Here is a 102,680-nt window from a genome sequence, read left to right on the forward strand (position 1 = left end):
AAAACCTGTCACCCACAAGTGAGCCTAAGCGACCGAAGCAATCTGTAAGGTAAAACCATAATGCTCTGAATTTATTACATATACATTTGTAGTTACTTGTAAGGGCGAGTTTAGTTGTCACTAAATATTTTTTTGTCTGTTAACCATTCAAATTATATTTTTACAAAATTGTAATGATGGATATGGCTTATTTTAACTTCTTCTTTTAAATCAATATGTTACAGCTTTGGCATTGTAGTTGCATATGAGATTGCGTCGCAATTTGAAAAATTAATCAAGGAGGATGTGTATGGAAAATTACTGCTTTTGCTGTCAACATAATATCGCGTGAAATAACGTTTCTTGAGGGTGTTGACTGATTGTCCGCGTAGTTTACCCGGATACCTTGTCTTGATTGATTAAAATACTTTTTTACAAAATTGAATATTAAAGGAGGAATTGAGATGGAACAGCTGCTTGAAATCAGTTATGCTTTAGACACATTTTATTTTCTAATTTCCGGTCTTCTGGTTATGTGGATGGCTGCAGGATTCACAATGCTGGAATCCGGTCTGGTGCGATCTAAAAATACAGTGGAGATTCTGACCAAGAACATCTCACTGTATTCCATAGCCTGTATTATGTACATGATAGTTGGTTATAATATCATGTATGGAAGCGGTGGTTCCATAATTCCCGGCATCAGTCTGTTTGTTGGAGGCGATAATGCTGTAGCTGATGTTGTTGCTGGTGGCGAAGATGCACCATATTATTCAGATATTTCCGACTTTTTCTTTCAGGTGGTATTTGTAGCTACAGCCATGTCTGTGGTTTCAGGTGCGGTAGCTGAACGTATGAAACTTTGGGCCTTTTTGCTTTTTGCAGTGGTAATGACCGGCTTTCTTTATCCTGTTCATGGATACTGGACATGGGGCGGTGGCTTTTTGGACGAGCTCGGTTATGCAGACTATGCTGGATCCGGAATTGTCCATATGGCTGGTGCTGCAGCTGCCTTGGCTGGGGTCATACTGCTTGGGCCCAGAAAGGGTAAGTATGGTCCAGGTGGAAAAATTAATGCCATTCCAGGTGCCAATATGCCATTGGCTACCCTCGGTACATTTATTCTCTGGATGGGCTGGTTTGGATTCAACGGCGGTTCAGAGTTGAAGGTGTCTGATGTTGAGTCTGCCAATGCAGTGGCCATGGTTTTTGCTAATACAAATCTGGCAGCTGCATCGGGCATGGTGCTGGCTCTGCTGACTTCACAGATAAAGTTCGGTAAGGCTGATCTGACTATGGGACTTAACGGTGCCCTGGCCGGTCTGGTAGCTATTACAGCAGAACCTAGCATGCCTTCCATGCCACTGGCCTGCCTTATAGGCGGTATCGGTGGAATTATTGTAGTTTTCTCCATTGTGGCCTTGGATAAGCTTAGAATAGATGATCCTGTTGGTGCTATCTCTGTCCACGGCGTAGTAGGTATATGGGGACTGCTGGCAGTCTTGTTCTCCAATTCAGACGCAACCATAGTGGGTCAGCTGGCCGGAATAGGTGTGATTTTTGCCTGGATGTTCGGCACCAGTTTGATTGTATGGGGAATAATCAAAGCAGTCATGGGCATTAGAATTGATGAAGAAATGGAATACCAGGGTATGGATATGGCTGAATGCGGAATGGAAGCTTATCCAGAGTTTGTCAGGTCCAAGGGTTCCAAATAATCTGTTAATGATCCATTGACATATTATCGATACACATAGAAAACTATATGAGTACTTGACAATTTGGCCTGGAGCCGGACCTTGAAAACAATCCAAGATTAGGAGACAAAAATCATGGGCCGGCTCCTGTGGCAAGACAAACTTGAACCGCAATAAAACATCTAATTCTTATGGAGGCTTAAAATGAAGAAGCTGGAAATAATTACAAGACCGTTCAAAATCGATGAAATCAAGGATGCATTGACCAATATGGGCATCAAGGGCATGACCTTGATTGAAGTCAAAGGTTTTGGCAGACAGCACGGACACAAGGAGGTTTACCGTGGAGCAGAATATCAGGTGGATTTTTTGTCCAAGGTAAAGATGGAAATTATTATTGACGATGATCTGGTTGACAAGGCTGTAGAAGCTGTAATGGAAGTGGCCAGAACTGGAAAGGTTGGAGACGGAAAGATATTTGTCTATCCTGTTGAGAATGCCATCCGCATCCGTACCGGTGAAACAGGCGATAAGGCCATTTAATTTTCATAGCCATATGATTTAGTGAAAATAACATTATAACGACACTCTGCCTGAAATGATAAGCGGTAATTACTCTTCATGAGTAAGGCAGCAAGCTCAAGGGTCGTATAATGCTAATAAAGTCATGACCCCTCATTCACCGCAGACCTTTCTTGCCCATAGAAGCGACTCCCTGCTTTCCCTCCCGGGGCAGGGAAGGTCTGCGGCAAAACAACTTACCCGAATCACTGATCAGTATTTTATTCACAGTTTTGCTCAGACATCCATTGCTCAGTTTAAGAAAATATTCGTGGTTGCAGTAGGCAGCTATGGAAGATCAGAGCTATGTCTGAAGTCAGATATTGATGTAGTCATTATTGCAAACGACCTGTCAGAAGCTGATCAGGCCAGGATTGCGTCTCAGATCTTTCATCCTTTGTGGGACCATGGACTTGATGTGGGGCATGCTTTTCGAGATATTAAAGATTGCCTGAGTCTGGCAAATAAAGATTATACTGTCATGACCTCTTTGCTGGACTCCAGATTTATTTGCGGTGACCGTGAATATTTCAGCCATTATCTTGAACAGGTGAATAATTGTATAGAGGCAAGCCATCAAAAGCTCATGGAGCATCTCATAGCTTCGAGAATGCACAGGAGCAACATTGATACAGCCGACAGCTATATGGAGCCGGACATCAAGGAAGACCCTGGGGGATTTCGTGATTACAATATAATAGGCTGGCTGAAAAAGCTTAGTAAGATCCGGCATGCTGGAAGTACTTCATTGGAAAGTTCAGACAGCACTGCCTTTAACATTACTCCGGCAATGGATTTTCTATTTGATGTAAGAAATGTGCTGCATTCGTTGAGTAAAAGGAAAAATAATCGCCTGCATCTTGATCTGCAGCCCGAGGTAGCAGCTATATTGGGGTACAAAGGATCATCTCGAAGCTCGGGCACGGAAATATTTCTTGGACATCTTTTTGACTGTCTGAGTCAGGTGCGACAGGCTCTGCATTTTTATAGTGAAAAAGCTCAGCTGAGCCTTCCCAATCAATGCGTGCAGGCAATACAGTTCATCCCTGAAAGATCAACTGGTAATCAGTGCATGGTCCAGGTGACATCATCTGTTGAAGTAAACCGGAATTGGGAAGATCCTGAAACGTCTAATGAGCTTTCTCAGCAAGTTAAATTGTTTAATGATAAGTTATATTTTGAACAAAATGACTTAATTGTAAAACAAAGGGATTCCGGTCTTGATCTAAAGTTAGTGAAGCTGATTTTTGAGACTATGTCCACCACCGGCGTAGAAATATCCACGCACGCACTTTTATTCATGAAACAAATTGCCAGGTCGAGCTGCAGACACGATGACTTCCTTGCCGGTCTGCGCTCACTTTTTTTATATTTGTTATTCGGTCCAAGACCTGGACAATGCCTGAAAGCCATGCGCCAGTGTGGTTTTTTAGAACTCCTTGTGCCGGAACTGGAAGAGAAGTGGTATTTTGTGCAATTTGACGGAGTGCATACTTATCCTCTCGGAGAACATACCATGCACTGCCTGGACCTCATTGCTGGAAATAATTCAAACAGCGGATTTATGCCGGAGCATCTGAACTTATGTAAGGATGACCATGAACTCCGGCTGGCCGCACTTCTTCATGATATAGGAAAAGGTGCAAGGGATCACAGTCAGGCAGGTGCGGACATGGCTCTGCGTATTATGGTGAGGTTTGACATAGACCAGCTGACTGCGGACATAGTTGCCTGTCTTATAAAAAACCATCTGCTCATGGCCAAAACCGCGCTAAAAAGGGACATTGACGAGGAAGACGTGGTGGCTGAATTTGCCAGGAAAATGGGCAATCAGGAAAGGCTTAGGCAGCTGACAATGCTTAGCTATGCTGACTCTAAAGCAACCGGGCCAAGGGTCTGGAATTCATGGCAACAAAACCTGCTGCGCAAGCTTTATTTTAAGGCGCAAAGGATGTTCTCGAGAACAATTCTTGCCGGACATCATGCCGGGCACAGGATGGCAGTGGCGCGTGACAGGATAAGATCACATCCTGATTACTCTCAAAGCTGGGAAAAACTCATGGACAGCATGCCCAGCCGCTACCTGCTCAAAGTTCCTGTTAAAGAAGTAATCAAGCATACCCGCCTGGTTGAAAGGTTTCAAAAGTTCGAGAATGAACAGGACAAAGCATTGAATGTTATTCTGCTCACTGAAAAGGGGCCCATTGGTGACAGTCAGTATTGGAACCTGATACTAATTTCTAAAAATCAGACTGGCCTTTTAAGTAAGGTTGCCGGTTGTCTGAGCATGAATCAGATAGAGATATATTCAGCCGGGCTTTTTACCTGGGATAATGGAATAGCCGTAGATATGTTCAAGGTGAGTCCACCCAGGGACCCCCTTTATGCAAGACAGACCTGGCAGGAAGTCCGCAGAGACCTGAGTGATCTCATGAGCAGCAGAAAGAATGCGGCCGATTTCTGCATGAGGGCATCTAAGTCTGCACCGGCAGGTTCGCGTTTCAGGATCAACTTAGATAATGAATCTTCAGATTTTTACAGCATTGTAGAAATCATTACGCCACGTCACCCTTGTTTGACATGGCAGCTGAGTCAGTGTCTTGCAAATTTAAATCTGGATATATGCTTTTCAGTAATATCAACGCACATGGATCAGGCCTCTCATGTCTTTTACCTGCGCACTGACAGAGGGGAAAAATTATTTGGCAATACCAGAGAAGTTGTTAAAATGGTGCATGCTGCTGTCCGCGAGTTATTTCCTGCAAATAAGTAAGAATCATGAGCGTTCAAAGTTCCTGGTTCTTTGTTCCTAGTTGGAGTCTCCTCACTTGGGCGGACTGGGACCGAACCTGTTAGTAACTTTAAGACTCTGTCACTTTTCGGGAAATTGGGACAGTCCCCGCGAGGTTCTGTAAAAAAGATTGATGCTGCATTGGTTCCTGGTAGAGATTTGTTTCAATGGAAAAATTTACACAGCGAGGGACAGTCCCTGTGCCAAGTGCAAAGTTCCCATCTTTGACGAAATTTTTCAGGCAAATGTGCATCAATCATAGGCAAAAATCGTAAAAATGTGAAAACTGTAACAGTCTGATTTTATTTGTAAAACGATTCCAGTTACTTGTAAGCTCCTCACCCGGGCGGCCCGAGACCGAACCTATGAGTAACTTATACCCCTCGTTCCCAGGCTCCAGCCTGGGGACGTTTTTCTCTTGCGGCTCCAGCCGCTTCTTCAAAATGTGGCTGGAGCCACAAAAAAAGAGGTATTCCCAGGCTGGAGCCTGAGAAAAAGAGTAAATATACTGAAATTTGTAAGTACCTGAATTTTTTCCCGATACGATTATAGTTGCTTGTAAATAACTGGATAACTCGGTTATCAAATAATACTGTTTCTGCTGTTAAAAACTTCGAGCTTTAAATGTTTCACAAAAAAGTAAAAACGTGAAATTTGAGATTGATAAAAAAATAACGTTTTTGTTAAACGTTAAATGTCGAGGTTGGGTTAGGAAGATTGTAGCGCCTATAATTGTCTGAAATATAAGTAATTTTATTGTTTGGCATGTAAAGTGAAAGGTAAGATTTTAAGATGGTTTTGCATCTCACAACATTCATAGGCTCCAAGTGAGGTAAATCCCGGAGATGCATTAACTTGTCAGATTAGGGTAATAAATGTCTTTTCATGTTTAAAACGAGCTCTTAAGCGATGAGTGCAGGTATTGTATGCAAAGGGCTGATCATTTAAACAATCTTTAACAATTTTGGAGGATAAAAATGGCAGACTTTCCAGTATTTAATTGTAAGAACACCGACGATGTTATCAAGGCAGTCAAAGAGTATAATGTTAGCTTTATTCAGTTCTGGTTTGTTGATGTACTTGGAACCCTCAAGAGCTTTCAGATCACCCCGAGTGAACTAGAAGGAGCCTTTGAAGAAGGCATGGGTTTTGATGGTTCATCCATCCAGGGTTTTTCCAGAATCCATGAAAGCGATATGGTTGCTTTTCCAGATCCCACTACTTTTCAGATGCTGTCATTCAGGCCTTCAGATAAACCAGTAGCAAGAATGTTCTGCGATATCAAGAATCCAGACGGCACCCCATATGAAGGCGACAGTCGATATGTACTAAAGAGAGCTTTGGCCAAGGCTGCTGAAAAAGGCTATAATATGTTTGTTGGTCCTGAGCTTGAATTCTTCCTTTTTGAAGATTCAACTGCGCCAAAAATTCTTGATGTAGGTGGGTATTTTGATGCACCACCTCTTGATCTTGCCAACGATATTCGTCGGGATATTATTTTTGCTCTGGAAAAGATGGGTATTGATGTTGAATACAGTCATCACGAGGTTGCACCGAGCCAGCATGAAATTGACCTGCGCTACCAGGAAGCTTTGAAAATGGCTGATAACGCCATAACTTACAGGGTTATTGTTAAAGAGATTGCCCGTAAACATGGATGCTACGCCACTTTCATGCCCAAGCCTTTGTTTGGCGAAAACGGCAGTGGAATGCATGTGCATCAGTCCCTTTTCAAAAATGGCAAAAACGTGTTTTTTGATCCCAAGGGTGACTACAATCTGAGTCTCGAAGGTAAGCAGTATATTGCCGGTCTTTTAACTCACGCAAAAGAATTGACAGCAATATGTAACCAGTGGATCAACTCATACAAACGTCTTGTGCCAGGATATGAAGCACCTGTTTATGTAGCCTGGGCTAGAAGAAACCGCTCATCTCTCGTCAGGGTGCCCATGTACAAGCCTGGTAAGGAAGCAGCTACAAGGGTTGAGCTCAGGTCTCCGGATCCAGCATGCAACCTGTACCTGGCCTTTGCCAGCATGCTCGCTGCTGGTCTTAAGGGAATTGAGGGCGGTTATGAACTCCCCAATCCGGTGGAAGAAGATATCTTTGAAATGAATACTGAAGAAAGAGAAAAATACGGCATTGAAAGCCTGCCTGGAAGTCTTTTTGAGGCGGTTACAGAATTGTCACAGAGTTCAGTTATAAAAGAGGCCCTTGGTGATCATATATTCAATAAGTTTATTGATAACAAAAAGATCGAGTGGGATAACTACAGAATTCAGATTACTGAGTATGAAATTAAGAAGTACCTCCCAGTGCTTTAAAAAATAAAACGCTCCCACCTCCTATTGTTTGGTAGCCTTATGTTCCTTGAAAGCCCGCTCCCTCTAAGCGGGCTTTCTCTTTTTCTGAGGTCCAGGGTCTAAAGTCCAAGGTCCAAAGTCACAAGTCCGAGGTCTCGAGTCAAAGATCCAAATTATAATACCTTCAGCCTTCAGTCTACAGCCTTTCTCCTTCTTTACAAAACCTGATTAGTCCTGTTTGCTGTGTCTAAGCTGACGCTGGGCAGCCTGGTACATGAAGGTTCTAATGGCTATGTCGCGGTTGGGCTGAATGGATCCATCATAGGGCGCGTCAAGGTAGGGGACCTTTTTTTCCAAGAGCATGGGTTTGAGTATGGATGAACAAATTACACTGGGCATGCAGGTAAATGGAAATACATTGACTACGCCATGAAAATTCTCATGAACATATTCCAATGCTCCGCCAATGCTGATGGCAGCCTCGGTTCCAATATCAAAATTAAAAAGTCTGTCCTTGTCCAGCCTTTCTTCGAGAAGACTTATGGAGTGATCGCCCTGAATATCAAGATGTTTGAAAGCCTGGCTGTATACCTGATTTTGACGCCACAGCTGGTATTGTATTTCGATTTTGCTGTCAATCCACTTCCTTGAAGCATCAAACATTCCGGAAATATCTAAATTTTTCCATGAATTTACCCATGACCTCCTGGTCTCGCGCAAATTAGAATAAGTTACAAAGTTGATCCACTCTCCAAGAGAAGCATCTACTACCTCACCGCCATTGGCTTCAATTTCCTTAATGATGTCCTGGTTGGACCTGGGATGGGTTCGCAGGTAAATTTCTCCAATAATGCCTATCCGTGGCTTTCGAGGCTTGTTTGTATCCATAAGCTCTTTTGCCTCGGCCACTATTTCCGACAGCAATGAGTAAAGAGTCTTAAAGTTTCTGGTTTCAGCAATCCCCTCAATGGCCCTTTCCATTCTGATAAGAGCCTGCTCCATGAACTCATCTGTGGAACCCGGCACCTTTTCATATGGTCTTACCCTCCAGACAGTTCTGTCCATAACATCAGCGATAATGGTTGCTACATAAGCCAGACGTCTGAAGAGTTTGGATTTTTCAGGAGGAAGAATCATTGAGGACTGATAACCATCTGCTGTGGAAAGGTAAGTGATGGCAACATTTTCAAATTCAGGGAATTTATCCAGCACTAAACGGTGCAGTTTGTTATACATGCCGAATCGGCATGGGCCATCAGCCTCAGGCATGAAATATACATAGTTTTCCGGATTGAATGCGTTTCCCAATCTGTCCTTTTCGTTTTGCAGAAAGTGCAGAACATCTCCCAGGGTAACCTGACATGGGAAACACTCCTTACCAGATGTGTACTCTTTACCAAGAGCAAGTCCGGTATAGGTTTCCATTACCTTGGCAGGCACTCCGTAAGCCCGGAATCCTGCAGCGAGAAGTCTGGACCCAAACGGGGCCATATCAGGGATCAAAAGAGTTTTGCCAGAGAGGTCAAACTGCCCTACATTGGCAGTCAGTCTTTCCTTAAATGAGGAGGTTTCAGTTGATTTATTCATTGTTGGTCCTGAGATATAGTTAATGTCGTACTGTCTTGAGAGTTAAAAGATCCTTACCCGGGCGGCCCGGGACCGAACGTGTGAGTAACTTACATTCAACAAAACCTGGATTCCGGCTTTCGCCGGAATGACGGTAATAAGCTACATTTTGCTTTAACCGTCACCCCGGACTCGATCCGGGGTCCAGTTTTTTTGGAAGTTACTTGTAAGCAATACAATTATCTTGTTTTTAAGCCTTACCTGATGTCTGCTTCAAGTCCTTGATAATGTTTTTGACTACGTTGTCATAGGCTTCAATGCGGGTTATTACACCGGCCACAGCGCTGTGTTCATCCAGCTCAAGGATAAGTGGTGGCTTGTGTTTGAGAATATGTTCGTAAAAATGCTCGATAAAAGAGTCAGGACCGCATGAAAAGTTTGTCATATGCACAGCAAACCAGCCAGGGGTGTCAGCAATCAGCTTGGCCACGCGCAAAATGCGTCCTCCCAGCCCCCAATACATTCTTGGAAAATCTGAGAGGTCGATGTTTTCGTGATCGACAAAATCCATGGGCAGAGCACTGATGCCCAGCTTGGCCAGCTGCTGGCCGATACGCAGATTGAGCCTTTCATCATAGAGGTTATATGGGCGGCCGGTAACAACCCAGACCGGTCTGTTGGGATCCAGAACTTTCAGAATCTCCCGGCCCTTTGTCTTGAGGGCGGATTTGAAATCCATCTGTTTTTGCCAGGCTATATGGACAGCTTCTTTGAGCCTGGTTTTCCCAGGATTCAGATTTGCAGGAAGGCTGTCTGACAGGCTTTGAGCTACACTGTCCGGACCTTCGCGCAAAAACATATTGGGCCTGATGATCTTGTTGTCAGGAATTTTGAGAGCTGCCTTGACCATGTATTGGGAGCTCTCCACCATGGGGCAGAAAAGCCCTCTCTCACCGTCATCATCAACAGGAGTAGGGATGTTAATGGGGTTAGGCAGAAAAAGATAGTCATATTCCAGATCCAACAGCCTTTTAACATGTCCATGAAAAATTTTGACTGGAAAGCATGTTTCAGCTGTCATGGACTCAACTCCGGCTGAAGCAGTAGCCTGGCTGGTGGGTGGAGACAGTCTGATGTTATAGCCGAGATTAGAAAATATTCCGGCCCATAGCACTCCCCACTCCAGAGAATGCAGAGCCATGGGTATTGCAATGGTTGGCTTACCTGGAACAGGCTTTTTATCCTTTTCATTGACCACGATAAAATCCATGGGCAGAAATGAATCAAATATTTTTTTACGCTCAAGAAAAAAATTCCCTGTGATGGCCTGTTGACCTGAGGTACTTTCATATCTGCCGCAATCTCCTCCCCAGATACTTTTGCGCTGGCCAAAGCGATAAATTTTAAGCTTGCATTCATTATGGCAGTTTTTTTCTGCCCGGCATATGGATTCCTTGAAAGTTACTTCAGTTTTTGCCAATTCTGTCAAAGATCTTGTTCTGGGTTGAATGTCACCATGATTATACATGTCCATCACAGTCAGTGCTGCCCCAAATGCTCCCATGACCTCTCTATGTTTGGGAACTATAATGGGCTTGTTTACCACCCTTTCAAAAGCTGCCACAATACCCTTGTTCAGTGAAGGACCGCCAAGAAACATAATTTTATTGCCAATAGGCCGGTTTTCCACAACCCTGTGCAGATAATTGCGAACTATGGCAAAGCACAATCCCGCAATCAAGTCGTTGCGTTTTGCTCCTTTCTGGGCATAGCCCACAAGATCAGACTCCATGAACACAGTGCATCTTTCAGCAAGGTTGATGGGGTCCTCTGCAGCTAAGGCAATGTCCTGGAATTCACCCACTATATTGATTTTCATCTTGTTGGCCAGTTCATGAAGGAAGCTGCCTGTGCCTGCTGCGCATATTTTATTCATTACAAAATCCACAGGATAAGAGTCCTTGATGGATATGTATTTGGAGTCCTGACCGCCAATCTCAAAAATAGTATCAATGCTGGAATCCACGGCTACAGCACCTTTAGCATGAGCGGTAATTTCATCAATGACCAGATCAGCATCAATAAAGTCACCCACCACATTTCGTCCTGATCCGGTAGTGGCAACAGCCTTAAGGTCCACTACAGCTCCCATTTCCTGTTCAAGAGTATTGATCAGTTGTTTGGCCACTTCAATGGGTTTGCCCTTGGTGGCTACATACTGTTTGTGAATGATGCCTGACTTTGTGTCCACAAGACAATATTTAGTAGAAGTAGAACCGATATCCAGGCCCAGAAAGGCAGGGATTCTTGCTTCACCGGAATGTTTTACAGGGTCTAAGCTGTTGTCGGGGTTGAACGAGGAAAGTTTCAGGTCAAGCTTCCTGGCTCTGGGAAACTGATACCCTGTACCTGTGCCAGCTTCACAAAGTTTTGCAAGGTCCACACTGTTGGAGTGATTCTGCTTGATGGACTGCAGAGCTGCACCTATGGCTCCAAGGGAAGCGTGACGAGGAGGGACTTCAAGCTCAGGATAGTATTTTTGAAATGCCCGGACCTGCAGTTCGTTGGAAGCCATGCCGCCAATAAAGGCCATGGGAGCGTGCAGTTTGCGGTTGGAGACAATAGTGCTGAGATAGTTGGCTGCAGTGCCGTGGTGCAGACCGGCAATGATATTGCTCAGACTTTCACCTTTATTTTGAAGGTGAATCATGTCTGACTTGGTGAAGACTGTGCATCTGCAGGCCACAGGAGCAGGGTATGTGCTGTCAAGGCCCAGCTTGATGAAATCTTCAAGAACGCCCTGCAACTTTTTTTCATCCATTTCAAAGTTGCCGCCGTACATGGCAAAAGCAAGCCTTTCAGCCTGCTGATCGATAAACGAACCTGTGCCTGAGGCGCATGGGCTGTTCAAATTAAAAGCCTCAAGATACCATTCATCAAATTTATTGTATTCCAGTTGAAAAAGGGCTGCATCCTGACCGCCTATAGCAATGATGGTCCTGACACCGGGCATGGCCTGGGTTGTACCCAGCACCTGGGATATGGTTTCAACCTCAAAGGGTGCATCAAGCATTTTGCTAATACTTTGGCCCTGACTTCCTGTAAAGGAAACTGACTTGATATCGCTGACAGTGAAAGCCTTGAAAATGTTCTCCAGAGTAGCTGAGGTCTCTTCAATGATAAGGCCAAAATGACGTTTATAAGGGGCTTCATGGATTACCTGCCCCTGCTGGTCCAGAACAGCACAATTAACACTGACTGAACCTATATCAACTCCCACATGAAGTTTCATATGTATTTTAACTCCTGATTGTGATAATAGTTTTGCACCACGGCGATAGGGATCCATGGGCCCTGGTTTTCACAAGTACATCAGTCATCCAGTTTCGCTGCAGTGTATAGAATAATGGTAGCAGCTTAGCCTGTTGGATATGACGCGAAGACTGGCTTCTTACGGGACTCACTTGTCCAGAAATAAAAGCAATTTAACATAGGTTGATGCTCAACTGGAAGCCAAAGTGTCTGTCCCCTGTTTTTTTATGAACTGAAAAAACTGTTACGAATAATGACTTTACTGTATGCGATTGGTCTGTATAAACATTGTTTACAGAATTTTCAAGTTACAGTAAAGTCAAGTCAAAGGAGGGGGATGCTGATGTTAATATACTGAAGACTTCAGGTTAAAGGCTGAAGGTGGAAGGCTGAAGGCTGAAGGCTGAAGATGGAAGGCTGAAGAGAAACACGTAATGCTCCCTTAATGTATGGAGTAAGTCCTGTCAGGCCCTTGCCTGTTTTTCCAGGGCAAGCAAGGGCGTTTTAAGTGGTTTGTTGTCAAGAAGTTCAACCCTTGTTCCGATGAATGAGCCTGCAAAGGGTGGCCAGAATGTCTCATTGATGATGTTCAGAATACATTTGTCCTTCCACATGGATTTGGTTCCAGGCAAAACTGATCTGGAAAAAGCAGGTTTATTGCCAACAGTTTCCAGGAGCATGGCTTTTAATTCCCTGAAAGTGAACCAGTTGGCTTGGGCCATTACACTTGATGATCCCATGCGCAGTACTTTTTTGCTGAAGTAGTAAAGAGAATTTTTGTTCAGAGTGCAGACCAGCATCCCTTTTTTAGTAACTCGCAGTGCTTCGCGAAGAACCTGTTTAGGATCTTCACAAAATTCCAGTACTGTAATGATGGCCGAGAAATCAAATTCATTGTCATCAAAAGGAAGGTATTGTGCTCTGCCAAGATGCAGGTCTGCCTTGTTGCCCATTTTTTCTCTCGCTCTGGAGAGCATATTGGCAGAGGCATCAATACCATAAACATCAAAGCCTGATTCATAAAAAAGCTCTAAAAACACACCAGTGCCGCAGCCAATATCCAGTAAAGACTGTTTACGTCTAGGCCACGATGAAACCAGGTGTTGTATAAGCCGTTTTTCCTGTTGGAAGGCAAATTTTCCAGCCTCAGTTTCAAACCAGTGATCATATTGAAGCGCAAATTTATCTGATTCAAACATGAATTAATTAATATGGAAAAAATCTTAAAGTTATGACCGTAAAACAGCTCCTGACGCAGCTGATCCTGCGTCCCGGCTGTATCGTTTAAGAAATGACGAGCTGATTTCCTTTACTACGGGTTTGTAGTCCTTTTTTCTCTTACTGATGGTGTTTTCATCTACACAAAGGGTTAAAGCCCCTTTAAAAATATCTATTTCAATCTCATCTCCTTCCATAACCAGTGCAATGAGACCACCTTCAGCGGCTTCAGGAGAAACATGGCCTATTGCTGCTCCTCTTGTGCCTCCACTGAACCGGCCATCAGTAATAAGAGCCACATCTTTATCCAACCCCATTCCAGCAATGGCTGAAGTAGGAGTAAGCATTTCACGCATACCCGGGCCGCCTTTGGGACCTTCATTTCTGATGATGACTATATCCCCCTTGTTGATTCTGCCTGATAAAATTGCCTCCACAGCTTGTTCTTCGCCTTCAAAAACACGGGCATTTCCTTTCTGAACCATCATTTCCCGTGCAACGGCTGATTGCTTGACCACCGCGCCCTGGGGGGCCAGATTTCCTTTAAGTATGGCAATGCCTCCCTCAGAACTGTAAGGGTCATCAATGGGCCTTATAACATTATAGTCCAGAACTTTAGTACCTGCTGACTTAATGTACTGACCCCATGTGTTGCCTGTAACTGTAGTGGCATTAAGGTCAAAAATATTTTTCCTGGCCAGTTCAGACACAATGGCGGGAACGCCTCCTGCCCGGTGCAGGTCCTGCAGATGATGCGGACCCGCAGGGGAAAGACGACAGAGGTTGGGAGTCTTTCTGCTCATTACATCGAAGATATCAAGATTAAGGTCCAATCCGGCCTGTGCAAAAATGGCTGGCAGGTGCAGAACAGTATTGGTGGAACATCCAAGGGCCATATCTACAGCCACGGCATTGGCAACGCTTTTGGGAGTGATAATATCTCTGGGCTTAATGTCTTTCTTAAGAAGATCCATAACCCTCATGCCTGCAGTTTTAGCCAGCCTGATGCGGGCGCTGGTTACTGCAGGAATGGTTCCATTGCCCGGTAAAGCCAGACCTATGGCCTCAGACAGACAGTTCATGGAGTTTGCTGTGAACATCCCGGAGCATGACCCGCAGCCAGGACATGCGTTTTCCTCAAGCAAGCTTAGCTCATCCTCGGTCATTTGACCGCTTTTTACCTTGCCTACTCCCTCAAACACGGAAATCAGATCAACAGCCTCACCCTTAAATTCTCCTGCCATCATAGGGCCGCCACTGATGATAAGAGAAGGAATATTGACGCGCAGCATGCCCATAAGCATTCCTGGTACAACTTTGTCACAGTTGGGAATAAGAACCAAAGCGTCAAATGGGTGTCCCATGGCCATTATTTCAACAGAATCCGCAATCAGCTCCCGGCTGGGCAGACTGAAACGCATGCCTTCATGGTTCATGGCCAGACCATCGCATACTCCAATGGTGGAAAATTCCACAGGAGTACCACCGGCCATTCTTATGCCTGCTTTTACTGCAGCTGATATACGGTCCAGGTTTGTATGTCCGGGGACTATTTCATTGGCAGAGTTAGCTACGCCAATTAGAGGCCGGTTCATTTCTTCCTTTGTCATGCCCAGTGCATGCAGGAGAGATCTATGTGGCGCCTTTTCCAGGCCTTTTGTCATTTTGTGGCTTCTCATAAAAATCCTTATTAATTGTTGTGTTACAAAGTCAGATGCGGGCTTTACCCGCAACACTGTTGTCGATTGCCTGTTATCAGTAACTCTCAAGTCTTTATCACTACAGCGACACTTTGCTTTAATTATTGCCTCAGCCACCGGAGACAGGCACTTTTGCCGACCTAAAATCATAAAAAGGCCGGACTATCCGGCGGCAAAAGAGCCAGTCCCCTTCCAGCTTAAATTAAGTGTCGCTTTAGTAACTTACCGTTTCAATACTGTAAAAAAACAATTGGAGAGTCAAAAGTTCTTGTGCAACCCCTTGGATTTATTGCCATTTTACAAGCTTTAGATATCCAGACGTTTCCAAAAACTAACCATTTGAAATCATAATGTTTTTTTCTTCAACTAATAACAATTAACTGATAACTTTTAACTCTCAAGAAAAACAAGAAATTAATATATTCATGAAAGAGCAATGATACCCAGGATCCTTATTCTTCAGCCTTCAGTCTTCAGCCTGAAAAGTAAGGTTATCTCCCAAACTTAACTATTCTTGTTTAAATTGGGTTGTGGGCACATCCCGCATTAATGTTATGTAATCCCATGGAATTTTTCTACCCCTCGGTACGGCTTCCAGATTTAGTGAGTGATGGTAGCCCTTAGTATAAAGCATATGTCCGTACAGGGCTATCATGGCTGCATTGTCAGTACACATGGCAATGGACGGCATAATAAGCCTGATCTTTCTTTCCATGGCAAGTCGGCTGATGGATTCTCTGATCATTGTGTTGGCAGCAACACCTCCAGCCAGAATGACTTCTTTTACCTCATGTCGGTCTAAGGCCCGTTTGAGCTTGATGCGCAATGAATCAGCAATAGACCAGTTATAGGAAGAGCATACTGTAGCTAACTCCTCCGAAGGTTTAAAGTCAGGTCCTGTTTCTGTTGGGTTTTGCAAAACAAGCCCGGGGTTGTCCCGAACATGATAGACCATTGCTGTCTTGATGCCGCTGAAACTGAAATCAAGATTGGTGTTATCTAAGTACGGCCTTGGAAACATCTTGTGGTCAGGCTGGGCAAAAGAGGCAAACCGGTCAATGAAAATTCCACCAGGATAAGGAATATTCAGCGATTTGGCTGCCTTGTCAAAAGCTTCCCCAGCAGCATCATCCAGAGTTTTTCCCAAAAGCTTGAAGTCAAATGGACTGTTGATGAGGTAAAGGCTTGTATGCCCTCCAGATACAAGAAGCCCTATGGCAGGAAAATTCAGTTCCTGTTCCATGCCCGGAGCCATGAGGTGAGCGTGTAAGTGGTTCACGCCCACCAGCGGAATATTAAGTGAAAGGCATAACCCCTTGGCAAAACTTATTCCCACCAGCAAACAGCCCAATAGACCAGGACCTCTGGCGACTGCCACAACATTGATCTGATTCTGGCGGATACCGGTATCTCGCAACAGATTCTGATAAAGTGGGGCTACCTTGTTGAGATGTTCACGAGATGCCATCTCAGGAACAACCCCGCCAAAAACCGAGTGCATGTCCACCTGGGAAAAAGTGAGCTGACCCAGTAAAACAGTACCATCTACCAGGGCAACAGAAGTCTCGTCACATGAAGACTCAATGCCAAGACAAATCATCAGTTTTGACCGTATATTTCCTGTACCTTTAGAACGTCATTTTTTGAGCCGATGAATAAAGGAACTCTCTGATGAAGTTCAGTGGGCTCAATATCCAGGATGCGGTTGATCCCGTCAGTGGCCATGCCTCCTGCCTGTTCCGCAATAAAGGCCATGGGGTTGGCTTCGCACATAAGACGCAGTTTACCAGAGCTCAGCTTGGAGTCTTTGCTGTCTTTGGGGTACATGAAGATTCCGCCATAGATCAAATTGCGATGAAAATCAGATACCATGGATCCGATATATCTGCCGGTATATGGTTTTTTGCGGCTATTGGAAGGAGACTTGAACCAGGATATCGCCTCACGGGTTTTTTCGTCCCAATATGGATAATTACCTTCATTAACTGAGTAGACCTTGCCGCTTTCAGGAATTTTGATGTTCTGGTGAGACAGCAGAAATTCTCCCACGCTGGGGTCAAGGGTAAAGCCATGCACTCCATCGCCGGTGGTGTAAACCATCATGGTTGACGTGCCATATAAAAAGTATCCTGCTGCAACCTGTTGAGAGCCCTTGCGCAAAACCTCATCAAGGGAAACCGGTCCGTCCTCTTCAATTCGTCTGAAAATGGAAAATATTGTTCCGATGCTGACATTAACATCAATGTTGGAAGATCCATCCAATGGGTCAAAAATTAAAATGTAGTCTCCTCTGCGGAAGTTATCAGGCACCTGGATCAAATCAGCATTTTCTTCGGAAGAAATGGTGCACAGCAGTCCGGATCTCTGCATACGATATATCAGAATGCTGTTGGCAAACTCATCAAGTTTCTTGACTTTCTCGCCCTGCACATTGGTCTCGCCAGTAAATCCCAAAACGTTGACCAGACCGGCCTTGTTAACTTCCCGGGAAATGATCTTGGCTGATAGAATCAACTCATTAAGCAGTCGAGTGAATCGACCGGTTGCCATGGGGCTTTCTTTTTGATGGATAAGCAGTTGTTCGGTAACTGTAACCTGGGGCATTGGCACCTCCCTTAGTTGTCTTGAATAAGATATATTAGCCAGTCTTCTCCAACAGCCCGGGCAAACCAGAAGAACTGATCATGTTCCAGGCTGATTTTTCCACTGATTCGTCTTGTCAGCTTGTCTTGCCAGTCAATAGGCTGCAGCAAAGGAGTTATATTTTCAAACTGTCCTGTCCAGGCAATTTCCTGGTCGGTGATAAGAATGATATCTTCAGGACGGTTGCTTTGAGCGATAAATGTTCTGGGATCAAAGTGAACTACAATAAACCCTGCAATTTCAAAATTTTCATAGACAGAGCTAATGAGCAGAACTTCCTTGCCAAGCTCTGATTCTTCAATGGCCAGCATAACTCTGCCCTGGCGAAGATCAAGCGCCTGGGGGAAAGCAGGAGAAAAAGAAAGATCTTTAATTGAGACTGACGGATATCTGAAGAGAATATTCTGATCAGCATCAATTATGGAAATCCCATTGAGCCAGAAGTAACGGTTCATCATTCCTGCCATCCACTCGGGTGGGGGGAAGGAATCTCTCACAGACAGGTCTCTTAAGAGACGAGTCATCTGAGTATCAATGGGGTAGATGTTCGTGGCCAGACTCTTTTCTAAAGCACTGACATCTTTGCGGTTAGTTTCAATTTCATATTCAGTGGCTCCTATTTCGAAAACGCGCATTTTTGACTGGAGCTGATCAAATCTGTCACATCCAAATAAAAAAAACAATATACTTATTAACAGGATAATTTTTGCGGGCATTGTTCCTCCATATAGAACATATCAGGCAGTGTAAGTAAAGTTGGCTATGGCTACAAACCAGTTGTCAGTTATTTGTTATCAAAAAAATACATAACCTGAGGGTTAAAAGATATCACTTATTAGTGCAGGCATCTCCCCTGGCAGCACCTGAATGCTCCCCAGGCAGCCAATGACAAAAGGGCAAATAGTGTATTTGATATTATTTCGTTTTTTCTATAAATAATTGTGCCTAAGGAAGCAATGTAAAAATTTTGCACTGTCCTGCAGGGGAGCATGTCCTGTTGATAAATGGTCAGGTTGGATCCAGGTCTGAGACTTTATGCTTGGCACAGGAACTGGTTCTCCCTATACTATTTTTAATCTGCTTTCTCTTCAAGAAAAAAAGTGTCGTGGTGACTTTCTCCGGCATCAATATGGTTCTGTTTACAAACAGGGAATTCTTTCGTTCCGCAGTTTTAGTTGTAGTTTACATAGAGGAGAACTCCATGAATCCAATGAGTTTGCTTGGATATCTTTTGATTTTTCTTTTTGTTGCCATAGGCAATGCCGCGATTTACGCCAGGATGAAAGAATGGCGACGCAACAGGCTGAAGTCCCTGGATAATGAATTCAAGGATCTGGAGCAAAGTTATGCCAAATTGCAAAATGATATCAGGGAGGCTCAGTCAAGAGAGAATCAGATAAAAGCAGAACTGCTCGACTCAAAAAAGACTTCAATTAGAGAAAGTGAGAATCAGGAAAATGGAAAAAATTCCAAGAAAGGAAAAAAGGCTAAAACCGTTCTGGATATTCTCAAAGAAATGGAACTGGTGGACAATGAAAAGCTTGAAAAAGCCAATCATTATCTGGAGCGCAGCGATAACGCCGGACTGAAGATGGAAGATGTTCTTGTACTTCTTGGACTGGTTACATCTGACCAGCTCAAAAAAGCTCAGGCAGCGCTAAGGAGAAGTGAATGAATTTACTGATATGGGCTGCTCTTCTAATAATTCTGTCTTTCTGGATAATAGGGTATTTTTATGTTAAAATGCATGGAGACATTACTGCGAGAGAACATAAATTATCCATGACCAGAACCAAAATGAAGCATCAGATGGCTGGTCTTGAAAGCCAGAAAAAAAAGCTGGATGAAAGTATTGCCGCCATGCAGAAAGAGATGGCCATGATTCAGAAAGGTCAGGAAGAATAATTTTACAGCGAAAATTAAAAAAATGGTAACAGTTTAGCCATTTGCATGTGGCACGGGGACTGGCTCTCCCGGCCCTTGTTTTATTAAATCTGTGTTTTACATCAACAAAAAACAAGGGCTGGGGTGTCTGTCCCCTGCTTCTCTTAGAAAAGGGCTAAACTATTACAAAAAATGATTGATTCAGAAATAACTGATAACTTTTAATTTTTATCACTAATGCGACATTTTGTGTTAGTTGTTGCCATGGCCTCCGGGGAAGGGCACTTTTGCCGACCTCAAGCAGCAAAACAGCAGGACTATCCGGCGGCAAAATATCCAGTACCTTACCGGCTAAAAATAAAGTGTCCCCGGTGTGTTATATCTGGACACTCAAAAGTCTTATATCCACACGCATTTTATTTTTGTTGTTCTGGCTCCTGTGAGCTTCGAGCTTCCAGCCTGTCAGCCAGGGCCATGAGAAAGTCAACTGCTTCATCCTTTTTTTCTTTTGCAGGCTCCTGGTTATCCTGCTGGTTCAGCTCCTGTGTTTCTTCTTGAGCTTTTTCGGCCTCTTCCTTTTCAGAGATCTCTTCTGTATCTTGTTTTTCAGACACACTCAAGTTCTCGGGCAGCTCAAAATCATCGTCGGATGTCGGAATAGTTTCCTGGCCTTCATGTGAAAAAGTAGCCTGTTGCTGACCTGAAGGCTCAGCAGGCTCTTCTATGGGTTGATGGGACTGGTCGACGGTATGCTCTTGCTCTAATACTGAATCTTCATGGCCTGCTTCCTGCTCATTTTCCTGCTCGTGTTTCTGCTCGTGTTCATCTTCAGGCTTTTCCTGCGAGTCTTCCTGTTCAACCATAGCCTGACGGGTTTTGTTTATCATTTCATCAAGATGCTCTCTTTCCTGGCCGGGCAAACTGCTTTTCCAGAGTTCTTCGTAAATATCCAGAGCCTTGGCATATTCTTCCTGTCCAAAAAGAATATCAGCCATGGACCTGGTTTTAGCATCGCTTTCCAGATCAAAATCATCCAGTTCTTCCGGATCCTCATAAAGTTCTGTCTCACCAGTCGCAGTGCGCTCTAATTGTTCAGGCTGGGCATCCTGTTCCTGAAGCGATTTTTCCAAGTCATCTTCAGGTGTTTCTTCCAGGCTTTGATCGGGAGTATCCTTCTGAACCTCAGGATCGTCGGGTGTCTCGACTGTCTTTTTATCTTCAGTTTCGAAATTTTCATCAAAGTCGGCCAGGGGGTCCTGAGTCTCAGAATCCTGACTGTCATCCTCCTGGTCCATAGGCTCAAACATGGCATCCAAATCCAGTTCCTGGTCTTCCTTAGAAAGGGAAGAAGGGTCTTCTCTGGAAATAAGATCCTGGTCCAAGTCGAGCTGGCCATCTTCTGGATCGGACTTTTCCTGAGGTTCTGAAGCTTCAGAAGGGGTTTTAGTTTCGGGTAGAAATTCAGTCTCTGTGGGATCTATGTCTTCATCTGCAACAGGAGTTTCTTCAGGGTGCTGTACATGCCGATCTTCGTATGATTGTTCTTGGGAAGGTTCTTCTTGTTGACTGTCAGGGACAGGCAGCTCTGGTTCCGTCTCTAAAGAACCAGAAGGATGGTGGCTGATGGTTTCCTGGCTTTTGTCATTTGCTGCATGCGGCATGTTAAGGCTTTTAAGTCCTGACCACATGATGTCCGACCACGTGGCATCCTTTTGCCTGGCAGACATGGAAAAAAATGAAGCTGCCAGGGCCAGATCGTTTTGCCCATTTTCAGCAAGATCAGTGGCAATACTGTCCCAAAACTCCTGGTTGCTGGAAAATAAAGCAAAAATATCCTGGTGAATAGCTCTTGATTGTTGGGTATTGCCTGCTTGCTTATGGATGGAAGCTAAAAGCAGTTTGGCTTCCAAATGTTCAGGATACTTTTCAAGGCCTTTGGTAAGAGTATTAATGGCAAGTTCAGTATCTTTATTCAGGAAGTAAAGTTTTGCTAAGGGGAAAAAAAGCTTAGAGCCAGGCTCAAGCTCCAGAACCTCTTCATAAAATTTTAATTTGTCTTGGGACATTAAAAAGCTCCTGTCCTGATGCTCCTACTTGGGTCAGGGTGAGAAAAAATATAAAACTTCATTGTCTTTAACATAACGCATTTCTCTGCGGACTGCTTCCATCAGGTAGTCATCATCTTCTCGCAGAGCCATTATCTGACGACTAAGTTCCCTGTTTTCTTCAATCAGGGCATTGTTTCTCTGCTCTAATTCCAGATAAGATTCATTGATCTCAAGATAATTTAGAACACCGCTTGGAGTCCATATCAACTTATGGATCATAAACGCGTTAAGAATAAGAAGTAGGATAATGATCAGTCTGTACATTTTTATTGCAACAATCGATCTTTTTCGACTTCAAGATAGGAAATCGGTATTTCAAGTTCACTTAGAAACAGATTTGTTGCAGCCTCTATGCGGTCCACTTCTTCCTGGCAAAGGCTCATTTCTGAAACATTGGATATAACAGTTCTAAGATGTTGAAACTCAGTGATTATCTCTGAGTGCATGGCAATTTTGCTCAGCACGGGTTCCAGTTCAACGATGGTCAAAAGGCAGTGTTTCAGCCTGTGCTGGAGTAAAGTAGATTCAATGTGCATTTTTAACCTCCCGTGCCTGATTCCAGGGTTGGTAATAATCTTCATAACCTTTTAATGCTTGATTAATTAATTCTTTCATACGTTCTAAGTCACCTTTGTTTATAAAAAAGTTTGCGCCGGCGATAAATGCTTTTTGTTGATGCAGGCTTGGTGCATCCGAGCCTATAAGTATGAGATTGATATCTCTGCGGATATTGCCGGGCCAGGTTTTTATTTCATCGTATATGGGTTTGAAGTCGGGCCTGTCTTCCAGAACTATACACTGGTACTGGTTAAGCCTGAGTTTCTGGACAGCAGTACTGACACTGGCGGCCCCAGTTGTCAGGTAGCCCTGTTCCTTGAAAATGGTCTGCAGATTTTTGGCTGTATCAGCTTCTGTCAGACAAATAAAACATACATTGGATCCAGGTGGGAAAAAATCCGGTTCTACCCGTTTGGTATCAGTGTTTTCCTGTGTTTGGCTCATGGACTTCTCATTTTGGTATGGGGTTGGAAGTTACTGTATTTAAAAAAACAGAAAAATTTGAACCGCAAAGGCGCAAAGGACTCAAAGTTAAAGACAATAAAGAAGATATTTTTGAAAATCGGGCATCGGTTTTCAAAAAGGCTGCCTTATCATTTGCCGCTCCCCGGCAAATGAAAAAATTTCTTTCTTCCTTTGCGCCCTTTGCGTCTTGAGTGAGTCTTCGAACGGGCGGTTAAAAATATTTTTTTGGGTTGAGGACGAAGCCAGCATTAAATAACTATTTCTTACCGTAATCAACATCAAGTTCCAACCCTTCAATATCCGTAACTTTTTCACCCCTCAGCGATTTGACCCGGTCAATCATCTGCTTGAGCCTGGACCGATCCGAAGCATTGAGCATGGCCACGTCTTCAGCAATTATTTCATTTTCATACAGATTCATGAGGTACTGGTCAAATGTGGTCATGCCATAAGCATCACCTTCAGCTATAACATTGTAGAATGTTTTTTCATCATCCTCACCGTTAAGGATCAAATCTTTAACTCTAAGGTTGTTGCGCATGATTTCAAAGGCAGCAACTCTTCCGCCGCTCTGTCTTAGCATAAGTCGTTGCGAAACAACGTATTTAAGACTTTCAGCAAGCCTGGATCTTATGAGACGCTCTTCGTTTAGCTCAAACATGCCGATGATGCGGTTGACTGTTTGTCCGGCATCGCTGGTGTGCAGAGTGCCCAGAACAAGATGTCCTGTTTCCGCAGCCTCTAAGGCGATGGAAATGGTTTCTCTATCTCTGATTTCACCCACAAGTATTACTTTAGGCGCCTGCCGCAGAGCCGCTCTCAGTCCTGAAGCAAAAGTATTAAAGTCAATGCCCATTTCCCGCTGATTGATAACCGCTCGTTTGTGCTGATGCTGAAACTCCACAGGATCTTCAAGAGTAACAATGTGTTTATACTCCTGATTGTTAATTTCATCAATCAAAGCGGCCAGAGAAGTAGACTTACCTGTTCCTGTGCCTCCGGTGACCAGAATCATGCCGTACTTTTCAGAGGCCATTTCATTGAAGATGGGCGGCAGTTTGAGCTGCTCCATTGAGGGCACTGTCATGGAAAGTTTGCGCATTACTATGGCCAGTGATCCTTTCTGACCAAATACATTAACCCTGAATCTGGCTTGTCCTGGAAGTTCATAGGACAGATCGCATGATCCGGTATTAAGCTGGTCCTGGTAAAGACGCATGTTGCGCCCCATCATGGCCATGGCAACAGCCTCGGTTTGAAAAGGCACAAGAGGCCCAAGTCCGGGCCTGGTTGCAACAGTGATCAGTTTACCATGAACTTCGGCCTGAATTTTTTTACCCACAGTGAGTATGATATCAGACAGGTCAGGGTAGGCCTGCAAGGTTTGGCTGATGAGGTCGTCCAACTGGGATCTGAGCATTGATCAACTCCTAAACTTCAGTAAAATCCTGAGGAGGTTCTGACAGAAATTCCTTGAATTTGGATTTGTTTACGGCCTTGTTGTAGGCATCCTCAGAGTCAATTATTCTTTTTTGCAGATGTTTCATAATGGCATCATCAAGGGGCTGCATGCCGAATTTTTTGCCAGTCTCAATGACAGAATTAATTTGGAAGTTTTTACCTTCTCTAATGAGATTGCGCACAGCAGGTGTAGCAATAAGAATTTCAAGTGCAGCCACTCTGCCCGGCTTGTCAATGCGTTTAAAAAGGGTTTGTGCGATAATCGCTCTTAAGGATTCAGAAAGGCTGGACCTGATCTGTCCCTGCATTTCTCCGGGAAATACTTCAATGATTCTGTCAATGGTTTTAGACGCGGAAATGGTGTGCAGGGTGCCAAAGACCAGATGTCCTGTTTCAGCAGCTTCCAGAGCAAGCTCTATGGTTTCAAGGTCTCGCAGTTCGCCAACCAGTATGATGTCCGGGTCTTCCCTCAAGGCACCACGCAGTGCGGACTTGAAGCTTGAAGTGTCTCTGCCCACTTCTCGCTGATTGATCAGGCAATGGACAGGTTCATGCACAAATTCAATGGGATCTTCAATGGTTAGAATATGATCTTTGCGGGTTTTGTTGGCATAGTCGATAATAGCCGCCAGAGTTGTGGATTTACCACTTCCTGTGGGGCCGGTCACAAGCACCAGACCTTTTGGGAGCATGGCCATTCTCTTCATGATGGGTGGAAGTCCCAAATCTTCAATGCTTAGAATTTTTTGAGGTATTTCTCTGAAAACGGCGGCAACACCACGTCGCTGGAGAAAGAAATTGACCCTGTATCTGGCCAGATTGGGAATTTCATATGAAAAGTCAACATCTCCGCTTTCTTCAAAAAGTTTGACCTTGTTTTCCGGAGTGATTTCATAAAGCATTTTTTTGAGTTCTTCGTGCTCAAGAGATTTATATTTAATTCTTTGCAAATCTCCGTGCAGGCGTATGATGGGCTGAGAGCCAGTGGAAAGGTGCAGGTCCGATGCACCGAGCTCGTGCATCATTTTGAAAAAAGCATCTATCTGGGCCATTGGTTACTCCGTTTAGAAAGTGATCCGTAAACTGTTATCTGTTATCAGTTATCTGTTATTTGTCCCGTTATTGGGCAGTCGAAAGTTATCATGCAACATTATTAATTATGTTTTTTTAAACTTTACTTTGAGCAGCTGTGATTCAGGATGTTAATGAACATGAGCTTTCAGTTCTCAAGCTGTCTGTAAAAGCCGCGAAAGTAGTTCACACCTGATACCAGGGCCAGAACAAGAGCGATATATATAAGTATCTGGCCTATGATGGTGGGATCAAATCCCCACCATTCATAATGCAAAATAAGCGGGCACAGGGCTACAACCTGAAAAATTGTTTTAAGTTTGCCGTATTTGTCCGCAGCAATAACCACGTTTTGATCCGCGGCAATGGCTCTGAGTCCGGTTACAGTTATTTCTCTGCCAATTATGATGATGGCCACCCAGGCCTGGAGCCAGTCATTGGCTACGAGCATGATCATTACAGACGCTATTAATAACTTATCGGCCAATGGGTCAAGAAATTTACCCATGTTTGTTACCATATTATATTTTCTGGCTACAATCCCGTCAACCAGGTCGGTCAGGGAAGCCGCGATGAATATGAGCATGGCCAGTGCTGCAGTCACTTTGCTCGGAAAGTAAAGAAGTGCCACAATTACAGGAATGCAGCCGATGCGGGCAAAGGTCAGGCTGTTGGGAAGATTAAACATGAGTTACCGACCCTACTTATTTTGTGCGTAAATTTCCAGAACTTTACGCACGTAGTTTTGCGTTTCCCGAAAAGGGGGAATGCCATTATATCTTTCAACCCTGCCTGGCCCGGCGTTATAGGCGGCAAGGGCCAGGGAAACATCCCCGAATCTGTCGATAAGGTAACGGAAATACCTGGTTCCGGCTTCAATATTATCACGAGGATCAAATGGAGTTGTAAGGCCCAGATCTTTTTGAGTCTCCGGCATGATCTGCATCAAGCCCTCTGCTCCGGCATGAGATACTGCCACAGGATTGAAGTTTGATTCAACCTGAATCATGGCCTGGATCAAAACAGGATCAATGGAGTAAAGCCTGCCATACCTGTGAGTGAGTTGCACAATATCCTGACTGTGCGGGTCGCGGGTTCTGAACATCCCAAATGGACGAAACTTGTCTGAGGTAGGCAGATCTGTGAAATGAAAAGTGCCGTTTTCGTCCTGATAATAGTATATACCATTGGCCTGGCTGATGCCGGGAATAAACATAAATAAAATGAAAATCATAGTCACAAGAGTTGTCCAGAATGGAAGTACCGGGTGATCAGATTTGAATGTGAGTCTGTTTGTAATGTTATTCATCATATGCAGCGCTAATGCTCTTCAGGGATAGTTTCACCCTTTAAGAACCTGAGGTCGTGGGGATAGTTTACATTAAAGAAATATTTCTCTTCACGTGTCCCATACTCAATATGACTGCGATAGTCAAAGGGAATGGCTTTACTGAGCTTATAGCAACCATTGCGATATGAATCAATAAGCAGATCTAAGCTTTCTGGTTCGTAAATGGCTACAAGAGCTTCGATGTAACCGGTGGATTTTTGATAAAATGTTGTCATACAATGCTTTCCTGGACGCTGGCAGCGTTTTTGTATCAGGCGCTGTAAAATATCCTGACGCATGCCTGGCAGATCACAGGCCAATATCAGACATGGTGCCTTAAGATTTTGCAAAGCGGTTATGATTCCGCCCATGGGACCTATTCCAGGGATTTTGTCCAGCATCCACCCTGAGTTGTTTGCTGAGTCAGGCACTTCCCGGCCCACACAATATGTTTCAGAGCAGACCATTGCTGCCAGATCCAGCATATTATACAGCAGGGGTTTTCCCTTAACAAGCAGTTGCGTCTTGTCCTGGCCAAGCCTGGTACTCTTGCCTCCGGCGAGAACTACAGCGCGAATTTCTGTATTGACAGTCTCATTCATTAGCTGACGATTCCTGTTAGGAGCTTAGTATCAATTAAAATCCCCACACAGAAATGGTGGGTCTTGTATAACCCTGCTTGCTGGACATGATATCTAAGGGCAGTGATTCAAGATCATCTACCTGAGGCAGTGATTTGCGGTCCATTTCTCTGAAGTCAGTGGTTTTGATGTACATTTTGCAGCTTTTACAGACATCAACTCGGAATCCGGGAAATTCTTTCGCAGTGAAGTATTCAAACGATTCACTCTTGTTGTCGAGACAAAATGGACAGAGCATTCTTTTGAATCGGAATGATGTATGACAGAAAGAACAGTTCATGACCCGGTTACCCTGCTTGCCTTCCAGGTTTGAGATATAAGGCAGACTGCCGCATGCAGGGCAGCTGCCTGATGTCCATGTCTGGTCAGCAGGAAGAGCCAGCATAACTTTTTGGGCAACACGGGCTATGGCAGGAGTGATGGAGGACTGGGCAAGGTAGTTTAGTGTTCTGGGGCTGTCCGGAGTTTTTTGTCCAAATGATCTGAAAAAATGATCATCGGCTTTGAGGTAGCTGGTAAAGGCCTTTTCCCGCAGTTGCGGGTCACTTTCCATTTCGCGGATAATTATTTTTCGAGCCTGCTTGAGATGATCCGGGCATGATTTAAGATTGTCCATCAAGGTCGTGAAAAGCTGCAAGGCATTTTTCTGGTCATATAGAAATGAGTCGCGAGTGATAACAGGCTTTCCTGCCATGAGCTGATCTAATGGGGGCAGGTTGAGATCATCCGGCAGGTTCGGCTCAGCCTTGTCAAAAGCTTCAAGTTGCTGTTTAAAAGTGAATTCCACAAGATCCAGCATTTCTGAAGGAAGAATGTTTTTCTTAAGCATGACGGCTTTACGTTTTGAAAAAATTTGAAGTGCTTTTTTATTTTTGTACATACATATTCCTTTTGCTTTGCAACAAATTGATTGGTGATCAGTATCTTTTTCTTCTAAGTAACTATAATCGTTTTGATAATAAAATCAGACGGTTACAATTTTCATATTTTTACGATTTTTGTTTATGATTGATGCACATTTGCCTGAAAAATTCCGTCAAAGGTGGCAGCTTTGCGCCTGGCACAGGGACTGTCCCTCGCTGTGTAAATTTTTCCATTGAAGCAAATTTCTACCAGGAACCAATGCAGCATCAATCTGTTTTATAGTACCTCGCGGGGACTGTCCCAATTTCCAGAAAAGTGACAGACTCTTAAAGTTACTCGCAGGTTCGGTCCCGGGCCGCCCGGGTGGGGAGATTACAAGTAACTTCAAAAAAACTGGACCCCGGATCAAGTCCGGGGTGACGGTTAAAGCAAAGTGTAGCTCATTATCGTCATTCCGGCGAAAGCCGGAATCCAGGTTTTGATATTAAGAAGCGGCTGGAGCCGCAAGAACAAAACGTCCCCAGGCTGGAGCCTGGGAACGAGGGGTTAAGTCACTCACACGTTCGGTCCCGATCCCCCGGACGAGGCGATTTTATGATCTTCAGCCTGAAACTATCCAAGGTACCATTGCCAGATAGCCTCTCCCCACAAAATATAGATTACCGCACCCATGGCGAGAAAAGGGCCAAAAGGAACAGGGGTTTGCATGGAGCCGGAATCTGATTTCTTAAGAAAATAAAGGGATGCTGCCAGACCACTGGCAGCTGCAGTGAAGATCAGAATGGGCAGCCCCTGCCAACCTGTGAGTGCTCCCAACATCAGCATGAGTTTAATGTCTCCAGACCCAAGACCTTCAATCTTTTTTATTATGCGGTAGGCCCTTTGCAGCAAAAGAAAAAAACCTGATCCCAGCAAGGCCCCCAAAAGTGCATCCTGCCAGGGAATTGGCAGGAAAAATGAGGCAGCCAAGGCTAACAGAGCGCCAGGCAAAGTTATGATATCAGGAAGGATAAATATTTCTAAGTCAATGAATGATGCTACGATCAGCAGCCCCATAAAAAACATGTAAATAAAGTACTCCGGACTCAAACCAAACTGCATTGCCAGCAGCAGGGACAAGAGGCCTGAAAGCGCTTCAATAATTATATATCTTGGGCTTATAGGGGCAGAGCATGACTTGCATTTGCCAAGCAAAATTACGTAGCTGACAATGGGAATATTTTCCCACCATGATAATTTGTATTTGCAGTGAGGACAGTGTGAGCCTGGAAAAACAATGGACTCGCCGGTGAGGTATCTGTGGACGCAGACATTATAAAAACTTCCAAGGCACAAACCCAGGATTAAAGCAGAAGTGTACCAGATATAAGCAGGGATTTCCATACTACTCTCGTTGGTTATCAGGTAAAAGGGCACCCGTTCTCTAAGCTTGAGAAAGTGAAGTCTGTTGAGTCGTGCTGCTGAACTGTACTTGTTAGCCGGGGAAAGGGTATCAAGTCAATACCTGCATTCCTGGTTTCGCTGCAATATTCCAGCTTAATTCTTCCTGTGTCTTTGTGGGGGGACATGGTCGGCCACACGTAAAACAACTGAACAAACAAAGCAGAATACAGGAATTTCGCCGCTTGAGTAAATTTTTATGAGTGGTTGAAAATGTGCGATTAAGGATAGAAGACAGCTCCCCGCCAGGGGAGTAATTTTTGCTTGATTTCCATGGCAATACTGTTTAACAATAATATTTTTATTTATTTACAGGATTGCCTGATGCAATCTGATCCGTTGGCATTTCAGAATATTTTTTTCCGGTTGCATTTGCAATCAGCCCTTTACGGCTTTACAACAGATTCTCCCGGCATATTTTTCTCTAATGCGGGCTGTGCCCACAACCCAAAAAAAGATATTTTAACCGCCCGTTCGCCCCTGTTGAATGGCTGCGCCTACACTTCGTGTATTTAAATGGTTATCAGGGTAAAAAGACTCACTCAAGACGCCCAGTTAAACCCTGCTGCGCAGGAACGCTTTCAGCGTTGTTAAACCGGGCAGGCAAAGGGCGCAAAGGAAGAAAGAAGTTTTTCCATTTGCCGGGGAACCCAGTTAAACCCGTCTGCGACGGAGACTACTCCTGTTTAACAAGGCAGGCGGCAAATGAAAAGGCAGCCTTTTTGAAAACCGATGCCCGATTTTCAAAAAAATATCTTCTTTATTGTCTTTAACTTTATTTGTTATCTGTTATTTGTTAATTGTTATCAGGGTAAGGTATTGAATTCAGGCTTTTATTCTTTAACAATTAACTGATAACTAATAACTGATAACTAATAACTAATAACTAATAACTAATAACTAATAACTAATAACTGATAACTAATAACTGATAACTAATAACTGATAACTAATAACTGATAACTAATAACTGATAACTAATAACTGATAACAATTTATTGTTTTTTATGACAGGGTTCCAAGAGTAAGTTACCAATCAGCAGATACGTCACACTGTATTTTTCGCAATCCTGATAAGGAGGACCAGCATAATGACCCGAAAGGACCGTACCGAGGGTATTTTGACCCGAAAGGAAGTTCTTGATCATTCCGAAAGGAAAAAGTTTTACCAGATACAGCTTAAAGACCTTTTAACCTATGCCTATCGATATTCTGAAGATGTAAAGAAGCGCTTTGATCGAGCCCAGTTCAATGTTGACAAATTCAAAACTCTTACCGACCTCAAGCATATTCCCATTCTTAAGAAGAAAGAACTGATTTTTTTGCAGTCCATGGGACCGCGCCTTGGAGGTCTGCTTACCAAAGACCTTGGAGAGCTTAGACGCATATTCCTGTCTCCAGGTCCTATTTTTGACCCTGAAGATAAAAGTGATGACTATTGGGGCTGGACAGAAGGTTTTTATGCTTCAGGATTCAGAACAGGCGATATTGTTCAGGTTACTTTCAACTATCACCTGACCCCTGCAGGTCTCATGTTTGAAGAACCTTTGCGCAACATTGCATGTTCAGTTGTGCCCTCAGGCCCCGGCAATACCAATACCCAGCTTGAAATTATGCAAAAGCTCAGAGTGACCGGGTTTGTGGGCACACCGAGTTATCTCATGCATCTGGCACAAAAGGGTGAAGAAAAAGGCCTTAACCTGCGTAAAGATCTTTTCCTGGAAGTTGCCTTTGTTACCGGAGAAAAATTTTCAGAAAAAATGCGATCTACTCTTGAGAAAAAGTTTGATCTGATTATGCGTCAGGGGTACGGTACAGCTGATGTAGGCTGTATAGGTTATGAGTGTTTTCATAAAAATGGCTTGCATGTGGCCAACCGGGCTTACGTGGAGATATGCCATCCTGACACCGGCATTTCCCTTAAGGAAGGAGAAGTTGGGGAAATAGTGGTTACCACTTTTAACAAAACTTATCCGCTCATCAGGCTGGCCACGGGTGATTTGTCATACATCGATTATACCCCCTGCACATGCGGCAGAACATCTCCGCGTCTTGGCAATATTGTTGGGCGTGTGGATACCACTGCTCGAATCAAGGGCATGTTTGTCTATCCGCATCAGGTGGAGCAGGTCATGAGTGTTTTTGAAGAAATTAAGAGGTGGCAGATTGAGGTTACCAATCCTGGCGGCATTGATGAAATGATTCTTTATGTGGAGGCTTCAACCTTTAAGCGAGATGCTGAGCTTCTTCACTCTTTTAGAGAAAAAATCAAAATCAGACCTGTACTCAAGGTTCTGGCTCCAGGCAGTTTGCCCCCGCAGATAAGACCCATTGAAGATAAACGGACCTGGGAATGATCCTTAAATCATTACTGCTGATTTGGGCTGCATTATTTATATTGCTGTCAGGATGCTCCATTAAGCACCCGTCAACTGCTCCTCACGGGGAGCTGTTGCCGGGTGCTTTTATTTCAGAAACCGGTGCCTTGCTGGATAAAAGCCAGGTGATCAAGCATTTTATGGCTCAGGATTTTGTTTTAATAGGCGAGTCCCACAATATGCTCTGTGACCATGAAACCCAGGCAAAACTGATTGATAATCTTGCCATGTCCGGTCATAGTTTTATTGTGGGTATGGAGATGGTCAGTGTGGAACGACAAGGCATTCTTGACGACTTCAATGCCGGACTGATCAATCTTGATAAGCTGCAGGAGAATTTGGAGTGGGACCAGAGATGGGGTTTTGATTTTTTCCTGTATGAGCCGATTTTTCGAAAGTGCCAGGAGCATGGTATTGAAATAAAAGCCCTCAATGTGCCCTCCCAAGTGACCAGAAAAATCAGTCGAGAAGGCATATACAGCCTTGAAAAGACGGATTTTCTTTTCATGCCTGACACTATCATATATCCACCGCCTGGACAGATGACAATCCTAGAAAAACAGTTTGATATTCACAGGCAGTTCATGCCTTCCCAACTGGATTATGAAACTGGTCTGGACAAGTTTATCCTTGCGCAGTCAGTTTGGGATTCCATGATGGCATTTCAGGCAGTTGAAATTAAAAATAAAACTGGCATGCCTGTGGTTATTCTTGCCGGAAATGAGCATGTAATTAAAGGCAGGGGCATTGAGCATAGAATTCGAATACTTATGCCCCATGCAAGAATATCCAGAATTGTCCCAGTAAGATCAGTTCAAGATATTGCAGGAGCAGATCCTTTCAATTATTATTGTCCTGCGGTTCAGGAAAGAATGAGGCTGGGAATTGTAGCTTCTGTTGATGATGGATCAGTGGTGGTAATGGCAGTGGTTGATGGAAGCCTTGCAGAGGCTTCCGGCCTTGAACAGGGTGATGTAATTTTAGCAGCTTCGGGATTGCAGGTAGACTCCATGACTGATCTGCACGATGCTGCTGTAAAGTCTTTCAGTAGTGGCGAACCTCTTGAGCTCGAGGTACTTCGTGGCGAAGAGGTTTTGATAATTAGTATTTCCACAAATGATAACAGTTGATTACTGCAAGCAGGAGTGTATATGCCGGAACTGCCTGAAGTCGAAACCATAGCAAGAGGCCTTAAGCCTTTAATCCTTGGAAAAAAAATCATTCAGACTTCAATTTTATATTCAGGCATACTACATACGGACAGAAATGATTTTCAGACCAATCTTCCCGGCAGCATGGTTACAGATGTCAGGCGTCGGGCCAAGCTTTTGATCATCGACCTGGATCAAGCTCGTCATCTAATTTTTCACCTCAAAATGACCGGCAAAGTCTGGATTCCACCTGCGGAATCACAGCCGGACAAGCATACTCACCTTTTATTCACTTTTGAAGACGGCACCAGAATGTTTTTTCAAGATCAGCGAAAGTTCGGATACTGTGCTCTTTTCGACAGTCCTGGTCTTGAATCCTGGAAGTTTTTTGCAGGGCTTGGTCCTGAGCCCCTGCTAATATCTGAACAAGAATTTGTAGGTCTCTTCACACCTAAGAAGGCCCGGATCAAAGCTCTGCTCCTGGATCAGAAACATATTGCCGGCATAGGCAATATTTATGCAGACGAGTCACTCTTCATGGCTGGGATACACCCTGAGACTCCGGCAAATCAGGTCTCACTTAAAAGGTTGCGAAAATTATACTTCAGCCTTAAGGAAGTTTTGAGCAGCTCAATACAAGCAGGTGGCAGCTCATTTCGCAACTACCGTGATGCTCAGGGATATTCAGGGATGTTTCAGGAAAATTTTCTGGTATATGGCAAAAAAGGTCATTGTTGTCCCAAGTGTGATTCCACTCTTGAATCAAGAAAAGTAGCAGGGAGGTCTTCATGCGTCTGCCCATCATGTCAGTTACTTCACCCGGACTTGGAAGGATCAGAACATGAGTAATAATAAAGTATGTAATCCATTAAGCTACGAAGAGCTGTCCAAAACCATTAACCGTCTGGGCATCAAAGATGAATCAGAGTGGCTGAGTATAATTCTCTTTGTGCGCAATCTTGTTTCCAGAATGGATATCATTACTCTTGAGCAGAAATACAAGCTGCAGAAAATGGTATTGCAGGCCTTTGAGGAAAAAGATTTTTCTGAAGCTAACCTGGAAGCCATTATCAAAAAAATTCAGCAGTGTTTTACTGAAAATATAAAGAATGATATTAATCTTGTGGAGCAGAAGCTCAATAACGAACAGGAATTTACTGAAACCCTCATAAATCAGATTCAGGTTCTTGTAGGTGAGTTCAAAAAAAGCGTGAATCGTCAAAGCTCAGAGCTTAATAATTTCAGTGAAAAGACAATAAGTGATATAGAATTGCAGAAGGATCCAAGTCATATAATCGGTTATATCAAGGGTACCATCAGGAAGATTGTGCTTGAGGCCAGGAAAGAGGCTGTAAGCTGGGAGAATCGTGCCAGGAATTTGGAAAATATTGCCAAATACGATAACCTGCTGAAAAATCTATACAACAGAAACTATTTTGATGAATATCTCAGCAATGCCGTGGATTCGCATCATTTAAATGATATACCATTGTCCTTGCTTATGATTGATGTTGATCACTTTAAAAATATCAATGATGAGTGGGGACATCTCATTGGGGATGATGTGCTGAAAGCTCTGGCCAAGATCATCAGAAAGCACGCGGACATGCATAATGGAGTTCCCTGTAGATACGGCGGGGAAGAGCTTTGTATCATTTTTGACAATACATACGAACAAGACGCTCGGTCCAGGGCTGAAGAACTTAGAAAAGACGTGGAAATGTATAATTTTGTGCCACGAAAAAAATCCGGTCAGCTCGGAGAAGCCATTCGTTTCACCATTAGTATCGGAGTGGCCCAGCTCAGATCCGAGTACGACTCCAGCGACCTCATAAGCGCTGCAGACAAGGCTCTTTATATGGCCAAAAACAGTGGCCGAAACAGAGTTAAGGCTATTTCCAGCGCCAACCCAGAATCAGAGGTCAGCAAAAGCGATTCTTAGTAACTTACCGCGTCAATCCTGTAGCAAAAAACAAGAAATTGTTATCAGTTAATAGTTAAATGTTGAAGAACAAAGGCTGAATTCACTGCCTTCCCCTGATAACAATTAACAGATAACTGGGATGTGGGCACAGCCCGCGTTAGCCTGTGTATTGATAGTACTCTCCAAACAAGGCTACCTTTTCTTCAAAATGGCCTTGGCTACATTAATATCATATAGTTTTGCCGGATTTTCGCCTTTCTTGTCATACATACCTGCTGCCCGGTTGATGATGTCCATATCTAACCAGCCATGCCTTTCCCATATTTGGGGATGGTCCTGACTCCACAGTCTGAACTCAATCACTCCGTCGTTATCTCGAACATACATTCTTTCTCTTTTATGATTAGGGTTGGGATAGTAATAATCACCTTGAGGAACTTTCAACTTATTTCTCCGTTTTGTTTATTGTTACAGCGAACTTCGATAACAGGCATCTGTTTGGTGTTTTGCATGTGGCATGAGGAAGAAATCATGCCGCGGGGAATCCGCAGGGGATAAAAGAGGCAATCCCAGGGGCTAATGTGGTAATGTACAAGCTTCCATCCTTCAGCCTTCATCCTTACGATCATTGTTTCAGTTGAGCTGTGGCAGAGTCTGAATTAGTTTCAGGTAAAAATAGTAAAATCCAGGGTCCAGCGCCCCAGGGCAAAAAGAATGAGAAAAAGACCCTCAAGCCTGCCAACTTTAAAGCCGGTGCGCATGAACAAAGTTACAAATCCCAGCATTAGAAGTAGACTTAACATGCTGGGTATGGCTGTACCGGATATGTTTATGGGATTTAGGATGCAGGTCAAGCCTAAAACTCCAGCAAAATTGAATATATCGCTACCTATGAGGTTGCCCAAAAGCATATCATTTTTATGACGCATTGCAGCAACCAGGCAGGTGATAAGCTCAGGCAAAGATGTGCCGGCGGCAACTATAGTCACACCAATGGCCCATTGGCTGACCCCCATAAGTTCAGCGAGAGAGGTGGCTCCATTTACCATGTAGTGTCCACCGAGGGCAATCATTGCAAAACCTGCCACCAGCTTTATATAGTCTGAAGGTACTGCTTTTCTCTCTGACGGAGCGTCCAGCTCAATGGTCAGCCTGGCTCCTCTGAAAAATACCATAAAATTATATGAAACAAAGATAAAGACCAGGGCAATGCCGGTCATTCTACTCAGAGTCAGGTCCAGCATCATGACAAGAATGAACAATGTAAGCAGAATTAAAAAAAATATATCGCGCCTTATCAGGGTTTTGCTGGCTGGAATGGGTGTGATTACAGCAATAAGCCCCAGAATTATGCCCAGATTGAATATGTTTGATCCAATAACATTGGACAGAGAAATGTCTCCATATCCACGAATTGCAGCAGTGGCAGTGACCAGAAATTCAGGCAGAGATGTGCCCAGAGCCACAATGGTCAATCCAATAGTCAGTTCTGACAGGTTGAACTTTCTCGCAATGGCGGATGCGCTTTCAACTATCCATACAGCCCCCGCCCAAAGCAAAACAGCACTTATAGCCAATAATAAAAGACTGATCAGAATATCCATTCAGTTTACTCGTTCAGTGTGTTTTTCAGAGTATATCTGATGAACCAGGTCCCTGTCCCAGACAGGCTCAGACCATTGGGCTGTGTGCTCAAGCTCTCCTGGCCATACCAGCAGCTCCCGTGTTTCGCCATTATGACTGACTAAAACATCCACCTGCCTGTTAGATTGTCTGGCCTTGGGAGAAAATCTGCTCAGCACTTCACAGGCGCTTGCTACAATTTGTTCAGGCCAGGGCTGATTGTTTAAAATTCTGCCCAAACCAAGAGGACCGGGAAACATCTTTAGTTTAATAATATAGTCGTTTTCTGTGCTCAGCTCCTCAAGAAATGCATTGTCGTCCTTGTTTCGGCCAATGGTCAGCCAATAACTGGAACTCCACATTTGTCTGCCGGTATTGGCCAGCATAAAGTCTTCAGGTTTCAGATTAGAAACATGCTGCAGCAAAGGCAGATATCTTTTGGAGGATTCTTTTTCCGTGAGCAGGCATCCCCCTGCAGGTGTTGGAACAGGATGGATATTGAATTTTTTGACTAAGCGCATCTGGTCTTTTCTGCCTCTTCCGGAAATGCTTTCAAGCTTACTCCTGTCTACGATTCCTGCTTCCTCTACAGTAGTGGGCTTTAAATGATGAGCTGAAAGAGGGCGAACAAGGATACCCTTAACATCAGCCTCGCGTAAAATGATATTCAAGGCATCTCGTCTCTGGGACATTGGCCTTTGTCCAACAACTTCTCCAGATACAATAAATTTAGTCTGGTACCTGTGCATCAGTTCTCTGGCCTTTTTAAGCATAATAATTTTACAGTCAACGCATGGATTTAGAATTTTTCCAGTTCCATACTGAGGGCCACTCTGCACCATACTGATAAACTCTTTTGATATATCAACTTTTTCTACAGGAATATGATACTGTTTTTCCCACTTAGCTATTCTTTCAGGATGACCAAAAAAAGGAGAGCAAAAGTGCAGGCCAAGGACTTTGAGCCCTTGTTCCTGAATGAGGTGAATCGCTAATATTGAGTCCAGCCCTCCGGAGAAAAGAGCAACGCCATCAAAGTTCTGGTTGAGATATTTTGTCATGATGATTTAAAATAGCTTATCCTTGTATTTCAAATGGTTGGTGTCACACAATTCTATCATAACTGGCGCACAGCAAGGTGTACACCCCTCCTTAGTTAAGGAGGGGTTGGGGGTTATTCGATCTAATTGATCTCTTCCTTATTATCCAGTTACTCGCAGGTTCGGACCCGGGCCGCCAGGGTGAGGATCTTACAAGTAACTGGAAGCGTTTTATTAATAAATTCAGATTATTACGATTTTGCCATACAGATTGCTTCGGTCGCTTAGGCTCCTTCGTGTGTGACAGGTTTTCAGCAACTACATTCCTGACACCTCAGGTGTCATTGCGAGCGAGTCTTCGAGCGCGGCAATCTCTAACGTGTTAAGGCTGATTTTTTAGTTACTCGCAAGCTCGGTCCCGGGCCGCCCTGTTATGACGCTTTCCGTTTAAAAAAATGTTCAAATCATTTCTTGACAAATATAGAGAGGTTGGGATAAAAAGTAAAGTTTCCACGCTGAGTTGATTTTTCTAAGTCAAGTTGGCGTTTTCATGTATACGGAGGGATGGCCGAGTGGTTGAAGGCGGCGGTCTTGAAAACCGTTGACCCGAAAGGGTCCGGGAGTTCGAATCTCTCTCCCTCCGCCAGACATATAGTGTTTATGGGCATTAACAGAAGGTTAAAATTTTTATTGTACCATAAGGTGCACCAATAAAAAAATGATATAAAAAATAAAAATATGCCTCCCAAGGGTACTGAAAAAACCGCAATAAGTTCTCCAGCTTCACTTAACCCCCCCCCGTGACCAGATACCTCAGGAAAGTTCTCTAGAGTGTAGCCTCGACCCTCCTATGGCTTTAAAATTAAAGATTAATGCAGATATAACTCCTGTCATATCAACCTATGGCTATTAGTTCGTGAGGTCCTGCAGCGTAAGTATATCTGTGGGCAAAACAAAAATTATCAAAGTCCCCCCAACAGTAGTCCCTCCTCTGACTTCATTTTCAAGCACTGCAAACAAAATTATGTTGACCGGCTTCCATGTGTGCCATGGTGAATATTTTCGAAGAAAGTTTGTGGACAAAGGGCAGGAATTAGGGGCAGGAAGGATTAGTAGGGGGCAGATGTAGTCTTCATTTTAAGCAGAACCAGACTTTTATGCACGTAGGGTTCACATAGGAAGTTAAAAAAAGGCAATGACTTCAAACAGGAATTTTCAGAATTCCCGGCAGAAGATATCAGGAGTAATAATACGGGTTTGCCCATGGCTGCCTATCTGCAAAAGGCTGGAGCGCTTGTCCCCTGTGATGAGGAAGTCCGCTCTACCAGCCTGGGATAGTCCCAGCAGAAAAGCATCATCCGGATCATTGGCTTGCATGCCCATAGGCAGTTTTTCAACAAGGTTGCCACGGCTAAGGTGGTTAATCAGGGTTCCCACCCGGTGGCCCTGTAGGATTCGTTGCAATTTGGGGTAACGACTGGCCTGCCGGATTTCCTCTATCTGTTGGCGGCAGGTGATAAGCTCGAAGCGGCCATCCTGCCAAGCCTGGAAGATTTTGTGAGGAGGAGCGTACGGGGAGATCAGGGCGGAAAGCAGTACATTGCTGTCCAGTACCACACGCATCAGGTTTTTCTGCTCCAGTCCAGGGCCTCAGCCACTGCAGATTCAATTTCCTCAGGCGTGGCCTCCAAGTTCTGCTCTTTGACCGCCTGGGCTGTTTCATTGAAAACGCGCTCACGCACAGCGCCTTCAATAAAGCGGGACAGGTCTCCCTTACGGCCCTGTCCGCAGCTGGCCAGGAAAACTCGCAAGGCCTTGTCGGTTTCTGCTGATACGGCGACGTTCCAACGCACGGAATTCATGGCGGACCTCCATTGGTGTTTATGTGTTTGTACGCCGATTGATTTAGAAGGTCAAATTTGATTTTTTAGACAAGAGACAAAAGAATTTTTATTATGCGGAGACATGATCTAATAATTATTCTAAAGACTGACTGCAAAAGGCTTGATCATTCAGACAGGGTTAAAATTTTATCGAAGCATGTTGCTATGCTTGTCTTCACACCTTTCTTTTCCTCATAAATTACACTTTGCCTCAAGTCCTGATTAAGTCCGGGCATGAGGCATTCTTTTTTCTCTAAGCAAAAAACAAGTCATTTTCAAAAGCATACTTCATTATAGTTTTTGTTCAATATTTTGTTGAAGTTGTCAAAAAAAGTTGTTGACAACTTCAAATTTTTGTTGAAATAGTAAGACAAGTAACGATCAAAGAAGGTAGGCAATCATGAGCGAAATAAAAAAATGCATTTTTGAGAATTACATAAGAATGGCTGAGGGCATAGCTGAGCTTTTTGGCCGAAATTGTGAAGTTGTGATTCACGATTTCGAGAAGCTGCCAAACTCGCTGGTGCATATAGAGGGTGACGTTACTCACCGCAAAATTGGTGCCCCTATCACAGACATGGTGCTTAGAGCAATGCGACGTGAAGGGCCCAACGTCAAGGACCATAAAAATTATCCCACACTGACCAGCGATGGCCATAAGATGAAGTCCTTCACCAGCTACATACGTGATCCCGAGGGCGAAATCATGGGTGTTTTCTGCATTAATTTCGATATTTCTGACTTTATCAATTCAATCGGTCTGATAGAAGATTTATGCAGAGTAGCGGATGCAAGTGATGATCGCTCTGAAACTTTTGCCTCGTCGCTCAACGAGACTGTTGATGCACTCATGGAGCGTGCAGTAAAATCAATGGGGAAGTTGCCTTCCGCCATGACCAAAGAAGAACGGGTACAGTTCGTGGAATCCTTAGAGGACCATGGTGTGTTTCTTATAAAAGGCAGCGTTGAGCTTGTGGCCCAAGCCATGGGCGTATCCAGATACACTGTCTACAATTATCTCAAAGAAGTTCATGCCAAGACAGGAAAAGTCATTTCATAGGGACTGCAAACCTTTCGCAATAGAAATTACAAAAAGGAGAACACCGTATGAGTAAAAACAAAATTATTGTCAGCACAGACAAGGCGCCGGCAACTATCGGTCCATACTCTCAGGCAGTCAAGGCTGGTTCCCTGGTCTTTGTGTCCGGACAATTACCTATAGAATCTGCAACAGGAGAGCTCCTGGAAGATACAATTGATAAACGCATGGATTTAGTTTGCAGCAATGCCCTGGCCGTACTCGAAGCCGCCGGTTGCGATGCATCTCATGTGGTTAAGACAACAATTTTTTTGACGGATATTGCTGACTTTCAGACCGTCAATAATGTGTACGCAAAGTATTTTGGCCAGGAACCTCCAGCGCGTTCTGCTGTGCAGGTTGCTGCTCTGCCCAAAGGCGCAAATGTGGAAATGGAACTAATAGCTAACATCAGCTGAACAACTGGAGGCACTATGCATCTTTCAAGATTCCCTCGTCGAGGGTATGTTAATATTCCCACTCCCATCGAGTTCGCATCTAACCTCACGGAACTCCTTGGCGGTCCTCAAATCTACATTAAACGTGATGATCTTCTGCCCGGTGCAGGTGGAGGTAACAAAACCCGTAAGCTGGACTTCTGCATTGCAGACGCTTTGCAACAAGGAGCTGACACCCTGATAACCTGCGGAGCGGTTCAGTCGAATCACTGTCGGCTGACTTTAGGCTGGGCGGCCAAGGAAGGTCTGCGCTGCAGGCTGGTATTAGAGGAACGTGTGCCTGGAAGCTACAAGCCTGAAGCCAGCGGAAACAACTTTCTCTTCCATCTCATGGGGGTGGACAAGGTCACGGTAGTTCCGGGCGGTTCTAACATGGGCGAAGCCATGGAAGAAGCAGCAGAAAATGCCCGCAAGCAAGGGTTAAAACCCTACATAATTCCGGGTGGCGCATCCAATCCGTTAGGCGCTCTGGGATATGTGTCATGCGCCATGGAAATGCTGGGGCAGCTTTTCGAGATGAAGCTGGATCTCGACCATGTGGTGGTGCCTTCTGGGAGCGCAGGAACTCACGCCGGCATGCTCACTGGCTTGTGGGGCGCTAATACCGGCCTGCCTGTCAGCGGCGTCAATGTAAGCAGGACTAAGGCTGAACAGGAAGCATTAGTTCACGGACTTACTGAGAAACTTGCAGACACTCTTGGCTTGCGCAGCGCCACTCCAGCGGAAGAAGTGGTTTGCTACGACCAGTATGTCGGCCCGGGCTACTCCCTGCCCACGGATTCCATGGTAGAGGCCGTTTCCATTCTCGCCAAGACCGAAGCCATCCTGCTGGACCCTGTGTACTCGGGAAAAGCAATGGCTGGCATGATCGACCTGATACGCAAGGGCGTTTTCAGCAAAGGCCAGAAGATCTTGTTTCTTCATACAGGTGGTTCACCGGCGCTCTATGCCTACTTAGACACATTCCGTCACCAAGGGCCTGCCAAGGCTTGAGGATACTGTAACAAAGTTACCAAGGCTTTTAAATATGGAAACATTTAAACACATTCCAACCATCCAGGAGGACTTAAAATGAAAATGTTCAAAATCTCTGCCATCGCTATTGCTTGCATGCTTGTTTTTGGCATGACCACGCTGCAGCCGCAGGAGGCGTCTGCTAAAAAAATTGTGATCAGGCTTGCCCACCCCAATGTCCCTCAACACCCCATGGGGGAAGGCTTTGCATATTTTAAAGAGTTAGTGGAAAGACGCAGTGAGGGACGTATTGAAGTAATCCACTATCATAGCAGCCAGTTTGGAAATTTTGACAGTGTAGTACAGGGGCTTCAGACCGGCATGCTCCAGATGGGCTCTGCTTCTACGCCAAATCTGGCACCTTTTTCAGACGCTTTTCTAATTTTTGATATGCCTTTTATTATACCAAGCTATGAAGCCAGCGACTTGATCACTGACGGCCCAATAGGACGTCAGGCCACCTCTGCTTTGGAAGGTACTGGTATTTTTGGTTTGGGATATATTGAAATTGGTTTTCGCCATCTTTTTAATGGCAGACGTGCAATTCAAAGTCTGGACGATGTTCAAAATCTCCGGATTCGTTCTACTGCCAGCAGAGCACATATATCTACCTTGAATCATCTTGGCGCCAATCCCACCCCCATTTCCTGGGGTGAGGTCTTCACCGCACTGCAGCAGGGTACTGTAGATGGTATCGATATTGATTTAAACTTAGCCTGGTTCAATAACTTTCACGAAGTACAAGATAATCTGACGCTGGTTGGCAGTTTTTATAGCCCGCATCTGGTTATGATTTCCGAAATTTTTTATAAAAGCCTCAGCCCTGCAGATCAGATGTTGATTACTGAAGCCTTTACTGAAATGAAACTATTTCAGCGCGCTAAGATCCGCAGTAATGAAGAAATGATTCTTGAGGAGATGCGCAAGAAGGGCGTAGAGATTGTCAGGCTCGATCCAGAAGAACGTGCACGCTTCCAAGAGGCTACCCAGGCAGTTATTGCTGAGTTTGAAGAACGTGTAGGCAAGGATCTTATCGAACAAGCTCGAGAAACAGTCAGGGAGTATGAATCTCAGTAAAAGTATCAGGAAAGTAAGTGCGGGCAGCCTTCTGCCCGCACAAAAAATCATTCATGAGGACCACATAAATGCGTAAATTTTTTAATTTTTTTAATCGTATTGAAGAGATTCTATCTTCCCTGTTTCTTGGCGGAATGATTTTGATAATAGCAATACAGGTTTTCAATCGATATGTACTGCAAAGCTCTTTGTCCTGGTCAGAAGAATTGGGGCGGTATCTTTTCATATGGGCGGTATTTATTGGTTGTAGCTATGCGTCCTTAGAAGACAGGCACCTGGCTGTCACGGTATTAAGAAATTACGTAAGGCCTCGAATAAAAATCTTAATTATTGGACTATCATGTTTATTGACTATCTTTTTTTGTATTTTTTGCGCTTATTATGGTATTAAAATGTTGTCTTTGCTAAATGCTACTGGCCAGCAAGCTCAGACCATGGATATTAAAATTTACTATGCTTACCTGTCTATCCCTGTTGGATTCATATTGATGGCTTTACGGAACGTCCAATTGATATGGAAATTATTCAAAGGGACGCATCCTGTTTTTTTAAAAGACACAGACGCTGGAACGATCTAAAAATTGTTAACGGAGTAATTTAGATGGATATATCTATAGTGTACGTCATGGTCTCGCTCTTTATTTTCCTGCTCCTTAGCTTACCTATCGGGGTAGCCATCGGCTTGAGTGTGCTCATAGGTATATGGACAGGCAATATATCATACGCGTTTATAATCCAGAAACTTTTTACTTCCTTAGACAATTTTCCAATCCTGGCAGTGCCTTTTTTTATTATGGCTGGGGAAATTATGATGAAGGGCGGTATGGCCCAGAGACTATTGGACCTCTCTCGTTGTCTAGTTGGACACATAACTGGAGGACTGGCACAGGTTACAGTACTTACAAGCATGTTTTTCGGCGCTTTGAGTGGATCCGCTCCTGCTACTACTGCCGCTGTTGGCGGCATCATGATTCCTTCCATGAAAAAAGAAGGGTATGATCTGCCTTTTGCTACTTCAGTAAGTACCGCTGCTGGATGTGTAGGTGTAATGATTCCTCCCAGTGTGCCCTTAATTATATATGGTACAACTGCAGGAGTTTCAGTTGGATCTCTCTTTATTGCGGGCATTATCCCCGGCATCTTTGTTGGCTTAGTCTTAATGCTGACATCCTATATATTGGCCAAGCGTAAAGGATATACAGGGGCAGGGCAATGTTTTGACATTAAAAAGCTACCCCAGGCACTTTTAAAATCTATCCATGCACTCCTGGTTCCAGTTATCATCCTTGGTGGTATTTATGGTGGAATTTTCACTCCCACTGAGGCCGGTGCTGTTGCCGTGGTCTACGCGCTTTTTATGGAGGGTCTGATTGTACGCTCATTAAGTTTAAAAATATGTTGGGATATTCTACGTAAAACTGCGTTAACTACTGCTTCAATTTTTTTGGTTGTTGCCACAGCAACCGCATTGGGTCAGATTTTTCTGTTCCATAATGTGCCTGACTTGATGGTAGAATTCTTAATTGGAATTTCTGAAAATAAGTATGTAGTGATACTCATTATTATCGTATTTCTGTTAGTTATGGGAACTTTTATGGATGCTTTGGCCAATATCCTTATCTTGACTCCTTTGTTGCTGCCGGTTGTTAAGCATTTTGGGATGGATCCCATCCACTTTGGTATAGTTATGATTGTAACTATTTCCATGGGCTTTATTACACCTCCGGTAGGCGTAAACCTTTTCGTGGGCTGTGGTATCAGTAAAATTTCCATAGAGCGATTAAGTTTTGCAATGCTGCCCTTTCTAATTGCTATGCTCATAGCACTTTTATTTTTGATATTTATTCCTTATTTGAGCTTGGCTCTGCTATAGATGAGATGAGATAAAAGGTCATGTCCACTCTGCTGAGCAATGAGATATTAATGTATGGTTTAAAAGGTTTTGCTAAGCGCCTGCGCTCTGGTGAAACTACCGCTTTGCACGTAACTGAGTCATGCTTGACCCGTATCGAAGCCCTGAATCCCAAGCTCGACGCATTTGTCCATATTGCATCTGAGCAGGCCTTAGAGACAGCTCGAGCAATAGATTCGCTACTTGCTGCAGGCGTTGACCTTGGCCCCCTCATGGGTGTGCCTGTCGCTGTAAAGGACATCATTGCGGTTCAGGGCATGCCCACCCGTGCCGGATCATGCATAGATATCGCTGACCTGATCGGCCAGGAAGGCAGGTTCATAAAGACCCTGAAAAGTAAAGGCTGTATAATTCTCGGAAAAACCCGAACCATTGAATTTGCTGCAGGAGGACAAAATACCACACACCCAACTCCCTGGAACCCTTGCGACCTGGACGTACACCTAACTCCAGGGGGCTCGAGCAGCGGCTCGGCAGTAGCCATGGCCGCAGGGCTTTGCGGTTTGGCCCTGGGCTCGGATACCGGAGGCTCCGTGCGCGCTCCGGCGGCCCTTTGTGGCGTCTTCGGCCTCAAGACTACCTGGGGACTCTGGCCACTGGACGGCATCTTTCCATTATGCCCCAGCATGGATTCCATCGGTCTGCTCTCTGCTACTGCTACCGACGCTGCCTGTTTCTTTTCAGCCTTAGACTCAAGCGAGTCCTTAAAAATCCCAGATATCCGTGGCCTTAGATTTGGCGTGCCAGAAAACCATTTCTTCGATGACTTAGACCCCATGGTGCAGAAAACCGTGGAAAATGCCCTTCAGCAAATCCAGGACAAGGGGGCAATACTAATTCCCATTGATCTGCCAGAAGCCCCTGAGGTTAAGGATATCTTTGCTAAGATGGTCTCCTCTGACCTCCTGGCCAGCATCGGAGAAGAACGCTATCTACGGGAACGTGAAAATATAGATCCTGTGGCTGTCGGAAGGCTGGATATGGCCAGGGAGACTAAGGCTGCAGAGTACATTACGCTGGCCCGACGCTATGAGGAACTGGGGGAACTCGGCACGAAGCGACTCCATGGACTGGATGGGTTTCTTTGTCCAACAACTCCTTTGCTGCCTCAACCGCTCAGCCAATGTCTCACTCCTGAAACTGCCGGTGCTTTTACTGCACGTTCATTACATAATACAAGACCTGGCAATGCTTACAACCTGTGTGCGGCAACACTGCCACTGCAAAGTGGCAGCCTGCCTGTAGGCTTACAGGTGCACTGCTCCCCTGGAAAAGAACGAAGATTGCTGGAAATCTGCATGGCTTTCGAGAAAATTCTGGATCGTCCACAAACTTGTTCATTTTGAAAGACAGTTCTATTTGATGACTATTTGACACTAAAGGACATGAATTGACAGATATAAGGCTTCTCAAAACGGCATGACTGCTCTCGGTAATAAATTACCGAGCACCCAAGCAGCTTACGCTGTTAACGTGTCCAGCCCTACACGCAAAATATTTTTAGCTGCGGCGCCCCTCTGTGTAGCCTGCATCCACAAGAATAAACGTGAGTACTGGTAGATAAAGTTTTCTTAACTCTATTTCCACAGTCAGGACATGTCCGTGATGTATAATGAGACGGAATTGAGATCACGGTTTTTCTTGCCAGGAAAACCTGACTTATATGCGCCGCACCATGACCAGACCTATATTTGCTTCACCCCCCCTGCTTCATAAGAGGGTGCTGTATCAATTTAGTTGACACCCAGATCAAGAGCTCTAGTATCCGGTTAAAAGTTCAATAAACACGTCATATTCAGGCATGGCTGTGGTTTTGCCAAGACAGACGAACTTGGTGGACATGTTCCAAAAAATGGACCTGAGAAGGTGACCTCTGGACTCAAAATTTGTCAAAAATGTGATAGAGCCTTATACCCTCTGTGCCAATGAGTGAGACACCGACCATTTGAGAGTTTACGAAAGATTGGTGTAAAAATGGATATAGTAAAGATGAGGATTACGGCTATTTTTCTGGAATGGTCCATCCCCCTGAATTTTGAAGACTACCTGCCTCCCGGAGGTGCTGATCCAGGGGCCATGCTTTGGGTCAGGCATACTATCCATACGCCAAAATGATCGCCTATGACTCTGAGGGGAAAAGCCTTGGGCCATTCTGGGATGGACCAGAAAACTATGGAAAGCCAAAATGATGCGTGAAAAAGGCTGGAGTTACTGTGGACAAATGATTCAATTGTTGCAGAGTCTTGATTACTCAATCACATTGAAAAAGTGTTTGGGTCAGAGGAATAATCAGAATTTTTAGCTTATGCTAATTGTGAAGACTGGTAAAAGAAAGCTTGACAATTCAGGCAGTTTTGGACTTCTCTCAGTGAATGCACGTAGTCTTCATTTCAGGCTCTGATTACATAGCATTTTTTTCTTGACTCGAATTAATGCCATGCTTTAAGTCATGTGAAGCATTTCACTCTTAAAATTTCTCCCTTTAACAAAAAATGAGCAGTGAATGAAAGAAAACTGTCCTGCACAAATAATTCAACTGGATACTTGGTTTTTAAGCCCGGTGCAGGCATAAAATGTGGACCGAACATCCAGGGTTGAATATTCACGCCCATCTCCCGCCTACAGGTTGGGGATGGGCTTTTTTTATCTCATGATACGCTGGATCACAGAATAGAAAAGAGTATAGCTACCCATTTTTTCTTGTCGAGTAATTTGATCTTACGACTTCCATTTATCTTCTTTCTGAATATCAAACGTGGTATAGCTTTATTTGTTTCTATGCTTTGATGTTAATATGTGATTTATTCTATGCTGACCTTTTCATTAATTTTTTGCTCCTGGAGGTTGAAATGAAATTTTTACGAAATGTTATTTTTGCTGTTTTTTTCATTCTCTATGCTTCGTCCTCTTATGCATATCTTATTCAAGACTTTTCATCCTGGTATAATCAGGATCAATCTTTTACTCATTCAGGGTCAAGTACGACAGTAAGTGCAAATTACGATGTACACTTAGGTAACAGATTTGACGGCGTGCCTATAGGCATGCTCAGCAAAATTACAGTAAATGATTTTTCTCGAGCAGGAGCTGCTGGAATAGGCATGACCTTAGGCGAAATTGACGGTAGAGAAGTTGTCGTAAATATTGGTTTAAGTGCTGCTGAGTATTATTCAGAAATATACTATCAAATCAGACTAAAAGAAGGCAACAATTTAGAAGATGTTGCTTATGGCAGATTTGGCGGAGATAACGAACCTGTAGTAGGAAATGAATTCCATGTGGGGATGGCTCGCTTTGGGGGTGAGATATGGATGTTAGTGGATGGGTATTCTCTGGTTAAGTGGTCTCCCTTGTCACAAATGAATCATATTCCAACTAATACATGGCTCTGGGCGTGGGGTAACGAGGCTATTGAAGGTCAAATAAACGCAACATTCAGTGATGTATTTATTATAAATCCATAGTCTATATGATTGTTAGACTGCTTTCTTATTGAATATAAAGTTTAACTCAGTTTATAATCAACTATAGCTGTAACAGTCATTTTATCAAGCATGCAGAGAAGCAAATTGAGGAAGAGCCCCTGCTAAAGCCCATGCAAAAGGCCTTGGATACTTTCAAAGAGCAAAGGGATAAAATAGCCAGACGCTGGGCATCAAATCATACAAACGCCAGGCTTGAGGGTTTAAACAGTCTTTTTCAGTCAGCCAAATCCAGAGCAAGAGGCTATAGAAATGTGAAAACCTTTATTTCAATGATTTACATGATTGGAGCTCCAATCCAGGAGCTGCTCAAAGATGCAATAAAAGCATAGCCAAAGTTACATTGGTTCTGACTGAATTCCACATGAAACGTCGAAGAGCCATATTGTTGAGAGGGCTGGAGGAAGCAATCTCAGGATGATCAGCTATGGCTAATACTCGATACGTAACAAGTAAAAGATTAAATACTGCGGCGGATAAGGCTCGGCAGCATGTCCTGATAATTTTTGATTATACCAGGAATTATTTTTGAAACATAGAATAAAATGCTAATCCGTAACAATATAATCATTGGTTTTTAATTTTCATTTGTAGTTTAGTTCCTTCCAGGGTAACATGTAATTCATGGCAACCAGGATGACTAAACATGGATACTCCCTTAGAAATCAGGATGTTGACGCCCTGAAAATTCTGGCAGGGGGAATACTGGGTATGGTAGTAGCCATGGGTATCGGGAGGTTTGCTTATACCCCTATTCTGCCTCTCATGCTGCGCGATCTGGAAATGACCAATACCCTGGGTGGCTTGCTGGCCAGCTTGAATTACCTCGGATATCTTATAGGTGCTGTAATCTGCACCATCAATCCCCGGATTATCAGTTCTCGAAACATTGCAGGTGTAGCCCTGCTGCTCAGTCTCGCTACAACGATTTTCATGGGCACGACTACCTCTCATGTCTGGTGGGGGGCTATGCGTTTTTGCGGTGGTATATCCAGTGCAATATTGTTTATAGTTATTTCTTCTCAAGTTGCCGAAGCCCTTGTCAGGCGCAGCTATGGACATTGGATGGGCGCACTGTACGGGGGCGTTGGGTCAGGAATAGCTATCAGCGGGCTCATTGTTCCTCAGTTAGACAAGGTCGGAGGATGGAGTTCTGCGTGGACGGGAATGGGTATTATTGCCATAATTTTTGCTTTGCTGGGTATTGCTCTGGGGTGGAAAAGCATTCAAGCAAAGGTAAGCACATCTGCTCTGCCCAGAGCGTCTGCCGGGCTGGGTAAAATCAGAATTTTGGCAGCTGCCTATTTTTTTGAGGGTCTGGGTTATATTGTAACCGCTACTTTTATCGTGACTGTCATTGCCGCAACTCCTGGACTGGAGACTCTGGCTCCTTACACATGGGTTGTAGTAGGTATTTCCGCCATTCCTTCGACAATTATCTGGACTCATCTGGCGTATCGTATGGGCAACAGAAAGACACTCCTGGCAGCCTATGCTCTACAGGCCGCAGGCATTCTAATAAGTGTTCGGGCTGAGTCGTCAGCGGAAGTACTGTTTGCTGCAGTTACCTTTGGAGGAACATTTCTGGGAATTGTGGCAGTGACTCTGGCCGAAGGCAAGTTAAGGATGGGCAGGGAGGGGGGGCGCTCGGTTGCCATTTTAACAGCCAGTTTCAGCGTGGGACAGATGATTGGGCCAGTGATAGCCGGAAGACTGGCAGACTGGCAGGGGGGGTTTGATCTGCCCCTGCTGCTTGCAGCCATGAGTGTTATTCTGGGAGGAGTGCTGATTACCGTGGATCGTAACTTTTCAACTTAAAAAAACCTGGTAATAGTTTCGCACTTTGAATGTGGCATGGAACAGGCTTTAACTGGACCCACTTGCCTCAAAAATAACATGTATAAAACATCGATAATTGCTCAAGTGGGGCCGGGAGTGCCTGTCCCATGCGTTACTTGTAAGGGATCAACTGTAAATTATAAAGTAATCAGATGGTCCAGCAGGGCCTGCCTTTCAGCGTCGGTCAGGGCATTTCCAAACGCACCTTTGCCTTCCATTCTTTCCACAGTATTTTTCCATCCATCAAGGTCATGTCCAGCTCTTTCAATGCGTCCGGCTCCATGACAGGTGGTACAGCGCTGTTCCAGTACAGTTGAGCCGTCAGCAGCCTGAATTTGTTTAGTACTGACTGTGGAGAGCATTAATCCTGCAAGCATGGAGAAGATGATTGTTGCAAAAAATAGTTTTTTCATAATTTGTTCCTTATGAGATTAGAGGTTAAAAAAAAATGTAAGCACCTGCCATCTCAGGAATGTTCAACAGTGCCAGTATATTCGAAGTGGTGGTAATAAGGTACTGACAAGGTATCAATATGGCATGGTTGTGACTAAAAAGTGTTTCTAATAATTTCAATTATTGCACAGCCTTTGATTAATGGCAAGCAAATTTAAAAAAATGATATCTGATATCAGTTTGACTTGTGATATTTGCAAGCTCCTCACCCGGGGGTGCCGGGACCGAGCCTGTGAGTAACTGTCTTTAAAGTGGAGCCTGCATCCTGCAGGCTATTTAATTCCAGGCGGCTGGAAGCCGCCTCCACCTTGAAGAACAGTCCCATATCTGGAAATTGGGACAGTCCCCGCGAGGTACTATAAAACAGATTGATGCTCCATTTGTTCTGGAAGAAATTTGGTTCAATGGAAAAGTTTACACAGCGAGGGACAGTCCCTCTGCCAAGAGCAAAGTTCCCATCTTTGACGAAATTTTCAGGCAAATGTACGTCAATCATAAGCAAAAATCGAAAAATATGAAAATTGTAAACGTCTGATTTTATTAGCAAAACTATTTCAGTTACTTGTAAGCTGAACAGCACTGGTCAAGGGTGAAAAGGGCTGAATCGGCGTTCTTGTCAAAAATATCCATTCCATGTAAGTAGGGTTTATGGGAAGGATAGGTATTAAATGAAATATGTTGAAATTTTATAATCAAATCTGGATTAACAATCGTAAGTAAAGGAGCTGATCATGAGAAAAGTTGTTTCAATTTGCCTGGTAACATGTTTTTGCCTGTTTTTTTTCAATAGCCTTGTAAGCGCAGAAGAAAAAAAGGCCGAGACTGAGGCTCAGGAGCCACTTGAGAGCTTGTCAGGCATCTGGTCTTCACCACAAAAAGACTTTAACTACTACTTCAGTGTGACCCAGAATGGCAATCAGCTTATTGTCATGGGCTTTGATCTGGCAGGATGGGATCGGAACTGGAGCTGGGAGGCATGGTCTGGGACCATTGACGGCAGACAGGCTGTAATACAGACTATACCAGAGTACAGTATAGTTGATGCTCAATTGAGTATTGATTTTTATGACAGTCACCATGGCACTGCGCATGTTGACAGTTGTCTGCCAAGATATAACATGTCTTGGTGTGAAATCAGAAAAGGGCAGGAGTACGAGCTTAAGAGGATTTTTTAGCCTGTGTGTAAGAATCTGCAGTAAGTAAATCCCCCAGGCTTCTGTCAGCGGTAAACTCGGCATTTCGCAACTGCAATTTCTAAGCGCCTCACCCTGGCGGCCCGGGACCGAACCCGCGAGTAACTTGAAATAGCCTTAGCGCGCGATTGCTTCGCTTTGCACGCAACAAGGATTGCCGAGCTCGCCCCAGTTGAATGGCTGCGTCTGCACTGCGTGTATTCAACGTGGTAAAAGACTCCCTCGCAATGACACCTGAGCTGCCAGGGATGTAGTTGCGCAAAACCTGTCACCCACGAGGCAGCCTAAGCGACAGAAGCAATCTTTAAGGTAAAGCCATAATGTCTTGATTTTATTGTTAATACAATTCCAGCTGCATGTAATAAGGAGGAGCTATGAAGTATACGATGAATAGAAGAAAATTTATGCATACCACTGCGGGCGTTGCTGCCGGGCTTGGGGTCGCAGGACTGAGCTCCATTGTTGATGCATCCAGGATTATGGCAGCAGGAGGTACTCCTGATCATGCCCCAAAAAGAAGGCTCGGTAAAACAGGACATGATGTCTCCCTCTTCAGTCTTGGTGGAGAATCGACAGTTCAAATGACGAGCAAAGCTGACCAGGCAGTGGAAATTATTGACAGAGCTCTTGATCTCGGCGTCAACTACATAGATACAGCACCTTCTTATGGAGCAGGTGGGAGTGAAACAAATATTGGCCTGGTCATGTCGCGACGCAGAAATCAGGTTTTCCTCGCCAGCAAAACCCATGATCGAACGTATGATGGAACCATGCGGCTTATTGAACAGAGTCTGGATCGGCTGCAGACTGACTATCTTGATCTTTATCAGGTACATAACATAAGGACCCATGATGATATCCAGCGTGCATTAAGCAGGAATGGAGCAGTTGAGGCCATGGAAAAGCTGAGGTCCCAGGGAGTGATAAGACATATAGGAATTACTGGCCACCGAAACTCTGAAGCACTTTTGTATGGCATTAACAATTATGATTTTGATACAATACTAATGGCCCTTAATGCCGGGGATATTTTTTATGATCCGTTTCAGGGTGATTTGTTAAACAGGGCCTTGGAAAAGAGAATGGGCATAATTGCCATGAAGATCACTGCTGTAAACAATATTTTTCGAACAAACGGGGTGACAACTATGGATGAGGCTCTGGGATATGCCTTAAGTTTTCCAGTAAGTACAGCCATAGTGGGAATAACAAGTGTCGATCAGGTGGATGAAAATGTACGGGTGGCAAGGGAGTTCAGACCCATGACTCAAAGCAAACTTGCCAGTATTGAAGGAAAGGTTAAACACTACAATGAGCAGGTCAACTTTTTCAAACGCAGTTGGTAGCAGTTCAGTAACTTGAAAGCTGGCTGAGCAGGCATGAGCATGAGTTAGAAAGGTTGTTCGCGGAATAAAAATAAAAAAACCCACCCCGCATTGCGGAGTGGGTTTTTGTTTTGTCAGTAAAGATATCTTTAGTATCTGGATTCTCTTCTGGGTTTGGCAATATTTACTTTAATACTGCGGCCATCGAGTTCCTGTCCATTAAGATTTTCGATAGCTGCATCAGCACCATCTTCCATTTCAACAAAGCCAAATCCACGAGAACGCCCGGTTTCCCGGTCCTGGATTATATTGGCTGAATTAACTTCGCCATGCTGAGAAAAAAGGTCTTTAAGCTGGGTTTCAGTTGTGCTCCATGGCAGATTGCCTACATACAGATTGGTCATAAAAAAAAACTCCTGAAAAATAAAATAAATAGATAGTTGCCGATCTTTGGCTGATGCACTCCAGCCTTGCACTTCAAATCGACAAAGTAAATGCCTTGTATACATCTTTTTTAAGAAAGGAAAGCATTATTTTGGCTAAAAATGATTTTTTTAAAAAAAAGTTTTTTTGCCAATATCGTGTACAATGTTTAACTTGAGGGTAAAAAAGTTATCAGCTAATTGTTAACAGGCGCGTATTGGAAATTTCAAACCAGCATGTTGTTTCATTTTCAAAGAAAGCCAGGAGCTTTTGCCTACGGAACACACGGAAGGTCGTATAAAATACAAGAAGATGTTAATAGTGAATTGTTAAAGAACTTGAGAGTTAAAAGTTATCAGTTAATAGTTATTAGTTGAAGAAAAAAACATTATGATTTCAAATGGTTAGGCTTAAAAAACGTCTGGATATCTAAAGCTTGTAAAATGGCAGTAAATACAAGGGGCTGCACAAGAACTTTTGACTGTCCAGTTAAAGAACAAAAGACTGAATTCACTGCCTTACCCTGATAACAGATAACAAATAACAGACAAAAAACAAATGGCTCATTTTTTGGGATAGGCTTTTCCTGCATGAGCCGTTACCATACCCCATGCAAAGCGCTAAACAGATACTACTGGAACACTGACTTGAAAATAGGAATACAGAAAAAATATACAGGCAGCTTCATGTTTTTGACTTTGGGGTTACTGGTGTTGGCTGCAGGGCTGATTTTCCTGACCTGGCAGAGTCTCAGGCAGCAGCAGGAACATGTGCGTGATCAGATGGAGGTTACTGGCAGAGCCATAATCAGAAGCGTGGAAGCAAATCTTCATAGAGGTGTTTTTCGGAGCATGGCGCACAGAAGGTGGGATACGGAAGCTGATCCATCCCAATTGACCAGGGAGGTTCTTGAAGAACTGGTAGAAGAAGGAGACGTAGTTTTCTTAGACATTTCAGGTCCTGCGGGTCGCATGTTCATTGCCCGGGATGAAGCATCTCCTGATGAGTTTGCCTTGAGTGATGAAATGACTGCTGCTGCATCCACCGGTCTATGGAGCTCTCAGGATGTTTTTATGGGGCGGGATGTTTTTATCATGGGCATACCCGGTACAAGGCCGGAAATATTGCACAGAGGCCGCCATATGATGAGCAGTAGCGATGATTCAGGGGCAGGCACTGTAATCTTTATTGCTTTGGATATGGCCAGGCATAATGAAGTTTATGCAGGATTCAAGCGCGGTCTTATTATTCAAAGCGTTGTTACGCTTTTTGCTGTATTTTTGATCTGGGTGCTGCTCATTGCCTATTTGAAGAAAAGAGGGCAGCGCCAGCAATATGATGAGCTAAAGACCTTTCATTCCAGACTGTTGGATAATATGCCTGACGGTCTGCTCAGTGTTTCAGGTGATGGCATAGTACAGGCAGCCAATCCTGCTGCAAGAGATTTACTTTGTGTTCAGGGCGAACTGGTGGGCAGTCACATTGATATGGATCTGCTTCCTGAGAAAAGCCAGACATTGAGCCCTGGCTGGAGCCAGGTGGATCTCAAAGGCAAGGCTCTGGAGATCTTGTCTGTTCCCATCAGTGATGATGATAATTCCTTAATGCTTGTGAGAGACAGGACCAGAATCAGAGAGCTTGAAAAGGATCTTGAGCATGCCCGGGACCTGGCTACTCTTGGCAGGTTTGCAGCCGGTCTGGCCCATGAAATCAGAAACCCCTTAAGTTCCCTGCGCGGCTTTGCCCAGTATTTTCAACAAAAATTTGCACAGAACGAACCAGCTCAGTCATACGCCCGGACCATGGTCAGGGAATCGGATAGACTTAACAGAGTGGTTACTGACCTGCTTTATCTTGCCCGGCCAAGGTCTTTAGAATTACGTGATATTAGTCTGGAAGAAATGATGCTTGAGATTGAAAGGCTTTTACAGCTGGATCTGAAAGAACATGGGTGTGAGCTCCACCTGCAACTGGATCAGGATAAGGTCCTGGCAGATGGGGATCTCTTGAAACAGGCTCTGATCAACCTTGTGCTGAACAGTCTGGATGCTATTGACGGTAAATCCGGGCAGATAACTATCAGTTCCGAGTTAACACAAAACCATGAGTTCAGTAATAAAGAAAATTTGCAATGGGGGCAGACAGAATTTGACCAGGACGCACTGCTGCATAAGTCTGAAGATACAAAACAGGATAGTCCTTTAAATGTCGTTTCTCAAAGCGCAATGAAAGGCTTACAGGGCAGGGCAGGGGGTGTGGTGAAAATTACGGTTCAGGATAATGGATGTGGAATGGATGAAAATACTAAGGCCAGAGCCTTAGAGCCCTTTTTTTCCAGCAAGGGTAAAGGAACAGGTTTGGGCTTGGCCATTGTGCATAGAATTGTCAGAGATCATAAAGGAAGCATAACAATTGATTCAGAACCGGGGAAGGGTACACGGGTTAGTTTGTTTTTGGGTTGATCACAATTTCGGTCCCGGTCCGCTCGGGTGAGGAGTTTACAAATCCAGATCACTTATCATGCTCGGAAGCGTATGGCTGAACGCAGGAACAGCGAGGAATTACTTAAAGACATTATTGAAACAGGACAGACCCGTTATAAAGATGAGACACGCCTGTGGATTTTCAAGCACATTGAAGGGCGTGATGACAACCTTATTTGTGCAGCTGTAGTTCTTGAAAAGAAACTTGTGATCAAAACAATTATGCACCATTTTCAGTGAAAGTAAACCGATGAAGGTAATTTATGAAGAACGCGATGACATTCTGGTTATTCGGCTATCAAACAAGACTATTGTAAAAGAATCTTCTCAGGACTGGGATACCCATATCAGTTACGCAGAAGACTGCTCTATTGTTGAAGTGGTAGTCCTTGATGCTTCCAAAAAAGGTGCATGGCCTTTCGAACTTAATAACGCTGCAAAGCAGTCCACTTGTCAACTCTATTTCCAAGGCCATATGATATCCTTAAAATAAGCGAGGACGCCGGTCTGGTCCATATGGTGAGCAATACGGCAGCCGGTCATAATTTTATCTGCAACTGCTGCAGTTGCTGCTGCGGGGTTTTAAGAGGGGTGAACCAGTTCGGCGGCGGAGCCAAAGCCGTGAATTCAAATTATTATATAGTGTTTATACTCATCAACTGTGATTTCACAGTCGTTTAGAATTTTGCCAGAGCGAGGGGGCGGGCCACAGCAAGTGCCTGGTATCAAATACTTAATTGTCAATTTTGCCCTTTGAAAGAGTCCTGTATCGCTTTTTTTGGAGCCAAAAAGAGTTTTTTTTCAGCCCCAGTGTACTGAAAGAAGGTACTCGGGGCAGGTGCGAAATAACACCCCAGTGAACCCCCCTGCGGGTGCTAATGGCTGAGCAATTTCACACGGCAGGGAAACTGGCAGATAAGGCTTCCGCCGCAGGGCGGGGCTGGATTAGTGGGGATTGGCGGACAGAGAAGAAGAGTTAGGTCCGCTAATTTGCGCTAATCTGCGCGAATAAGAATGAAGAGGGATTAAATATCTGCTTTGCTGATCGCAAAGACAGATAACTTCACCGCAAGGCGGGGTTGAATTTACATTGTGCTGTGTCGTTGGCGGACCTCTTATAATGGGATCTTGATTTTGCTTGCATAAGATCTATTCTCATATTATTTAAAAGGCATATTTTCTTTTTTTTCTCTAAAAATGCATTTAAAAGGCAAAAATATGCTTATTGAATTTACTGTGGAAAATTTTCTTTCCTTCAAAGATTCCAGCACACTGAATATGGTTGCTGGAGCACTCAGGGAGCACCCCGCTCACACCTTCAGTTACCGGCCAACACGGGCATCCAGGTACAGGCCTGTCAGCCTGCTCAAGTCAGCCGCAATTTATGGAGCCAACGCCGGCGGAAAATCCAACCTGATTAAAGCCATTGACCATATGCGGCGCATGGTCATGCACTCATCCAAGGAAAGTCAGGCAGGCGAACCTTTTCCTCACTTCCCTTTTCTTTTGAATCCCAGGACCTCAGCAGAACCTAGTACAGTGGAGGTCGTGTTTGTCCAGGACAATATCAGGTACAGATACGGATTTTCAGCTGACAGTGAGGGGGTTGACCTTGAATGGCTGTTTTCCGCACCCAGGGGGCGCGAAGCCAAACTGTTCATCCGCAGGAAGGACAAATTTGAATTTGGCAAAGGGATGACCAGGGTTTCCGGTCTGGAAGAGAAAACACGTGAGAACGCCTTGTTTATTTCAGTGGCTGCTCAGTTCAATCAGCCCGAGGCCAGAAAAATACTGCAGTGGTTTTCCAGCCTGCAAGTGGTTACTGATGATACCCAAAATATCTTTCGCCGTTCAATGGCCATCCTGGATCATGCCTTGGAACGAAAAAGGCTTGTGGAATTCATCAGGCTGGCTGATCACTCAATTTCTGAATTAGAGATTGATGAGGCCGACTATCCGCTTTCAGACCTGTCCGAGGGAATCAGTGAAGCTGTTTCAAAGGATTTGGAGAAAATCGGCAAAAAGGGGGATATGATCAGACTTAAAAAACCAGTTTCTCATCATTACAGTTATAGCGATGAAGGGGCGAGAGTTGGCCTGGAAAAATTTGAGCTGGCTATGGAGTCCAAAGGAACCAAAAGAATTTTTGATCTTGCCGGGTTGATCTTTTTCGCCGTTGATAATGGAAGTGCCCTGATCATAGATGAACTGGAATGCAGTCTCCATCCCAGATTGACAAGATTGATCATCAAGTTGTTTCATTCAGAACAGACCAACCCCAGAAATGCCCAGTTGATTTTCGCCACCCATGACCAGACTCTTTTCAGTCGCAAATTTTTTCGCAGAGATCAGCTCTGGATGGTCAGTAAAAACGAGTTGGAAAGCTCTGAGCTTTATTCTTTGTCTGATTTCCGGGTCAGGCCGGATTCTTCCTATGACAAGGATTATATGCTGGGTAAGTATGGGGCTGTACCGGTGCTGAACGAGCCTGTGACCGCTTTCGGCGCAAGGGATAAGGATACTGAAAAAGGCAAGGCTCAGGAAAAGGACCGGGTAAATGGCCAAGGGTGACAAATTAAGAAAAGAAGCCTGGCTGAAAAAGAGGAACTCTTTAAAGAGAAAAACAGCTTTCAGAGGCAAGCCTTTCAGAAGAATCCTTATAGTTTGTGAGGGAGAGAAGACAGAGCCCAATTATTTTCAACGATTCAGGGTGACCTCAGCTGTCATTGAAATTGTGGGCAAAGGATACAACACCCTGTCTCTGGTCAAGGAGGCTGTCAGATTGAAAGAGCTGGCTCGGGCAAATGATGAGCCCTATGATCAGGTCTGGTGTGTTTTTGACAGGGATTCTTTTCCAAACCACAATGTGGACAATGCCTGGCATTTAGCCCGGAAAATGAAGCTCAAGACCGCATTGTCCAATGAAGCTTTTGAACTTTGGTTTCTTTTGCATTTCGACTATATCAACTCAGCCCATACCAGACAGGAATACCAGGATATGTTGTCTGACAGGCTCGGACACAAATATGAAAAAAATGATGCAAGGATATACGAAAAGTTACTTCAAAGGCAAAAACAGGCCATAGAAAATGCTGGGAAGCTTATGAGCCAGTATACTCATAGGCAGCCTTCCCAGGACAACCCCTGCACAGAGGTCCATGAACTGGTGATGGAACTAAACAGGCAGAAATGAACCGGATGGTCGATCATCACACAAATGAACCGCAAACCCCTTCACCTACTTTTTTAAAGGACGTGCTGCGCTGCCCACCTGAGCAAAGCACGAGAAAGAAAGAAAAGAATATTGCCCACGAAACACTCAAAAAAACACCCCAGTGAAACCCAGTGAAATTCGCTACGCTGAGACTTCGTCTATTTCACAAGGCGGGCACCCCACAGGGGACCCCGGTTTCACGGGGCAGGCGAAAGAAGAAATAAGAAAGAAAAAGAAGAAGAGATTTGTCCACGAAACACTCGAAATATCACGAAAAGAAGAAAGAAGAAAAGGATACATTATCTGCCATGTAAAACCCCAGTGAAATCCCTGCGGGTGCTCATGGCTGAGCAATTTCACAGGGCAGGGAAACTGGCAGATAAGGCTTCGCCGCAAAGCGGGGGAAGAATTTATTTTGCATGTTCAGCGTGTTTAGTGTTCAGAGTTCTCGTACCAGCAGGGTGGCCCCCACAATATCCGTATCAACTATGCCGCTTTTCCTGAAGGCATAGAGCTTTGAAGTGGTCCTCTGGGGCAGGCACTTTTTCCACATCTAAGCCTGTAGCGAATGAAAGAACAAGAGGTTGATAAATTGCTTTCGCTGGACCAAGGCTGGTGCTGAGGATATTGAAATTGTTAACTACCACTATGAGGTGACTCATGCGTAATATACATCCTGTAACGCCTGGCGAGTTATTGAAAAAGGATTACTCGTCGTTCAGTCCCGGCCCGCCCGGCTCAAAAGTTCCAAGTAATTGGCATTCATCTCTATACACCCCTATATCCTTTTAAAACAACCTTAATGGTTGTTGACACGCCCTGATTAATAAGCTAATTTTAAAATTTTTGCTAAGCTAACCGTTCCAAGCTCAGTATACAAATGAATCACTGTTTCCACACCCTTACAATATCAATTTCATAATGGAACTGTCCTTTGCAGAATCATGCTTATGGCAATATTATAATGCTTCTACCTAACCAGCCTTGACCTTATTTTCAGAAAGGGCACGCGGGTCTGATGCTTGCCTGATGAAAAAAACGCAGTACTCTCAATGTCCACTGCTTGCTCAATGGGGAGATTATGAAAAGACGCGGTTTTATCAGCATTCTCAGCACTATTTTGGGGTCACTGGTATTTGGAGGGAAAATTCCGAAGGTAAAAAATCCAGGGTTGTTCCCAAGCCTGTGTCCCTGTTCAAATGCCATGTGGCAGGATTTCAGTACTATCAGGGGCTGATGTTTTTTTCGCACCTCAACCTTGGTGTGCAATTGAGGTTGCTGCGAGAGCCTAATAACCATCACGACAGCAAAGCCATTGCCGTATTCACCTCAAACGGCCATAAACTTGGCTATATATCCAAAACTCACAACCCGCTTCCTGCAAATCTCATGGATAATGGACACATACTCACAGCCAGCCTGAGGTCAGCTTCATCAGATATGGGGGATTATAGCTGCTTGGATATGGGAGTTTTTGTGAGTGGTGGTAGGCAGGGGGTGTGATTTTTCGGGGGTTATGGTTTAATTTTGTAGTCAGGATAATGTAATTGCGAAACAGCTTGTTTCGCAATGCGAAGCAGCTTGCTTTTGAAAAAGTTGATAATCATTAAACACATTGAGAATGCTAAATATCGAACAATCCAATCAGCCTGCTGAAGATCTTTCCAGAGTTGTTCAAAGGCACTTAGAGTCAGCAAGGTATCCCCTTACTTCACGTCAGCTTACAAGAAGGATCCGTTCAGAGTATAGTTGTCCTGAGTATAGAGTTATTCGCGAGTTGAGAAATCTCCTAAAGTCCGGAGAAGTTCTGCAGCACAATGGAAAGTGGCTGGTCAATACTGATGATAAGCCTAAAGACGGTCTGCTGTACGTTAAGGAATCAAAACCTGTAATACCCAGACCGAATGTTTCACTTGAAACTGCTGAATTAATCTGGGGTTTTGACCCGACTGTAGAAAATAGGTTATCTGAAGAGCAAGATAGAATTCCAAGAAACTGGACTTATTTTCGTAAGCTGCTTTCATATTACCGTGAATGCGTCCGGAATGAAGAAGGCAGCAAGGCCATGGCGTTTTGCAACCAGCTTGGAAAAACTTTTTTGTTTCTTCATAAGACCAGCAACTGGATGCCTAAATCAGGTACGACCTGGCAGACATTCATTCCTCTTGGCCCACATCTGTCCGAATTTGTAAATTCATTGCCCAGGGAAGGTGATGATACATCTCTGGTGCTAGGTTACCCTGTTTCAGCGTTTTACAAAGAAGAAACACTTGGACCATCTGTGTCCGGCCTGATGCCTGTATTTTTTTACTCAGTGGAATTTTCACTAAAAGACAAAGGTTTAGTTGTACACATATCAAAACCAGTACCGGAAGTTAATCTTAAATGGCTTGAATATGCCTTTTCCAAAAAAAATGATAGTCAAAACAACTTTTTTTCAGCATGCGGATTCATCAGATCAGGCAATGCAGAAAAAACAAATCCTGCGCTTGATAGACATGAATCATCTCCCAGTCTGGAGAATCTGGTCGCAACTTTAAACACTTTTCTGCCTCGTAAAATTATCGAACCTTTAAATACATTCCTGGTTCCATCTGAACCAATAAAAGAACCTTTCAAGAATGGCATATACAATAGAGCAGTTATCATGCTGGCCAAAAAAACCAGGTATAGCGCCAGACTGCTTCAAGAACTGAATGCAATTGCATCTGCTTCAGATAATGAGTTAGATAGAACAGCTTTAAGACATGTTTTTTTTGATGCTGCATTGCCAGATACTGAAAGCCAGGAGACTAACCAAGATCAGGCTGATGAAGAAATTGTTGCTGATGTTTTCACCTTTAATCCTGCTCAGCGCCGGGCGGTTGCTTCTCTTCTCACTGATCAATTGACCGTTATTACTGGTCCACCGGGAACGGGTAAGAGCCAGGTTGTTGCAGGCTGTACTATAAATGCTTTATTTAATGACAAAAGTGTTCTTTTTTCCAGCAGAAACCATAAGGCCATTGATGCTGTGGTTCACCGTCTGACAGATTCTCAGGGAAATCCGTTAATAGTTCGAGCCAATTCCAAAGAAGACCCCAACCTACGCTTCACCTTTTCCAAAGCAATCAGAAATATGCTGGTAAGTCAGTCTAATCCCTTAGTAAGGGAAGAAATGGACAAAGCAAAAATTTATTTGAAGAAACGACTTTCAGAAAGGGGAAAGTCAGCCTTAGAAGCTCGTCATATTGCGCATTGTGCATCTCTGCTGGGGGAAATCGAAGAAAAAATGTCCTACCTGAAAACAGAAATGGATCAGGAATTGACTGTTTTTCTTGATAGTTATCCAGAGGATTTTCCCAATGATCTGGTACAGCAAATGAGCAAAAAGATTTCGTCTGCTTCTCCAACCAGTTCAATCCAGGATGAAGCCTGCAAGATTATTGGGGGTCGATTTGCAAAAATTAAATTTCTGTATGCATATTTTAAAATTCGCTTTGCCCTGAAAGCACTCCCAGGAATACCGAAGTTGCCTTTTTTACCTACCCAAAAAGCCAGATTCCTCCTTAATAAGGCAATGCCAGAACTTTCCAGGGCTTCAGAATATTCCGGAATGAAACAGGAAGCCCAGTCTATAGAAAAAGATATCAAAAACCTGCCTCCTTTAGAGAGAATTGTTCAAAGCTTAGCTGAAACCACAAAGCATCTTGAAGGTCGCTTAGAGGCCATGAAAACTCTGGATATTCAAAGCAGGCAGGGGCTTCCTGATGGTCTTGACAGTACAACTCTCGCTGGACTCCGGTCTGGCCTAAACTCATTATTTACAGGATTGCAGGACGGCAAGGTTGACAGAACAGTCCAAAAGACATTGCTACAGGAGGCTCCCGGAATACTAAAAGCATTTCCGGCATGGGCAGTAACCAGTTTGTCGATAGGTTCCAGAATACCCCTTCTGCCTGGCTTGTTTGATCTGGCCCTGATTGATGAAGCCAGCCAATCTGATATTCCCTCAGCTATTCCAGTCCTTTTCAGAGCCAAAAGAGCAGGTGTTATTGGCGATCCTCTTCAACTGACACATGTATCAAATCTCAGCCTTTCAAAGGATGCCATGCTCTGGAAAAAAATTGAGAATTCAGAGATTGAAGACTTTCGTTTCTCATACTCCCAGCACTCACTTTATGATCTTTGTGCCAGTGTGCGTGGAATTGATCCGATTTTGCTAAATATCACCTACCGCGGCTCTGAAGCTATAGCACAGTATTCCAATCATCTATTTTACGGGGGCAACCTGCAGGTTGGTACTGATCCAGAGGGACTTAATCCGCCCAGTGGAGTGAAGCCCGGCATCCACTGGACAGAACTTTCAGGTGATATTGCAAGTGCTGGTGGAAGTGGCTGCTATTGCACAGGGGAGATTGAGGGAGTCGTTAAAGTTGTCAGGAATATGCTTGAACAGAATAACTTTAAAGGAAGCATTGGAGTTGTGACACCGTTCAGGCAGCAGGCCAACAGAATTCAAGATGCACTTTTTGATGGTGGAGTAAATTACACAGCTTTGAATAACGCAAAAGTGATTGTACAGACTGCCCATGGTTTTCAAGGAGATGAGCGAGACGTCATAATTTTCAGCCTGTGTGCTGGGCCTGATATGCCTCAAGGATCTCGGGCATTTCTGCGGGAGACAGGCTTTCTTTTTAATGTAGCTGTGAGCAGAGCTCGGGCAGTGCTGCATGTTATCGGCAACAAAAAATGGGCTTCAAGCTGCGGTATATCACATATCCAGAAACTGGCAGATGATCCTAAAAAGATTCTGCCTCAGCCTCATACTACCCCTTGGGCTCCACACGAATCTCCCTGGGAAAAAGTTCTTTTTGAAGCTCTTGTAGATGCAGGACTTGATCCCAGGCCCCAGTTTCCAGTCAGGAATCGCCGTCTGGACATTGCTCTGATTCGCAGCGGAGATCCGGGATTAAAGCTGGATATTGAAGTGGATGGTGACTGTCACCGTAATCCAGATGGATCAAGGAAGTATGATGATACCTGGCGTGATATACAGCTTCAGGGGTTGGGATGGAAGGTAATCCGTTTCTGGACTTACCAGCTGCGTGAAAATCTTCATTCCTGTGTTGATGATGTTGTAAAAATATGGGAGGGGAAATGAGCATAAATGAATCTGATGAAAATAAAAGGCCGAATGATAATAAGGGTATGTCAGCACTTGATCATTCTTTTCCTCCTTTATGGCTTCTGGGTGGAGCAATTTTCGTAGTTTCCTTGTTGGTGGTTATCATGGGCTGGAAAGTAATCAGCCTGGAAAAGGAACTTGAGATAGTGGAGCAGAAAAAACTTTTTCTTGAGAAAGAGTTAGATCAGCATGATTCATTATTGAGAGAACTACCAGGATTACGGCAACAACATTCTGAAATAAAACAAGATATTGCCATTTCTTCCGGAGAGCTGGAAACCATTATGGTCAGTCTCAATAATGCTGAAGTTAGGCTTGATGAAGCCAGAGCTGAGTATAACTCTGCACGTGCTGGGACTGAAGTTTTCGAACAGAGAGAAAAAGCCTTTAGGGAGAGTGTGGTCGAATTGCGGACCAGACAAGAAGAATTGTACCCAGTTGTGCGTCAGCTTGAAAGGCAGGAGGAAGGGCTTCGCTCCACACTGGATATATTAAACACTCAGCGTGATAGATTGAGTGCTGAAAATTCTGACCTTCAAAGTGAAAACAACCAGCTCGAAGCAACCCTCAATGGATTACGGGTTCAAATAGAAGTCCAGAAAGAAACACTGGCTTCTCTGACAAGAGAGCAAGAAGGTCTTACAGCGCTTGCTAATGACTTTCAGGTAATATTCGAAAAGTTTGAGCAAGCTGAATCCAAAGCAGAACGTATCTTTAGCAACCTTGATACAGAAACCGGCAATTTAGCTAAGGCTGTTACTTCTGTTCAGGATGGCTCATCCAACCTGGGTGGCGCAATTCAGGATGTTGAAAACCATGCGAGCAAATTTCAGGAATTAAATGAAGCAATCCTGGCTGAAAAAAATTCTCTCAGTCAGACAGTAAGCAACATGTCAAGTGAAATTGAAAGTTTATCTGCAATTTCTGAGACACTGAATTCTTCTGTTGCCACGGTATCCCAGGCTGGAGAGGATCTTCAGAGTGCAACGCAAGGTCTCTCTCCAATAAGTGAGCAAATGGAGTCTATTGTTAGCATATTACAAACTCGTGATAATGAATTGGAGCAAGGGATAGCCAAAATAAATGTAAAAGTACAACAGCTTACCGATATAAATCAGGAAGCCAGGGAATTGCTGACAGTCATTGAACAAGGCGGGCAAAATGCAGAGTCTGCAGCTCAGAGCCTGCAGCTTGCTTCAGAAAATGCCAGCAAGACCATCGAAGAAATTCAATATTCAGGAAATACCCTGGCAGAGCAGACAACAGGTTTGGGTGAAATATACCAAGATTTTAGATCAAAAGTTTTATTTTTTGAATCCTTTGAAGAAGAAGCAAGCAAGATAATAAATGATCTCGAAGAGCTTGAACAAGCTGTTAAGGCTACACTTAAGCCGATTGACGAACATGGGAAAAATTTTGCGGACAGGGTGACCAGACTCCAAAGTGGCCTGGAATCATTGTCGAGTAACTTGGAAAAACTACAGCAGCACATTGATATACTGGGCCAAGCTGCAGAATCTGCCGCTACAATGACAGCTAAAGAAGACCCAACCCCTTTAAACCAGGAATAGTAACACGGAGATAAGATTATGCCGGGAATAAACATACCATTTATGCCAGCAGTCCTTTGGATTATGGCAGCCGCCCTGACCATACTGATCTTGGTGATTGTATTTGGCTATTATGTTCATTGGAGACATCGGGAAAAGGCCATGGTCAGAGATAGCGAAACTGTAGCAAATCTCTCTGCCGAAAGGCAAAGGTTAATGGCAGATAATGATGAACTTCAGAAAAGTATAAATAATTATAAGGATGAACTTCTTCAGCTTGAAGCTGAAAGGAAGGAGCAAGAGCAACTGAGAGAAGAATTGGCCCAGTTAGAAAATCAGTGCCTTGCAAAGGATCAGGAAAATGAGTCTTTGCGTAAGGAAGTTGGGGATTTAGAACAGCAGAAGCACTTTAGTCTTCAGACTATGACAGATTTTGAGGGAAGGAAAAAAGAGCTTGAAGGTGCTATCTTAAATTTAAAAACTGAAATCAAAGATCTTGAGAACGAAAAAGAAAAAATTGAAAGAGAAATTGAACAGCTCAAGTCAGAGGCAGGTAACTTGCCTCAAAATGTTGAAATGCTGCAGCAGAAAATGGAAGAGTTCAAAAAAAATATTCAGGGTCTACGTGAACAAAAAGCTGACTTAGAAGTTGCAGTTTCCAGTCTTCAGTCAGAAAATAACTATCTTGAGGGTGATGTTTTACAAAAAAAAGAAGAGCAGGAAAGATTAAGCAAAATTTTAGATGGAAAAAAATATGAGATAGAGGATATTAAAAATAATCATGGAAGATTGGCAGCTGAAGTTGATAGACTCCAAGAAATGGCTGAAGAATCGCAGATTTTGATTGATAAAGCTGAAGGAATTCGAGCGCATCTACCAAGTTTGTTTGAAGAAGTGGAAACATTAGAAAAACAAAGAAAAGAGGCACAGGATGCTCTGGAAAGTACTACAAATGAGCTTTCACAAAATAGAGATGAATTACATAAAATCCAATATGAATTAAACAGGATGCTAAAAGATAAGGCAGATTGTAGCATTATGCTGTCAACACTTCAGTCAGAGCAGAACTATCTTGAGGGCGATGTAGCACGTTTGCGAGAAGAGATAAAAAGTAACAAAAATCAGTTGAAGCCTCTTACTCAAGAAATCAATGATCTCAAGATTCAAAAACTATCTTTAGAAAAGGAATTAGCGGACTTAGGATTAAAAAGAAAAGAAAAAGCTGAAGTGCAAGAACAGGTAAATTGCCTCATAGCCCGTAAAACAACCCTGGAAGAAGATGTTAAGAAGATTGAAGAAAAGATTAAGAAATTAGCAGTATGCCCAGATGGTTCTGACCCTGAAGACGAACTTGCCCAGTATAAAAATCTCTTGGAACCCCCAGAATGCCTTCGAAGAGAGCAGTTTGTTCAGGCTCACGAAGAGCAAGATGAGTATGCTTTTTTGGATTCATTTAAGAGTAGCCTAAGCCAGATGGAGATACACTACCATCCCAGAGTGGTTGATGCATTTCATACCTCCCTTAAATGCCAGGCCATAAATCCACTAACGATATTAGCAGGTGTTTCAGGAACAGGGAAGACCCTGTTGCCCATAGTTTATGCCAATATGATAGGCATGCATCACCTCGTACTATCAGTTCAGCCCAGATGGGATTCACCTCAAGACCTGTTTGGCTTTTATAATTATCTGGAAAAAAAATATAAGGCTACTGACCTTTCCAGATCAATGATCAGACTCGATCCCTATAACTATAATGACCAGCAATATGAAATATTGGATAGTGTGTGGGCTCAGGATCGCATGTTTATGGTTTTACTGGATGAAATGAACCTTGCTCGAACTGAGTATTACTTTAGTGATTTTCTATCAAAGTTGGAGCTTCGTAGCCAGATTGATAATCCTGAAGAGCAGAGAAAACGACACAACGCGGAAATTGAACTAGATGTAGGTCCAGGAATCCACAGATTCAGATTGTGGGTTCCTGACAATATCCTTTTTGTAGGCACAATGAATGAAGATGAAACAACGCAGTCACTATCTGACAAAGTTCTGGACAGAGCCAATGTTTTGAGATTTGGCAAGCCTGATGAAAATATAAGGCTTAATACTGATCAGAGAGAAAAAATTGTCGGGAATGAATATTTACCCTTCAAGAGATGGCAGGAATGGCAAAGAAAGTTTGATGAAAATGATTTATGGTATGATGATGTTTATAAATGGACAAGAAGCATAAATAGTGCATTAGATAAAGTTGGAAGGCCTTTTGGGTTCCGGGTGATGAAGGCTATTCCAACATATGTAGCCAATTATCCCAGGGTAAACGAAGATGAAAGATATAAGTTAGCATTTGCTGACCAGGTTGAACAAAAGATAATTCCCAAAGTGAGAGGGTTAGAGATAGATGACTCCAGAACCAATGAATGCCTCGATGAAATACAACGTACTTTGGAGAATATCATGGACGTAGACCCTGATCTCCTCAAGGCATTTGAAGGTGCTCGCGACGAAAGTCGTCATTCAGGTTTGTTCACATGGCATGGGGTAAAAAGATCCATGGGTAACCAGTAGTATTTAAGATAATGCCGTCAGAAATTGAAGTTCAATTACATCTTTGGCCCTGGTCAGCGGGTTGTCCTGAAAGATATGGTATCGATACTAATGGTGAAACGGTTGACTTTAAACAGGGCAAAGTTTCTTTCCCCTATTATGGCAGTCCTGTTATTTCTGTGTCTTCCAGTGCAGACATCTATCTACCAAAAAGATATGAACATTTTGTAGAATTTGGTCCAAAATATCAAGCAGGCCAAGAAGCCTACCAGTTATATGAATTGCCGCATGGTGTATTATTTAGCAATAAGAGTGATCAAAATATTGGATATTTATGGATAAAAGGACAAGAAAAGAGATACACTGTATATTTAGAAAAAATTGACTCTCTGAGTTTAAATTCTACAGATGCCAAAGCATCACATGGCCAAGAATTGAAATCAGCACTACTGGAATGGTCACAACAGTTTGATATTCTATTTGAAAAATTCTCCACCAGAGATCACCATGAATGGAGCCTTGTGCTTGACCATTTTTTTTCTGGTGTTGATAGGCCGGATGAGCCAAGAATGGCGTTGATTGTGGAAATTGCAGAAAAAATGAGCAAAAAAATTTCAGGCATTGTTCATTCTGCAAGGAAAATTTTGATTAGGGAACGAACACTAATGCCTGTTTCGAAGATTTCGGAGTTAGATAACAGATGTATTCTGTGGATAAGCCGACAGAAGGGAGATACATTGGCGCAAAAAGCTGCACAAAATAGTCAGCGCCTACTTTCGATCTCGCGTAGAGAATCCTTTGACACACTTGAAAATAGAGTTCTTAAATCCTTTCTTTATCGTTGTTTTTCTTCAGCTTCACATTATTTGGATACTGAGGTTAATTACAACCCAGTATACAAAAAATCAGACCGTGGTAAGAGTGTAAGGATGTTTCGAAATATATGTACATCACTTCATTCAATTCCTCATCTTCAGGAGGTTACCCACTTACAATCTCTTGTTCGTCCAAACTATGTCTTACAAAATGATTTTCGATACAGGGAGGTTTGGGAGTACTATCTTCGTCTTCTTAAGAGTGAAGATGAAAAGGATAAAATGTGGGACTGGCAGGGCAGGGCATGGGCTGACATCTCAAGAGTTATCGTTTGCCTGACTTTCTATAAATTGTCAGCGGACTCTCATCAATCAAACTCAGATTTATTTCATATACAAGAGTTGTTTACTTCCCAGCCCCGAATTTTAAAAGAACAAAAGCTCGGCTGCAGGTTAAATGCAGGCTGTGAGCCTGGTCCATTTATAATTTATTCGCAAAAAAATAATATACCAGTTTCTTGGGTCTTAGAGATGGTCCACTCAGACCATGCCAGTTCGCATCCAGTTGTTCAAAAATTGGGTCAACTTGGAGGTCACATCTATCTTGTTTTTTCTTCACTCTCAGATAATAAAAAAGTAGTTGTACCAGTATGGGGAATTCATACAGCTGCAGCGCTTGAACATCCTGCCTGGGAAGAAATATCCAATTCAGCAGAGAATGCATTACACCGTCAGTTGATAATGCAGAGTAGAATGGAAAATCCCCCAAAGCTTCGGGGCGTTGTCTTGGCTAGTGATTTGGAGATTAAGGAGTGCCAAGTTTATGAGAGTAGAAGAAAAGAGGTCCATTTGGTTCGGCTTCCAGCTGATTCCCGCAAGTGGTCAGATGCTCTTATTTGGCTGGAAGTAGCTTTCGAGGATACCCTAAAAGATATTATATGAAAGAGATACTTGGTTTTTCTGCCTTTGGCTATAATGATTGCATTGCTGCTGATGCGTCTTTCTATTATTCAGAACAAGTAAACAGGCTTAGACATGCCCTGCTTCCAAATACTTTTAACAAGTCTATTCTGTTTGGCAATGCAGCTGATAATAGTAGGATTCATACAGGGATTAGCTGGCCCCCTGAAGCCACGCTTAAGCCTGACCGACCAATCCGGCGCGTTCCGATACCTTATATTTGGAGAGCTTTAGTTGAAGCAGGCGACCGCACTGCAAAATGGGATGTTGGCCGGGGGACATCATTTTCATTGACCAAAATTCTTGCTCAGTATTTAGTAAATTACTCTGAATCAAAATCTAAACTCCTAAAAAATGTACAGCCAGTAATTGTAATACCCGATAATCTTGATGAATTTGGTCAGGAATCTTTGATAAGAGAGCTTGCGTCACAAGGCACTCAAGACGCCTGGCTTTTATGGCGACCTGTCGCTGCATCTCTATCATGGCTTGAATTTGTTGGTGATGAGTTTGTTCCCCAAAGAATGCATGATGATGATCATATTCATGTGATTTACATGGGGGCTGATTCCATAGAAATGAATACTCTTCGTTTGCGTCATAAAATATTTGAGAACCAAGGCTATATCCTTCCTTTACGGGATAGACCTAAGAGAATCTCTGAGCTGACAGGTTTTGACTGGGCAGGAAATATAATCACAAAGATTATGCCTTATGAAGATCAGAGTTGTTTTTGGCAAATTTTTTCCTTGTATTCTGATATCTGGAAACTTATTGCAAACTCAGACGTTGAAAATGAAAAAATGGTTTTGAGTGTCAACAATGTATGGCAACCCTGGACCCCTGCACTGAAGGACAGAAGTCTGCGCTACTCATGTGAGGCATCTCCCTGCCGAAATTTAAGAAAAATATTGAATGCTTCCTGCCCATTGAATGATAAAATAGGAATCAACTCAGGAACAGTCCATGATTTTCTTGAAAAAAAGTTTGGTGAGCTTATATCTCGCTTGCCCAAGGGCAAGCTTTGTGGAGTTGTATTGACCGGTCCTTTATGTGAGCAGCAAGTTCCTTCATGGGTCAAATCTAATAAGCATTTATTGGAAGATAGAGGTATTAATTGCTTTTATGACACAACTGAGCCAGCTATTGGTGGTATTTGGATCAAGTCCGGCAATGACATGATTGCAAATGGGGCAAGGATATACGGGGAAAAAACATTAAGAGAAATACCTGCATACTTAGACACTATGCCGCAAATATCATTATTGGCCAAGAAGGGATGGCAAAATTTTTGGTTTCCACTGCTTAACGCAGAGGAAGTAGTTGGTGGTCAAATGCATTCGGACATCCTTACCGGTAAGTTCATGTTGGGACAAAATCAAAGCACACTCGATACTTATTTGTACAAAGGATCTATAGACGAAGCAGAATTATTTATGAACCAAAAAATAAGTTTTGATGCTTCAAATAAATTTGTTGATATTTCATATTGCCAGAAGAGGCTTGTGAGAGAGCTCGTAAAATCTCTTGGTTCTCTAGAGAGGGCGCATCGAAACAATTTTTTAAATGAACCAAGAAAAGTCAGCAAGTACGGTTTGGCGTATGCTGAGTCTATGTTTGCCAGTGATTTAAATGAAAATGCCCATGCTGCAAGAAAAAAGAATGATACGTTGAGTAATACAGCTATAAGAACTGCGAGTTTTAACTTTATGTCTTCGCCACCTGAAGATGTTGCCCTCGATATTCATGTGAGCATGAAACCGGCAAGTGGGCTTGCCAGAATCGAGATTGTCCCAGAAAACAATGATTTTATTAAGGGAAGAAGAGTAAGATTTGACTATGCCAAAATGAAGGTTCCTTCAAGATTGCCCCAAAATAGCCGTGGCTGGCCCAGGCTACAGGAGTTAGCAGCAGAACCTGAGGATCTTGAGCTGCTCCAGAGAGGATATATTGTAAGTCAATTTGAGAATGTATCTCCAACTTCACAATTATATTTAGGGGTTGCAGATAATGTTCGAAATAATATCCTGAAATTCAGGCCAGAGAAACAATTCGGAGCTCATCAACTATATGTATATACTATAGATGAAACGGGTCAGGCATGTACAGCCCAAGGCAACAAACTCATTGGGCGAATATCTAATAAATTTAAAAGAGATTTTTTGAACCCCCAAGTGGATCAGAATAAAAAAAATAGGATTTTTTCAAGGGCAGCATGGTGTTATTGGAAAACACCAGACGAAATTATTGAATATATAAGAAATATGGTTCAAGGTATTGTTAATACTCAACCCTGGTTATGGGCTGTAGACGCAGCAAGCAGGTCTTTTCAAAATGTAAGTGACTATCAGATTTTGATAAAAAGTGTATGTAGCAGGATATATAGAAACAGCGCTCAGGCTGCTAATGAGCCGTTCCCAATTAATGCGGCTCGGGCTTGTTTGAGGCTTCTTATGTTTAGAGAAGATGGCGAAAAGGCCCTTGATAAACAAAGTGCCCATCTGATTGCAAAAAATGCTTTAGAAAGAATGCTGTCTGAGCAGAAAAATAATAACTATCAGCAAATATATTTTCAAATGATTGCATTGCTACTGTACTTGCTGAGATACAGAAGGATTGATAACAAATGTTTTAATCCTGATTTATATGATAATATTTATTATTTTGAAGATGCGATTGAATCTATGGAAGAGGCAGAAAAGTACTTTATAAGTAACCTGCAAACCAATAAAGCAAGAAAAATAAAAATTATATATGATGGATTTGAAAAATACTTGTATTATGAGGGAGATGACAACTTACCTTCAATAATTTCTGGAGAATTAGGAGATATGAGGTGAGCTCAATTAATGATCATTCTCAAAGTTGTGGCCGCAAGCAAGATATTAAAATTATTACTGGCTTATTGAGCCTTCTCATCTCTGCTTCATCCAGCAGTCTATCAGGTGATAACCTGAAAGCAATGATTATTAATAGTCCTTACCATTCAGGATTTATCAAGGGCCATCAATTTTCTCTATCCCGTCACTTAACTGCTGCAGACGATAAACTTAAGGATTGTGATAAACAAAGATTAGAGGAATTTTCTTTGGGCTATATTTTCGGTGCAAGAATGGCGAGAAAATTTGCTCAGGCTGTTAAAATTTATTCTTCACAGAAGTCCCCAGAATGGACTCTTGGATATGATCGTGGTTATCAACTCGGTCAAATAATTGTTGGTAAAAATGCTGCTCCAGAAAGGTCAGTTACATCTATAGCACTCAATCTTGCTAAGGACTCTGCCATGTCCAATGATCAAATATTTCCTGATCTGCCAGCTTTTAAGGATAAGAGTAGAAAACAGCTTATACTTGGCTTGATGCTTCTTTGGTTTCAAAAAGAATGGAAACCAGAGGAAGATTCTGCAGGTGCGGATGAAAAAGTGAAGCCCAGCTTGGCTAATAACGAGAAAAATGAGAATATCAACGAGGATTCTGAAGATCATAAAAATGAACCTTCTGCTGAGTATATAGAATCTCATGATCAAGATATTAGGAATCAGAATGCTCTGGATTCTGAAAAGCAAGATGATGATAAGACCAATCATGTTGATCCAGATAGTAATAATACAGAGAAAACCAGTCATAACACAAGCCATTCAGACCAGCCTGAGACCATAGAAAAAGTAGTAATCAAATGTTCTGAATGCAGCCAAAAACTCAGGGTTATCAAGGGAAAAAATCTGAAAATCAATTGTCCGCGTTGTAAGCAAACTTTCAAAACAATAACATAAGGAAGTCTTTTGTCAGGTTAGCTATTGTTTTTTACTGGTGAGCACCTCACCCATGCACCCCAGGCCCAACTACGCAGAGGCGTTTGGAGATGATTTTTCTCTCTGTTTTGATAATCTGATTGAATCAGGGCACAGATTGCAGTCTAATTGTCCATTTTTCCATGTAATTGACGTACCAAAGAAACAAACCTTGTGCACAGATAGAAATGTGTCATGTTTAGAAATATATTGTATATTTGAGGTGATCTGAGGTAAAGGAGTCTTTTCGAGCCATTGGACGAAATTATTATCAGAAGTGAAGGAAAATAATAATGAAAATTACTCAATTGGATGTGGAAGGTTTCCGCTCTCTCCGAAATGTAAGTTGGTCCCCTGGGGACCTCAATGTAGTTATTGGTCCAAATGGGACTGGAAAGTCAAATTTATTGAGATTAATGGAATTAATTTCTGTATCAGCACAGGGAAAACTCGGCAAGTATATCCAAGCGTTAGGCGGAATGGACCCTATTGTTTGGGATGGTACTGCTACTTCGATAAAGTTTGTTCTTGAATTAATACCTGAGGGAGGAGAGTTAGGGCCAGAACATTATGAGCTTGAATTAGCAAGGCTTGGGACTGGAAGTTCATATAAAATTGAAAGGGAACTATTGGTTAATTCTTTCAAGTTAAGAAAACAACTTGAAAGAAATCCTTTCAAATTTTTAGAAAGATTCTCAAAGACGGCTGTTATTTTTGATGAGGCAGAGCGCACGTTTACTACTCCTGAGGAATTTGTTTCAGAGGAAGAAAGCCTACTCTCAATAGCATCTGGCCCATTTATCAACAATCACTATATTCCTCCCTTCCAACGGGAATTGGCGGCTATTGCTGTTTATCATGACCTGCATACCAATAAAGACTCTTCTGTTCGTCAACCTGCTATTTCTCGCTTGGAAAAACGAGTTGATCCTGACGGCCAAAATCTCATATCGGTTATGCATACACTTTACACGGGTGATCGTGATTTCAAAAAAGATATAGATTCGGCTATGCGGGCAGCATTTGGAAATGATTTTGAAGAGTTAGTTTTTCCTCCCGCATCTGACCAGAGAATTCAAATGAGGGTTCGGTGGAAATCATTAAAACGTGAACAGTCTGCTGCTGATCTCTCAGACGGAACACTGCGTTTTCTATTTTTGTTAACAGTGTTGGCCAGCCCATCACCGGCACCAGTTATAGCAATTGATGAACCAGAAACAGGGTTACACCCATCAATGTTACCATTAGTCGCAGAGTATGCTGTTGACGCGGCCACTAGATCTCAAGTTATCTTAACAACACATTCACCTCAATTTTTGGATGCTTTTGTTGGAACTAAGCCTACAACCACTGTGGCAACGTGGGAAAATGGGGAAACCTTGTTAAATACTCTAAAAGGCGAGAAACTTGACTATTGGCTGAAAGAATACTCACTGGGGGCTCTTTTTAAATCAGGAGAATTGGAGCAAATGATATGAGGTTTATTCTTTTTGTCGAAGGCTATACCGAAAATAAATCGTTGCCGCAATTTTTTAAAAAATGGATTGATCCAAAAATAAGTCAACCGGTTGGAATTCGAACTGTCCGCTTTGAAGGGTGGCCAGAACTATTAAAAGACGCGCCCCTGAAAGCGAAAATGTATCTAGAGGGGCCAGATAAAGACGATATTATTGCAGTTATTTCCCTGTTAGATCTTTACGGTCCGACCTTTTATCCAAACCATATCAAGTGTTGCGACGAACGATATCAATGGGGAAAAAAGCATATAGAGGACAAAGTAAATCATCCCCGTTTTTTTCATTTTTTTGCTGTTCATGAAGTCGAGGCATGGCTTTTAAGTCAACCAGATATTTTTCCAGTAAAAATCAAAAATGCATTTTCCCCAAAGATTAAAACTCCAGAGTTAATAAATTTTCATGAACCACCTGCAAAATTATTGGAACGTCTTTATCCCAAGCATATAAAAAGATCATATAAAAAGGTTGTGAACGGGAAAGAACTTTTCGACAAACTAGATCCAAATATCGCATATGATAAATGCCCTAAGCTAAAAGTGCTTTTGGATAAAATGTTAGAACTGGCCTACCAATCAGGATAGAGCCGACCAGCAATCCGTGAAATCGGCTCTAAGTAGAAATGGAAATGGTCGATCTCTATCCGTTGTTCATGAAGCCCGATGTGCCTGGCAGTGAGTATGGGTAAGGCTTTTTTTGATGATTGTTTCAGGAGGGAGTAATATCCTGTTGTTTTAGAAGACACCCTTTCATATTCAAGATTTAGCGGCCTTTCCTCCAGAAGAATACTCACCTGTCAGCAAACTACATCCACCCGAAAGCTTGTTACATGAGAGTGTTGGGGTCAGCCCCCCATGGCCTAAAAAGAATGAGGAAAATTACTATGGCACAACAAAGTTATGAAGCTATCTATCAGAATGGACAAATGAAATGGCTGGGAGAACTCCCTATGCAGATTTCTTATGGGGTCTTCTTATGGGGTCGGACCTAACCAAGTCATTGAACTAATTGAGTAAAGGTCCTCTATAGGGCCTTAAAATTGCCTTAGGATGCCTTTTTTGGGGCCAAAAACATAGATGTAAGAGAATATGCCCAGAGTCAACAGATATTTATTGCCTGATCATGTGTGGCATACCCCGGTGAAATGGGAAGAGATTTCACTGGGTAAATAACCATAGATGTCACGAAAAGGAATTTCTGCTGAAATTCGCCAAGGACCGGTCAGCTTGGATCAAATGGTTATTCGAAGCAAAAAAGAGGTGCTGTAAGGTTTTTGTAGAAAAGATAAAGGAAATGCTTGGCGGAAGAGCTTGTGGCAGAAGAGTTCATGAAGTAAGCAAGTCTGGGACATACGCACTGAAAGAACCTGTCTCGGCTTACAATGATGTTTTTGAGGGTAAAATGGGGCTTCTAAGCTCTGAAAACAGGCTAATTTGGGAAATTTATCCTGATATTTGAGTATGATGGTTAGGTCCGACCCCGATCCAGGCGATCCCAGTCCGATCCCAAGTGTTACTTGTAAGCTCTTCACCTGGGCGGACCGAGACCGAACCAGCGAGTAACTGTCTTTAAAGTGGAGCCTGCATCCTGCAGGCTATTTAATTCCAGGCGGCTGGAAGCCGCCTCCACCTTGAAGAACTGTCACATATTTGTTCCCCTGGGGCGGCCCGGGACCGAACCTGCGAGTAACTGTCTTTAAAGTGGAGCCTGCATCCTGCAGGCTATTTAATTCCAGGCGGCTGGAAGCCGCCTCCACACTGAAGAACAGTCCCGTATTTGGACATTGGGACAGTCCCCGCGAGGTACTATAATAAAGATTGATGCTGCATTGGTTTCTGGTAGAGATTTGTTTTAATGGAAAAATTGACACAGCGAGGGACAGTCCCTGTGCCAGGCGCAAAGTTCCCATCTTTGACGGAGCTTTTCTGGCAAATGTGCATCAATCATAAGCAAAAATCGTGAAAATGTGAAAGCTGTAAGCATTTGATTTTATTAGCAAAACGATTGTAGTTACTTGTAAGCTCTTCACCCGGGCGGACCGGGACCGAACCTGTGAGTAACTTAACGAGTCTGTCACTTTTCTGAAAATTGGGACAGTCCCCGTTCTTATGGGGTCGGACCTAACCAAGTCATTGGGTCCGGTTGGGTCCGGGGTCGGACCGAGTCAACTCATTGATTTAAAACAGAAAAAGTCTTGATTGTGATTCTTTTTCAGCCTTAGAATGCCTGTTTTGCCATCAAAAAGGCAGCTCTAAGGTTTGTACCCAGGGTTTCTGAGAACAGCAACATGCGAATGAAAACATGTCGTTGCATTGTGATGTTACTGGCGGAAGTCGGAATCCAGGAATACTGCCCGGAGTTTTTGAGAAGTTGCACAATTAACAATTAACAGATAACTGGATTGTGAGCAAAGCCAGCATTAGAAGGATATACATGAGCAGTAAACCAGTACTGATGGTTGTGGATGATGAGGCTGGTCACAGACAGATGATCAGGGCTGTGATGGAAGATGAAGGCTATGATGTGCTGGAAGCTGAAAACGGACAGCAATGCCTTGATCATCTTCATCATAAACAGGCGGATGTGATTCTTCTGGATATGAAAATGCCGGTATTGGATGGTATGAGTACCTTGCAGCAGATTCAGACATTCCGAGGGGTTGGGCCGGTAATAATGCTGACCGCTTTTGGCAGTGTGGGGACAGCGGTTGAAGCTATGAAGGCTGGCGCATTTGATTATCTTACCAAGCCAGCGGACATTGATGAGCTTAAGGCTCTGGTAAACCAGGCTTATGAGTTCAGACTGGTGACCGGAGATAGCAGCAGCTTTCAAAGCAAAGGTACATCTCTGCAGCAAAAGGTCAATATTATCGGGCAAAGCAAGGCCATGCGCGAGGTCATGAATTTGGTGACTCAGGTTGGCCCCACAGAGGCCAATGTGCTTATTCTTGGTGAGTCGGGTACAGGCAAGGAACTTATTGCCAGAGCCATTCATGAAATAAGCGCGCGTAAAAACGGGCCTCTCATCAAGGTGAATTGCGCCGCATTGCCATCGGAACTTCTGGAGTCAGAGCTTTTTGGCTATCGTAAAGGAGCTTTTACCGGAGCTGTTAAGGATAAGCCCGGAAGGTTTCAGCTGGCGGAAAAAGGCACTCTTTTTCTGGACGAAATCGCAGAGTTACCATTGCATCTTCAGGCCAAACTTTTGCGGGCTTTGCAGGAAAGGGTGGTTGAACCTCTAGGAGCTGTAGCTGAAGAAAAAGTGGATGTGCGACTTGTTGCCGCTACAAACAGGGATTTACTTGAGGAGTCCCGGGAAGGAAAGTTCAGACAGGATTTGTACTTCAGGCTCAACGTTGTAGAGATTTTAATACCTCCCCTGCGAGATCGTCTTGATGACCTGCCGCTTCTGGTAAACCACTTGATTAAAGTCCTTGGAAAAAAAAATCGCAAAGAACCCCAAAAGGTGGACAGACAGTTTATAAACGCTCTGCATGATTATTCCTGGCCGGGAAATGTACGTGAGCTTGAAAATGTTCTGGAAAGGGCCATCATTTTATCACGGTCGGAAGTACTTCAGCCTGCTGATTTGCCTCCGGGGCTCTTTGCTGCCTCAAAGTTAGGACCGGTTCAAGAAGAGCTTGATAAACCTGTCATGGATGATTATGTGGAAAAAGCTGAAAAAAAGGCCCTGGTTGAGGCCTTGGAAAAGCACCATGGTCACAGGGAAAAAACAGCTCAAAGCCTCGGTATCAGCAGGAGAACTCTGCAGTATAAATTAAAAAAATATGGATTGATCAGGTCTCGTGGCGACCTTTGACCCAGGCTGTGAAAGCATCAGGCGGAGCAGGTTTCATTATATGATATCCCTGGGCCATATCGCAGCCCAAATTTTTGAGCATGCTGAGTATTTCATCATTTTCAACACCCTCGGCCACAGTCTTGAGGCCGAGGTTATGACCCAGATCAATGATGGATTTGACGATTACAGCATCATCGCGCTCCTTGTGCATTTTCATGACAAAAGAACGATCAATTTTCAAGATTTTAACCGGCAGATCCTTGAGATAGGCAATGGATGAATAGCCTGTTCCAAAGTCATCAATGCTAAGAATAACTCCGGTTTCATTCAAGGCATTGAGTACCCATTTAACCTTTTCCGGAGCTGTGACAAAAGCGCTTTCAGTGATTTCCATCTCAAGCATTTTCGGGTGAACCGCCTGGTTTTGCAGAGTCAGAAATACCTTTTCAGGCAGGGAGCTTTCCTGCAGGTCCCGCACAGAAAGGTTTACGCTCAGGGGAATGCTTAGCCCCTGATCCGCCCATTGCCTGATCTGATTGACAGCCATGCTGATTACCCTGGAGGTCAGCTCCCTGATCAAACCACCCTGTTCAGCCAGGGGTATGAATTCATCAGGGGGTATAAAGCCTCTTGAAGGGTGAATCCAGCGAATAAGAGCTTCAGCCCCGCATACCTTTTCATTGTCCAGCCTTATTTTGGGTTGATAGTATAGAGTCAGCTCGTCATTATCCAAGCTTTTTTTCAGCTCACCCATAAGGCTTAGCCGGTTTATGCCCGAAGATTCAAGTTTATTGCTGTAAAGGGTGTAGCCGGTTTTTCTTCTTTTGGAGGCATACATGGCCACATCAGCCTTGCTCAGAATCTGACTTAGATTTGTGCCGTGATCAGGATACATGGCTATGCCCATGCTGACATCCAGCACTAATGATTCATTGGACACATTGAAGGGAGTGCGCATGCTCTTTATGATATTTCTGGCAGTGAGCAAGGCTTCATCCCTGCACTTGGGGCCAGTCAGGATAATGGCAAACTCATCACCGCCGAGGCGCCCGATACTTTCCTGATTCTTAACGATTTCTAAGAGCCTGAATCCAACCTGTATCAGTAGTTTGTCGCCAACCTCATGACCCAGAGCCTCATTAACCTCCTTAAACATATCCAGGTCAATAAGCAGAAAAGCGGCCCTGTTGTTCTCTGATGGCTCTGCAGCATTGTATTTGCGGATGAGTTGTTCCAGTTTTTTGAAAATCATGTCTCTATTGGGCAGGTGAGTCAGCTGGTCGTGAGTGGATTGCACTTCCAGCTGCCTGGTTCTTTTCATGACGGATTTCTTCAACTCGACATTGGCTTCCTTGAAAATCTTGTAAAGTTCAAAGCTCTCAAGGGCATTGGCGCTGCTGATCATGACAATGTTCAGCAAAGACCATGATACATCGGGCACAGTAGAGGAATCACCCTGCAGAAAACCCACAAACATTCCCCGCACCCTGGAACTGGTGGACATGACATTGAGTACTATATGCCGACTGAAATTCATGGAAGAGGCGAGACGCAATGGATGTTTTTCGCGCATGGCCCAGGCAAAAAAACCCTGTTCAATGAGATGGTCTACTTCCTGTTCAATATTGTTCCTGCACTCCATGGGTTGACAAAAGGACAGGTTGAAGTCGCTGTCTTCTTCATTAACGAGATAAATGGCCATGCATTTAAAATCCATAAGCCTTGCAACCTTGGAACAGGTTTCTTCTAAGATTACAGCAGCAGTGTCCAGGTTGCTGATGCCTGGCTGAAAATCCATAAGGGAAGCTGCCAGTTCCAGGGCATCGAGAGTGAAACGATTTATTTCCTCAAGATGGTTTATCCTGTTTTTGAGTTCCTCAATGGAATTTTCCTGAGGCTTGTAAGAGTGGTCAATTATTTTACTATGCATCGGCAAACAGCAGTCGGTAAATGTTGTCTACCTGGGAACGGGTAAATCTGAGAGCCGGATTCAGGTTGTCTAAGCTGATGGCTGTTTTTTCCCAGGCATTTATGTCAGGAGTCGGTATAAGGGTTTCTCCGGCGCATCCAATATCACATCCTATAGTTAGAATATTTGCCATGTGGACCAGAGTTGTTTCTGATTGAAACTGGGAGCGTGATGGAGTGTCATGATAACGGATTGCCTGTTCAATCTTGAGGGGCAGTTTCCAGGTTTTGGCCATAAGAGCACCCACTGTGGAATGATGGTTTTTGAAGTATATTTTTTCTGCCCTGGAAAGTCTGAGCTTATTATTCATGCTTGTTTGAAGGGCGAAACGATATTCTTCCGGGTAGTAGCTGATCATGACCAGTTTGCCAATATCATGCAGCAAACCGCAGACAAAAAAGCTTTCAGCATTGGGAAATTTGCGCAGACCTGCCAGTGTTTTGGCCGCGATAGCGCAGGCAATACTGTGTTTCCAGAAAGATTCCATATTCATGAGATCAGGAGAGATGTTTTTGAAACGGGAAATTACGCTCAGGCCGAGAGCAAGGGTGCTAAGTTGTCTTGTTCCAATGATGGTAACTGCCCTGCTGATGGTATCTATTCTGGAAGGAAAGCCGTAAAATGCACTGTTTACCAGTTTGAGAAGCTTGGCAGTCAGGGCCTGGTCCTTGCTGATGATATCTCCTATATGTCGTGATGAGGTTCTTGGGTCCTTAATGGCTTCCTGAATGAGGAAAAATATCCGGGGCAGGGACATGAGCTGCACTTCATCTTTGATTTTTGCACAGGCATCAGCCAGGCTGGAAGGTTCAGGGGGCAGCTTATCTGTCTTGAGATTCTCAGGTATAGGTTTTATGGGGTCATCACTCGTGGCACACCTGCTGACTGTAAAGATTTTAAGCAGGGTTTTGTGCAGTCTGTTTCCGGGGTTATATTCAGGAAACTTAAGGAGAATATCATCGCGTATATTTTTTAGAGTGTCCGGGTCATATCTGCCAGAACTCTCTTGTTCCTGACTTTCGTGAACATTGACCTGACTGATGCCCCATATCTTGAATATTCGCAGGTGCTTTTCTTCAATGGTCAGATCACTGCCCAGAAGAAAACGGCCATGGTGATCACGGATATCCTCCTTGAGCACCATGCCGGGTTTTATGTCTTCTACATTAACAAGTCCCATAATTTGCCTTAAATAGTTTTCATCCGGAAACAGTTCTTTTTCCTTCTATCAGCGTCAATCTGCACAATTATTCGTCAACGTATTAAGATACGCCTCCAAACAATTTCTTGATTTCCTTGCTAAAAGAAAAAACTCATCGTTTCCGTAAAGAAAACCAATAGCTTCAACATCCGGAAAGAAAGACTTTCCGGATGGAAACTAAATAAAACGTATCAGTTTAGCCATTTGCATGTGGCACGGCTTCCTGCCCGGAGGCATACAGCCCGGAGGGGGACTGGCTCTCCCAGCCCTTGTTTTATTAAGTCTGTGTTTTACATCAACAAAAAACAAGGACTGGGGTGCCTGTCCCCTGCTTTCCTTAGAAAAGGGCTAAACTATTACAATAAAACGTATCAGTTTAGACCGGAATCGTTTATCTGGTTTAGCCTGATAAATGGAATTCCGGATAATTCCAAGCCGTTTATATATGCAGATATTTGTCAAATTCTCTCTGGGTGACGTGGGTTCGATGATCTTCCCATTCGGCTGTTTTTATGCGCATCAGGTTTTCATACATTTTATGACCGAGCATATCTTTTAAAAATGAGCTTCTTTCAGCCTCAATCAGAGCTTCAAACATGGATTTGGGCAGAAAACGTTCATCCCAGACCTTTTTTTCTAGAGATTGAAAATAGGCTTTGCCAATATCTGGATTAGGGCAGGACAATTTTTCCCTCATACCCTGCACGCCCATTTTTATCAGTGCAGCCATTTGAATATAGATGTTGCCGGCAGGATCTGGACTTCTAAGTTCCAGTCTGGTTCCTTCAGGTGAAGTGGCATACGGTATTCTTACCATGGAGGTTCTGTTTCTAGGCCCCCAGCCCACTACTACCGGAGCTTCCCGTTCAATGACATACGCTTTATATGAATTGAAAGTGGAAGCCATTAAAATGGAAGTTTGCCGGGCGTATTTCAGGATGCCTGAGATAAATTGCATGGCGAGGGCACTGATGCCATATTCGTTGTCGCTGTCATAAAATACATTATTACCCTCTTTATCCTGCATGGACAAGTGGATGTGCAGAGCATTTCTGTTCTGTTTGTCAAAAGGTTTGGGCATGAAGCTGGCGTGGAAGCCGTGCTCCGAAGCTACCATATGAGAAACATAATTGAAAAGCAGTGTGCGGTCAGATGCCACCAGTGGAGGTGAACATTCGAAATTTATTTCATGCTGGGACGGACTGACTTCATGGTGGGCCTTTTCAAAAGGGATGTCACAGTCTGCCAGAATATCAATGATGTGATTACGTACATTTTCTCCGCGATCCCTGGGGTCTGCATCACAATAGCCTGCATTGTCAGTGTTGAGATTTTTGGAGTATTCGTCTTTGTTAAAGAGAAAGAACTCATATTCAGGACTGGCCATAAACTGAACTCCAAAATCATCCCAGGCCTCCTGGACAGCATTCTCCAGGATAAGGCGGGGGTCAGTGCTGGCTCTTTCTTTTTGTTCATTATGGATGGTGCCGACAAAAAGAGATGTTTGCTTGTCTTTGAACTGAATTTTTTTCAGGCTTTCCAGGACGGGGATAAGCATTCTGTCGCTTTTATCCACTGTGGCAATGCCTGAGACCGAACTGCCGTCAAATCCAATACCGTCCTGAACTATTGCAGTGATGTTCTTGGGATTGACAGGCAATCGCCTGATTCTTCCGTTAAGATCTGTGAAAATGATTTCCGTGGAATCTGTTTCTTGAATGAGCTTTTCAACTTCTTCCAATTGCACTTTGGTACTCCTTTATTTCCATAAAATGGGAAATATGTTGGCAGGTTCCCCTGAATGAAACGCATAAGCGCCATGCTCATGGTCATGCTGGTAGTCAGGGATGATTTTATATAAGGGAAAACAATGCTGGTGAACCTTGCAGGCCACTGGGAGCAAATTCAGCGGGAAAACATAAAAGATGGGTGACGAAGTTTCAGGGTGTTGCATAAGGTTGTTGCCTGGTATAAGGCACATGTTTCCGGGTTCAGAACAGTTTAGTAATTTACCGTTCAATCCTGTAAAAAAAAACAAGAAATTGTTATCAGTTAATTGTTATCAGTTATCAGTTAATGGTTAATTGTTATTAGCTCCCCACCCGGGCGGCTCGGGACCGAATCTGTGAGTAACAAAAAAAAGCCTTAGCACGTTTGAGATTGCCGCGCTCGAAGACTCGCTCGCAATGACACCTGAGCTGTCAGGGATGTAGTTGCTGAAAACCTGTCACCCTCGAGGGAGCCTAAGCGACCGAAGCAATCTGTATGGTAAAACCATAATGCTTTGATTTTATTGCTAATTTGGTTTTAGTTGCTTGTAAGTTAATGGTTAATTGTTGAAGAACTAAAGACTGAAATTACTGCCTTACCCTGATAACAAATAACAGATAACTTGGTTGTGGGCACAGCCCGCATTAGGGTTTTGAAAAGGGTATTCTCCACCCTGGCAGATCTATCTGAAGTAGAGCCGGCTGGATACCGGCTCCACTTAATACTTGACCTAAAGAGCTGTTAGATAATTTTCAAAGCCAGGAAGAGATTAATCTTTGATAACCGGTAAAGTAGTGGTCTGGCCCTTGTAATTTCTCAAAATATATTCTTTATCGTTTTTGTCGTGAATATAATAGTCCGGCATAAGCGGAATTTTACCAATGTTTGTGGCAATAACATACATTGGCTGGGAAAGTCCTGTTGTATGGCCTCTTAGAGCATCCCTGATAAGTTCTGCTCCTCTTTCCACTGGTGTTCTGAAATGATCAATTCCAGGTGCTGGTTCACAATAAAACAGATAATATGGTCTTATTCTAACTGAAAGCAGTTTCTGATGCAAGTCTCTGAAGGTATCCACATCATCATTGATACCTTTGAGCAGGACGGCCTGGTTTCCGACATTAACTCCGCACTTGAGGAGGTTGAATACTGCCTCTGCAGTCTGGTCTGAAATTTCTTTGGGATGGTTGCACTGGGTATTGATCCAGATGGGAACTCTGTGAAAATCCCCCAGAATTTCCATGAGTCCGGGAGTTATGCGTTGAGGCAGCACAATGGGTATTCTGGTCCCGAAGCGAATCATCTGTACATGCGGAATACGGCGCAGCTCAGTTATGATCCGGTCCAGCTTTTCGTCTGACAGAATAAAGGGATCTCCCCCGGTGATGAGCACGTCGCGTATTTCTGTATGTTCTCTTATCCAGTCCAGTCCTTCATTCAGGTCAAACCTCAGGCTCAGCTCCTGATCAACTACCAGTTCCTTGCGAAAACAGTGTCTGCAATAGTTGGCGCAAATATCGGTTACAGTAAATGCGATGCGATCGTAATACTGTCTGGCGATACAATCAGGGCGCTTTTCGCCTACAGCCCTGTTTTCCTTGAAAATCAGATAGTCCTGAAGACCGTAGCAGTTCTGCTGTTCGAGCCTGTTGGGGATAACCTGCTTACGAATGGGACAGTCGGGATCATCAGAATCCATAAGGGAAGCAAAGTAGGGTGTTGTTCCCCATTTGGTTTTCATGGATGTGACTGCTTCCTCTTCCTGGGGTGACAGATTAATGTATTTTTTCAGTTTGTCTACGTTATTTACAATGTTCTGGAGTTGTGTGATCCACTCTTGCATTATTTTAACCTCGTGGAATAAAAGGTTTAATGTTAATAAGTCCTGGGCTGATGACTTAAGGCCAAAGACTGAAGACTGAAGACTGAAGGCTGAAGGCTGAAGGCTGAAGACTGAAGTCTAAAGTCCAAAGTCTTAAGTCTGAGGTCTAAAGTCTGAGGTCCGAGGGCTAAGGTCTAAACAATTACGTAAATTTTATTGGTAGTAATAAGGGATAGCGGTGAGATGGATATTGGGGTGGTTTTTTTCGTTTTTTGGAGTGAGTATTTTTTTGCATGCCTGATCCCTCTATAGTAAGCAATGATTGTATTGCCGGGCTTTATTACGGGTTGGAAAAAGGGTCAAGCATAATCTATGATGATCTATTAGGTGAGTTTGCATATTGTTCCCAAACTGGAGTCTGGGAACGAGTGGTAACAAGAAATTTTTATAACCTTGAAAGAGCAATGATGCCTACGATCCTTGTTCTTCAGCCTTCAGCCTAAAAAGTAAGGTTATCGCCCAAACTTAACTCTCCTCACCCGGGCGGCCCGGGACCGAAACTTTGAGTAACTTTAGGATACTGTCACTTTTCTGGAAATTGGGACAGTCCCCGCGAGGTACTATAAAAAAGATTGATGCTGCATTGGTTCCTGGAAGAAATTGGCTTAAATGATAAAATTTACACAGCGAGGGACAGTCCCTGTGCTAGGTGCAATGTTCCCATCTTTGACGGAATTTTTCAGGCAAATGTGCATCAATCAAAGCAAAAATCGTCAAAATATGAAAATTATAACCATCTGATTTTATTAGCATAACGATTCAAGTTACTTGTAAGTTCCTAACCCGGGCGGCCCGGGACCTAATCCGCGAGTAACTTATACCCCTCGTTCCCAGGCTCCAGCCTGGGAACGTTTAGTTCTTGCGGCTCCAGCCGCTTCTTCAAAATGTGGCTGGAGCCACAAAAAAAAGAGGTGTTCGCAGGCTGGAGCCTGGGAACAAGAGCAAATATACTGAAATTTGAAAGTATTTGATTTTATTGTCAATATGATTCTAGTTACTTAGAAGCTCTTCACCCGGGCGGCCTGGGACCGAACCTAAGAGAAACTTTAAGAGTCTGTCACTTTTCTGGAAATTGGGACAGTCCCCGCGAGGTACTATAAAAAAGATTGATACTGCATTGGTTCCTGGAAGAGATTTGCTTTGATGACAAAATTTACACAGCGAGGGACAGTCCCTGTGCCAGGCAAAAAGCTCCCATCTTTGACGGAACTTTTCAGGCAAATGTGCATCAATCATAAGCAAAAATCGTAAAAACTTGAAACAGCCTTAACACGTTAGAGATTGCCGCGCTCGAAGACTCGCTCGCAATGACAGCTGAGCTGTCAGGGATGTGGTTGCTGTAAATCTGTCACCCACGAGGGTGCCTAAGCGACCGAAGCAATCTGTATGGCAAAACCATAATGCTTTGAATTTATTGCTTATTTGGTTTTAGTTACTTGTAAGTGGCTATCATACCCTGACATCCTGATTTCTGATGAGCTGATCAATGAAGTTAATCATAGTTTCGCGCTGTTCATTGGTGGCGTATGATATGCAGTCACAGCGGATAATTTTCTCACATCTGACCAGGAGTTCAAGTTTTATCCAGTCATCCCCAACTTCAACGGCCATATAATGGGGTCCGCATTGCCCGGCATGCGCCTTCTGCTCATCAGTGAGAAGGTCTTGGGGCACCATCATCCAATAAAGTCCTTCCACTGGGCGTTTCAAAGCTTTTTGACTGATGCTGTCCAGTATTTTTGCCATATCCTGGCTGTTTATTTCTTCCACAAGGTAAGAGCGCATGTTTTAATTCCTTTTCCTGTTTTGATGAGTGTCGGGGGGGATGTTCTCGTCATCGAGGTTGAAGAATCTTCTCGCCAGATCAATGAATTTTTCTGCAGATCCTTCTTCTCTTGATCTTCTCTTGAGAAACACTATAGGTGCATGATACAGTTTTTTGACTAAGGACTGGCTAAGCTGCTCCATGGCAGCCCTGGTTTGCTCATCCACATCAGGCCCAAGGCTGCGTAAAGATTTTTTGAGCTCTTTGCGGGCAATACTTTCACCATGGTTGAGCATGTCCACAATGGTGGGACTCAGGTCCAGAGATTGAAGCCATTGTTCAAACTTGTCAGCTTCCTCTTTTACAATATCCATGGCCCTAGCTGCCTCTTCTCTTCTGCCGGCCAGGTTTTCCTCCACCACTTCTCTGAGATCGTCAATATCGTAGAGATAGACACTGTCGAGTGAATTGACATCGGGATCAATATCTCTGGGTACGGCAATATCAATAAAAAACATTGGTCTGTGCCGTCTCTGCCTGAGAATGTTTTTGATCTGCGACGCATTGATGATAGTGCTTTGAGCTCCGGTAGAACTGATTACAATGTCTACCCTGTGCAGGTTGTCCAGCATTTTTTCCATGCACATGGATTCGCCTTGAAATTTGTCAGCAAGTTCCCTTGCTCTTTCAGGTGTTCTGTTGGCCACCATTATTGTTTTCAGGCCGCTGTTGAGCAGGTGCATGGCGGCAAGTTCTGCCATTTCACCAGCTCCAATGAGCATGGCAGACTGATCCTGCAGTTCTCCAAAAATTTTTTTGGCCAGTTCTACTGCAGCATAGCTGATGGAGACAGCACTGGATGAAACTGCTGTTTCCGTTCGAATACGTTTGGCTGCAGAAAAAGATTTGTGCAGCAGACGGTTGACAATCACCCCTGCAGATTTTTCTTTTACTGCTTTGCGGTAAGCGTCTTTCAGCTGGCCCAGGATTTGAGGTTCGCCAAGAACCATGGAGTCTAAGCTGGAAGCTACGCTGAACAGATGATGGACTGCATTTTGTCCCTCATGTACGTAGATATGATCTCTCAGCACATCCTGGCTTTGTCCGCAATAGTTGGACCAGGTGGCAAGAACTCTGGTCTGAACCTCTTCCCTGTCATGGTTGCCGACGCAGAGCACCTCAACTCTGTTACAGGTGGATAGAATGAGAGCTTCTCCCACTGGACCTTGACTGTTTATGAGTGCCTGCTCTCTGGGATTGAAACCTGACAGGGCGTACTTTTCCCTGATCTCAACGTCAGCTGTTTTGTGGTTGAGTCCAAAAAGGTATATTCTTTGTTCCATTACGGCCTTAAGCTGTGATGTGTTTCCGTAAAAAAGTTGATGCCAACAAATGAGGCAAGGGAGAGAATGAAAATAATGATGGCCATTTGAGCTGTTCTTTTGCCACGCCAGGCACCGGATATCCTGCGATGAAAAAGCCAGGCAAATACAAACCAGATAACCATGGTAATGATCTCTTTGGGATCCCAGGTGAAGATGGTTTTCCATGTGAAGGCAGCCCAGATAAAGCCTGATAATACTCCCACAGTATAAAGAGGAAATCCGGCAATGACAGCTATATGATTTGCCTTGTCAAAGCTTTGCAGTGAGGGAATATCTTTGGATACGCTGCTCAGTTTGGTCTTGGTTTTTATTTTCCTGTCAAGATACAAATAAGATATGCCTGCGCCAAAAGCCATGGCCAGCAGGGCCATGCTCATAAACAAAGATCCGATATGCAGGCTGAACCATAACCCCTGCAACAGACCGGGAACGGGCAGTGTGGTGGGTGAAATGGCAAGAGAACCGGTGAAAATGAGCAGAGCAAGTGGCGCTGCAGTGATGGAGAGAAATTTTAGTTTAAGTTTCCACCACACAAAAAAATAACAGAGCAAAAAGCACCAGGCCAGAAGGCTGATATAAAACTGATTATGGGTCAGGACCTGACCCAGGCCCAGTGCATACTTGAGAACAAGGTCCAGAGTATGCAGTCCAAAGCCTGCAGCAGTAACAATAACCGCCCAGTCCTGGGTTTTCTTGCGGGAATAAATAAGACCCAGCAAAAATGACAATGCTCCAGTCAGGTAAAGAAGGGCAATGAAAAAGTCTAAAATTCTAAATGAGATCATTGACTACACCTTGTACCTCGTTATGTGTGTCTGATGGCAGGATTTGCTGTAAAAGCTCTGCAAGCTGCCGACTTTTGCCCTGTTTCAGAAGGGGTAATGCCTCTGAATCAACAATTGCCCGGAAATACTCTCGGTTTTTTTTCTGAGGCAAATCAAGGGGCAGGATGATTTTCCTAACTGCTGCAAGCAGTTCGGTCAAGAGGGCGTATTCCGGTCCGTAGATGTCACTTAAGTCCTGCTTTATTCTTGCGGTCAGGGCCGGACTGCATCCGCAAGTGGAAACAGCAATAATCAGGTCTTGCCTGGAAAAGACACCGGGTAAAATAAAGTCACCCTGATCAGGAGTTTCCGCTACATTGCACAGAATGTTTTTTTCCTGACAGGCCCGGGCTACCTTTTCGTTTACTTCAGGATCATTGGTACAGGCAAAAACCAGGCTGCAACCCTCAAGATGAGTAACATTAAATGATTCTTTAAGGTGCGTCAGTCTGGAGTCCTGATCCTGGATGTCGAGTGAGTCAGTGAAAGGGTCAATAACGATGACTTTCTCTGGAGAACACGACATGAGAGTTTTGATCTTTCTCAGCCCAACACTGCCCGCACCCACAATTAAACAGGTTTTGTCAGATATATTTAGAAAAATCGGAAAATAGCGCATGTCTGTTAAACCTTCTGTATTAATGACTTACTGCTTCAATCCTGTACCAAAAAACAAGATTTTTTTACAGCAATAATGCACAAGATCCAAACTCTTCAGCCTTCAACTTTCAACTTCCAGCTATGATCTTTCAGCCTTCAGCTATAAGCTTTGAGCTATAAGCCTTCAGCCTTCAGCCTTCAGCCTTCAGCCTGAAAAATCCTGTTATCGCAACAACTTAACGATTCTTGTGTAAGTTGGGTTGTATGTTGTTCCTGTATTCTGTCATAAACCGGCACAGGCAAGTCATGGTTGCCCACTTTGGAGTCTTGAGATAAGCTTGCCGTCTTCAGGGGGAACATTGAATACCAACACTCTCATTATACAACTGGCCCGCCTTGGTGATTTATTGCAGACCAGTCGGCTTGTAAAGTCTTTGCAGCAGCATTCCCGGGTCCATCTCTGTATTGATAAATCTTTGGCAGCTCTAACTGAGCTTGTTTATCCGGGAGTTGAGATTCATGCCTTGCATGCCCATGGTTCCGGTAAGATGAGCTCTGCTGAGATTATGCGCCACAACCTGCAAGTCAAGAGTAAATTATCAGCCACCAACTATGAACTGGTTGTAAACCTTAATTATTCAGGGATGAATTTTGCCCTGTCCAGGCTTTTCTCTCCCGAAAAAGTGCGTGGGTATATTAATTATGATGGTCAGGAAGCAAGACATCAATGGACCAAGCTTTTTTTCAGACTTTGTGCCCACAGACGTCTGAGCAGCATTAACCTTATGGATTTCTGGGGGCTATACGCTCCAAACCCTTTGTCACCCGCCAAAGTCAATCCTCTGGCTTCAGACCAGGGTAGCGGGATAGGGGTTGTCATGGCCGGACGTGATTCCAGAAGATCAGTACCTTTAACGACCCTGGCGGGACTGACCAGGGCAGTCCGTGATAAATGCAGAGGCAAAAAAATTTATCTTCTGGGCAGCAGTGCTGAAATGGCTCATGCCAGAAAATTTCAACAGGAAATCAGTTCGACTTTGCATAGTGATGTGGTTAACCTTGTGGGCAGGACATCGCTTTTAGATTTGGCTGAGGTTATTAAATCTTTAGAAATTGTGCTGACTCCGGATACCGGAACCATGCATCTCGCTGCCCACTCAGGGACAAAAGTACTGGCGTTTTTTCTATCATCAGCTTGTTGTTTTGAGACCGGACCATATGGCACAGGACATGAAGTTTTTCAAGCAATGCCCTCCTGTGCGCCCTGTGTGGAGTCCCGAAAATGTAAGTTTGACCTTGTCTGTCATGATATTCTTGGCAGTAGAAAAACTTTTCAGGCTATTCTTGGTAAAGAGGTCAAGGGTGATCATCAGGGCATCTTATATGAATCTCGTGTAGATGATCTTGGAGTAAATTATACCCCGGTTTGCGGCATTGATCAGTACGCAGAAAAAAGGGCTCAATTGCGAGAATTAATACGCAGGCAAGTGGGGCTTAAGGCATGTTCAGTTGATATTGCTGAAGAAACAGCCCGGATTTTCTTTCATGAAAACCAGTGGATGCTCTAAGCCTGGCCATTAACAAATAACAAATAACAGATAACAAATAACAAATAACAAATAACTTTTAACTCTCAAGACAGTAAATTCACATGATAAAGGATAACTTTGGCAGGACTATAAGCTATCTGCGATTGAGTGTCACCGACAGATGCAATCTGCGCTGTTTTTATTGCAGGCCTTGTCAGTCAAGGTTTATGCCTCATGAGACAATTCTGTCTTATGAAGAGATGATTTATCTTCTGAGCATTTTTTCAGAAATGGATGTACAAAAGGTCAGGTTGACCGGTGGGGAACCTTTTGTCCGCAAGGATATTCTGTATTTTCTTAACAGGGTGAAAACCACTTTGCCTGATCTTGACATGCGTTTGACCACCAATGCGACATTGATAGCAGGCAAGATCAGAGCCCTTAAGGATATTGGAATAAAGGGGCTCAATATATCATTAGACAGCCTGGACCGTCATAAATATCAGCGCATAACCGGCATGGACTGTCTTGATAATGTCATGGCCAGCATAAGGCGCTGTCTTAATTTTGGCATACGGGTCAAAATAAATGTGGTGGCTCTTAAGGGCGTTAATGACGATGAATTGTCTGATTTTGTAAATATGGCCATGGAGCTTCCTGTTGATATTCGTTTTATTGAATTCATGCCCATAGGTCATAAAACTCTCTGGCAGAAGGAACATTTCTGGTCTGCCGATGATATTGTAAGTGAAGTGCAAAATATGGTTGAAATTGTGCCTGCGCCTTTCAGCAGCTTGAATCATGGGCCTGCAGCTGTCTATGACCTGGTTGAAGGGCAGGGCAGGATAGGGGTGATATCTCCTCTTAGCAATCATTTCTGCGGAACCTGCAACAGGTTCAGGATAACTGCAGATGGCAGGCTTAGAACCTGTCTTTTTTCAGACAATGACTTCAGACTGCTTCCTTTGTTACGGTCAAAAAAAATAAGTAAAGAAAGGGTGCGCATAGTACTGGAAAGAGCTGGATTGCAAAAACCAATGGGGCATGAAATAATGGGGGCGCGTGGGAGTTCAGAAAAAAGCATATGCAGTAGAATTATGTCTTCTATAGGCGGTTGAGCAACAATGCTTAAAGTTGAAATAGATTTGCAGTCCATCAGGGATAATTATCAGATACTGGCGCGTGCTGCAGGGGTTGATTTGATGCCTGTAGTCAAGGCAGACGCTTATGGTCATGGTATGGAGCAGGTAGCCATGGCCCTTTGGAAGCAGGGTGCAAGATACTTTGCAGTGGGGCCTGTTTTTGAAGGCCTGATTTTAAGGTCTGTGCTGCCGGAGGCTGGAATTTTTTCTCTTATGGGGCCCCTGAATGACAATGATGTTCTTATAATCAGACAGAAAAATATCATTCCTTTCATTCATTCCTGGGAACAACTTCAACTTTTATCAAATATGGATCCTCATGGATCTCCTTTGCCTGTGGGATTGAAGTTTGATACAGGAATGAACAGGCTGGGTTTTAAATGTGATCAGGTGGGTCTGTTGATTGATTTTTTGCAAAACAATCCCAAAGTAAACCTGACAATTATTTCATCTCATCTTGCCCTTGCAGATGACCCATTGATGAATCATCAGGTGATTGAGCAGTGGAAGTGCATGCAGGAGGTTTCAGATTTTTTTAATCAGGCAGGTTTCATTCATCAGAAAACCATGGCCAACTCAGCTGCCATTCTCAATGTACCTGAAACCATAGGCGATATAGCAAGGCCGGGCATTGCCCTGTACGGAGGCAATCCATTTACCGGAACCTGCTGTGAGGGAAAAGGAGACTGCCTTAAGCAGGCCATGCGGGTCAAGGCGCCGGTTTTATCCGTCAGTAATCTGCTTAGAGGTGAGGGGATAAGTTACGGACTAACTTTTGTGGCCCCCAGAAATATGCGGGTGGCAATTATTGGGTGTGGGTATGCGGACAATTATTCCAGAAGTCTGTCCAATAAGTCGTGGATGATTTTTAAAGGACATATGCTGCCGGTTCTGGGCCGGGTCTGTATGCAGATGAGTGCGGTGGATGTCTCCCATGTTCCGGATATCAGCCCTGAAGACGAAGTTTTTGTGCTTGGAGGAGATGAACTGGGTGAGATAAGTGTTCATCAGCTGGCATTCTGGTGGAATACCATTTCTTATGAGGTGTTTTGTCTTCTGGGCAAGAATGAGAAAGTTTTTATCCACTCCTGAAAGGTTTTTACATGTGGATTATACTTTCATTTTTGACAGCTGTTTGCGAAGCCGCCAAAGACGGCCTTTGCAAAAAATCCCTGAAAGATTTTGATGTAATCACCATTGCCTGGGTCTGGAAGGTATTCAGTCTGCCATTTATTTTGCCCCTGCTTTTTTTTACCCATGTTCCTGAAAATCTTCCAGCTGAGTTTTGGGTAGCCCTTATTGTGGGCGGTGGGCTGAATATACTGGCTACTTTGTTATATATCCGGGCCATCAATATGTCGGATTTGTCCATCAGCCTGCCATTACTTAGCTTTACCCCTGTTTTTCTGCTCTTTACTTCGCCGATTATGGTAGGGGATGTTCCTGCATTGCCAGGATATCTGGGAGTTTTTCTGATTTTTGTCGGTTCTTACCTTCTTGGTATTGGACATAGAAAAACAATATTCAGTCCTTTAAAGGCAATTACGCGCGAACCCGGAGCCAGGCTCATGCTGGGTGTGGCATTTATATGGAGCATCGCAGCTAATATGGATAAAATCGGGGTAATGTCCAGTTCTCCTTTTTTCTGGGCTGTATGCGTGCAGAGCTTTATTTCTCTTGGGCTGACTGTAGTACTTCTGATTAACAGACAATCATTGCGGGGCAAGCTGTCAGGGAACTATCCACTTCTTCTTTTGATTGGCTTTTTCACTGGAGCTGGCTTTGTCTGTCAGATGACAGCTATTAAAATCGGTCTTGTTCCTTATGTTATTGCCATTAAACGCACCAGTATCATTATGGGGGTTTTAATTGGAGGACTTTTTTTTATGGAAAAGGATCTGAAAACCAGGGTGGGCGCTGCTGCAGTCATGGTTGCAGGCGTCTTTGTGATTGCTTTTTATTGATTTTTGCCGTGGATTAGCGATTTATCCTGGAGCACCCGAGATCGAAAGTGTATGTAACTTACGCCCCTCGTGCCCGGGCTCCAGTCTGAAAAAAGTAGAATTGTCCAGTACGCCTTTGAACCTTTTGAAGGATTGCAGGGAGCTTATATGAAACAGATACTAAAAATTATTTCCTCCATCTATCTGGTAATTATTTTTACGATTATCTCTGTTCTAACTCTGATTTTTTATCGTGACCCTAAAAAGAGGCTGGATCGGATCAGTCGCAATACAGCCATGTTCAGTCCGATTCTACTATGGATTATGGGTGTGCAGGTTAGAATCAAAGATCACAGTAATGGCCGGGCTTTTCAGGGAAAAACCATGGTCGTGGCCAATCATCTGTCTTATCTTGATGTATTCATTCTGGCAGCTTTGAGGCCTACCTTGTTTATTTCTTCCGTGGAACTTTCAAGAACTTTTTTTATGGGCCATATATCCAAGCTGGGGGGGACAGTATTTGTGGAAAGAAGAAAGTACACTCAGCTCAGGCAGGAAATAGATAAAATTGCAGCTGTACTGGACCATGGTTTTTTTATGGGCCTGTTTCCTGAAGCCAGAACATCTGATGGAACATCTGTCCTGCCGTTCAAAGGAGCCCTTTTTGAAGCTGCCATAAGGTCAGATGCCGATGTTGTTCCTGCGTGTTTCAAATACCGCAGGCTTGAGGGTAAACCTCTGACAGCCGAGAACAAAAGTATAGTTGTATATCACAATATCAAGTTTGCCCCTCACATCATTAATCTTTTCAAGTACAATAAAATTGAGGTGGATTTAGAACTTTTTGACCGGGTTCCTACTGTTGGGAAAACCAGGAAGAAACTGGTGTCGCAGACCTACAGTACTGTTTTAGAGTGTTATGGAAAAGGATTTGCCGACAGATAAACTCGTCAGGGGGCAAACAGCTTCTCCCTGTCGAGCTTTGTACTCTAATGCGGGGTGTACCCGCAACCCCAAAAAAGAAATTTTAACCGCCCGTTCGCCCCTGTTGAATGGCTGCGCCTACACTTCGTGTATTCAACTGGGTAAAAAGACTCACTCAAGACGCCCAGTTAAACCCTGCTGCGCAGGAACGCTTTCAGCGTTGTTAAACCGGGCAGGCAAAGGGCGCAAAGGAAGAAAGAAGTTTTTTCATTTGCCGGGGAACCCAGTTAAACCCGCCCAGTTAAATGGCGGATATTAAACCGGGTAAATCTGCGACGGTGACTTCGTCTGTTTAACAAGGCAGGCGGCAAATGAAAAGGCAGCCTTTTTGAAAACCGATGCCCGGTTTTCAAAAATATATCTTCCTTATTTTCTTTAACTTTGAGTCCTTTGCCTGCCCAGTTGGATTGCTCGAAGAGCAAGCCCGAAGGCCATTCAACCGGGGCGCCTTTGCGGTTCAAATTCTCTTTTTTTTATGACAGAGTTTCAGGAGTAAGTTACTAAAAAGGCCTGACAGATGTTGACCTCAGCTGGATTATACCTTTATTTTTTTCAATCAGCAAAATCCGGTCAATCCTCAACAGGTGCTTACGCAAGTATTTACCTGGCCTGCTAAACAACCCACATATCATCATCGTCTCCGGAATCGTGATGATATTTTTTGCTCTCTCTTTTGCGGATAATCTCCAAGGCACCCTGAACCTCGCTTATGGCTCTGAGAATTTTTTGCTTGAGCTGATCATCAATGGTTTCATCCTCTTTAAGACTCAAGTGCAGGCTTTGCTCAGCCTTTTTTAAATGCAGTCTTTTATCACTCATGTTTACTCCTTTATTACAGTTTTGTCCTCAGGAACAGCAAGCATTTAAACAATCCGACAACATATGTGGCAAAAAAGGCAGTCCCAGTGCCACATCCAAAGCGTTACACAGGCACCAGGAAATCATTTAGAGCCCAACCTGACGATCCCTTTTTCAGTTGGGTTGCGGGCACAGCCCGCATGAGCGTTACAATATGATAAGATTATGCTTAAAAATCATGAATTGCAATACTCAATCTTTCAAGATAGGTACAAGGCTGGACTGTTGGTAACAGCGCAGCGTTTTGCATGTGTCATGTGGACCGTAGCACCTGCCCCCGCAGTAACTTAATCAAGTCATGAATGATGTACCTGCAGAAAGTCGGGAAATAAATTATTCAGGAAAAAATAATCTGCATAAGTATTTGTTGTCATTGATCTCTGACATCTGACCCCTGAAGTCTGACCTCTGAAGTCTGACCTCTGATCTCTGACTTCTGACCCCTGTGACACCAAGAATGACTTTTTGCAGCCCCATCATGAATGTAGTGGTCAGGGAATTATTGCGTAAGTGTCTGCCAACTGATAACTTTTTACTTTTCATTAAATTAATAAAAATTGTATGTATTCTTATCTCATAGGTTTTTTACTAAGTATTGTTTCCGCACCTGAGTTTGTGGTTTTTGTTCTGTTTGAAACGCTGGCCAGGTCGTACAGTTCATTATTTATGGTAATCCTGATTATCAGCACTGGAGGAACCATTGGTTCTTCTTTTATTTATGCTCTTGCAAGGATAATTGGCTATGAAAAGTTTTCCCATTTTCTTAGCACTTATGGAAAGAAGCTTTTGCTCAAGCCATCAGACTTGGAAGATATTGAATATTACTATGACAGATGGGGAAACTATATTATTTTTTTTGGCCGCTGGCTGCCTACTTTCAGGAGTTTAGTGTCGGTTCCAGCCGGCCTTTCCAAGATGAAAGCCGGGCACTTTGTGGTGATGACCTTTGCAGGTACTCTTGCCTGGAATACTATTTTATGTTCAATTCTTTATGCGTTTGGAGCATATCTGGAATATCTTGAGGTAGGTCTTGAAGGATATACATGGATCGTGTTCAGCGCCCTGATTTTACTTGGCTCGTATTTCCTGGCCAAAAGGGTAGGTGAAAAGGTGATAGACAAATCTAAGCAGGAAGATAGATAACCGGCTGAATAGATCCTGGCTTGCGCGGGCTGTCCCCAATCGACTTTTTTTAGAATCGAGTTATGCTCCCGAAAGCATGAGACTTGTACTCCGGGATCCGCTTGATTAGTAACCGATATTTTTAAACGTGTTATTTATAAGCAAGTGGGCCTCGGAAAAGCAAGCCCCTCTGTCACATCTAAGGGTCTAAGCCTGCAAAAGAAAAGCCCGTACCACTTTTGCCATTAAATGAGGTACGGGGCTTTTCAGTTTGGCCTTTTCAAGCCGTTTGTGTTGATGGATTGTTGACCAGACTATTTTAATCAGCGAGTCTTGAAGCTGATACCGCCTGAACGAGTTCTGCACTTGAGTTATAGACCATAGTGCTTTCTAAAGCCACAATCTTGGAGACCAAACTTGGGTCCTGCACTATTTGCCGGTTAAGGCGGGACTTCTGGAGAGCCTTTACTTCATCAGCTCGTGACTGTCCTTTTGCGGCATTTTCATTTTGAATTGCACTTGAAGTGTCTAAATTAAAGTTATTTACGCTGCTGATATTCATGTTGTACCTCCTTTGGCCATTAGTTCCATTTGCGAGCTTAATTACTTTATCGGATTGAGGCAGAAAAACTTAAGGCAGAATTTTGTGCCCAGTTCAAAATTTTTTTTGAAAATTCTTATTGCCAGACCGTACATAATGATTATAAATGATATTTCCAACCAATTGACCCATCTTATCTAAAGGGGGCGAAACGGTTTCGACAGGGATGATTGAAGCCGAGGTTGCAGGCCGAGGTGCTGTGGGGACCTCGTTAAACACGCAGCAAACAATTAGTTGCCAAAAACAACGAATACGCAATGGCTGCTTAGATCAGCCACGTTTCCTTTTGCCCATGCCTGATAAGCAATATGGAAGCGACGACACCCCATCAGGCTGCTCGTTTATAGCCCTGTCTCAAGGCGATAAACGTTAAGACAAGTTGAGACTGGCTCTGAAATGCCTGTCTGAGGCTTACTTCATTGCGAGATTTAAAGTCAGACTAAGCCTGTAGAAGCCTTGAGTGGAACATTCTTGGACGCGGGTTCGACTCCCGCCGCCTCCACCAGTCAATGAAAAAAGCACTTTCAAACTCAATTCATTTTTTCAAACTTACAAGTAACTAAAAAAAACTGGCCCCCGGATCAAGTCCGGGGTGACGGTTAAAGCAAACTATTTCTCTTTATCGTCATTCCGGCGAAAGCCGGAATCCAGATTTTTTCTTGTTCCCAGGCTCCAGCCTGGGAACACCTCTTTTTTTGTGGCTTAAGCCACATTTTGAAGAAGCGGCTGGAGCCGCAAGAACAAGACGTCCCCAGACTGAAGCCTGGGAACGAGGGGTATAAGTTACTCACAAGTTCGGTCTCGGGCCGCCCGGGTGAAGAGCTCATAAGTAATTTCAACGTATTGCATGTCCATTGCAGTATGTTAAGGTTTACTATGGTTCATTTATTCTTAATATTTTATGGGGTACGGCTTGGGGTACATTTTGCTTGATAGATATTATGTACCCTGCTGTACCCCATTTTTATTGGAGGTTGTCCACCAGTTTTTGCTGATTGCCATATCATCACCGTAAATAGTACCACTAATGGCAGAATTGGCAGCTGGTCATTGTCAAGCCAGGCTGCGGACCGCCTGCCTTCCAGTGTGGGCAGTCAAAATCCCGCATGTCCTGCATGAGGCAATCGCTTCTGAACTTGACGCATGCGAAGAGACAATCCATGTCCCCCGGAGGGCACAGGGCTTCGCACTGGTCCCGTTTAGCATCACAGGCCCGCAGGATGCTCCTGAACGTTTCGTTGCAGCAGTTGTTGCAGTCGATCAGGTCGGGGCAGCCGTGGACGCAGTCGATGTAGGTGCCAGTGGCGGCATGAAGGTTGGGCGTTGCCATGAACAGTAAGGCCAGGGCCAGGAAGGTGGTCAGGAATAGTTTTTTCATTATCATTTCCCTTGTGGTGCAGACAGTGTAAAAGTGTTGATCAACCAAAAATTCCAGGCAAGCTCCAAAGTACCTCACCGTCCGGAGCGGACCGGCCACACGTGGTAGGTGCGGGTCTTGAGGAAGTTGTATACGGTGCCGTTGTGCATGTTCACAAACCACGCGATGTCCGTGGGGGGCGCGTCGGTCGTACTGGACCAGTAGGGGGAGTACTGGATCCCGGTAAAGGGATGTCCGCCTTGCATTGCATGGGATAAAGCCACAAGTTCATCCATGCTCGGCAGTCGCCATCCGCCAATACCGGAGATGCTGAAAGACTCGCACCTGGACACGGCGTCCTCCCAATTCAATCTGCCGAACGGATCGGCATCCTTGGTCCACATCAGCCTCGTCATCGTATCCGTCACCGTCCCGTCCCCATTGTCCACAAACCTCTGGGCAAAGGCCGACCCTGAAAGGACTAAGGAAATCAGGCAGAGCATCAGGGCCACGGTCACAATAGTCACCCTGGAAATTTTTATCATGTTCTTTCTCCGTGTGTTGTTGAATGTTTAGAACGCTCAGTTGCATTGCCCAATGGACCCGAAAGCGCAGACCCGTCCATCAGGCCAGATAGCCTTGCTTAAGTCAGCGCCGGTTAAATCAACACCGGTCAGATCAGCCCCGTATAAATAGACGTCAATGAGATTGGCGTTTCTGAGGATGGTGTTTCGAAGATTGGCGCCCTTCAGGTAGGCACCCTGCAAATTGACACCTTCCAGGTTGGCATTGCTTAAATTGACCCCAGGGCATTTTGTATAGGCCTGGATCGGACAGCCGTCGACGACCAGCTGAGCAAATGCCGGTACGGTCAGTAAAAAAAAGCAGATAGATAAAATGGTGGTTTTGATCATTACGTATCTCCTTAATTGAGCTAAAATTGTTCAGGAACATCCCGTTTTAAACTTAAGCACTATCTATGCCATACAATAAAATTGTTAAATATCAGCATATTACCAGCATTGCCAACAGAACTGACTCTTAAGTTTGCGCCAACAAGATTGGCAGCAGTTGGCACTTTATCTTGTGTCCAGCGTGTAGAACTGCGAGACAGGCCAAAGTTCTGTCCTTAGGATGTACAATACACTGCCTTGGGGGGAAGTTACAAGAAATTTATTGCGGCTGGAGTGGAGGTGAAGGCAGTCATAGCTGCATTTTGACAGGATGATTTGAGTGTCCAGGCTGAGGATACATGGAGTCAAGACTACGTGCATGTTCTGACAGAAGTCCAAACCTACCTGAATTGTCAAGATTTCTTTTGTCAGTCTTCAGAAATCATGGGCCAAGACTGCCCCAGAAATTAGCCGTAGGCTTGGGTAACCGTCATGAGCGTGGGACAACCATCATAATTTTCAGACAGAATGCAGGACTTGTGATGTCAAGGGACGTACATCTTTCCAGTCGCTGGAAAGATGTTCTGCACGCCAAAGATCGTAGCTCTTCTGGAGGTTGAGCCACAAGCCTGGTGTCGTGCTTAGGGCTCGTGAGAGCCTAAGGGCCATGTCAGGAGTCACTGAGCCTCGTTCATTCAATATCTTTGACAAGGTTTTTCTGGATACGCCAAGTGTTTCAGACATGCTGGTTATAGAAATGTTTAGTGGTTCCAAATAATCTTTCTTCAGAATATATCCGGGATGGGATGGCTGTCTTTTCATTGTCATCATAATAGTCACCTTTTAATGGTAATCATCATAGTCAACGACATAAGCATCGCTATCTATGAATTTAAAAAATATTCTCCAATTTCCCGAGACCCGGACGGAATATTGTCCCTTAAGTTTTCCTGATAGCTTATGCAGGTAGGACCCTGGGAAGTTCATATCAATTATGTCATTTGCAGCGTTCAGTCGATCCAGGATTCTGGATATTTTGTCTGCATGCTCGGGACTAATGCCTCTTGTTGATCCATAATAATAAAATACTTCAAGTCCCTTATGCTTAAAGGATTTAATCATACAGAATTATGTAACCGCAATGGTTACGAATGTCAACCTTTGAA

The 102,680-nt window shown here is 43.8% G+C and carries 88 protein-coding genes, 1 tRNA gene and 1 other RNA gene; 50 read left to right on the forward strand and 40 right to left on the reverse strand.

Annotated features, from left to right (window positions below; translation table 11 throughout):
- Positions 1–443: 443 nt before the first annotated feature.
- The 4 genes from LZ23_RS15725 (at position 444) to LZ23_RS15740 (ending at position 7,352) form a co-directional block, all read left to right on the forward strand.
- Complete coding sequence (locus LZ23_RS15725; protein WP_045215699.1) at positions 444–1,697, forward strand: ammonium transporter; 1,254 nt, start codon at positions 444–446, stop codon at positions 1,695–1,697.
- Between the two features lie 183 nt (positions 1,698–1,880).
- Positions 1,881–2,219, forward strand: a complete 339-nt coding sequence (locus tag LZ23_RS15730; protein WP_045215700.1) for a P-II family nitrogen regulator — start codon at positions 1,881–1,883, stop codon at positions 2,217–2,219.
- 124 nt (positions 2,220–2,343) lie between these two features.
- Positions 2,344–5,010 carry a [protein-PII] uridylyltransferase family protein gene (locus tag LZ23_RS15735; protein WP_045215702.1) on the forward strand — a complete coding sequence of 889 codons (2,667 nt, stop codon included), beginning with the start codon at positions 2,344–2,346 and terminating at the stop codon, positions 5,008–5,010.
- Between the two features lie 995 nt (positions 5,011–6,005).
- Positions 6,006–7,352: a glutamine synthetase family protein gene (locus tag LZ23_RS15740; protein WP_045215704.1), complete on the forward strand. Its 1,347-nt coding sequence runs from the start codon at positions 6,006–6,008 to the stop codon at positions 7,350–7,352.
- A 207-nt stretch (positions 7,353–7,559) separates the two neighbouring features.
- Here the strand turns inward: LZ23_RS15740 and LZ23_RS15745 are convergent, their stop codons facing one another.
- The 7 genes from LZ23_RS15745 to LZ23_RS15775 all read right to left on the reverse strand — a co-directional run bounded on the left by LZ23_RS15745 (position 7,560) and on the right by LZ23_RS15775 (position 18,486).
- Entirely contained in the window at positions 7,560–8,918 is a 1,359-nt protein-coding gene (locus LZ23_RS15745; RefSeq protein WP_045215706.1) for a CoA activase, read from the reverse strand.
- A 229-nt stretch (positions 8,919–9,147) separates the two neighbouring features.
- Positions 9,148–12,189, reverse strand: a complete 3,042-nt coding sequence (locus LZ23_RS15750; protein WP_045215708.1) for an acyl-CoA dehydratase activase — start codon at positions 12,187–12,189, stop codon at positions 9,148–9,150.
- A 484-nt stretch (positions 12,190–12,673) separates the two neighbouring features.
- Positions 12,674–13,408 carry a class I SAM-dependent methyltransferase gene (locus LZ23_RS15755; protein ID WP_045215710.1) on the reverse strand — a complete coding sequence of 245 codons (735 nt, stop codon included), beginning with the start codon at positions 13,406–13,408 and terminating at the stop codon, positions 12,674–12,676.
- A 30-nt stretch (positions 13,409–13,438) separates the two neighbouring features.
- The gene (ilvD, locus tag LZ23_RS15760) at positions 13,439–15,106 is read right to left on the reverse strand and encodes a dihydroxy-acid dehydratase (RefSeq protein ID WP_045215711.1); all 1,668 of its coding nucleotides are present in this window, start codon (positions 15,104–15,106) and stop codon (positions 13,439–13,441) included.
- 529 nt (positions 15,107–15,635) lie between these two features.
- Positions 15,636–16,727: a tRNA (adenosine(37)-N6)-threonylcarbamoyltransferase complex transferase subunit TsaD gene (gene tsaD, locus LZ23_RS15765; protein WP_045215713.1), complete on the reverse strand. Its 1,092-nt coding sequence runs from the start codon at positions 16,725–16,727 to the stop codon at positions 15,636–15,638.
- Complete coding sequence (gene fbp / locus LZ23_RS15770; RefSeq protein ID WP_045215715.1) at positions 16,727–17,731, reverse strand: class 1 fructose-bisphosphatase; 1,005 nt, start codon at positions 17,729–17,731, stop codon at positions 16,727–16,729. Before fbp ends, tsaD begins: the two co-directional genes overlap by 1 nt.
- A gap of 11 nt (positions 17,732–17,742) precedes the next feature.
- The gene (locus tag LZ23_RS15775; RefSeq protein ID WP_045215717.1) at positions 17,743–18,486 is read right to left on the reverse strand and encodes a cache domain-containing protein; all 744 of its coding nucleotides are present in this window, start codon (positions 18,484–18,486) and stop codon (positions 17,743–17,745) included.
- Between the two features lie 485 nt (positions 18,487–18,971).
- Between LZ23_RS15775 and LZ23_RS25140 the strand changes: the two genes are divergently transcribed.
- Together LZ23_RS25140 and LZ23_RS15785 are read left to right on the forward strand one after the other, a co-directional pair.
- A complete protein-coding gene (locus LZ23_RS25140; protein WP_232300517.1) occupies positions 18,972–19,445 on the forward strand; it encodes a hypothetical protein in 474 nt (157 codons plus the stop codon).
- Positions 19,442–19,675 (forward strand): hypothetical protein, encoded by a 234-nt coding sequence (locus LZ23_RS15785; protein WP_045215721.1) that lies wholly within the window; start codon positions 19,442–19,444, stop codon positions 19,673–19,675. Before LZ23_RS25140 ends, LZ23_RS15785 begins: the two co-directional genes overlap by 4 nt.
- A gap of 395 nt (positions 19,676–20,070) precedes the next feature.
- Here the strand turns inward: LZ23_RS15785 and LZ23_RS15790 are convergent, their stop codons facing one another.
- From LZ23_RS15790 to LZ23_RS15845, 11 genes are all read right to left on the reverse strand, one after another.
- A complete protein-coding gene (locus tag LZ23_RS15790) occupies positions 20,071–21,720 on the reverse strand; it encodes a hypothetical protein (protein WP_045215723.1) in 1,650 nt (549 codons plus the stop codon).
- 33 nt (positions 21,721–21,753) lie between these two features.
- Positions 21,754–22,026 (reverse strand): FtsB family cell division protein, encoded by a 273-nt coding sequence (locus LZ23_RS15795; RefSeq protein WP_045215725.1) that lies wholly within the window; start codon positions 22,024–22,026, stop codon positions 21,754–21,756.
- A gap of 2 nt (positions 22,027–22,028) precedes the next feature.
- The gene (locus tag LZ23_RS15800) at positions 22,029–22,298 is read right to left on the reverse strand and encodes a hypothetical protein (RefSeq protein WP_045215727.1); all 270 of its coding nucleotides are present in this window, start codon (positions 22,296–22,298) and stop codon (positions 22,029–22,031) included.
- Positions 22,288–22,764, reverse strand: coding sequence for a response regulator (locus LZ23_RS15805; protein ID WP_045215729.1), 477 nt, complete (start codon positions 22,762–22,764; stop codon positions 22,288–22,290). Before LZ23_RS15805 ends, LZ23_RS15800 begins: the two co-directional genes overlap by 11 nt.
- Before the next feature lie 277 nt (positions 22,765–23,041).
- The gene (locus tag LZ23_RS15815; RefSeq protein ID WP_045215732.1) at positions 23,042–24,205 is read right to left on the reverse strand and encodes a type IV pilus twitching motility protein PilT; all 1,164 of its coding nucleotides are present in this window, start codon (positions 24,203–24,205) and stop codon (positions 23,042–23,044) included.
- A 10-nt stretch (positions 24,206–24,215) separates the two neighbouring features.
- Positions 24,216–25,298 carry a type IV pilus twitching motility protein PilT gene (locus LZ23_RS15820; protein WP_045215735.1) on the reverse strand — a complete coding sequence of 361 codons (1,083 nt, stop codon included), beginning with the start codon at positions 25,296–25,298 and terminating at the stop codon, positions 24,216–24,218.
- Positions 25,299–25,465: 167 nt separating this feature from the next.
- Positions 25,466–26,005, reverse strand: coding sequence for a CDP-diacylglycerol--glycerol-3-phosphate 3-phosphatidyltransferase (gene pgsA / locus LZ23_RS15825; protein WP_045215737.1), 540 nt, complete (start codon positions 26,003–26,005; stop codon positions 25,466–25,468).
- 12 nt (positions 26,006–26,017) lie between these two features.
- Complete coding sequence (locus LZ23_RS15830) at positions 26,018–26,629, reverse strand: lytic transglycosylase domain-containing protein (RefSeq protein WP_232300518.1); 612 nt, start codon at positions 26,627–26,629, stop codon at positions 26,018–26,020.
- Positions 26,630–26,637: 8 nt separating this feature from the next.
- Entirely contained in the window at positions 26,638–27,249 is a 612-nt protein-coding gene (locus LZ23_RS15835) for a molybdenum cofactor guanylyltransferase (protein WP_045215738.1), read from the reverse strand.
- A 34-nt stretch (positions 27,250–27,283) separates the two neighbouring features.
- Positions 27,284–28,168: a formate dehydrogenase accessory protein FdhE gene (locus LZ23_RS15840; protein ID WP_045215740.1), complete on the reverse strand. Its 885-nt coding sequence runs from the start codon at positions 28,166–28,168 to the stop codon at positions 27,284–27,286.
- A 596-nt stretch (positions 28,169–28,764) separates the two neighbouring features.
- On the reverse strand, positions 28,765–29,535 hold the full coding sequence (locus tag LZ23_RS15845) for a prepilin peptidase (RefSeq protein WP_045215742.1): 771 nt from the start codon (positions 29,533–29,535) through the stop codon (positions 28,765–28,767).
- Positions 29,536–30,683: 1,148 nt separating this feature from the next.
- Here LZ23_RS15845 and LZ23_RS15860 point away from each other — a divergent pair.
- The 4 genes from LZ23_RS15860 to LZ23_RS15875 are packed head-to-tail and all read left to right on the forward strand — an operon-like array spanning position 30,684 to position 35,063.
- Positions 30,684–31,949: a phenylacetate--CoA ligase family protein gene (locus LZ23_RS15860; protein ID WP_045215746.1), complete on the forward strand. Its 1,266-nt coding sequence runs from the start codon at positions 30,684–30,686 to the stop codon at positions 31,947–31,949.
- Entirely contained in the window at positions 31,946–33,100 is a 1,155-nt protein-coding gene (locus LZ23_RS15865; RefSeq protein ID WP_052507441.1) for a ChaN family lipoprotein, read from the forward strand. The genes LZ23_RS15860 and LZ23_RS15865 overlap by 4 nt, the downstream gene beginning before the upstream one ends.
- Positions 33,101–33,121: 21 nt before the next feature.
- Positions 33,122–33,970: a bifunctional DNA-formamidopyrimidine glycosylase/DNA-(apurinic or apyrimidinic site) lyase gene (gene mutM, locus LZ23_RS15870; RefSeq protein WP_045215748.1), complete on the forward strand. Its 849-nt coding sequence runs from the start codon at positions 33,122–33,124 to the stop codon at positions 33,968–33,970.
- Positions 33,963–35,063 carry a GGDEF domain-containing protein gene (locus LZ23_RS15875; protein ID WP_045215750.1) on the forward strand — a complete coding sequence of 367 codons (1,101 nt, stop codon included), beginning with the start codon at positions 33,963–33,965 and terminating at the stop codon, positions 35,061–35,063. Before mutM ends, LZ23_RS15875 begins: the two co-directional genes overlap by 8 nt.
- A gap of 174 nt (positions 35,064–35,237) precedes the next feature.
- Here LZ23_RS15875 and LZ23_RS15880 read toward each other — a convergent pair whose 3' ends face one another.
- The 3 genes from LZ23_RS15880 to LZ23_RS15890 form a co-directional block, all read right to left on the reverse strand.
- A complete protein-coding gene (locus tag LZ23_RS15880) occupies positions 35,238–35,489 on the reverse strand; it encodes a hypothetical protein (protein ID WP_045215751.1) in 252 nt (83 codons plus the stop codon).
- A 221-nt stretch (positions 35,490–35,710) separates the two neighbouring features.
- Positions 35,711–36,649 (reverse strand): calcium/sodium antiporter, encoded by a 939-nt coding sequence (locus tag LZ23_RS15885; protein WP_045215753.1) that lies wholly within the window; start codon positions 36,647–36,649, stop codon positions 35,711–35,713.
- Positions 36,650–37,729, reverse strand: a complete 1,080-nt coding sequence (locus tag LZ23_RS15890; protein ID WP_045215755.1) for a tRNA (5-methylaminomethyl-2-thiouridylate)-methyltransferase — start codon at positions 37,727–37,729, stop codon at positions 36,650–36,652.
- A 537-nt stretch (positions 37,730–38,266) separates the two neighbouring features.
- Between LZ23_RS15890 and LZ23_RS15895 the strand changes: the two genes are divergently transcribed.
- Positions 38,267–38,354: transfer RNA gene (locus LZ23_RS15895), tRNA-Ser, on the forward strand.
- A gap of 569 nt (positions 38,355–38,923) precedes the next feature.
- On the opposite strand, the gene LZ23_RS15900 is transcribed toward LZ23_RS15895, so the two are convergent.
- Together LZ23_RS15900 and LZ23_RS15905 are read right to left on the reverse strand one after the other, a co-directional pair.
- Positions 38,924–39,331: a putative toxin-antitoxin system toxin component, PIN family gene (locus tag LZ23_RS15900; protein ID WP_045215756.1), complete on the reverse strand. Its 408-nt coding sequence runs from the start codon at positions 39,329–39,331 to the stop codon at positions 38,924–38,926.
- Positions 39,331–39,570 carry a ribbon-helix-helix domain-containing protein gene (locus LZ23_RS15905; RefSeq protein WP_045215758.1) on the reverse strand — a complete coding sequence of 80 codons (240 nt, stop codon included), beginning with the start codon at positions 39,568–39,570 and terminating at the stop codon, positions 39,331–39,333. Before LZ23_RS15905 ends, LZ23_RS15900 begins: the two co-directional genes overlap by 1 nt.
- Positions 39,571–39,991: 421 nt before the next feature.
- Here LZ23_RS15905 and LZ23_RS15910 point away from each other — a divergent pair, with 421 nt between their 5' ends.
- From LZ23_RS15910 to LZ23_RS15940, 7 genes are all read left to right on the forward strand, one after another.
- The gene (locus LZ23_RS15910; protein ID WP_045215760.1) at positions 39,992–40,651 is read left to right on the forward strand and encodes a helix-turn-helix transcriptional regulator; all 660 of its coding nucleotides are present in this window, start codon (positions 39,992–39,994) and stop codon (positions 40,649–40,651) included.
- Between the two features lie 47 nt (positions 40,652–40,698).
- Complete coding sequence (locus tag LZ23_RS15915; protein ID WP_045215762.1) at positions 40,699–41,088, forward strand: Rid family detoxifying hydrolase; 390 nt, start codon at positions 40,699–40,701, stop codon at positions 41,086–41,088.
- A 15-nt stretch (positions 41,089–41,103) separates the two neighbouring features.
- A complete protein-coding gene (gene cuyA / locus LZ23_RS15920) occupies positions 41,104–42,120 on the forward strand; it encodes a D-cysteate sulfo-lyase (RefSeq protein ID WP_045215764.1) in 1,017 nt (338 codons plus the stop codon).
- Positions 42,121–42,198: 78 nt separating this feature from the next.
- Positions 42,199–43,218 (forward strand): TRAP transporter substrate-binding protein, encoded by a 1,020-nt coding sequence (locus LZ23_RS15925; RefSeq protein WP_232300519.1) that lies wholly within the window; start codon positions 42,199–42,201, stop codon positions 43,216–43,218.
- Positions 43,219–43,286: 68 nt separating this feature from the next.
- Positions 43,287–43,796 carry a TRAP transporter small permease gene (locus tag LZ23_RS15930; protein ID WP_045215766.1) on the forward strand — a complete coding sequence of 170 codons (510 nt, stop codon included), beginning with the start codon at positions 43,287–43,289 and terminating at the stop codon, positions 43,794–43,796.
- Between the two features lie 47 nt (positions 43,797–43,843).
- Complete coding sequence (locus tag LZ23_RS15935; protein WP_232300522.1) at positions 43,844–45,091, forward strand: TRAP transporter large permease; 1,248 nt, start codon at positions 43,844–43,846, stop codon at positions 45,089–45,091.
- 20 nt (positions 45,092–45,111) lie between these two features.
- Positions 45,112–46,476, forward strand: coding sequence for an amidase (locus LZ23_RS15940; RefSeq protein ID WP_045215769.1), 1,365 nt, complete (start codon positions 45,112–45,114; stop codon positions 46,474–46,476).
- Between the two features lie 137 nt (positions 46,477–46,613).
- Here the strand turns inward: LZ23_RS15940 and LZ23_RS25585 are convergent, their stop codons facing one another.
- Complete coding sequence (locus LZ23_RS25585) at positions 46,614–46,763, reverse strand: zinc ribbon domain-containing protein (RefSeq protein ID WP_198146022.1); 150 nt, start codon at positions 46,761–46,763, stop codon at positions 46,614–46,616.
- Between the two features lie 341 nt (positions 46,764–47,104).
- On the opposite strand from LZ23_RS25585, the gene LZ23_RS24215 reads away from it, so the two are divergent.
- From LZ23_RS24215 to LZ23_RS15955, 4 genes are all read left to right on the forward strand, one after another.
- Positions 47,105–47,245, forward strand: a complete 141-nt coding sequence (locus tag LZ23_RS24215; RefSeq protein WP_157493275.1) for a hypothetical protein — start codon at positions 47,105–47,107, stop codon at positions 47,243–47,245.
- A gap of 734 nt (positions 47,246–47,979) precedes the next feature.
- Positions 47,980–48,594, forward strand: a complete 615-nt coding sequence (locus LZ23_RS15945) for a hypothetical protein (RefSeq protein ID WP_045215771.1) — start codon at positions 47,980–47,982, stop codon at positions 48,592–48,594.
- 53 nt (positions 48,595–48,647) lie between these two features.
- On the forward strand, positions 48,648–48,944 hold the full coding sequence (locus LZ23_RS15950) for a transposase (protein WP_435050744.1): 297 nt from the start codon (positions 48,648–48,650) through the stop codon (positions 48,942–48,944).
- A 292-nt stretch (positions 48,945–49,236) separates the two neighbouring features.
- Positions 49,237–50,430: a YbfB/YjiJ family MFS transporter gene (locus tag LZ23_RS15955; protein WP_052507444.1), complete on the forward strand. Its 1,194-nt coding sequence runs from the start codon at positions 49,237–49,239 to the stop codon at positions 50,428–50,430.
- Between the two features lie 158 nt (positions 50,431–50,588).
- Here the strand turns inward: LZ23_RS15955 and LZ23_RS15960 are convergent, their stop codons facing one another.
- Complete coding sequence (locus LZ23_RS15960) at positions 50,589–50,864, reverse strand: hypothetical protein (RefSeq protein WP_045215773.1); 276 nt, start codon at positions 50,862–50,864, stop codon at positions 50,589–50,591.
- Between the two features lie 771 nt (positions 50,865–51,635).
- On the opposite strand from LZ23_RS15960, the gene LZ23_RS15970 reads away from it, so the two are divergent.
- Both LZ23_RS15970 and LZ23_RS15975 read left to right on the forward strand, forming a co-directional pair.
- Positions 51,636–52,079, forward strand: a complete 444-nt coding sequence (locus tag LZ23_RS15970) for a hypothetical protein (protein ID WP_045215776.1) — start codon at positions 51,636–51,638, stop codon at positions 52,077–52,079.
- A 392-nt stretch (positions 52,080–52,471) separates the two neighbouring features.
- Positions 52,472–53,443 (forward strand): aldo/keto reductase, encoded by a 972-nt coding sequence (locus tag LZ23_RS15975; protein ID WP_232300520.1) that lies wholly within the window; start codon positions 52,472–52,474, stop codon positions 53,441–53,443.
- 128 nt (positions 53,444–53,571) lie between these two features.
- Here the strand turns inward: LZ23_RS15975 and rbp are convergent, their stop codons facing one another.
- On the reverse strand, positions 53,572–53,826 hold the full coding sequence (gene rbp, locus LZ23_RS15980; RefSeq protein WP_045215777.1) for an RNA-binding regulator: 255 nt from the start codon (positions 53,824–53,826) through the stop codon (positions 53,572–53,574).
- Between the two features lie 666 nt (positions 53,827–54,492).
- Between rbp and LZ23_RS15990 the strand changes: the two genes are divergently transcribed.
- The 17 genes from LZ23_RS15990 (at position 54,493) to LZ23_RS16075 (ending at position 79,707) form a co-directional block, all read left to right on the forward strand.
- Positions 54,493–56,307: a two-component system sensor histidine kinase NtrB gene (locus tag LZ23_RS15990; RefSeq protein ID WP_045215781.1), complete on the forward strand. Its 1,815-nt coding sequence runs from the start codon at positions 54,493–54,495 to the stop codon at positions 56,305–56,307.
- Between the two features lie 27 nt (positions 56,308–56,334).
- Positions 56,335–56,568 (forward strand): DUF4258 domain-containing protein, encoded by a 234-nt coding sequence (locus LZ23_RS15995; RefSeq protein ID WP_269745190.1) that lies wholly within the window; start codon positions 56,335–56,337, stop codon positions 56,566–56,568.
- 10 nt (positions 56,569–56,578) lie between these two features.
- A complete protein-coding gene (locus tag LZ23_RS16000) occupies positions 56,579–56,821 on the forward strand; it encodes a DUF2283 domain-containing protein (RefSeq protein WP_045215785.1) in 243 nt (80 codons plus the stop codon).
- A gap of 725 nt (positions 56,822–57,546) precedes the next feature.
- A complete protein-coding gene (locus tag LZ23_RS16005) occupies positions 57,547–58,899 on the forward strand; it encodes an AAA family ATPase (protein WP_198146023.1) in 1,353 nt (450 codons plus the stop codon).
- Positions 58,886–59,521 (forward strand): RloB family protein, encoded by a 636-nt coding sequence (locus LZ23_RS16010; protein ID WP_045215787.1) that lies wholly within the window; start codon positions 58,886–58,888, stop codon positions 59,519–59,521. Before LZ23_RS16005 ends, LZ23_RS16010 begins: the two co-directional genes overlap by 14 nt.
- Positions 59,518–59,667, forward strand: coding sequence for a hypothetical protein (locus LZ23_RS24220; RefSeq protein WP_157493276.1), 150 nt, complete (start codon positions 59,518–59,520; stop codon positions 59,665–59,667). Before LZ23_RS16010 ends, LZ23_RS24220 begins: the two co-directional genes overlap by 4 nt.
- A 904-nt stretch (positions 59,668–60,571) precedes the next feature.
- The gene (locus tag LZ23_RS22845) at positions 60,572–61,045 is read left to right on the forward strand and encodes an HIRAN domain-containing protein (protein WP_052507446.1); all 474 of its coding nucleotides are present in this window, start codon (positions 60,572–60,574) and stop codon (positions 61,043–61,045) included.
- 118 nt (positions 61,046–61,163) lie between these two features.
- On the forward strand, positions 61,164–64,685 hold the full coding sequence (locus LZ23_RS16030) for an AAA domain-containing protein (protein ID WP_084591105.1): 3,522 nt from the start codon (positions 61,164–61,166) through the stop codon (positions 64,683–64,685).
- Positions 64,682–66,280, forward strand: coding sequence for a coiled-coil domain-containing protein (locus LZ23_RS16035; protein WP_045215801.1), 1,599 nt, complete (start codon positions 64,682–64,684; stop codon positions 66,278–66,280). The genes LZ23_RS16030 and LZ23_RS16035 overlap by 4 nt, the downstream gene beginning before the upstream one ends.
- Positions 66,281–66,298: 18 nt before the next feature.
- Positions 66,299–68,830, forward strand: coding sequence for a DUF8727 domain-containing protein (locus LZ23_RS22850; protein WP_052507447.1), 2,532 nt, complete (start codon positions 66,299–66,301; stop codon positions 68,828–68,830).
- A gap of 11 nt (positions 68,831–68,841) precedes the next feature.
- Positions 68,842–70,566, forward strand: a complete 1,725-nt coding sequence (locus tag LZ23_RS16045) for a DUF2357 domain-containing protein (protein WP_045215803.1) — start codon at positions 68,842–68,844, stop codon at positions 70,564–70,566.
- Complete coding sequence (locus LZ23_RS16050; protein WP_045215804.1) at positions 70,563–73,424, forward strand: hypothetical protein; 2,862 nt, start codon at positions 70,563–70,565, stop codon at positions 73,422–73,424. Before LZ23_RS16045 ends, LZ23_RS16050 begins: the two co-directional genes overlap by 4 nt.
- Positions 73,421–74,356, forward strand: coding sequence for a hypothetical protein (locus LZ23_RS16055; RefSeq protein ID WP_045215806.1), 936 nt, complete (start codon positions 73,421–73,423; stop codon positions 74,354–74,356). Before LZ23_RS16050 ends, LZ23_RS16055 begins: the two co-directional genes overlap by 4 nt.
- A gap of 311 nt (positions 74,357–74,667) precedes the next feature.
- Positions 74,668–75,852, forward strand: coding sequence for an AAA family ATPase (locus LZ23_RS16060; RefSeq protein ID WP_045215808.1), 1,185 nt, complete (start codon positions 74,668–74,670; stop codon positions 75,850–75,852).
- Positions 75,849–76,472 (forward strand): DUF4276 family protein, encoded by a 624-nt coding sequence (locus tag LZ23_RS16065; RefSeq protein WP_045215810.1) that lies wholly within the window; start codon positions 75,849–75,851, stop codon positions 76,470–76,472. Before LZ23_RS16060 ends, LZ23_RS16065 begins: the two co-directional genes overlap by 4 nt.
- A gap of 709 nt (positions 76,473–77,181) precedes the next feature.
- Positions 77,182–77,346, forward strand: coding sequence for a hypothetical protein (locus tag LZ23_RS25145; protein ID WP_232300521.1), 165 nt, complete (start codon positions 77,182–77,184; stop codon positions 77,344–77,346).
- Between the two features lie 975 nt (positions 77,347–78,321).
- Positions 78,322–79,707, forward strand: coding sequence for a sigma-54-dependent transcriptional regulator (locus LZ23_RS16075; RefSeq protein WP_045215814.1), 1,386 nt, complete (start codon positions 78,322–78,324; stop codon positions 79,705–79,707).
- Here the strand turns inward: LZ23_RS16075 and LZ23_RS16080 are convergent.
- The 4 genes from LZ23_RS16080 to LZ23_RS16100 form a co-directional block, all read right to left on the reverse strand.
- Complete coding sequence (locus LZ23_RS16080) at positions 79,685–81,619, reverse strand: putative bifunctional diguanylate cyclase/phosphodiesterase (protein ID WP_052507448.1); 1,935 nt, start codon at positions 81,617–81,619, stop codon at positions 79,685–79,687. The two genes, LZ23_RS16075 and LZ23_RS16080, sit on opposite strands and share 23 nt — an antisense overlap.
- Positions 81,612–82,838, reverse strand: coding sequence for an HDOD domain-containing protein (locus LZ23_RS16085; protein WP_045215816.1), 1,227 nt, complete (start codon positions 82,836–82,838; stop codon positions 81,612–81,614). Before LZ23_RS16085 ends, LZ23_RS16080 begins: the two co-directional genes overlap by 8 nt.
- Positions 82,839–83,298: 460 nt before the next feature.
- Positions 83,299–84,606: a glutamine synthetase family protein gene (locus LZ23_RS16090; RefSeq protein WP_084591106.1), complete on the reverse strand. Its 1,308-nt coding sequence runs from the start codon at positions 84,604–84,606 to the stop codon at positions 83,299–83,301.
- Between the two features lie 792 nt (positions 84,607–85,398).
- Complete coding sequence (locus LZ23_RS16100; RefSeq protein WP_045215820.1) at positions 85,399–86,472, reverse strand: KamA family radical SAM protein; 1,074 nt, start codon at positions 86,470–86,472, stop codon at positions 85,399–85,401.
- A 272-nt stretch (positions 86,473–86,744) separates the two neighbouring features.
- Between LZ23_RS16100 and LZ23_RS16105 the strand changes: the two genes are divergently transcribed.
- Positions 86,745–86,954: a hypothetical protein gene (locus LZ23_RS16105; protein ID WP_045215821.1), complete on the forward strand. Its 210-nt coding sequence runs from the start codon at positions 86,745–86,747 to the stop codon at positions 86,952–86,954.
- 1,006 nt (positions 86,955–87,960) lie between these two features.
- Here the strand turns inward: LZ23_RS16105 and LZ23_RS16115 are convergent.
- From LZ23_RS16115 to LZ23_RS16130, 4 genes are read right to left on the reverse strand one after another with little or no spacing between them, the layout of a single operon-like run.
- Entirely contained in the window at positions 87,961–88,296 is a 336-nt protein-coding gene (locus tag LZ23_RS16115) for a hypothetical protein (protein ID WP_045215825.1), read from the reverse strand.
- A gap of 3 nt (positions 88,297–88,299) precedes the next feature.
- The gene (gene hemA / locus LZ23_RS16120) at positions 88,300–89,619 is read right to left on the reverse strand and encodes a glutamyl-tRNA reductase (protein WP_045215827.1); all 1,320 of its coding nucleotides are present in this window, start codon (positions 89,617–89,619) and stop codon (positions 88,300–88,302) included.
- A complete protein-coding gene (ccsA, locus tag LZ23_RS16125; RefSeq protein ID WP_045215829.1) occupies positions 89,619–90,446 on the reverse strand; it encodes a cytochrome c biogenesis protein CcsA in 828 nt (275 codons plus the stop codon). The genes hemA and ccsA overlap by 1 nt, the downstream gene beginning before the upstream one ends.
- Positions 90,433–91,104 (reverse strand): precorrin-2 dehydrogenase/sirohydrochlorin ferrochelatase family protein, encoded by a 672-nt coding sequence (locus tag LZ23_RS16130; RefSeq protein ID WP_045215830.1) that lies wholly within the window; start codon positions 91,102–91,104, stop codon positions 90,433–90,435. Before LZ23_RS16130 ends, ccsA begins: the two co-directional genes overlap by 14 nt.
- Positions 91,105–91,444: 340 nt before the next feature.
- Between LZ23_RS16130 and LZ23_RS16135 the strand changes: the two genes are divergently transcribed.
- The 5 genes from LZ23_RS16135 to LZ23_RS16155 all read left to right on the forward strand — a co-directional run bounded on the left by LZ23_RS16135 (position 91,445) and on the right by LZ23_RS16155 (position 96,644).
- Positions 91,445–92,653 (forward strand): glycosyltransferase family 9 protein, encoded by a 1,209-nt coding sequence (locus LZ23_RS16135; protein ID WP_045215832.1) that lies wholly within the window; start codon positions 91,445–91,447, stop codon positions 92,651–92,653.
- 83 nt (positions 92,654–92,736) lie between these two features.
- Positions 92,737–93,732: a GTP 3',8-cyclase MoaA gene (moaA, locus tag LZ23_RS16140; RefSeq protein ID WP_045215833.1), complete on the forward strand. Its 996-nt coding sequence runs from the start codon at positions 92,737–92,739 to the stop codon at positions 93,730–93,732.
- Positions 93,733–93,738: 6 nt separating this feature from the next.
- Positions 93,739–94,848 (forward strand): alanine racemase, encoded by a 1,110-nt coding sequence (alr, locus tag LZ23_RS16145; protein ID WP_045215835.1) that lies wholly within the window; start codon positions 93,739–93,741, stop codon positions 94,846–94,848.
- Positions 94,849–94,859: 11 nt separating this feature from the next.
- Positions 94,860–95,720: an EamA family transporter gene (locus LZ23_RS16150; RefSeq protein ID WP_045215836.1), complete on the forward strand. Its 861-nt coding sequence runs from the start codon at positions 94,860–94,862 to the stop codon at positions 95,718–95,720.
- Between the two features lie 147 nt (positions 95,721–95,867).
- Positions 95,868–96,644, forward strand: coding sequence for a 1-acyl-sn-glycerol-3-phosphate acyltransferase (locus LZ23_RS16155; protein ID WP_157493278.1), 777 nt, complete (start codon positions 95,868–95,870; stop codon positions 96,642–96,644).
- Positions 96,645–97,295: 651 nt separating this feature from the next.
- Here the strand turns inward: LZ23_RS16155 and LZ23_RS16165 are convergent.
- Positions 97,296–97,502: a hypothetical protein gene (locus LZ23_RS16165; RefSeq protein ID WP_045215842.1), complete on the reverse strand. Its 207-nt coding sequence runs from the start codon at positions 97,500–97,502 to the stop codon at positions 97,296–97,298.
- Positions 97,503–98,102: 600 nt separating this feature from the next.
- Here LZ23_RS16165 and LZ23_RS16175 point away from each other — a divergent pair.
- Entirely contained in the window at positions 98,103–98,684 is a 582-nt protein-coding gene (locus LZ23_RS16175) for a DedA family protein (protein ID WP_052507449.1), read from the forward strand.
- Positions 98,685–98,982: 298 nt separating this feature from the next.
- Here LZ23_RS16175 and LZ23_RS16180 read toward each other — a convergent pair whose 3' ends face one another.
- A complete protein-coding gene (locus LZ23_RS16180) occupies positions 98,983–99,225 on the reverse strand; it encodes a hypothetical protein (protein ID WP_052507450.1) in 243 nt (80 codons plus the stop codon).
- Between the two features lie 181 nt (positions 99,226–99,406).
- Here LZ23_RS16180 and ssrA point away from each other — a divergent pair.
- Both ssrA and LZ23_RS16185 read left to right on the forward strand, forming a co-directional pair.
- Positions 99,407–99,769: a transfer-messenger RNA gene (gene ssrA / locus LZ23_RS23655) on the forward strand.
- Positions 99,770–100,291: 522 nt separating this feature from the next.
- Positions 100,292–100,603: a hypothetical protein gene (locus tag LZ23_RS16185; protein WP_045215846.1), complete on the forward strand. Its 312-nt coding sequence runs from the start codon at positions 100,292–100,294 to the stop codon at positions 100,601–100,603.
- 113 nt (positions 100,604–100,716) lie between these two features.
- On the opposite strand, the gene LZ23_RS16190 is transcribed toward LZ23_RS16185, so the two are convergent.
- The 4 genes from LZ23_RS16190 to LZ23_RS16205 form a co-directional block, all read right to left on the reverse strand.
- Positions 100,717–101,166 (reverse strand): Lcl C-terminal domain-containing protein, encoded by a 450-nt coding sequence (locus LZ23_RS16190; RefSeq protein WP_045215849.1) that lies wholly within the window; start codon positions 101,164–101,166, stop codon positions 100,717–100,719.
- A gap of 36 nt (positions 101,167–101,202) precedes the next feature.
- Complete coding sequence (locus LZ23_RS16195) at positions 101,203–101,535, reverse strand: pentapeptide repeat-containing protein (protein WP_052507451.1); 333 nt, start codon at positions 101,533–101,535, stop codon at positions 101,203–101,205.
- A 498-nt stretch (positions 101,536–102,033) separates the two neighbouring features.
- Positions 102,034–102,345: a HigA family addiction module antitoxin gene (locus tag LZ23_RS16200; RefSeq protein ID WP_198146024.1), complete on the reverse strand. Its 312-nt coding sequence runs from the start codon at positions 102,343–102,345 to the stop codon at positions 102,034–102,036.
- Between the two features lie 12 nt (positions 102,346–102,357).
- Positions 102,358–102,636 (reverse strand): type II toxin-antitoxin system RelE/ParE family toxin, encoded by a 279-nt coding sequence (locus LZ23_RS16205; RefSeq protein ID WP_045211767.1) that lies wholly within the window; start codon positions 102,634–102,636, stop codon positions 102,358–102,360.
- Between the last annotated feature and the right edge of the window lie 44 nt (positions 102,637–102,680).

Source organism: Desulfonatronovibrio magnus (assembly GCF_000934755.1).
GTDB lineage: Bacteria > Desulfobacterota > Desulfovibrionia > Desulfovibrionales > Desulfonatronovibrionaceae > Desulfonatronovibrio > Desulfonatronovibrio magnus.

Excerpts from the sequence above, each read along its gene's own strand:
- LZ23_RS15725 (WP_045215699.1), top strand. The coding sequence starts at position 444 with ATGGAACAGCTGCTTGAAATCAGTTATGCTTTAGACACATTTTATTTT.
- LZ23_RS15730 (WP_045215700.1), top strand. The coding sequence starts at position 1,881 with ATGAAGAAGCTGGAAATAATTACAAGACCGTTCAAAATCGATGAAATC.
- LZ23_RS15735 (WP_045215702.1), top strand. The coding sequence starts at position 2,344 with ATGACCCCTCATTCACCGCAGACCTTTCTTGCCCATAGAAGCGACTCC.
- LZ23_RS15740 (WP_045215704.1), top strand. The coding sequence starts at position 6,006 with ATGGCAGACTTTCCAGTATTTAATTGTAAGAACACCGACGATGTTATC.
- LZ23_RS15745 (WP_045215706.1), bottom strand. The coding sequence starts at position 8,918 with ATGAATAAATCAACTGAAACCTCCTCATTTAAGGAAAGACTGACTGCC.
- LZ23_RS15750 (WP_045215708.1), bottom strand. The coding sequence starts at position 12,189 with ATGAAACTTCATGTGGGAGTTGATATAGGTTCAGTCAGTGTTAATTGT.
- LZ23_RS15755 (WP_045215710.1), bottom strand. The coding sequence starts at position 13,408 with ATGTTTGAATCAGATAAATTTGCGCTTCAATATGATCACTGGTTTGAA.
- ilvD (WP_045215711.1), bottom strand. The coding sequence starts at position 15,106 with ATGAGAAGCCACAAAATGACAAAAGGCCTGGAAAAGGCGCCACATAGA.
- tsaD (WP_045215713.1), bottom strand. The coding sequence starts at position 16,727 with ATGATTTGTCTTGGCATTGAGTCTTCATGTGACGAGACTTCTGTTGCC.
- fbp (WP_045215715.1), bottom strand. The coding sequence starts at position 17,731 with ATGCCCCAGGTTACAGTTACCGAACAACTGCTTATCCATCAAAAAGAA.
- LZ23_RS15775 (WP_045215717.1), bottom strand. The coding sequence starts at position 18,486 with ATGCCCGCAAAAATTATCCTGTTAATAAGTATATTGTTTTTTTTATTT.
- LZ23_RS25140 (WP_232300517.1), top strand. The coding sequence starts at position 18,972 with ATGAATCCAATGAGTTTGCTTGGATATCTTTTGATTTTTCTTTTTGTT.
- LZ23_RS15785 (WP_045215721.1), top strand. The coding sequence starts at position 19,442 with ATGAATTTACTGATATGGGCTGCTCTTCTAATAATTCTGTCTTTCTGG.
- LZ23_RS15790 (WP_045215723.1), bottom strand. The coding sequence starts at position 21,720 with ATGTCCCAAGACAAATTAAAATTTTATGAAGAGGTTCTGGAGCTTGAG.
- LZ23_RS15795 (WP_045215725.1), bottom strand. The coding sequence starts at position 22,026 with ATGTACAGACTGATCATTATCCTACTTCTTATTCTTAACGCGTTTATG.
- LZ23_RS15800 (WP_045215727.1), bottom strand. The coding sequence starts at position 22,298 with ATGCACATTGAATCTACTTTACTCCAGCACAGGCTGAAACACTGCCTT.
- LZ23_RS15805 (WP_045215729.1), bottom strand. The coding sequence starts at position 22,764 with ATGAGCCAAACACAGGAAAACACTGATACCAAACGGGTAGAACCGGAT.
- LZ23_RS15815 (WP_045215732.1), bottom strand. The coding sequence starts at position 24,205 with ATGCTCAGATCCCAGTTGGACGACCTCATCAGCCAAACCTTGCAGGCC.
- LZ23_RS15820 (WP_045215735.1), bottom strand. The coding sequence starts at position 25,298 with ATGGCCCAGATAGATGCTTTTTTCAAAATGATGCACGAGCTCGGTGCA.
- pgsA (WP_045215737.1), bottom strand. The coding sequence starts at position 26,005 with ATGTTTAATCTTCCCAACAGCCTGACCTTTGCCCGCATCGGCTGCATT.
- LZ23_RS15830 (WP_232300518.1), bottom strand. The coding sequence starts at position 26,629 with ATGATGAATAACATTACAAACAGACTCACATTCAAATCTGATCACCCG.
- LZ23_RS15835 (WP_045215738.1), bottom strand. The coding sequence starts at position 27,249 with ATGAATGAGACTGTCAATACAGAAATTCGCGCTGTAGTTCTCGCCGGA.
- LZ23_RS15840 (WP_045215740.1), bottom strand. The coding sequence starts at position 28,168 with ATGTACAAAAATAAAAAAGCACTTCAAATTTTTTCAAAACGTAAAGCC.
- LZ23_RS15845 (WP_045215742.1), bottom strand. The coding sequence starts at position 29,535 with ATGGAAATCCCTGCTTATATCTGGTACACTTCTGCTTTAATCCTGGGT.
- LZ23_RS15860 (WP_045215746.1), top strand. The coding sequence starts at position 30,684 with ATGACCCGAAAGGACCGTACCGAGGGTATTTTGACCCGAAAGGAAGTT.
- LZ23_RS15865 (WP_052507441.1), top strand. The coding sequence starts at position 31,946 with ATGATCCTTAAATCATTACTGCTGATTTGGGCTGCATTATTTATATTG.
- mutM (WP_045215748.1), top strand. The coding sequence starts at position 33,122 with ATGCCGGAACTGCCTGAAGTCGAAACCATAGCAAGAGGCCTTAAGCCT.
- LZ23_RS15875 (WP_045215750.1), top strand. The coding sequence starts at position 33,963 with ATGAGTAATAATAAAGTATGTAATCCATTAAGCTACGAAGAGCTGTCC.
- LZ23_RS15885 (WP_045215753.1), bottom strand. The coding sequence starts at position 36,649 with ATGGATATTCTGATCAGTCTTTTATTATTGGCTATAAGTGCTGTTTTG.
- LZ23_RS15890 (WP_045215755.1), bottom strand. The coding sequence starts at position 37,729 with ATGACAAAATATCTCAACCAGAACTTTGATGGCGTTGCTCTTTTCTCC.
- LZ23_RS15900 (WP_045215756.1), bottom strand. The coding sequence starts at position 39,331 with ATGCGTGTGGTACTGGACAGCAATGTACTGCTTTCCGCCCTGATCTCC.
- LZ23_RS15905 (WP_045215758.1), bottom strand. The coding sequence starts at position 39,570 with ATGAATTCCGTGCGTTGGAACGTCGCCGTATCAGCAGAAACCGACAAG.
- LZ23_RS15910 (WP_045215760.1), top strand. The coding sequence starts at position 39,992 with ATGAGCGAAATAAAAAAATGCATTTTTGAGAATTACATAAGAATGGCT.
- LZ23_RS15915 (WP_045215762.1), top strand. The coding sequence starts at position 40,699 with ATGAGTAAAAACAAAATTATTGTCAGCACAGACAAGGCGCCGGCAACT.
- cuyA (WP_045215764.1), top strand. The coding sequence starts at position 41,104 with ATGCATCTTTCAAGATTCCCTCGTCGAGGGTATGTTAATATTCCCACT.
- LZ23_RS15925 (WP_232300519.1), top strand. The coding sequence starts at position 42,199 with ATGAAAATGTTCAAAATCTCTGCCATCGCTATTGCTTGCATGCTTGTT.
- LZ23_RS15930 (WP_045215766.1), top strand. The coding sequence starts at position 43,287 with ATGCGTAAATTTTTTAATTTTTTTAATCGTATTGAAGAGATTCTATCT.
- LZ23_RS15935 (WP_232300522.1), top strand. The coding sequence starts at position 43,844 with ATGGTCTCGCTCTTTATTTTCCTGCTCCTTAGCTTACCTATCGGGGTA.
- LZ23_RS15940 (WP_045215769.1), top strand. The coding sequence starts at position 45,112 with ATGTCCACTCTGCTGAGCAATGAGATATTAATGTATGGTTTAAAAGGT.
- LZ23_RS24215 (WP_157493275.1), top strand. The coding sequence starts at position 47,105 with ATGGATATAGTAAAGATGAGGATTACGGCTATTTTTCTGGAATGGTCC.
- LZ23_RS15945 (WP_045215771.1), top strand. The coding sequence starts at position 47,980 with ATGAAATTTTTACGAAATGTTATTTTTGCTGTTTTTTTCATTCTCTAT.
- LZ23_RS15955 (WP_052507444.1), top strand. The coding sequence starts at position 49,237 with ATGGCAACCAGGATGACTAAACATGGATACTCCCTTAGAAATCAGGAT.
- LZ23_RS15960 (WP_045215773.1), bottom strand. The coding sequence starts at position 50,864 with ATGAAAAAACTATTTTTTGCAACAATCATCTTCTCCATGCTTGCAGGA.
- LZ23_RS15970 (WP_045215776.1), top strand. The coding sequence starts at position 51,636 with ATGAGAAAAGTTGTTTCAATTTGCCTGGTAACATGTTTTTGCCTGTTT.
- LZ23_RS15975 (WP_232300520.1), top strand. The coding sequence starts at position 52,472 with ATGAAGTATACGATGAATAGAAGAAAATTTATGCATACCACTGCGGGC.
- rbp (WP_045215777.1), bottom strand. The coding sequence starts at position 53,826 with ATGACCAATCTGTATGTAGGCAATCTGCCATGGAGCACAACTGAAACC.
- LZ23_RS16000 (WP_045215785.1), top strand. The coding sequence starts at position 56,579 with ATGAAGGTAATTTATGAAGAACGCGATGACATTCTGGTTATTCGGCTA.
- LZ23_RS16005 (WP_198146023.1), top strand. The coding sequence starts at position 57,547 with ATGCTTATTGAATTTACTGTGGAAAATTTTCTTTCCTTCAAAGATTCC.
- LZ23_RS16010 (WP_045215787.1), top strand. The coding sequence starts at position 58,886 with ATGGCCAAGGGTGACAAATTAAGAAAAGAAGCCTGGCTGAAAAAGAGG.
- LZ23_RS24220 (WP_157493276.1), top strand. The coding sequence starts at position 59,518 with ATGAACCGGATGGTCGATCATCACACAAATGAACCGCAAACCCCTTCA.
- LZ23_RS22845 (WP_052507446.1), top strand. The coding sequence starts at position 60,572 with ATGAAAAAAACGCAGTACTCTCAATGTCCACTGCTTGCTCAATGGGGA.
- LZ23_RS16030 (WP_084591105.1), top strand. The coding sequence starts at position 61,164 with ATGCTAAATATCGAACAATCCAATCAGCCTGCTGAAGATCTTTCCAGA.
- LZ23_RS16035 (WP_045215801.1), top strand. The coding sequence starts at position 64,682 with ATGAGCATAAATGAATCTGATGAAAATAAAAGGCCGAATGATAATAAG.
- LZ23_RS22850 (WP_052507447.1), top strand. The coding sequence starts at position 66,299 with ATGCCGGGAATAAACATACCATTTATGCCAGCAGTCCTTTGGATTATG.
- LZ23_RS16045 (WP_045215803.1), top strand. The coding sequence starts at position 68,842 with ATGCCGTCAGAAATTGAAGTTCAATTACATCTTTGGCCCTGGTCAGCG.
- LZ23_RS16050 (WP_045215804.1), top strand. The coding sequence starts at position 70,563 with ATGAAAGAGATACTTGGTTTTTCTGCCTTTGGCTATAATGATTGCATT.
- LZ23_RS16060 (WP_045215808.1), top strand. The coding sequence starts at position 74,668 with ATGAAAATTACTCAATTGGATGTGGAAGGTTTCCGCTCTCTCCGAAAT.
- LZ23_RS16065 (WP_045215810.1), top strand. The coding sequence starts at position 75,849 with ATGAGGTTTATTCTTTTTGTCGAAGGCTATACCGAAAATAAATCGTTG.
- LZ23_RS25145 (WP_232300521.1), top strand. The coding sequence starts at position 77,182 with ATGCTTGGCGGAAGAGCTTGTGGCAGAAGAGTTCATGAAGTAAGCAAG.
- LZ23_RS16075 (WP_045215814.1), top strand. The coding sequence starts at position 78,322 with ATGAGCAGTAAACCAGTACTGATGGTTGTGGATGATGAGGCTGGTCAC.
- LZ23_RS16080 (WP_052507448.1), bottom strand. The coding sequence starts at position 81,619 with ATGCATAGTAAAATAATTGACCACTCTTACAAGCCTCAGGAAAATTCC.
- LZ23_RS16085 (WP_045215816.1), bottom strand. The coding sequence starts at position 82,838 with ATGGGACTTGTTAATGTAGAAGACATAAAACCCGGCATGGTGCTCAAG.
- LZ23_RS16100 (WP_045215820.1), bottom strand. The coding sequence starts at position 86,472 with ATGCAAGAGTGGATCACACAACTCCAGAACATTGTAAATAACGTAGAC.
- LZ23_RS16105 (WP_045215821.1), top strand. The coding sequence starts at position 86,745 with ATGCCTGATCCCTCTATAGTAAGCAATGATTGTATTGCCGGGCTTTAT.
- LZ23_RS16115 (WP_045215825.1), bottom strand. The coding sequence starts at position 88,296 with ATGCGCTCTTACCTTGTGGAAGAAATAAACAGCCAGGATATGGCAAAA.
- hemA (WP_045215827.1), bottom strand. The coding sequence starts at position 89,619 with ATGGAACAAAGAATATACCTTTTTGGACTCAACCACAAAACAGCTGAC.
- ccsA (WP_045215829.1), bottom strand. The coding sequence starts at position 90,446 with ATGATCTCATTTAGAATTTTAGACTTTTTCATTGCCCTTCTTTACCTG.
- LZ23_RS16130 (WP_045215830.1), bottom strand. The coding sequence starts at position 91,104 with ATGCGCTATTTTCCGATTTTTCTAAATATATCTGACAAAACCTGTTTA.
- moaA (WP_045215833.1), top strand. The coding sequence starts at position 92,737 with ATGATAAAGGATAACTTTGGCAGGACTATAAGCTATCTGCGATTGAGT.
- alr (WP_045215835.1), top strand. The coding sequence starts at position 93,739 with ATGCTTAAAGTTGAAATAGATTTGCAGTCCATCAGGGATAATTATCAG.
- LZ23_RS16150 (WP_045215836.1), top strand. The coding sequence starts at position 94,860 with ATGTGGATTATACTTTCATTTTTGACAGCTGTTTGCGAAGCCGCCAAA.
- LZ23_RS16155 (WP_157493278.1), top strand. The coding sequence starts at position 95,868 with ATGAAACAGATACTAAAAATTATTTCCTCCATCTATCTGGTAATTATT.
- LZ23_RS16165 (WP_045215842.1), bottom strand. The coding sequence starts at position 97,502 with ATGAGTGATAAAAGACTGCATTTAAAAAAGGCTGAGCAAAGCCTGCAC.
- LZ23_RS16175 (WP_052507449.1), top strand. The coding sequence starts at position 98,103 with ATGTATTCTTATCTCATAGGTTTTTTACTAAGTATTGTTTCCGCACCT.
- LZ23_RS16180 (WP_052507450.1), bottom strand. The coding sequence starts at position 99,225 with ATGAATATCAGCAGCGTAAATAACTTTAATTTAGACACTTCAAGTGCA.
- LZ23_RS16185 (WP_045215846.1), top strand. The coding sequence starts at position 100,292 with ATGGCAGAATTGGCAGCTGGTCATTGTCAAGCCAGGCTGCGGACCGCC.
- LZ23_RS16190 (WP_045215849.1), bottom strand. The coding sequence starts at position 101,166 with ATGATAAAAATTTCCAGGGTGACTATTGTGACCGTGGCCCTGATGCTC.
- LZ23_RS16195 (WP_052507451.1), bottom strand. The coding sequence starts at position 101,535 with ATGATCAAAACCACCATTTTATCTATCTGCTTTTTTTTACTGACCGTA.
- LZ23_RS16200 (WP_198146024.1), bottom strand. The coding sequence starts at position 102,345 with ATGATGACAATGAAAAGACAGCCATCCCATCCCGGATATATTCTGAAG.
- LZ23_RS16205 (WP_045211767.1), bottom strand. The coding sequence starts at position 102,636 with ATGATTAAATCCTTTAAGCATAAGGGACTTGAAGTATTTTATTATTAT.